Origin of the sequence: Alcanivorax sp. DSM 26293 (assembly GCF_900107995.1) — a bacterium.
Lineage (GTDB): Bacteria > Pseudomonadota > Gammaproteobacteria > Pseudomonadales > Alcanivoracaceae > Alcanivorax.
In genome coordinates this window covers 335976-425854 of sequence record NZ_FNUM01000003.1, presented here as the reverse complement: position 1 = coordinate 425854, position 89879 = coordinate 335976, and the positions used below count along the sequence as shown (strand labels likewise).

Annotated in this window: 87 protein-coding genes (1 of these 87 only partly in view); 40 read left to right on the top strand and 47 right to left on the bottom strand. The window is 59.4% G+C overall.

The annotated features are described in order from the left end of the window. The coding region (locus C4S63_RS08405; RefSeq protein WP_146063367.1) for an integrase core domain-containing protein at positions 1-338 on the top strand (338 nt) is incomplete at its 5' end. A 189-nt stretch (positions 339-527) separates the two neighbouring features. On the opposite strand, the gene C4S63_RS08400 is transcribed toward C4S63_RS08405, so the two are convergent. Continuing rightward, on the bottom strand, positions 528-1907 hold the full coding sequence (locus tag C4S63_RS08400) for a lyase family protein (RefSeq protein ID WP_103917298.1): 1380 nt from the start codon (positions 1905-1907) through the stop codon (positions 528-530). 90 nt (positions 1908-1997) lie between these two features. On the opposite strand from C4S63_RS08400, the gene C4S63_RS08395 reads away from it, so the two are divergent. After that, a complete protein-coding gene (locus tag C4S63_RS08395) occupies positions 1998-2858 on the top strand; it encodes a GIY-YIG nuclease family protein (protein WP_160052739.1) in 861 nt (286 codons plus the stop codon). A gap of 12 nt (positions 2859-2870) precedes the next feature. On the opposite strand, the gene C4S63_RS08390 is transcribed toward C4S63_RS08395, so the two are convergent. From C4S63_RS08390 to rpmH, 8 genes are all read right to left on the bottom strand, one after another. Further along, positions 2871-4988 carry a DUF6160 family protein gene (locus C4S63_RS08390; RefSeq protein ID WP_103917296.1) on the bottom strand — a complete coding sequence of 706 codons (2118 nt, stop codon included), beginning with the start codon at positions 4986-4988 and terminating at the stop codon, positions 2871-2873. After that, positions 4978-5532, bottom strand: a complete 555-nt coding sequence (locus tag C4S63_RS08385) for a hypothetical protein (RefSeq protein ID WP_103917295.1) — start codon at positions 5530-5532, stop codon at positions 4978-4980. The genes C4S63_RS08390 and C4S63_RS08385 overlap by 11 nt, the downstream gene beginning before the upstream one ends. A 123-nt stretch (positions 5533-5655) precedes the next feature. Beyond that, positions 5656-6990, bottom strand: a complete 1335-nt coding sequence (locus C4S63_RS08380) for a hypothetical protein (protein WP_146063365.1) — start codon at positions 6988-6990, stop codon at positions 5656-5658. Between the two features lie 9 nt (positions 6991-6999). After that, the gene (locus C4S63_RS08375; RefSeq protein ID WP_103917293.1) at positions 7000-8595 is read right to left on the bottom strand and encodes a DUF6160 family protein; all 1596 of its coding nucleotides are present in this window, start codon (positions 8593-8595) and stop codon (positions 7000-7002) included. Between the two features lie 289 nt (positions 8596-8884). Beyond that, entirely contained in the window at positions 8885-10267 is a 1383-nt protein-coding gene (mnmE, locus tag C4S63_RS08370; protein WP_103917292.1) for a tRNA uridine-5-carboxymethylaminomethyl(34) synthesis GTPase MnmE, read from the bottom strand. Between the two features lie 96 nt (positions 10268-10363). Further along, a complete protein-coding gene (yidC, locus tag C4S63_RS08365; RefSeq protein ID WP_103917291.1) occupies positions 10364-12100 on the bottom strand; it encodes a membrane protein insertase YidC in 1737 nt (578 codons plus the stop codon). A 40-nt stretch (positions 12101-12140) separates the two neighbouring features. After that, positions 12141-12506, bottom strand: coding sequence for a ribonuclease P protein component (gene rnpA, locus C4S63_RS08360; RefSeq protein ID WP_103917290.1), 366 nt, complete (start codon positions 12504-12506; stop codon positions 12141-12143). 38 nt (positions 12507-12544) lie between these two features. After that, positions 12545-12679: a 50S ribosomal protein L34 gene (gene rpmH, locus C4S63_RS08355; RefSeq protein WP_011590025.1), complete on the bottom strand. Its 135-nt coding sequence runs from the start codon at positions 12677-12679 to the stop codon at positions 12545-12547. A 593-nt stretch (positions 12680-13272) separates the two neighbouring features. On the opposite strand from rpmH, the gene dnaA reads away from it, so the two are divergent. The 4 genes from dnaA (at position 13273) to gyrB (ending at position 19607) form a co-directional block, all read left to right on the top strand. After that, entirely contained in the window at positions 13273-14682 is a 1410-nt protein-coding gene (gene dnaA, locus C4S63_RS08350) for a chromosomal replication initiator protein DnaA (protein ID WP_062815479.1), read from the top strand. 91 nt (positions 14683-14773) lie between these two features. After that, positions 14774-15874, top strand: a complete 1101-nt coding sequence (gene dnaN, locus C4S63_RS08345; RefSeq protein ID WP_062815085.1) for a DNA polymerase III subunit beta — start codon at positions 14774-14776, stop codon at positions 15872-15874. Between the two features lie 196 nt (positions 15875-16070). Next, the gene (gene recF / locus C4S63_RS08340) at positions 16071-17180 is read left to right on the top strand and encodes a DNA replication/repair protein RecF (protein ID WP_063509532.1); all 1110 of its coding nucleotides are present in this window, start codon (positions 16071-16073) and stop codon (positions 17178-17180) included. A 9-nt stretch (positions 17181-17189) separates the two neighbouring features. After that, a complete protein-coding gene (gyrB, locus tag C4S63_RS08335) occupies positions 17190-19607 on the top strand; it encodes a DNA topoisomerase (ATP-hydrolyzing) subunit B (protein WP_103917289.1) in 2418 nt (805 codons plus the stop codon). A gap of 229 nt (positions 19608-19836) precedes the next feature. Here the strand turns inward: gyrB and C4S63_RS08330 are convergent, their stop codons facing one another. The 5 genes from C4S63_RS08330 to glyQ form a co-directional block, all read right to left on the bottom strand. Beyond that, a complete protein-coding gene (locus tag C4S63_RS08330) occupies positions 19837-20196 on the bottom strand; it encodes an H-NS family nucleoid-associated regulatory protein (RefSeq protein ID WP_062815088.1) in 360 nt (119 codons plus the stop codon). A gap of 111 nt (positions 20197-20307) precedes the next feature. Beyond that, positions 20308-21036, bottom strand: coding sequence for a 1-acyl-sn-glycerol-3-phosphate acyltransferase (locus C4S63_RS08325; protein WP_062815089.1), 729 nt, complete (start codon positions 21034-21036; stop codon positions 20308-20310). A gap of 2 nt (positions 21037-21038) precedes the next feature. Next, positions 21039-21581: a D-glycero-beta-D-manno-heptose 1,7-bisphosphate 7-phosphatase gene (gmhB, locus tag C4S63_RS08320; protein ID WP_062815090.1), complete on the bottom strand. Its 543-nt coding sequence runs from the start codon at positions 21579-21581 to the stop codon at positions 21039-21041. Positions 21582-21762: 181 nt separating this feature from the next. Next, positions 21763-23835 (bottom strand): glycine--tRNA ligase subunit beta, encoded by a 2073-nt coding sequence (gene glyS / locus C4S63_RS08315; protein ID WP_103917288.1) that lies wholly within the window; start codon positions 23833-23835, stop codon positions 21763-21765. Then, a complete protein-coding gene (glyQ, locus tag C4S63_RS08310; RefSeq protein ID WP_103917287.1) occupies positions 23835-24827 on the bottom strand; it encodes a glycine--tRNA ligase subunit alpha in 993 nt (330 codons plus the stop codon). The genes glyS and glyQ overlap by 1 nt, the downstream gene beginning before the upstream one ends. A 201-nt stretch (positions 24828-25028) precedes the next feature. On the opposite strand from glyQ, the gene C4S63_RS08305 reads away from it, so the two are divergent. From C4S63_RS08305 to C4S63_RS08295, 3 genes are all read left to right on the top strand, one after another. Next, a complete protein-coding gene (locus C4S63_RS08305; RefSeq protein ID WP_103917286.1) occupies positions 25029-25751 on the top strand; it encodes a YafY family protein in 723 nt (240 codons plus the stop codon). Next, positions 25720-26283, top strand: coding sequence for a DNA-3-methyladenine glycosylase I (locus C4S63_RS08300; RefSeq protein ID WP_103917285.1), 564 nt, complete (start codon positions 25720-25722; stop codon positions 26281-26283). The genes C4S63_RS08305 and C4S63_RS08300 overlap by 32 nt, the downstream gene beginning before the upstream one ends. 222 nt (positions 26284-26505) lie before the next feature. Then, a complete protein-coding gene (locus C4S63_RS08295) occupies positions 26506-27237 on the top strand; it encodes a glutamine amidotransferase (protein WP_103917284.1) in 732 nt (243 codons plus the stop codon). An 89-nt stretch (positions 27238-27326) separates the two neighbouring features. On the opposite strand, the gene C4S63_RS08290 is transcribed toward C4S63_RS08295, so the two are convergent. Next, positions 27327-28037: a DUF4197 domain-containing protein gene (locus C4S63_RS08290; RefSeq protein WP_063508246.1), complete on the bottom strand. Its 711-nt coding sequence runs from the start codon at positions 28035-28037 to the stop codon at positions 27327-27329. Positions 28038-28206: 169 nt separating this feature from the next. Between C4S63_RS08290 and C4S63_RS08285 the strand changes: the two genes are divergently transcribed. The 8 genes from C4S63_RS08285 (at position 28207) to C4S63_RS08250 (ending at position 37126) form a co-directional block, all read left to right on the top strand. Then, positions 28207-28851: a DapH/DapD/GlmU-related protein gene (locus C4S63_RS08285; RefSeq protein ID WP_062815097.1), complete on the top strand. Its 645-nt coding sequence runs from the start codon at positions 28207-28209 to the stop codon at positions 28849-28851. Between the two features lie 316 nt (positions 28852-29167). Next, complete coding sequence (locus tag C4S63_RS08280) at positions 29168-29761, top strand: TetR/AcrR family transcriptional regulator (RefSeq protein ID WP_103917283.1); 594 nt, start codon at positions 29168-29170, stop codon at positions 29759-29761. 169 nt (positions 29762-29930) lie between these two features. After that, the gene (locus C4S63_RS08275; protein WP_103917282.1) at positions 29931-31850 is read left to right on the top strand and encodes an MFS transporter; all 1920 of its coding nucleotides are present in this window, start codon (positions 29931-29933) and stop codon (positions 31848-31850) included. Positions 31851-32028: 178 nt separating this feature from the next. Then, positions 32029-32688: a hypothetical protein gene (locus tag C4S63_RS08270; protein WP_231866000.1), complete on the top strand. Its 660-nt coding sequence runs from the start codon at positions 32029-32031 to the stop codon at positions 32686-32688. A 3-nt stretch (positions 32689-32691) separates the two neighbouring features. Further along, the gene (locus C4S63_RS08265) at positions 32692-33948 is read left to right on the top strand and encodes a DUF445 domain-containing protein (protein ID WP_063508249.1); all 1257 of its coding nucleotides are present in this window, start codon (positions 32692-32694) and stop codon (positions 33946-33948) included. Positions 33949-34131: 183 nt separating this feature from the next. Continuing rightward, positions 34132-35484: an SPFH domain-containing protein gene (locus C4S63_RS08260; protein ID WP_063525664.1), complete on the top strand. Its 1353-nt coding sequence runs from the start codon at positions 34132-34134 to the stop codon at positions 35482-35484. Between the two features lie 115 nt (positions 35485-35599). Continuing rightward, positions 35600-36016 carry an alternative ribosome rescue aminoacyl-tRNA hydrolase ArfB gene (gene arfB / locus C4S63_RS08255; protein WP_062815481.1) on the top strand — a complete coding sequence of 139 codons (417 nt, stop codon included), beginning with the start codon at positions 35600-35602 and terminating at the stop codon, positions 36014-36016. Between the two features lie 156 nt (positions 36017-36172). After that, complete coding sequence (locus C4S63_RS08250) at positions 36173-37126, top strand: NAD(P)-dependent alcohol dehydrogenase (protein WP_103917281.1); 954 nt, start codon at positions 36173-36175, stop codon at positions 37124-37126. Between the two features lie 111 nt (positions 37127-37237). Here the strand turns inward: C4S63_RS08250 and C4S63_RS08245 are convergent, their stop codons facing one another. Further along, positions 37238-39427, bottom strand: a complete 2190-nt coding sequence (locus C4S63_RS08245; RefSeq protein WP_103917280.1) for an OsmC domain/YcaO domain-containing protein — start codon at positions 39425-39427, stop codon at positions 37238-37240. A gap of 251 nt (positions 39428-39678) precedes the next feature. On the opposite strand from C4S63_RS08245, the gene C4S63_RS08240 reads away from it, so the two are divergent. From C4S63_RS08240 to C4S63_RS08230, 3 genes are all read left to right on the top strand, one after another. After that, positions 39679-41760 (top strand): TonB-dependent receptor domain-containing protein, encoded by a 2082-nt coding sequence (locus C4S63_RS08240; RefSeq protein WP_103917279.1) that lies wholly within the window; start codon positions 39679-39681, stop codon positions 41758-41760. A 15-nt stretch (positions 41761-41775) separates the two neighbouring features. Beyond that, entirely contained in the window at positions 41776-43146 is a 1371-nt protein-coding gene (locus C4S63_RS08235) for a PepSY domain-containing protein (protein ID WP_103917278.1), read from the top strand. A 150-nt stretch (positions 43147-43296) separates the two neighbouring features. After that, the gene (locus tag C4S63_RS08230) at positions 43297-43761 is read left to right on the top strand and encodes a bacteriohemerythrin (protein WP_062815106.1); all 465 of its coding nucleotides are present in this window, start codon (positions 43297-43299) and stop codon (positions 43759-43761) included. A gap of 81 nt (positions 43762-43842) precedes the next feature. Here C4S63_RS08230 and uraH read toward each other — a convergent pair whose 3' ends face one another. The 5 genes from uraH to C4S63_RS08205 form a co-directional block, all read right to left on the bottom strand. Continuing rightward, complete coding sequence (uraH, locus tag C4S63_RS08225) at positions 43843-44247, bottom strand: hydroxyisourate hydrolase (RefSeq protein ID WP_103917277.1); 405 nt, start codon at positions 44245-44247, stop codon at positions 43843-43845. Between the two features lie 228 nt (positions 44248-44475). Further along, positions 44476-44778: a helix-turn-helix transcriptional regulator gene (locus C4S63_RS08220; RefSeq protein WP_063509923.1), complete on the bottom strand. Its 303-nt coding sequence runs from the start codon at positions 44776-44778 to the stop codon at positions 44476-44478. Further along, positions 44771-45133, bottom strand: a complete 363-nt coding sequence (locus C4S63_RS08215) for a type II toxin-antitoxin system RelE/ParE family toxin (RefSeq protein WP_103917276.1) — start codon at positions 45131-45133, stop codon at positions 44771-44773. The genes C4S63_RS08220 and C4S63_RS08215 overlap by 8 nt, the downstream gene beginning before the upstream one ends. A 240-nt stretch (positions 45134-45373) precedes the next feature. After that, the gene (locus C4S63_RS08210) at positions 45374-46072 is read right to left on the bottom strand and encodes a fumarylacetoacetate hydrolase family protein (protein WP_103917275.1); all 699 of its coding nucleotides are present in this window, start codon (positions 46070-46072) and stop codon (positions 45374-45376) included. Next, the gene (locus C4S63_RS08205; RefSeq protein ID WP_063509926.1) at positions 46065-47459 is read right to left on the bottom strand and encodes an FAD-binding oxidoreductase; all 1395 of its coding nucleotides are present in this window, start codon (positions 47457-47459) and stop codon (positions 46065-46067) included. The genes C4S63_RS08210 and C4S63_RS08205 overlap by 8 nt, the downstream gene beginning before the upstream one ends. Positions 47460-47602: 143 nt before the next feature. Between C4S63_RS08205 and serA the strand changes: the two genes are divergently transcribed. The 7 genes from serA (at position 47603) to C4S63_RS08170 (ending at position 53723) form a co-directional block, all read left to right on the top strand. Further along, positions 47603-48832, top strand: a complete 1230-nt coding sequence (gene serA, locus C4S63_RS08200; RefSeq protein WP_103917324.1) for a phosphoglycerate dehydrogenase — start codon at positions 47603-47605, stop codon at positions 48830-48832. A 144-nt stretch (positions 48833-48976) separates the two neighbouring features. Next, positions 48977-50317, top strand: coding sequence for a COG3014 family protein (locus tag C4S63_RS08195; protein ID WP_234999966.1), 1341 nt, complete (start codon positions 48977-48979; stop codon positions 50315-50317). Beyond that, positions 50314-50712, top strand: coding sequence for a YcfL family protein (locus C4S63_RS08190; RefSeq protein WP_062815113.1), 399 nt, complete (start codon positions 50314-50316; stop codon positions 50710-50712). Before C4S63_RS08195 ends, C4S63_RS08190 begins: the two co-directional genes overlap by 4 nt. Positions 50713-50753: 41 nt before the next feature. Then, a complete protein-coding gene (gene lpoB, locus C4S63_RS08185) occupies positions 50754-51347 on the top strand; it encodes a penicillin-binding protein activator LpoB (RefSeq protein ID WP_062815114.1) in 594 nt (197 codons plus the stop codon). 61 nt (positions 51348-51408) lie between these two features. Then, on the top strand, positions 51409-52704 hold the full coding sequence (locus C4S63_RS08180) for a CsgG/HfaB family protein (RefSeq protein ID WP_103917273.1): 1296 nt from the start codon (positions 51409-51411) through the stop codon (positions 52702-52704). Between the two features lie 48 nt (positions 52705-52752). Continuing rightward, complete coding sequence (locus tag C4S63_RS08175; protein ID WP_234999965.1) at positions 52753-53175, top strand: DCC1-like thiol-disulfide oxidoreductase family protein; 423 nt, start codon at positions 52753-52755, stop codon at positions 53173-53175. A gap of 104 nt (positions 53176-53279) precedes the next feature. Beyond that, entirely contained in the window at positions 53280-53723 is a 444-nt protein-coding gene (locus C4S63_RS08170) for a transposase (RefSeq protein WP_103917272.1), read from the top strand. 126 nt (positions 53724-53849) lie between these two features. On the opposite strand, the gene C4S63_RS08165 is transcribed toward C4S63_RS08170, so the two are convergent. Together C4S63_RS08165 and C4S63_RS08160 are read right to left on the bottom strand one after the other, a co-directional pair. Next, positions 53850-55109 (bottom strand): PepSY domain-containing protein, encoded by a 1260-nt coding sequence (locus tag C4S63_RS08165; RefSeq protein ID WP_103917271.1) that lies wholly within the window; start codon positions 55107-55109, stop codon positions 53850-53852. Positions 55110-55182: 73 nt separating this feature from the next. Continuing rightward, on the bottom strand, positions 55183-55785 hold the full coding sequence (locus tag C4S63_RS08160) for an HPP family protein (protein ID WP_103917270.1): 603 nt from the start codon (positions 55783-55785) through the stop codon (positions 55183-55185). 152 nt (positions 55786-55937) lie between these two features. Between C4S63_RS08160 and C4S63_RS08155 the strand changes: the two genes are divergently transcribed. Next, positions 55938-57698, top strand: coding sequence for a monovalent cation:proton antiporter-2 (CPA2) family protein (locus tag C4S63_RS08155; RefSeq protein WP_103917269.1), 1761 nt, complete (start codon positions 55938-55940; stop codon positions 57696-57698). A 91-nt stretch (positions 57699-57789) separates the two neighbouring features. Here C4S63_RS08155 and C4S63_RS08150 read toward each other — a convergent pair whose 3' ends face one another. The 6 genes from C4S63_RS08150 to C4S63_RS08125 all read right to left on the bottom strand — a co-directional run bounded on the left by C4S63_RS08150 (position 57790) and on the right by C4S63_RS08125 (position 63265). Beyond that, on the bottom strand, positions 57790-58209 hold the full coding sequence (locus tag C4S63_RS08150; protein ID WP_052042504.1) for an SRPBCC family protein: 420 nt from the start codon (positions 58207-58209) through the stop codon (positions 57790-57792). Between the two features lie 154 nt (positions 58210-58363). After that, positions 58364-59398: a nitronate monooxygenase family protein gene (locus C4S63_RS08145; protein WP_103917268.1), complete on the bottom strand. Its 1035-nt coding sequence runs from the start codon at positions 59396-59398 to the stop codon at positions 58364-58366. Positions 59399-59467: 69 nt separating this feature from the next. Next, on the bottom strand, positions 59468-59662 hold the full coding sequence (locus tag C4S63_RS08140) for a hypothetical protein (RefSeq protein WP_103917267.1): 195 nt from the start codon (positions 59660-59662) through the stop codon (positions 59468-59470). A gap of 21 nt (positions 59663-59683) precedes the next feature. Then, positions 59684-61357 carry a gamma-glutamyltransferase gene (gene ggt / locus C4S63_RS08135; protein ID WP_103917266.1) on the bottom strand — a complete coding sequence of 558 codons (1674 nt, stop codon included), beginning with the start codon at positions 61355-61357 and terminating at the stop codon, positions 59684-59686. Between the two features lie 254 nt (positions 61358-61611). Next, positions 61612-62106 carry a pantetheine-phosphate adenylyltransferase gene (coaD, locus tag C4S63_RS08130; RefSeq protein WP_062815123.1) on the bottom strand — a complete coding sequence of 165 codons (495 nt, stop codon included), beginning with the start codon at positions 62104-62106 and terminating at the stop codon, positions 61612-61614. A 94-nt stretch (positions 62107-62200) separates the two neighbouring features. Further along, on the bottom strand, positions 62201-63265 hold the full coding sequence (locus tag C4S63_RS08125; RefSeq protein WP_103917265.1) for an SDR family oxidoreductase: 1065 nt from the start codon (positions 63263-63265) through the stop codon (positions 62201-62203). A gap of 81 nt (positions 63266-63346) precedes the next feature. Here C4S63_RS08125 and C4S63_RS08120 point away from each other — a divergent pair, with 81 nt between their 5' ends. The 3 genes from C4S63_RS08120 to C4S63_RS08110 all read left to right on the top strand — a co-directional run bounded on the left by C4S63_RS08120 (position 63347) and on the right by C4S63_RS08110 (position 65090). Next, on the top strand, positions 63347-63730 hold the full coding sequence (locus C4S63_RS08120; protein ID WP_063508708.1) for a MerR family transcriptional regulator: 384 nt from the start codon (positions 63347-63349) through the stop codon (positions 63728-63730). Positions 63731-63945: 215 nt separating this feature from the next. Continuing rightward, positions 63946-64524 (top strand): DUF4334 domain-containing protein, encoded by a 579-nt coding sequence (locus tag C4S63_RS08115; protein WP_103917264.1) that lies wholly within the window; start codon positions 63946-63948, stop codon positions 64522-64524. A gap of 86 nt (positions 64525-64610) precedes the next feature. Next, complete coding sequence (locus C4S63_RS08110) at positions 64611-65090, top strand: hypothetical protein (RefSeq protein WP_103917263.1); 480 nt, start codon at positions 64611-64613, stop codon at positions 65088-65090. A gap of 128 nt (positions 65091-65218) precedes the next feature. Here the strand turns inward: C4S63_RS08110 and C4S63_RS08105 are convergent, their stop codons facing one another. The 4 genes from C4S63_RS08105 to C4S63_RS08090 form a co-directional block, all read right to left on the bottom strand. Then, on the bottom strand, positions 65219-66082 hold the full coding sequence (locus C4S63_RS08105; protein WP_103917262.1) for a PA4780 family RIO1-like protein kinase: 864 nt from the start codon (positions 66080-66082) through the stop codon (positions 65219-65221). Positions 66083-66219: 137 nt separating this feature from the next. Continuing rightward, a complete protein-coding gene (locus C4S63_RS08100; RefSeq protein ID WP_103917261.1) occupies positions 66220-67836 on the bottom strand; it encodes a GMC family oxidoreductase in 1617 nt (538 codons plus the stop codon). A 47-nt stretch (positions 67837-67883) separates the two neighbouring features. Continuing rightward, a complete protein-coding gene (locus C4S63_RS08095; RefSeq protein ID WP_103917260.1) occupies positions 67884-68417 on the bottom strand; it encodes a twin-arginine translocation signal domain-containing protein in 534 nt (177 codons plus the stop codon). Positions 68418-68546: 129 nt separating this feature from the next. Then, positions 68547-69989: a coniferyl aldehyde dehydrogenase gene (locus tag C4S63_RS08090; protein WP_103917259.1), complete on the bottom strand. Its 1443-nt coding sequence runs from the start codon at positions 69987-69989 to the stop codon at positions 68547-68549. 149 nt (positions 69990-70138) lie between these two features. On the opposite strand from C4S63_RS08090, the gene C4S63_RS08085 reads away from it, so the two are divergent. The 3 genes from C4S63_RS08085 to C4S63_RS08075 all read left to right on the top strand — a co-directional run bounded on the left by C4S63_RS08085 (position 70139) and on the right by C4S63_RS08075 (position 72767). Next, positions 70139-70840 carry a TetR/AcrR family transcriptional regulator gene (locus C4S63_RS08085; protein ID WP_062815131.1) on the top strand — a complete coding sequence of 234 codons (702 nt, stop codon included), beginning with the start codon at positions 70139-70141 and terminating at the stop codon, positions 70838-70840. 566 nt (positions 70841-71406) lie between these two features. Further along, the gene (locus C4S63_RS08080) at positions 71407-71814 is read left to right on the top strand and encodes a hypothetical protein (RefSeq protein ID WP_103917258.1); all 408 of its coding nucleotides are present in this window, start codon (positions 71407-71409) and stop codon (positions 71812-71814) included. A gap of 299 nt (positions 71815-72113) precedes the next feature. Beyond that, positions 72114-72767, top strand: coding sequence for a hypothetical protein (locus tag C4S63_RS08075; protein WP_103917257.1), 654 nt, complete (start codon positions 72114-72116; stop codon positions 72765-72767). 322 nt (positions 72768-73089) lie between these two features. Here the strand turns inward: C4S63_RS08075 and C4S63_RS08070 are convergent, their stop codons facing one another. Next, positions 73090-74076: a YheT family hydrolase gene (locus tag C4S63_RS08070; RefSeq protein WP_103917256.1), complete on the bottom strand. Its 987-nt coding sequence runs from the start codon at positions 74074-74076 to the stop codon at positions 73090-73092. A gap of 89 nt (positions 74077-74165) precedes the next feature. Here C4S63_RS08070 and C4S63_RS08065 point away from each other — a divergent pair, with 89 nt between their 5' ends. Continuing rightward, positions 74166-74894 carry a 16S rRNA (uracil(1498)-N(3))-methyltransferase gene (locus C4S63_RS08065; protein ID WP_103917255.1) on the top strand — a complete coding sequence of 243 codons (729 nt, stop codon included), beginning with the start codon at positions 74166-74168 and terminating at the stop codon, positions 74892-74894. A gap of 67 nt (positions 74895-74961) precedes the next feature. Here C4S63_RS08065 and C4S63_RS08060 read toward each other — a convergent pair whose 3' ends face one another. Next, the gene (locus C4S63_RS08060; RefSeq protein ID WP_103917254.1) at positions 74962-75795 is read right to left on the bottom strand and encodes a DUF5995 family protein; all 834 of its coding nucleotides are present in this window, start codon (positions 75793-75795) and stop codon (positions 74962-74964) included. A gap of 403 nt (positions 75796-76198) precedes the next feature. Here C4S63_RS08060 and C4S63_RS08055 point away from each other — a divergent pair, with 403 nt between their 5' ends. The 5 genes from C4S63_RS08055 (at position 76199) to C4S63_RS08035 (ending at position 78581) form a co-directional block, all read left to right on the top strand. Then, positions 76199-76861: a DUF1294 domain-containing protein gene (locus C4S63_RS08055; RefSeq protein ID WP_103917253.1), complete on the top strand. Its 663-nt coding sequence runs from the start codon at positions 76199-76201 to the stop codon at positions 76859-76861. Between the two features lie 94 nt (positions 76862-76955). Beyond that, complete coding sequence (locus C4S63_RS08050) at positions 76956-77195, top strand: hypothetical protein (RefSeq protein ID WP_062815140.1); 240 nt, start codon at positions 76956-76958, stop codon at positions 77193-77195. A gap of 34 nt (positions 77196-77229) precedes the next feature. Further along, complete coding sequence (locus tag C4S63_RS08045; RefSeq protein WP_082810726.1) at positions 77230-77655, top strand: MAPEG family protein; 426 nt, start codon at positions 77230-77232, stop codon at positions 77653-77655. Further along, entirely contained in the window at positions 77655-77990 is a 336-nt protein-coding gene (locus C4S63_RS08040) for a TfoX/Sxy family protein (protein WP_103917252.1), read from the top strand. Before C4S63_RS08045 ends, C4S63_RS08040 begins: the two co-directional genes overlap by 1 nt. Before the next feature lie 15 nt (positions 77991-78005). Beyond that, the gene (locus C4S63_RS08035; RefSeq protein WP_200819525.1) at positions 78006-78581 is read left to right on the top strand and encodes a DJ-1/PfpI family protein; all 576 of its coding nucleotides are present in this window, start codon (positions 78006-78008) and stop codon (positions 78579-78581) included. A gap of 38 nt (positions 78582-78619) precedes the next feature. On the opposite strand, the gene C4S63_RS08030 is transcribed toward C4S63_RS08035, so the two are convergent. The 12 genes from C4S63_RS08030 to C4S63_RS07975 all read right to left on the bottom strand — a co-directional run. Continuing rightward, entirely contained in the window at positions 78620-79279 is a 660-nt protein-coding gene (locus tag C4S63_RS08030) for a YoaK family protein (protein WP_063509831.1), read from the bottom strand. Between the two features lie 164 nt (positions 79280-79443). Next, positions 79444-79911 (bottom strand): helix-turn-helix domain-containing protein, encoded by a 468-nt coding sequence (locus tag C4S63_RS08025; RefSeq protein WP_103917251.1) that lies wholly within the window; start codon positions 79909-79911, stop codon positions 79444-79446. A gap of 107 nt (positions 79912-80018) precedes the next feature. Continuing rightward, the gene (gene gloA, locus C4S63_RS08020; RefSeq protein WP_103917250.1) at positions 80019-80567 is read right to left on the bottom strand and encodes a lactoylglutathione lyase; all 549 of its coding nucleotides are present in this window, start codon (positions 80565-80567) and stop codon (positions 80019-80021) included. A 300-nt stretch (positions 80568-80867) separates the two neighbouring features. Beyond that, a complete protein-coding gene (locus C4S63_RS08015) occupies positions 80868-81827 on the bottom strand; it encodes an SPFH domain-containing protein (RefSeq protein ID WP_062815145.1) in 960 nt (319 codons plus the stop codon). 58 nt (positions 81828-81885) lie between these two features. Beyond that, entirely contained in the window at positions 81886-82353 is a 468-nt protein-coding gene (locus tag C4S63_RS08010; RefSeq protein ID WP_062815146.1) for an NfeD family protein, read from the bottom strand. Between the two features lie 184 nt (positions 82354-82537). After that, positions 82538-83026 carry a peptidylprolyl isomerase gene (locus tag C4S63_RS08005; protein WP_063509834.1) on the bottom strand — a complete coding sequence of 163 codons (489 nt, stop codon included), beginning with the start codon at positions 83024-83026 and terminating at the stop codon, positions 82538-82540. Between the two features lie 71 nt (positions 83027-83097). Beyond that, positions 83098-83646 carry a cytochrome b gene (locus tag C4S63_RS08000; RefSeq protein ID WP_063509835.1) on the bottom strand — a complete coding sequence of 183 codons (549 nt, stop codon included), beginning with the start codon at positions 83644-83646 and terminating at the stop codon, positions 83098-83100. Between the two features lie 65 nt (positions 83647-83711). Then, entirely contained in the window at positions 83712-84710 is a 999-nt protein-coding gene (locus C4S63_RS07995) for a lysophospholipid acyltransferase family protein (protein WP_103917249.1), read from the bottom strand. After that, a complete protein-coding gene (locus tag C4S63_RS07990; protein ID WP_103917248.1) occupies positions 84707-85702 on the bottom strand; it encodes an MBL fold metallo-hydrolase in 996 nt (331 codons plus the stop codon). Before C4S63_RS07990 ends, C4S63_RS07995 begins: the two co-directional genes overlap by 4 nt. After that, on the bottom strand, positions 85699-86154 hold the full coding sequence (locus tag C4S63_RS07985) for a chemotaxis protein CheW (RefSeq protein WP_063509837.1): 456 nt from the start codon (positions 86152-86154) through the stop codon (positions 85699-85701). Before C4S63_RS07985 ends, C4S63_RS07990 begins: the two co-directional genes overlap by 4 nt. A gap of 193 nt (positions 86155-86347) precedes the next feature. Further along, entirely contained in the window at positions 86348-87355 is a 1008-nt protein-coding gene (locus C4S63_RS07980; RefSeq protein ID WP_062815152.1) for a chemotaxis protein CheB, read from the bottom strand. After that, on the bottom strand, positions 87352-89879 hold the 3' end of the coding sequence (locus C4S63_RS07975) for an Hpt domain-containing protein (RefSeq protein WP_103917247.1). It continues 4555 nt past the right edge of the window; the window shows 2528 of its 7083 coding nt (coding positions 4556-7083); its start codon lies off the right edge, out of view — the gene reads right to left on this strand; its stop codon occupies positions 87352-87354. The genes C4S63_RS07980 and C4S63_RS07975 overlap by 4 nt, the downstream gene beginning before the upstream one ends.

Genomic DNA, 89879 nt, shown 5'->3' with positions numbered 1-89879 from the left:
AGCAACGCGGTCAACCTGAGAAACTCATGTTCCACTCGGATCAGGGCAGCCAATATGCCAGCCGAGTGTTCCGGCAGCGGTTATGGCGCTATCGAATGCAGCAAAGCATGAGCCGGCGGGGCAACTGTTGGGACAATGCGCCAATGGAAAGGCTGTTCCGCAGCCTCAAATCAGAGTGGGTGCCTACGATGGGCTACCGCAACTTGCCCGAAGCAAAGAAAGATATCGGTGACTATCTGATGGGTTACTACAATTACCACAGGCCTCACAGCTACAACGGCGGGATCGCCCCTGCGGTGGCCGAAGAAAAACCTAAATCACTGTCCGGTATTAGTTGACCACTACAGGGTATGTAAGGCGCTCCAGACTGACACAGTCCCCCGCACGGGTCATCCGTTCAGCTGTGCCAAAGGTAACAAAATACTACCCGGTGTAGACGCTGTGTCTAGCATGAGTTGCGACAAGCGAGTCACGAGGAGCGAAAAGCTGTGGGAAGGGTGCACCGCGCCTCAGTGCACCCTTCCCATTCAGGGGCGAGTGAGGGTTTTCGGGTCCAGCAGCTTTTCCAGTTCGTCCCGGGACAGGTCGGACTGCTCCTCGGCCACATCGATCACCGGGCGGCCACTGGCAAAGGCGTCTTTGGCGATCTTCGCTGCCTTCTCGTAGCCAATCACCGGATTGAGGGCCGTGACCAGAATCGGGTTCTTGCCCACCCCTGCCGCCAGACGCTCTTCATTAAAAGTCATTCCGGTGATGGCCCGGTCGGCCAGATTCCGGCAACTGTTGGCCAGCCAGCCGGTCATGTCCAACAGGTTGCTGGCCACCAGCGGCAACATCACGTTGAGCTGGAAGTTACCGCTCTGGGCCGCCACCGCATTGGCCTGATCCAGGCCCATGACCTGCGCCGCCACCATGGTCACCGATTCGCAGATCACCGGGTTGACCTTGCCGGGCATGATCGAAGAGCCCGGCTGGGTGGCCGGCAGTTGCAGCTCGCCCAGACCATGGATGGGGCCCGAATTCATCCAGCGCAGATCATTACTGATCTTCATCAGTACGACCGCCAGGCCACGCAGGGCAGCGGACAGATTCAGCGGCGCATCCAACGCACTCTGGGCCACAAAGGGATGCGGCATTGGCGTGAAGTCCAGCCCGGTTTCCTCTGCCAGTTGCCTGGCAAAGGCCGCCGCAAAATCCGGGTGGGCATTGATGCCGCTGCCCACCGCCGTGCCGCCCTGGGGGATGGTCAGCAGTTCATCCCGGGCCCGGGCCAAGCGGCTGCTGGCATCCTGCAATTGCAGCACCCAGGTCTGCAGTTCCTGCTCCACCGTCACCGGCATGGCATCCATCAGATGGGTTCTGCCGGTCTTCACCAGCTCCCGGCCTTCCCGGGCACGCAACCCCAACGTGGCGATCAGGTGTTCCAGTCCCGGGAGCAATTGTTCGGTGACGGCCAGTACCGAAGACACATGAATGGCGGTGGGAATGGTGTCGTTGCTGCTCTGCCCCAGGTTCACATCATCATTGGGATGAATCTCGACACCGGCGTCGGCGCACAGGTGCGCAATGACCTCATTCACGTTCATGTTGGTGCTGGTGCCAGAGCCGGTCTGGAAAATATCCACCGGGAATTGGTCCAGATGATGGCCGGCCAGCAAGTCATTACAGGCCCCGACAATGGCAGCCTGCTTGTCCGCTGGCAGCTGTTCCAACCGGAGGTTGGCCTCAGCCGCGCAGCGTTTGATGCGTACCACCGCCAGAATAAACCGCTCCGGCAACGGACGACCGCTGATGGGAAAGTTGTCCACTGCCCGCTGGGTCTGGGCACCCCATCGGGCCGTTTTGGGCACCTGCACCTGGCCCAGGGAATCGGTTTCGATACGGGTCTCGGTATCGTGGCCGCTCATGATGGCCTCCTGGCAATGAATTTTCTCCATCATGGCACGGGAAATAGGTCAGATCATCCATCCTCCCTTCACCACATCATGGCGTTTTCCATGGATACTAGGGCCATGCTGCCAGATACCGATTCTTCCCCGGTGGACCCAACCCTGTTCACCGACCTGCCCTGCCTCCCCGGCGTCTACCGCTTTTTTGGCGAGCAGGATGAACTGCTCTATGTGGGAAAAAGCATCAATCTGCGACAACGGGTAAAGAGCCACTTTGCGGCCCGGCACCGGGATAAAAAGGAAGCCCGGTTGTGCCACCTGACCCGCCGTATCGAGCATCAGGTCACTGCCGGCGAACTGGGCGCACTGTTGCTGGAAAACCGGGAAATCAAACAACGCCAACCCATCTTCAACCGTCGTCAGCGCCGTTACCGGCAGCTGCATACCTGGCGTCTGCAAACCAACCGTCAGGGTTTTCTTGTTCCAGTGTTATACCGGCCGCTGGTAGATAATCATGGCTGGCAACAGGACAGCTATGGTCTGTTTCGCAGCCCCCGGCAGGCAAAAGGCATGCTGGATGGCAAGGTGCGTGAAGCCGGGCTCTGCCCGCGAATCTGTGGCCTGGAAGGGAACGGCAAGGGGGCCTGCTTTGCGCATCAGCTGGGCCGATGTCAGGGTGCCTGTTGCGGCAAGGAAACCGTGGAGAGTCACAACCAGCGGCTACAGACAACCCTGGAAGACCAGCATATCCAGGCTTGGCCTTACCCGGGTGTGCTGGTGATCCGTGAGCAGAACCCGCAACAAACCGACTACCATCTGGTTGATCAATGGTGCCATCTCACCACCCTGCAACATAAGCCGGAACCGATGACCATTACCCCGGATGCGGATGCCAGCTTTGATCTGGACAGTTACCGGATGCTGATCCGTTTTCTGGATCAGGGTGTGGAACACTATGTGTTGTCGTGATCCTGCCAAGGCCTAGGGGGGTGGCACCTTGGCAATGATTTCGCTGTGCCAGGTGCCGCCCGGCATGGCAATGCGACCGTATTGCTGATCCCCAAAACTGACCTGCCCCACCAACGGCGTGCCGCCGCCGCTCTGGCCGAAGTCCGCGCTCTGCCCCAGCAACAGTTCATTGGCGATGGTCAGGCTGGCCAGTCCATCACTGTTCTGATCACCGGATTTCAGCAGCACCTTGCCATTACGCCAACCGATGCTGCCACTGACATCTGAAAGCCGGAAAGCCGAACTCGGGCTGGAAACCTCTGCCAGCGACAGGTACGCATTGCCATCCAGATTCATGTAGCCATCAAAGCCCAGGACAGCCAGTCCATCAGCGCTCGCTGGATAAAGCACAAAGCGGAACTGGTCGGCTGACAGGTTGAGATCCCACAGGGCCACATTCACCGTCGACCCGCTCAAATCATTCAGGCTTCCCGCCCCCAGTAAGCCGCGCACCTGATAACGGGACAGGGCATCGGTTTGAAGCATGATGCCTGACGACAGCGCCGGAAAGGCCGGGTCTGTTTCTCCCAGCGTCAGATACAGGTCCCGGGCTTCCCAGAGCAGGTCATTATTCAGCAGGCCCACCGCGACCTGACTGGTGGTATCGGCGAACAGGAAATGGGAGTTGTTTTGCCAGTTAGCCGAGGCCGTCGCGCGCACCAGAGGATCGCTACTATTGGCCGCCTCCCAGAACCCCGGTGACTGCACCATCAGCGTCGCGTCTGCCCGCAACCCCAGATTGCTGGAGGGTCCTTGGGGGTAAACCAGGAAATCCGCATCCAGTTTTCCCAGAGTCAGAACCAGGCCCCAATCATAGTTATCCGACCATCCACTGGTCGGGTTGGTGACGGTCAGCTGTTCACTGTAAGCATGCAGGTGACCATTGCGCAGCAGGACCGCAAACGCGGAGTCCCCCAGCCCTACCCGGGTGGGATGAAACACTCCACCGGCACTGGAGCACAAACCACTATCGGGCTGCCCACTGGTAAAGCCGCCCCCAAAACACAGACCTGCCGGACCGGTGTTGTTTTGCAGCACATCCACGATGGCATCCATGGCGAACATGGGGCCGGCACCGTTACCCAGCCGGCGCCAATTCCCCATCTCGATCCGGGTGCGATCCCCGTCCGCATGCCCCAGGCGAAGCTGGAAATCCGTGTCGAAATCCCACTGGGCCTGAATATTCAGACCCTCGGAGCGTGGCGTATTAATGCCAGCATAATCCCAGTTTCCACTCGGCACTGTGCCGTCATAGCCATAGCCGATCCCACCAGCAGACACCCGCACACTGGCGTCTTTGAGACCACCAATCCAGGCGCCGTATATCAGGGGTTGTCGACCGGTGCGATCAAAATTGGTCGGTGCTGCCTTGTACATCAGATCGAACTCCAGGGCGGTATAGGTGTGATCCGCCTCCAGCAACAAACCATTACTGTCGATACCGATGATGCCCGTGGCGGGCGCATGCCCCCCAGCCGGACCGTTGCTAAACCGGTTCTGTATCATCAAATTGCCAATGCTCATCTCCGCACTGCCCGCTCCACCCTGGCGGTATATCCAGTCACCGGTCATGGAAAAATCCAGATTGGCGTGCTGACCATTCCTGCTGAAAATCCCCTGGTTCACCAGCGCCAGGTTGCCCTGCGAATACAACGCGACCTGACCCAGGGAGTGCCCCGCATAAGCCGGGTTGGTCCCGGTTTGCAGGGTGATGCCGTCCAGGGTGAAAAGGCTGGGCTGCCAGTCATACTGCAATGCCAATAGCGGAACGGTCCCGTCGCTTCCCACGTCCAGCTGCAGTTGTGCGCGCAGAGGATTGCCATCTCCCTGCAGGGTAAGACCGTTCAGTTGTGTACAGGCATGCTGGTCTGTGACGCCGCCGCTGCAGGCGCCAGCCGGAGCATTCCCACTGTCTGTTATCCAGTTCAGCTGCTGGGCCTGGAGGGCGTCCGTGCTTTCCAGATTGACGGTGAGTCCGTCCTGGCCACGAATGTCAGCCAGCCCACTGTCATCAAGAGGCGTCATGGCAATGGCTGCGATGGGCAGTGACATTAACGCCAGCATTAACAGGTGTCGGTTATCAGAAGCCATACAGAAACGCCCTCCCGTCAAAACGCATCTGCATGTCCCCGTTGGGGCTCGTGGAATCGCTCATGCGGAATGCCAGTGCACTACCGGGGTTGTTATCGAGCAGGTATCCGGGGGTCGTGCCGTCGTCCACTTCCACGGCCATGCGCCCGATATTCACAAAGGCATGCAGATCCTGATATTCACCCGGCCCCTTGGCAAAGGGATAATCAACCAAAATCGCCGGCAAACCATCCGGATTACACGGGGAAAGCAGACAGTTGCCATCCGCATCCTCAAAGCGACTCAGGTCACGGTAGGGGGAACTGCTGTTACTCAGGAAAGCCCCCTCAAAACGAATATCCTCCACGGCCAGACTGCCGTAAAAATCCTTCATTACTAACCAGTTTCCTTCCCGTGCCACAAATTCAAGTCCGAGCCGGCAAGGATCAGGGGTGCCGCCACAGGCCATGTCCGGCACGTTGTTTTCGTCCACATTGTTGCGAAATCGCAAGGTGAGCTGAACGGCATCGCCACCGCTGACCGACTGCAGTTCATGATCAGCCATGGGTATCATTGACTCTGCTTGCGCTTTTATCGAATAACCGATACTGATCAACACCAACACCATCGGTATTAAAGGATTGAAGTGCTGTGATGAAATTTCCCGGCCAGCCATCGCTTTTCTCCTTCAGCAAAACATGGTGCTGCCGTAGCAGTTTTGTTGCGGCGACAGATTGAACGCCGCGTGCTCGAGAAGCAGGCCGGGTGCTATCAGCAAGGCAATAGCTTCATCAATGCCTCGGTTACCCAGGTTGGCATCAGGGTTGTACACATCGAGCAACTTCACTGATGGCGCATTAAGCCACCAGCCCGTATTTGCGGGCACCGCATAGGCGCTTGAGCATCGCGGCGTAGCATTTCCTGTATTACAAATATCAAAAGCACCCGGCGGCAAATCCTGAGAAGGCGTCAACTTGCTGTACCTTGGGTAAGCAATGGGTTCTCGCTGGAAAGAAAGAAAGAAGTCAGAGGTGTCTTCAAGAGTCAGTTTATGAACGCTGCGAAGATCCGTGTACAGGCTGGCATACACATCATTAAGAATTAAATTGGCGATCCCGTCGATGCCACATGCCAATGGATTCCAGGGGCAACCAATACCAAATAAATCTGTTTCAATATTGTTGATGGCCAGTTCTGCCGCTCTTAGACCCAGGGTTTGCATCCGTGTGCCAGCAAGATCAACAAAGAGCGCATCATTCAATGTGTTGCCGCAATCATCATGACCAATGCTGGTTCTCCCGGTGCACCCTGTTGCCTCCAGACCGAACAGCAAAGCGATTCTTGCCTTGATATCCATTGTCAGGGAAAGTTCAGCGCCCAGAAATCCACTGACGGTATTAATTCCGGAGTGACAACCAATCACGCCCGGGCCTGTCACAGCGCCGGTATCGCAGGTGGTACCGAAGGCGGTATTTTCCTGATTGATGGCATTATCGGTGAAATATCGCCTTCCCAGGCTAAGGGCACCATCCGCTGATTCCGCCCCTATCTTGATGCCGGCAATCTCTCGCAGCGTGGTGGTATCATCATTTTTGACCGCAAACTCTATGTAAGGTCTATCCAGGGTAAACGGGCTGCCAGCCTCACCAATATCGGTGCCGTTTCTGCCCATCAAACTCAGATAATCAATATCAATATCACAGCCTGCATGACCGGAAAGATGGTCATTAATGCCACCACAGCCCAGCTGTAATTTGGAGATATTCAGATTCATCTGAAGTTCTCCATCCAAACCAATACGATAGAACTCAAAGGGCGTGGAGTATTCATTGGGATTGGCGAGTGCACTGCCTGATACCTTGTCGGAAACAATCAGACCCTGGCCGGATATCGCTCTCATCTGACTATCGTCAAGCGGGCTCATTCCTCCCATACTCAATGCAACGGATTGTGAAGAAAAGAACAGCAACGCAACCCACAGGAAACTTATCTTTGCGGGGAATAAAATTATTATTTTTATCATGATGCACCTCTAATTCCCGGCGCCATAGCTGGTGAATTTAAGATAATTGACTTGAAGTCCCTCAATGCGGGCGTCACCGATATTGGCAACATCAGTACGAATTACAGGAAGGTTGCTCCCCCCTGAAACGCCAAAGAAAGTGGATGGATTGACTTTGTTTACGGTGGTGTAATCAGGACCTGAATCGATGCTGTAACTACCGCCATATCCACATTGATAGTCACTCCCATTGCTGGCATTGCAATTGACCGCCTGGCGATAGTAGCGATCCGCAACCGAACCGATTCCCCCTCGTGGGGTATAGTTTCCACAGTTGTTGCCTCCCGGGCAGGAGTACTCATTGGTCCCTGTCCTGATGTCCACCGCGGTAATCATGTATGCGAAGGCATCAAAGTCGTCGCAGCTTTCACATTTGCGAAAGAAAATACCGTCACTGGTGTCGTTGTAGGCATTGCGGCTGGGGGAAGGCGTTGTGGATATCGCCGGGCAGCCCAATCCGCGGCAGGGGTACCAGTCACCCCAGCGTGAGTGGCCATGGGTCACAAAATAGGCATCATCCACGGTATGCGTGGGAGTGGCCCCGGGGGTCTGGGTCAGCAGTGCGGCTCGTGCCGTGATATAACCCGCATCCGTACTGTCTGGCACCACCAGAGAATAAAAATGGTCATGCACGGCTGTATGGGTAGGCACATCAGGAAGACGGGGGATTTCCAGAATGAAATTACCGTCCTGTGAGGGCACGGTATTCAGCGTGAGGGCCTGGTAATACAGTTGCCCCAACGGCACATAGGCATCCACATTTTTGAAATGCAGACCTTCCAGGGCGTCAAATCTTACCGGTTCACCAACGTCATCACTGGCGCTGCCAGTCTGTTGTGCGGCCGAGAAGCGGAAGTCTCCTTTCAGGTAGCTGTGGTAGAGAATGGCAAAGGTTTCGTTACCCGGCTGGGTAAACTGAAAAAGTCGAAAGGCAGAGTTGGCCGCATTACCCCGGATGATGGTCTGGGTCTTCAGCAGGTCGCCGGTTCCCACCGCCAGGTTATTGTTATTGCCGCTACGCCCTACCTCCAGTTCCCCCCAAAAGGAAAGGGTATAATCCGGCTGCGCACTGGGTGCCAGATATTCATAGATGGTCTTGTCCGGATTATCGGGGTCACTGTTGATGATGGTCCCCTCGTAGCTGACGCCACGGGGAGAAAACGCGCGCAACAGGTAAGGGTTATCGTGGGGGGCAAAGTCCGCAATCAGGCCACCGCGGGGGCAACCCAGACTGGAGGCATCACAGGGCGTGCCGAAATTGCCGCCACTTTCATCCCAGTGAAATCCCCCCGGGCCGGCACCGGAGATATTGACGCCATACCAGCGCAGGTCTCCCCGCTGCAGTGTGGTATCGCCCACCGGATCCGACCCCACCTGTTCAAAATAGCTGGTGGGCTTGACCAGCCAGCGAAAATCCTCGAAACCGATCGCCAGTCCGGTGCCAGTGACCTGAGACAGGCTTTCCTCATCCAGGGACTCCATAGCCGCCTGGGCCAGTAATGGCATGGCTGCCAATAGCGTAGCCAGTACACGGGAAAACCGCTTTTTCTTGTGTTTGGTGAGCATCCCCACCTCGCTGTGTTGTTTTTTTTTTATGTACAGCCATTCCGTGACCCATCAGTCACAATCGGAACAAGCAAACTCCATCCGCATATGCATGCCAATGCTCAAAAATTTTTATTATGTTTACTTCCGCCCTAGGCGTTTGATTTGAAAGGGGCTTGGATGCGGAATTTTTACATTGAGCGGTTTAGTCAATAATTTGACTATTCAGTCAACAGGGGCGGCAGGAAGAAGGGGGGGGGGACACAAGGATCATTCCATAGACGCAGGGATCCGCGTCGGGCTTGGGATGCTACTTACCGATACAGAAAGAGGAAAAAATCCGGCCCAGTAAATCATCCGCGGTAAAGGCACCGGTAATTTCTTCCAGGGCTTTCTGGGCAGCGCGCAGGTCTTCCGCCAGCAGCTCGCCAGCGGCATGATCGTGCAATTGCTGCTCGCCATTGTCCAGGGCGGCGAGAGCCTGTTGCAGCGCCGTGATGTGGCGGCGACGGGCGGAAAAGCGGCTTTGCCCTTCACCCTGCCCTGTTCCTTTAAATCCGGCGGCGGCTTTCAGGTGCTCCCGCAGTTCCGGCAAGCCGTCACCGGTGGTAGCGGAGATCACGAAGCTACCGTCATCCCGGGGCCCGGTCGGGATGCCGGACAGATCTGCCTTGTTCAGCACCACCGTCACCGGCAGATCCAGATTTTCCAGTTGCTGCTGGCTCTGCGGAAGCAAGCTGTGGATATCTTGTGGATTAACATCTCCCTCCCGGGAATCCACCATGACCAGCAGGCGGTCGGCTTTTTTCATTTCCGCATAGGCACGGCGAATGCCCTCCTGCTCCACCACATCGGCGCTGTCCCGCAGGCCAGCGGTATCAATCAGGTTCAGGGGCATGCCATCCAGCTGGATGGATTCGCGCAGCACATCCCGGGTGGTACCGGCGATATCGGTAACGATGGCCGCATCGAAGCCGGCCAGGGCATTCATCAGCGAGGACTTTCCGGCATTGGGTTTGCCGGCGATAACCAGGGTCATGCCCTCACGAACCAGGCGGCCCTGATTGGCTTCCTCCAGCACCCGCAGGCATTGCCCGCGTAACTCACGGAGATCCCCGGCCACCTTGCCATCAGAGAGAAAGTCGATTTCCTCTTCCGGGAAATCAATGGCGGCTTCCACATAGATGCGCAACCCAATGAGCTCCTCCACCAGGCGATTCACCTGGTCGGAGAACCCCCCCTGCAGGGAATGCAGGGCGGCTCGTGCTGATGCACTGGTGCCGGCATCGATCAGGTCGGCGATGGCTTCAGCCTGGGTCAGATCCATCTTGTCGTTGAGGAAGGCCCGCTGGGAAAATTCCCCCGCCCGGGCCTGACGGGCGCCAGCCGCTATGCAGGCTGCCACCAGCATATCCAGGATCACCGGGCCGCCATGGCCCTGCAGCTCGACCACGTCTTCGCCGGTAAACGAGTGGGGTGCCGGGAAGGCAATCACCAGCCCCTCATCGATCACCTGGCCCTGGGCATCTTTGAAGCGGGCAAAATGCGCCATTCTAGGGGTCAGTGAGCGATCACCCACCAACTTTCCGGCAATCTCACGGGCCCCGGGACCGGACAGGCGAACCACGCCCACGCCGCCACGGCCTGGCGCTGTGGCAATGGCAACAATCGTATCCTGGGCAGTATTCGACATGGGCTAATTCAGGCAGACCGGCAAAGGAGCATCAGCATAAAACAAAACCGGCCGGGAAATCCCGGCCGGTTGATAAAGAACAGCAGCGCGGGGCTGTTATCCTTCGTTTTCGATCTTGCGGGTAATCGCCCACTGCTGGGCAATGGACAGCAGGTTGTTGGTCAGCCAGTACAGCACCAGACCTGCCGGGAACCACAGCATGAAGACGGAGAACACCACCGGCATCCACTTCATCACCTGGGCCTGCATGGGGTCCGCCGGCGTCGGGTTGAGGCGGGTCTGCAGGAACATGGAAGCGCCCATCAGGATTGGCAGGACAAAATACGGGTCCATCACTGACAGATCGTTGATCCACAGGAAGAACGGGGCCTGACGCAGCTCCACCGACTCCAGCAGCACATAGTACAGGGCAATAAACACCGGCATCTGAACCAGCATGGGCAGACAACCGCCCAGGGGGTTGATCTTCTCGCGCTGGAACAACTTCATGGTTTCCATCTGCGCTTTCTGCCGGTCGTTCTTGTTCTGCTCCTTGATGCGCTGCATCTCCGGCGCCACCTTGCGCATTTTCGCCATGGAGCGATAGCTGGTAGCGCTGAGCTTGAAGAAGATTGCCTTGATAATGAAGGTCAGCAGGATGATGGCCACACCCCAGTTCCCCACACCGGCACCGATGTCGATATCCATGCCAAACACGGACACCTCACCGCTCTGCAGGAACACCAGCAGGGCAAAGATGGGCTGGGAAATAAACCACAGCCAGCCATAGTCCACGGTCATGTTGAGACCGGGGCTGATCGCCTCCAGCTTGTCCTGCTGCTTGGGCCCGGCATAAAACTCGGCGTACAGCACTTTTTCTTCACCGGGAGCCACCTTGACGGTGGGAGAGACGAAGCGCAGCAGGTACTGGCCTCGCTTTTCCAGATGGACGCTGGAGTATTGATTCCGTTGCTGGGCATCCGGTACCCAGGCAGAAACAAAGTAGTGTTGCACCATGGCCAACCAGCCGCCCTCGACCGTCAGGTTCAGAGGCTGGTCCGCCATGTCGTCAAAATCGAGTTTATTGTAGGGCTTCTCGCTATCCCAGTAGGCAGCCCCCAAATAGGTGGGCATGGGGATAAAGCCATGGTTCGCCAGACCCGGGTCATCACTGCCGTCGCGCTTGATCTGGCCATACAGGGCACCGGACCATTCGCTGTTCCCCTGGTTGCGAACAATATGGCTGACGCGAACCAGGTAGCTACCGCGCTCGAAGGTGAAACGTTTGACCAGTTCGGCGCCATTGTCCTGACGCAGGGTCAGATCCACATTCAGTTCCTGGCTGCCCTCATCCAGCTGATAGCTCTGCTCGGCAGTGCTCCACAGCGGACGGCCCGCACTGGAATCGGTTCCGTTCTTGCCGATCAGTCCACTCTGGGCCACATAGGTACGATTGGCATCCTGCTCGAGCAACACGAAGGGCTGATCCGGGGTTTCCGCATGGCGAGGGAACTCCGGCAACGCCAGGCGGACGATATCGCCCCCCTTGGGATCGATTTCCACACGCAGCACATCGGTGCTGACACGGATACGTTCCTGACGGGTGGACTGCTCGCTGGATTCGGATGCGGGAGTTTGAGCCTGTTCTGCGGGAGCAGAAGGAATGCCGCTATCGGCAGTCTCGGCCTGAGGTTCGGGGAGATCCAGCCCGTCGTCATTGCCTTGCGCAGTCTGCGCAACCTCTTCAACGGCGGCTGGCTGGGTCGGGTTGGCATAATCCTGTTGCCAGGCCTGAATCATCAGGTAGGAAACGATGGCAATGCCGGTGATTACTAGGGCGCGCTGGATTTCCATAACAGGCTATTCTGTGGCGTGAAAAACGGGCCGCAGTTTCTCAAGCTTGCCCGCACTTAGCAAGCAGCTTGTCAAAGAGCTTGCCAAGCTGGTCTGTCACTTCTGCCGGATCCGGGCGATCAATGCGTCCGCGGACCAGCAATATAATGTCCAGTCCTGCCAGTTCGTGCTGGCGTAAACGGAATTGCTCCCGGGCTCTGCGTTTGACACAGCCACGGTCAACCGCCCGCTTTGCGCGCTTGCGGCCAATCACCAGGCCCAATCGGGGCAACTGCTGCTGATTCGGACACGCCAACAACAAAAACGCCGCATTGCCCACCTTCCATTTGGGGTGGTCGAATACGGTCTGATATTGGGTTCCGGTAAGAAGTCTGTGCTGGCGGGTAAAAGCCTGGGTTGTCGGCACTGTTACCTCAGCCAGGAGGGCGGAGTAAAACGGTTGGCTCAGGCAGCCAACCGCTTACGACCCTTGGCACGACGAGCGGCCAGAATTTTACGACCGTTTTTAGTCGCCATGCGAGCACGGAAACCGTGGGCACGTTTGCGTTTGAGTACGCTGGGCTGAAATGTGCGTTTCATGGTGTCTTCCCCATGGAATGAGACAGCAATTAGAAGGCCGGCAAGTCTAGGGAAAGGGAAATCCCCTGTCAATCGGCTTTTCAGCCTTGTGCAAAGCGGGCTGGAGAGAACTGTTAATAGAACTTAAATATTTAAATGTTTTTAGTAGTAGTAGTTTTAATAGGGGAAGCGGCTTTTTGTGGATAAGCAATAAAAGCATATATTTATCAATGCGTTGCTTCGTTGATAACTTGCGTACCATTGTGTGTAAGTACTGGGGACGAGCGGGGGACGAGCTGTCATTAAATGTGGGTACAAATTATCCCGGTGGTTGTCCACCGGGTTGTCCCTGTATCCCCGCACAGGGTTATGGCCCTACTTATCCACAGAAATAAAGCCAGAAAAATCCCCGCTGTCCTGTGGATAGTTATCGCCTGGAGGGGGTAGAATGACGGGCCAAATTGCGGTTCGTTGACCGAAATTTCATTCAGTTCATAAAGACGATTCAGGGCCCGAAGTGCCGCTGGACTGTGAGTCCTTTCGCGGTCGGGTTCCTTGTTCTTTCGCGCCTGTGGGCAGAAGAGCAGTATCGTTCAGGATAATAAGGCGTGTGCGTGTCTGAAGAGCTCTGGCAACGCTGCCTGACCCGACTCGAGGATGAGTTGCCGTCACAGCAGTACAACATGTGGATCCGGCCATTACAGGTGGCTGCATCTGCGGATGGCGCCGAGCTGACGCTGTTTGCCCCCAACCGGTTTGTGGTGGACTGGGTACGCGACAAGTACATGGATCGCATCGGTGAGGTGCTGGGCGAATTGCAGAGCGGTGCGCTGCCCCAGTTACGCCTGGAGGTGGGATCCAGCCGTATGCCCACCCCGCCGCCACAGACGTCCTCTCCGGCCCCTGCCAGCGCGGCTGCGCCCTCTTCCGGTCATATGCGTACCCCTGAGCTGGCAGAGAGCAAACCGCAGCCCACGGCGCTGGGCGGGGCCCGCAAACATCGCAGCAATCTCAATACCGGCTTTACCTTTTCTACCTTTGTGGAAGGCAAGTCCAACCGCATGGCGGCGGCTGCTGCCCAGCAGGTGGCGGAGAACCCTGCCAGCCATGGCTATAACCCGTTGTTGTTGTATGGCGGTGTGGGCCTGGGCAAGACCCACCTGATGCACGCGGTGGGTAATGAGCTGCTGCGGCGCAACCCCAATGCCAAGGTGGTCTACCTGCACAGTGAGCGGTTTGTGGCAGACATGATTTCTGCCCTGCGCAACAAGACCATTAATGAGTTCAAGCGCTTTTACCGCTCCGTGGACGCCTTGCTGATTGATGATATTCAATTCTTTGCAGGTAAGGAGCAGTCCCAGGAAGAGTTCTTCCATACCTTTAATGCGTTGCTGGAAAATGGTCAGCAGATCATCCTCACCTGTGACAAATTCCCCAAGGAAGTGGATGGTCTGGAGGAGCGGCTCAAGAGCCGGTTCGGTTGGGGGTTGTCCCAGCCCATGGAACCGCCGGAGCTGGAGACCCGCGTGGCGATCCTGAAAAAGAAGGCGGAAGAAGCCAAGGTGGATTTGCCCAATGACGCGGCCTTCTTTATCGCGCAACGAATCCGTTCTAATGTACGGGAACTGGAAGGCGCGCTGCGCCGGGTGATCGCTCATGTGCGGTTCACCGGGGCGCAGATCGATATCGGCCTGATCAAGGAAGCGCTGAAGGATCTGATTGCCCTGCAGGCACGGCAGATCAGTATCGACAACATCCAGCGGGTGGTGGCCGAGTACTACAAGATCAAGATCAACGACCTGCTCTCACCCCGGCGGACCCGTTCGGTGGCGAGACCCCGGCAAGTGGCCATGGCCTTGTCCAAGGAGCTGACCAGCCACAGCCTGCCGGAGATTGGTGAGAATTTTGGTGGCCGTGATCACACCACCGTATTGCATGCCTGTCGTAAGGTGTTGCAGCTGCGGGAATCCAATCCGGAAATCGAGGAAGATTATCAGAGCCTGTTACGGACGTTGACGTCCTGACGGGGAGAGCCCGGCCCGGTGGCCGGTTCTGTGCATAGTAAAGGAAGGGGCCGGGAGCCTCTGGCCCAAATAACCAGAACGGGAAAGCGCGATGAAATTCTCAATCAATAGAGAACAACTGCTCAAGCCCCTGCAACAGGTGGCCGCAGTGGTGGAAAAACGGCAGACACTGCCGGTGCTGTCCAATGTCTTGCTGGAAGTCGGCGATGGACAGCTTTCCATGACCGGCACCGATCTGGAGCTGGAGCTGGTTGCTCGCCTGCCCCTGGAGGGGGAGCACCAGGCAGGTGAAACCACAGTCCCGGCCCGCAAGCTGGTGGATATTGCCAAGAGCCTGCCGGCGGAGGCCGACATTCGCTTTGAAGTTGATGGCGAGCGCATGCTGGTCCGTTCCGGTCGCAGCCGTTTCACCCTCTCTACCCTGCCTGCCTCCGAGTTTCCCAATCTGGAAGAAGATGCCGCTGGCTCCACGCTGGATATTCAGCCGGGGGTATTGCGGGGTCTGATTGATCGCACCGCCTTCTCCATGGCCCAGCAGGACGTGCGCTATTACCTCAATGGCATGCTGTTCGAGCTGAAGCCGGGGCGTCTGCGCGCGGTGGCCACCGATGGCCATCGTCTGGCCCTGTGTGATGCTGAGCTGGATATGCCGGTGGAAGAAGCCTCGGTGATTCTGCCCCGTAAAGGGGTGATGGAACTGTCCCGTATTCTTGGTGATGCCGGTGAAAATGCTCGCCTGACCGTGGGGCGCAACCACGTCCGTATCGTGGTCGGGGCGATTACGTTTACCTCCAAGCTGGTGGACGGCAAGTTCCCCGAGTACGACCGGGTGATTCCGAAAGAGGGTTCTCGCACCATCATTGCCGATCGGGAAACCCTGCGTCAGGCCCTGGCCCGGGTAGCGATCCTGTCCAACGAGAAATACCGGGGTGTGCGGGTGCAGTTGTCTGAGGGCAGCCTGCGCATCGTTGCCAACAACCCGGAGCAGGAAGAAGCGGAAGAAGAAGTGTCCGTGGACTTCAATGGTCAGCCCCTGGAGATTGGCTTCAATGTGAGCTATCTGCTGGATGTGCTGAATACCATGGCCGGCACCCAGGCAGAGCTGGAAATGGGTGACAGCAACAGCAGCGCCCTGGTGCTGGATCCGGAGAGCAAGGCGGCCCTGTATGTGGTCATGCCCATGCGGTTGTGATCGCTGGCTGATGGCTGATCCCAGGTCTGCAAAAACCCGGCTGCGATGCCGGGTTTTTTTTGGCTTAAGTGTTCTGTGTTCTGTTCCTTTCCATTTAGGCGCTGTGCCCTGCCCCTCTCCCTGGGCTACAATCGAGTGATTCATTTCTGGCCGCAATGACGGCCTCCCTGGTTGTGTAGCGGGTGGATTCCTTTCTATGTTGAGTCGTCTCCAGCTCGGAGATTTTCGCAATTACCGTCAGCTGGACATTGCCCTCTCCCCTTCCCTGAATGTGATCCTGGGCGACAACGGCAGTGGCAAGACCAGCCTGCTGGAGGCCATCTATTTTATTGGCAGCGGCGGCCGGTCGTTCCGTGGTGGCAGGTTGTCCCGGCTGGTCCGCGACGGTGCCCCGGCGGCTACCCTGTATGCGGAAGTTGTGTGCGAAGAGAAGCATCATCGGTTGGGGGTGCGACGTACGCCTGGGGGTATTGATGCCATCAAGCTGAATGGTGAGACGCCCAAAGCCCTTAGTGAAGTGGCCGGACTCTTGCCGGTCCTGGCGCTTCACCCCACTTCCGTGGAGCTGGTTTTTGGTGCCTCGGCCCTGCGACGGCGTTTCATGGACTGGGGAATGTTCCACGTGGAACATGAGTTTATGCCGGTATGGCGCACTGCCTCGGCAGCCCTGAAGCAACGAAATGCCCTGCTGCGTACCGGGCGTCCGAACCCTCGGGAACTGGGGTTTTGGGACCAGCAACTGGCCCAGACTTCTGATAGAATCGAAGGGTTACGCCGTCGCTATTTACAGGCGCTGCAGACGGGGCTGGATACGGTGTTGTCCCATCTGGCACCGGAGCTGAAAATTCGCGTTCAGCTGCAGACAGGGCTGCAAAAAGATGAGAGCTATGCGGATGCGCTGTCTCGCCTGCGCCAGGATGATATCCGGCGTGGGTTTAGCCAGGCAGGGTTTCACCGCAGTGATATTCGTATCGAAACCCGGGGCGTGGTGGCACGAGATCGCCTCTCCCGGGGCCAGGCCAAGCTTGTTGCCTATGGTCTGGTGCTGGCTCAGCTGCCCCTGATCAGTCAGGCGGGTAAAGTCTGTACCTTGCTGGTGGATGATCTGGCGGCAGAGCTGGACGAAGAACACCGTAATCAGATGCTGGGGTTTCTGGCCTCCACAGGTCACCAGACACTGATTACCGCACTGGATCAGCCTCAATGGGAGGCGGTGGTGCAACAGAATAAAGCGTTACGGGCGATCGAGAGCAAAATGTTCCACGTGGAACATGGCCAACTTCGGCCCCTCACCGGGAGTGAATAAGGAAATACCATGGCGGAGAAAAATTACGATTCATCCAGCATCAAGGTGCTGAAAGGGTTGGACGCCGTTCGCAAGCGCCCTGGCATGTACATCGGGGATACGGATGATGGCACTGGCCTGCACCATATGGTCTTCGAGGTGGTGGATAACTCCATCGACGAAGCCCTGGCTGGGTTCTGCTCCGAAATCCGGGTGGTCATTCATCCGGATGAATCCGTGTCCGTCCAGGACAATGGGCGGGGTATTCCTGTGGACATGCACGAAGAAGAAGGCGTGTCTGCCGCTGAAGTGATCATGACCGTGCTCCACGCCGGGGGCAAATTCGACGACAACACCTACAAGGTGTCCGGCGGCCTCCATGGTGTGGGGGTTTCCGTGGTAAATGCCCTCTCCGAAGAGCTGAAATTGACCATTCGCCGTAACGGCCAGGTCCACGAACAGATCTACCGTCACGGTGTACCGGCGATGCCGCTGGAAGTGGTAGGCAATACCGACAGCAGCGGTACCGCCATTCACTTCCGCCCGTCTGCTGAGACCTTCACCAACATCAAGTTTCACTACGATATCCTGGCCAAACGCCTGCGGGAGCTCAGCTTTCTGAACTCCGGCGTGCGTATCCACCTGCTGGATGAGCGTAACGGTGAAGAGGATGTGTTCGAGTATGAAGGGGGTCTGAGTGCCTTTGTCAGCTATCTGAACGAAAACAAGACGCCGCTGAACCAGGTCTTCCATTTCCAGTTTGACCGGGAAGAAGACGGTATCGCCGTGGAAGTGGCCATGCAGTGGAACGATTCCTACCAGGAAAACCTGTTCTGCTTCACCAACAATATTCCCCAGCGGGATGGGGGTACCCACCTGGCCGGGTTCCGGGCTGCCCTCACCCGCACCCTGAACAGCTATATGGAAAAGGAAGGTCTTCTCAAGAAAGAAAAGGCCAACCCCACCGGGGATGATGCCCGGGAAGGGCTTACCGCGGTGATTTCCGTGAAGGTCCCTGATCCCAAGTTCTCCAGCCAGACCAAAGACAAGCTGGTGTCGTCCGAGGTGAAAAGTGCGGTCGAGCAGACCATGGGCGAGCTGTTCCAGGATTACCTGCTGGAAAATCCCCAGGAAGCCAAGGCCATTTCCTCGAAGATCATCGATGCGGCCCGGGCCCGGGATGCCGCCCGTAAAGCGCGGGAAATGACCCGTCGTAAGGGCGCCCTGGATATCGCCGGCCTGCCCGGCAAACTGGCGGACTGTCAGCAGAAGGACCCTGCCCTGTCTGAACTCTATATCGTGGAGGGTGATTCTGCGGGGGGCTCTGCCAAACAGGGTCGAGACCGCAAGAATCAGGCGATCCTGCCGCTCAAGGGCAAGATCCTCAACGTGGAAAAAGCGCGTTTTGACAAGATGCTGTCTTCCCAGGAAGTGGGCACCCTGATTACCGCCCTGGGCTGCGGGATCGGTCGTGACGAATACAATGTGGAAAAACTCCGCTACCACCGCATCATCATCATGACGGATGCGGACGTGGATGGGTCCCACATCCGTACCCTGTTGCTGACCTTCTTCTTCCGTCAGATGCCGGAACTGATCGAACGGGGTTACGTCTACATTGCCCAGCCACCGCTCTACAAGGTGAAGAAAGGCAAGCAGGAGACCTATCTCAAGGATGACCTGGCCATGGAGGAGTATCTGACCACCCTGGCGCTGGAAAAAACCGCGCTTTATCCGGGGGACGATGCCCCGCCTATCAGTGGTGAGCCCCTGGCAAACCTGATTGCGGAATACCGCAATGTGATGAAGATTGTCGACCGTCAGTCCCGGGTGTTCCCCAAGGAAGTGCTGGAGCAGATGATCTACATGCCCTCTCTCAGCGAAGAGGGCCTGAAGGATCAGGCGGCCATGGACGACTGGTGCCAGGTGCTTGGCAAACGGGTGGATGCCATTACCGATGCGACCCAGACCTTTACCATTACGGCAGCCAAGGACGAGGAACGGGGCCTGTATCTGCCACGTGTGCAAGTGCTCGCTCACGGCGTACCCCGCGAATACCGGGTAACTCTGGATTTTCTGCAGTCACCGGACTATCAGAAAATCAAGGCTCTCGGGGAAACCCTGGAAGGTCTGCTGGCCGCCGATGCCTATATCCAGCGTGGCGAGACCCAGCGCTCCATTCGCCACTTCGCGGATGCTCTGGAATGGCTGATGGTGCAGGCCCGTCGTGGTACCAGCTTCCAGCGTTACAAGGGGTTGGGTGAAATGAATGCGGAGCAGCTGTGGGAAACCACCATGGACCCGGAAAGCCGCCGCATGTTGCAGGTCACCATCGAAGACGCCATCGCAGCAGATCAGATCTTTACCTGCCTGATGGGTGACGATGTGGATCCGCGACGGCAATTCATTGAGTCGAATGCCCTGCAGGTGTCCAACCTGGACGTGTAAGGGGTGATGTGGGACCCGCTTGCAGGTAATGGTATTTCGCTTGCAGGCAGGCTCCCATGCAAGGCGAGTCACCAGGTAGGAGTATCGAGTCGCGAAAACCGGAATATTTGACTCTGGATTTTGCCTTTCGATACTCGCTTCTCGTCACTCGACACTGTGGTGACACATAAAAAAAGCGAACCCGAAGGTTCGCTTTTTTTGTGCCTTGTCGGCTGAAACGCGCTGCGATTTATACAGCAAAATCTTCCAGCTTGGCGCCCTTCTCCAGTGCGCCCTGCAGCCACAGCGGACGTTTGCCACGGCCGGTCCAGGTGTTGCTGCTGTCGTTCGGGTCGCGGTATTTCACCTTGGCCGGACGACGCACGCCACTGGCTTTCTTCTTGGTGGCTTTCTTGCGGGTGGCTTTCTTTTTGCCGGCGGTGTCCTTCAGCAATGCTTCCGGAGAAACGCCCAGATCCTTGGCCATCTTCTCAAGTACCGCCTGGGCATTCTTCAGCTCAGCCTTGCGTTTCTTGTCCAGTGCGGATTCTGCTTGCTTGATCAGTTTTTCCAGTTCATCAACGGAAAGTTCATCAAGATTAATGCTCATTGAGTAGCCCTTGTTATCGATGATTAACAGCGGCACAAACTCTAGTTATTTTACCGGGCAAAGGCAATTAAACTCGTGGCAGATAAATAATAAAAAACGATTTGAATCGCATTATCCAGGATAATGCTGGTGAATCCACGTTTCCGCTTCTTCGGTAATCGCCTTGGCCTTTTTTCCATCACTGTGAATCGGTGGGCTGATGCGAAGGGTAATGGTGCCCGGCAGGCGTATCCAGGAACGGGCCGGCCAACAGTTTCCACTGTTATGGCTGATCGCCACCACCGGCACACCGGCCTGGCAAGCCAGCATGGAACCACCGTGATTGAATTTCCCCAGGGTGCCCGGAGCCTGACGGGTTCCTTCCGGGTAAATGACCACGGGAATGCCCTGCCCCAGTCGTTGCTTGCCCTGTTGCAACACGGATTTTAACGCCGCACTGCCATTACGCCGATTGATGGTAATGGGTTTGAGCAATGCCAGACCCCAACCAAAAAAAGGCAGCCACAGTAACTCGCGTTTCAGAACCGTGGCCTGGGGGCTGATCAGCAACTGCATATAGAAGGTTTCAAAACTGCTCTGGTGATTTGCCAGTACCACGAAGGCGCCGGGGGGCAGATTGTCCTGGCCTTCCACCTTTATACGAACGCCATTGAGGTGTTTCAGCAACCACATGGCAAACCGGGTCCACAGGTTAACGAATTGATACCGGCGTCGGTAAGGCAGGAAGGGACCGATCAGAACACAGAAAAAACTGTGGATAATGCCAGCCAGGTTATACAGCACGAAGAAGAGGACGCTGCGGATCTTGATCGACAGCGAGTAATGCGTGTGCTGGGTCATGCCTAATCCTTCAACATATTATCCGTAAAATCGGCCAGAGAATGATAAACGTCCACCTGACCCAGTGTGGCGGGCAAACCCTTGTCCTGTGTTTTTAATCCCTTGCCGGTTAATACCAGTACCGGTTTGCAACCCCGGGCAACCCCGGCTTCCAGATCCCGTAGGCTATCACCAATCATGGGGACGCCGGTGACATCGCCATACTCGGTAACAATCTGGTCAATCAGACCGGGTGCGGGTTTACGGCAGAGGCAACCGTCATCCGGCCCGTGGGGGCAATAAAAGATCTTGCCCATCTCTCCACCGGCGTCACGGACCAGATCCGTCAGACGTTTATGCATGGCATCCAGTGTTGCCACCGTGAAATAGCCACGGGCAATACCGGATTGGTTGGTGGCGACCACTACGGTATAGCCTGCCCGGCTGAGCCGGGCAATGGCGTCAATGCTGCCCGGCAGGGGAATCCACTCGTCCAGTGTCTTGATATAGGCGTCGGAGTCTTCGTTGATGACACCGTCGCGGTCGAGGATGATGAGGTTGTTCATGGATTCTTGCCCAATACCAATCGTGTCCGCAGGAGCCATGCTCGCATGGCGAAAGGGTTTCAGGTTAGCAACACGTTACCGGAAAAATTGAAGGCGTTCCTACGGATAAACAAAGGCCGCTGGAAAGCGGCCCTGTTTTTTTCGCGTGCTTGCCTGAAGCGTGTTGCGTGCAAGCGCCCATTTATTCCTGCAGCAGACTGATATCCGCCACATTCAGGAACAGGTCGCGCAGGAAGGCCAACAGCGCCAGACGGTTATTGCGTACTGCCTCGTCGTCCGCCATCACCATGACGGTGTCGAAGAAGGCGTCCACCGGCTCACGCAGTTCGGCCAGCATTTCCAGCACGCCCTGGTAATTGCCCTTCTCCAGCAGCGGTTCGGACTGCTCGTAGCTGGCCACCACCAGGTTGGTGAGGGTCTGCTCGGCCTCGTCTTCCAGCAATGCGCCGTCGATTTCCTCCGGCGGTGCCTGATCCAGCTTGGCGAGGATATTGGACACCCGCTTGTTGGCAGCCGCCAGCGCCTGGGCTTCTTCCCGGGGCTGGAAGGCAGCGACGGCTTTTACCCGACGATCGAAATCCAGGGGCTTGCGGCAGGCGTCGTCGATGGCCAGCACCGACAGGATCACCGGCGTGGCAATGCCCTGCTCCTGGTAGATGGCCCGGTAGCGCCCCTTGATGAACTCGAAGGCTTCCGCGGCGTCGGCGCGGTTGATGCGCAGCTCCAGCTGATCACCCGCTTTTTCCAGCAGGTACTGCAGGTCCAGGTCCAGCTGGTTTTCGATGATGATGCGCAGCACCCCCAGGGTGGCCCGACGCAGGGCGTAGGGGTCCTTGGTGCCGCTGGGTTTCTGGCCGATACCGAAGATGCCAACCAGGGTATCGATCTTGTCGGCCAGGGACACGGCCATGCCGGTCTTGCTTTGCGGCAGCTTGTCGCCAGCGAAACGTGGCAGGTACTGTTCGTACAGCGCCTGGGCTACCTCGTCCGGCTGACCTTCCAGCCGCGCCAGATAGAAACCCATGATGCCCTGCATGGTGTCGAACTCGCCCACCATCTCGCTGTTCAGGTCGGCCTTGCTCAGTTCACCGGCCAGTTTTGCCTGTTCGGCATCGCCACCAATCTGCTCGGCGATAAGGGCGGCCAGGCCACCAATGCGGGCGCACTTGTCGGCCACGGTGCCCAGCTGCTGCTGGAACACCACATTGGCGAGCCCCTTGCCGTGCTGGGCCAGAGTCTTCTTGCAGTCGTTGTCGTAAAAGAAGGCCGCATCCGCCAAACGGGGACGAATCACCTTCTCGTTACCGTGGATCACCTGTTGGGCATCCTTGGACTGGATATTGCTGATGGTGATAAAACGGGGCATCAGTTTGCCGTCGCCGTCCAGCACGGAGAAATACTTCTGGTGCTCTTCCATGGCGCTGATCAGGGCTTCCTGGGGCACACGCAGGAAGTCCTCATCGAAGCTACCCATCAGGGCCACGGGCCATTCCACCAGCGCGGTGACTTCGTCGAGCAAGTCCGGGTCGATCTGTGCGGCGCCGCCGGCTTCTTTGCCGGCAGCGATGGCCTGCTCTTCAATCATGGCCTTGCGGCGAGCAAAGTCGGCGATCACATGACCGTCTTTTTCCATGCGTTCGGCGTACTCGCTGGCGGTGGCCAGCTCGATGGCGCCGGGGGCATGGAACCGGTGGCCGTAACTGGTGCGGCCGGCCTGCAGATCCAGCAGTTCGAAAGGCACCACCTCGTCACCGAACAGGGCCACCAGCCAGTGGGCCGGGCGCACAAACTGTACCTTGCGTTTGCCCCAGCGCATGCGCTTGGGGATCGGCAGTTTCTGTACCGCCTGGGCAACGAAGTCGGGAATCAGCTCGGCGGCGGGTTTGCCCTTCTCGGTGATCTGGGCTACCAGGCGCTCCCCTTTTCCGGTGTCCTGCCGGCCCAACTGATCCACGCTCAGACCCAGAGAGGACGCAAACCCTTGCGCGGCCTTGGTGGGGTTACCGTCCTTGTCGAAGGCCGCCTGTACGGCCGGACCCTGGCGTTCGATATCCCGATCCGCCTGCTTGTCATCCAGGCCACGCACCAGCACAGCCAGACGACGTGGGGCGGCGAAGCTTTCTACCTCACCATGGTTGAGGCCGGCTTCGTCCAGTTGGCGGACAAACTCTTCTGTCAGCGCCGCACTCAGTGTGGGCAGTGCCTTGGGGGGCAGTTCTTCGGTGCCCAGTTCAATCAGTAAATCCCGGGACATTATTGCTTCCCCTTCTTTTTGTCGGCCTGCTTTGCGGCCTTGTCATCCTGCTTTTTCAATTCCGTCTCCACTTCCTCGCGGATGCTGGCATCCGCCATGGGGAAGCCCAGCGAACGGCGCTTGTCGAAGTAGGCCTGGGCCACGGCCCGGGCCAGGGTGCGCACGCGCAGAATAAAGCGCTGGCGTTCGGTGACGGAGATGGCCTTGCGGGCATCCAGCAGGTTGAAGGTGTGGGAGGCTTTCAGCACATACTCATAGGCGGGCAGCGGCAGGCCCGCCTCGATCAGTTTGGTGGATTCGCCCTCAAACAGGTCAAACTGCTTGAACAGCTCATCCACATTGGCGTGTTCGAAGTTGAACGTGGACATCTCGATTTCGTTCTGCAGGAACACATCGCCGTAAGTGACCTTGCCGAACGGACCATCGGACCACACCAGGTCGTAGACCGAATCCACGCCCTGGATATACATGGCCAGGCGTTCCAGACCGTAAGTGATCTCGCCGGTGACCGGGTAGCAGTCGATGCCGCCCACCTGCTGGAAGTAGGTGAACTGGGTCACTTCCATGCCGTTGAGCCACACTTCCCAGCCCAGACCCCAGGCCCCCAGGGTGGGGGATTCCCAGTTGTCTTCCACAAAGCGGATATCGTGGACCAGCGGATCAAAGCCCAGCATGCGCAGGGAACCCAGATACAGTTCCTGGATATTGTCCGGCGACGGTTTCAGTACCACCTGGAACTGGTAATAGTGCTGCAGCCGGTTGGGGTTTTCCCCGTAGCGCCCGTCGGTGGGCCGGCGTGAAGGCTGCACATAGGCACTGTTCCAGTTTTCCGGGCCAATGGCGCGCAGGAAGGTGGCCGGGTGAAAGGTACCCGCACCCACTTCCATATCCAGGGGTTGTACGACCACGCACCCCTGCTCGGCCCAGTACTGTTGCAGGGCCAGAATCAGGCCCTGGAATGTCATGATGTCCGTCTGCGGTTGTTCCGCCATGCTGAATCCTGTCGTTCGATTTCGATTTGCCCAAAAAAGCAGGCGCCAAGTATACCGGGCCGACCGGGCCGGTGATACCGCTGGCCGGATGACTACTGACAGCAGGGTGTCAGGAGAGAACCGGTAGAATGACGCACCAGGCCGGCTCGGGTAATGTCGAAGGCCAGAGGGACATCACCAGCGTGATAACAGGGAAAGAGCATGCGACGCGCGGAACGCTTGTTTCAGATCGTGCAGATTATCGGTGCCAGCCAGTGGACTACTGCCCAGGCGTTGGCCGAGCGGCTGGCGGTATCGGAACGGACCATTTATCGGGATATCGATCACCTCTCCGCCAGTGGCGTGCCGGTCTATTCCCAGGCAGGCAAAGGGTATGCGTTGCTCGAGGGCTACCAGCTGCCGCCGCTGATGTTCAGCGTGGAGGAATGGCAGGCCCTGCTCACCGGCCTGGCCATGGCCCAGGGCTGGGCGGGCCGGCGCCAGGCGGAAGCCCTGCGGGCGGTGCAGGAAAAACTGGCCATGGCGGTGCCGGCCCAGTTGCGCGCCATGACGCCACCGGTGAGCGCCCCGCCGCTACCGGAGCGGCGCATGCTGGGTGCCCTGCTGGATCCGCTGCAGCAGGCCATCGCCGAACGGGCCAAGGTGCGCCTGCATTACCGGGATCTGCAGGAGCAGCACAGCAAGCGGGTGATCTGGCCCCTGGGGCTGTACTTCTGGGGCCACTGCTGGACCCTGGCGGGCTGGTGTGAACTGCGCGGTGCGTTCCGGCATTTCCGAGTGGACCGTATTGTTATCCTGCAGACCCTGGAAGACAGCTACCCGGTGCGCCCCGGCCAGACCCTGGCGGATTACGAAGCGTCTTTTGACTGTGAAACCACAAAAGAGAAAAGTGATGAACGACCGCTGTCCCTGGTGCGGGGATGACCCGCTCTATCAGCACTACCACGATCACGAGTGGGGAGTGCCGGAGTATGATGATCAGGCCCTGTTTGAATGCCTGAATCTGGAAGGTGCCCAGGCCGGGCTGAGCTGGATTACCGTACTGCGCAAGCGCGAGCATTATCGCCAGGTCTTCGATGGCTTCGACGCGCAGAAGATTGCCCGCTATGACGACCGCAAGGTGGCCGCCCTGCTTCAGGATCCGGGCATCATCCGCAATCGGTTGAAAGTGGCTGCCACCATTGGCAATGCCCGCTCCTATCTGGCGTTGCGCGAAGAAGGTCGCACCCTGAGTGACTTTCTCTGGGACTTTATGGAGGGGCAACCGCAGATCAATCACTTCCGCACACTCAAGGAGGTGCCCCCCTCCACCCCGGTGGCCGAGGCCATGAGCAAGGCCCTGAAAAAACGGGGCTTCAAGTTTGTTGGCCCCACCATCGTCTACGCCTTCATGCAGGCCACCGGCATGGTCAACGACCACCTCACCACCTGCCCGCGGCATCGGGAACTCTTATAACGCCCTAACCTTTATCGTAGGAACGTAGCGAATAGCGTCGCTGGCTGCGTGATCACGGCAGTATCGAGTTGCGAGAAGCGAGTTTCGAAAGTCAAAGCCGGGACAGCCTGGTTTTCGCTTCTCGCTTCTCGTACCTCGCGACTGGGTTATAGCGTATTGAAAAGTTGGTACAGCCCTTGCTCTGTATAAGAAACCAGACAAGGACAGTACGGTGAACAGGCCATGAACAATGTAAAACCCATCGCCATCATCAAGACTGGCAGCACCTTCCCGCAGATCAGCGAGCACTACGGGGATTTCGATGCCTGGATACACCAGGGGCTTGGATCGACCACCGGGGTTATGGTGATTGATGCGGACCGCAGGGGGCGGCTGCCAGACTTGAGCGCGCTGGGAGGCGTGGTGATTACCGGTTCCCATGCCATGGTCACCGATCAGGCGCCATGGATGCGGCAGTTGATGCGCTGGCTGTATACCCTGATCCATGAAGCGGTGCAGGTGCCCGTGCTGGGGTTGTGTTTCGGCCACCAGCTGTTGGCTCGCACCCTGGGCGGTGAAGTGGCGGACAATCCCATGGGGCTGGAAGTGGGCACCGTGGCCCTGCGCCTGACCGCTGCCGGACGCCATGATGCCCTGTTAGGTGCCATCGCAAAACACCCGTGGGCACAAGTGGTGCACCGTCAGTCAGTACTGACTCCGCCACCCGGCGCCACGGTCCTGGCCAGCAATGGCCACGACGCCTGCCAGGCCTTCCGTTACGGGGACCGGGTCTGGGGAGTGCAGTTTCATCCGGAATTCAGCGCCGATGTGATGCGCGCCTATCTGCAGGCGCTGCGTGGTGAGGGGCTGACCCAGCAGCAGGTGGACAGCCACCTGCCGGAAGTGCGCGAATGCGATGATGCCAGCGCTATCCTGGGTCGGTTTGCGCGATTGTCGGCGGTGCAGGTGGCGTAGCGAACCTGTGCCGTAGGAGCGTCGCTGGCGGCGCGATAACCCAACTTTTGGAATCGCACCGCCAGCGACGCTCCTACCAAAAGCCCTGCTTACTCGCCCTGCCCTGAACCAAACACTGCCCCGAGTAAGGCACTGCCCTGCTGCATGGGATTCTGGCGGATCAGCGCTTCCTGTTCACCGATGCGGGTGTAGAGCTCGTCCATACTGTTGTCGATGACGTAGCTCTCCAGGTTCAGATTGGGCTTGTTAGTCAGTGGCAACTTATCGTAGACCGCAAGCAGGCTCTTGTATTGATCATAGAAGCCGGTCTTTTTCAGGTTGTCTTCCACGATCGGCTGGTAGCGTTGACGGAGACTGCTTTCGGTTTCCCCGCGGAAGTAGGATGTGGCGGCGGTATCGCCCCCGCGGATAATGCCCAGGGCGTCGTTGACGCTCATGTTGCTGATGGCCTGCTTGAACACCGGGGCGGCTTCGGCCACGGCCTGTTCGGCACCCCGGTTCATGGCCGTTTCCACCTTGTCCACATAGCTGCCGAAGCCGAATTGGCGCAGGGTATCGGCAACGGGCTGGGCCGCCGCGGGCAGCTTGAGATTGAAGGCTCCGGTCTGGGAAAGCTGGGTGCTGGCCCGGTCGGTGCCCGTGATCAGGGCTTCCTTGATGCCTGCTGCCAGTTTTGAGTCGGTGTCGTAGCCGGCGCTCTTGGCCATCTGGTTGCCCGCGTCTATCCAGGGCATCGCCCCTTCCATGGTTTTGCAGCCGGCCAACACCAGCAATCCCACCAGTACCCAAAGTTGTTTCATGCCACACTCTCCTTATGGTTTGCGGCCAATGCTACTGCATTCCGGGCTGGCTGCTAAACGCGTATTGCTTATTGTAGGAGCGGCGCTTGAGCCGCGAATCATACTTGCGAGGCATTCGCAGGCAGATTCGCGGCTCAAGTGCCGCTCCTACGGATATATCGAGAGTGCCATGACTCACCCCGACTACCGCGAACAGCACAAAAAACGCCTGGCATATATGCCCTGGCTCTACGGTCGCCTGAAAGCAAAACATCGGGCCTGGGCGGAACCCTGGCAGCGGGAGATCCAGCAGCAATTGATGGCACTGGAGACCGTGCGTTTCGGGGAGGCCTGCTTTGTGGCGCCCCAGGCAGTCCTTCTTGCGGAGCCGGGTCGCGACATTATCGTGGCAGATGGCTGCCAGATCGCTGCAGATTGTGTTATCCATGGCCCGGTCCGCCTGGGTGAGCGGGTCAGTCTCAACCATCATGTGACCCTGGATGGCGGGGCCGCGGGCATCCACATTGGGAACGACACCCGCATTGCCGCTTACTGCACACTCTATGCGTTTAATCATGGACTGGACGCGGTTCGCCCCATCCGCGAGCAGCCGGTGACCTCGAAGGGTATCCGCATCGGCCGGGATGTGTGGATCGGCGCCCGGGCTGGCATCGTTGATGGAGTCACTATCGGTGACCACGCGGTGGTTGGCATGGGGGCCGTGGTGACCCGGGACGTGGCGCCCTGGACCATCGTTGCCGGCAACCCGGCCCGCCCCGTGGGCCGACGGCCCGGGGCGCCGGAGCCCGCGCGGCCTGTCGATCCCTCCTGTTGAACACCCCGCCACATAATCGGTAACAGCTTCTTTGTTGAACATTGCTTAGCTATGTTATTTATTAAACACCGTTGAATAAAAAGACAAGTCCGGTGTAGTGTCTGATTGGCGACGTGAGACCGAGCAAACAGGCTTTGCAGCCAATCCTGCAACAGCAGGCAGAATGGGGTCGCTTATGGCACAGTTGAGATCCACCGCGACGGGACGGTTCTGGCAAGGCTGCAACCGTCCGCAAACCCTGCCAATGTGGGCGTGACCGTTCTATGGCGCTCACAGGGGCCGCAAGGAACATGGTCAGCAACAATAAGGAATCCAGGTGGCACGTCGTAACCAACACAGCCGTGAGGAACTGCAAGCGTTGGCCGTTCATGCGGTACGCGAGCTGGTGGCAGAACAGGGACTGGCGAAACTCAGTGTGCGCAAGGTGGCGGAGCGCATCCGCTATACCCCGGGCATGCTCTATCATGTGTTTGCCAACCTGGATGATCTGATTCTCCACGCCAATGCTGCCACCCTGGATGTGCTGTTGGCAGAGATTGAAAGCGTCAGTACAGGCTCACCACAACGGGTCCTGCACCACATGGCCAGTGCCTACCTGGCGCTGGCGAGGGAGCAGACCGCCCTGTGGCAGATGGTATTCATGCATCGCATGCAGAAAGCGGCGCCGGTGCCGGACTGGTATCAGCAGCGTACGGCCAGTCTGTTTGCCCGGGTAGAGCGGCAGATGGCACGGCTGGCGGAAGGTCAGTCAGACAGTGCCATTCACCTGGCCGCCCGCACCCTGTGGAGTAGTGTTCATGGCATCGCGGTACTGGCAGCGGAAAACAAACTGGATGTGGCCGGGGATGTGGATGAGCAGGCCATGCTGGATTCGTTGCTGGAAAACTATCTGAACAGTTGGGCGGGGTAGATCCACGGGAGACGGCTCCTCCAGGAAAAGAAAGGTCCCGCGCAGGGTGCAATGAGTCATGCGAATGGCACTGATTCATTGTGTAGTCACGAGGTACGAGTTTCGAGGAGCGAAAAGCAAAGCCGGGTTTGCCTTTCGAAACTCGTACCTCGTAACTCGCCCAACCTGAATGGATCCCGGCCTCGACGCCAACGGAAAAACCAATAAGGAACGGACAGTGAAAAAAGGGTTGCTCTCTCTACTGGCGTCACGCCGATTCGGGCCTTTCTTCTTTACCCAGTTTCTCGGCGCCTTCAACGACAATGTCTTTCGCCAGGCGCTGATACTGCTGATTGCTTCCGGTGCGGTCACCGCGGTCAGCGTCAACACCCTGAACAACGTGGCCCTGGCCCTGTTCATTCTGCCGTTCTTCCTGTTCTCTGCCCTGGCCGGCCAGGTGGCGGATAAATACGACAAGGCCTCACTGGTCCGCAAGATCAAATTTGTGGAAGTCTGCATCATGTCCGCCGCGGCCGCGGGCTTCTTCTTTGACGCGGTGTATTTCCTGCTTGGCGTACTGTTCTGCATGGGCCTGCAGTCCACCTTCTTTGGCCCGATCAAGTATTCCATCATTCCCCAGCAACTGGACGACAAGGAACTGGTATCCGGTAATGCCCTGGTGGAAATGGGCACTTTCCTGGCCATTCTGCTGGGTTCCATTTCCGGCGTGCTCCTGAAAATGGAGGGTGTGGGCGATGGCGTGGTGGCCGTGGCAGTGGTGGGCCTGGCGCTGCTGGGTTATCTGGCCGCCCGGGGTATTCCCTCGGCGCCGGCGGCGGATGAGACGCTGACGTTGAACTGGAACCTGTGGAAGGAAACCTGGCATATCGTCGGTTATGCCCGGGAAGTGAAATCCGTGTGGATGTGTGTGCTGGGGATTTCCTGGTTCTGGTTTCTGGGCGCGGCCTACACCACCCAGCTCAAGGTCTATGTGGATGACTACCTGCTGGGTACCGACGGCCTTTATGCCCTGCTGCTGGGGACCTTCTCCATCGGTATCGGCCTGGGCTCCTTCCTGTGTGAAAAACTGTCCGGCAAACGGGTGGAACTGGGCCTGGTGCCGCTGGGCTCCATCGGCCTGAGCGTATTCGGTATCGATCTGTTCTTTTCCTATGCCGGGCTGGAAGGCAGCGGCCAGGTGGATATTGCGGGTTTCCTGCAGCAGGCCGGCGGCTACCGGGTGCTGATGGACCTGCTCGGTATCGGGGTGTTCGGCGGTTTCTACATCGTGCCGCTGTTTGCCTTTATCCAGCACCGCAGCAACCCCAAACACCTGTCGCGGATCATTGCCGCCAACAATATTCTCAATGCCCTGTTGATGGTGGGCTCGGCGGTGGCCGGCATCGTGCTGGTGGGCCTGCTGGAACTGACCGTACCCCAGTTCTTCCTGGCTCTGGCCCTGGCCAATGTGCTGGTGGCCAGCTACATCTATACGGTGGTGCCGGAATTCCTCATTCGCCTGCTGGTGTGGATGCTGACCCACACCATGTACCGGGTGAAGCATCATGGTATGGAACATATTCCCGATGAGGGACCCTGCATGCTGGTGTGCAACCATGTGAGCTATGTGGATGCGCTGCTGCTGGCCGGGGCTATCCGTCGCCCGGTGCGGTTTGTCATGTTCAAGCCGATCTATGACATGCCGTTGCTCAACTATATTTTCCGTACCGGCAAGACCATTCCCATCGATTCCAAAGTCCGTAACCCGGCGATCTACGAGCGGGCCTTTGTGCGAATTCGCGAGGAACTGGAAGCTGGAGAGGTGGTGTGTATCTTCCCGGAAGGGAAACTCACCGACGACGGAGAGGTGGCGGAATTCCGTGCCGGTATCGAAAAGATCGTTGCTGATTATCCGGTACCGGTGATTCCCATGGCACTGTCGGGCCTGTGGGGCAGTTTCTTCAGCCACAAGGGCGGCAAGGCCCTTACCCGGCTACCGCGCCGGTTCTGGTCGCGGATCAAGCTGGCAGTGGGAGAGGCCGTAGCGCCGCAACAGGTCCGCGCTGAGGATCTGCGTGAGCGGGTGCTGGCCTTGCGTGAGCGGCCATAGAGCATGGCTGGCACAGGTTGCGTAATCCATACGCACGGTAACTTGCACAAAAATGAAAACCGAGCACACTCAATAATAAAGCGGTCCTTGTTCCGTCGATCTTGCCCGACCCGGCGATAGCGATAAAACCTCGCCAAGCCTCAAGGACCCGAAACCACAATAAAAACAGGAAACAATCGTGTCTGATTCGCCACTCTCGCCCGCCGCCCTGCGGGCGCGGATACAGCATTTATTATATCAACTGCCGCCGGTACAGCGTGCCGATGAACGCCTGCATCAGGTGGAGCAGGATGTGCTTCAGGGATTAAAGCATCGTCTCGAAGGGCTGGAGTCCCCCGGCAGCCTGGCGGGGGCAGCGGACAGTTTCCAGCAGTTGCTGGAAGTGTCCATGGAGCAGAGCCAGGAGCAGGCCCGTGCCATGCTGGTCAGCCAGATCCTGGCAGGCACCACCGCCGATGAAGCCCGTCTGCTGGCGGCGCTTTCCGATGGCAGTGGTTTCCCCATGCTGACGCTGTACACCGGTGGTCGTCTTTCGCCGGGGGTAGTCCATTATCGCCATTCCAATATCGGCAGAGCGGCCGGCATCCAGTGCACGGATTTTATCGCCTTCTATCTGAGCCGCCTGTTCGCCCGCGGTCTGGTGGTGGCTGCCGGCTTCAGCGAAGCGCGACGTACCGATTATGAATTGCTGGAAGGTGACAGCGATTACCGCAAGGCCGAAGAAGCGCTGAAAGCGCACTCCCCGAAACTGAAAGTCCGTCGTGAAACCCTCCACATGAGCCCGTTGGGCAGCAAGGTGTGGGCGTTGCTGGGCGAAGACGCAGCGAGCGAGGAGTAACCCATGATTACCGATATCAATCTGATTCTGGCGGACATCCAGGCCAACTGGCTGCTTTATCTGGCCATGCCGTTTGTGGCCGCAGCCATTGGTTATTACACCAAGGTGGTGGCCATCAAGATGATGTTCAAACCCCTGAACTTTGTGGGCTGGCGACCTTTCCTGGGCTGGCAGGGCATTGTGCCGCGCAAGGCCGCCACCATGGCCAGTATCGCCTGCGACCTGATGATGGAGCGGCTGCTCAAACCCGAGGATGTGTTCGACAAGCTGGATCCGCAACGGGTGGTAAAGGAAATCCGCGAACCACTGATCCGCTCTGTGGAAGATATCACCCGCGAGGTAGCCGCCGAATACCAGCCCGGCCTGTGGGAGTCCGCGCCGGAATCGGTGAAGAACCTGATTATCCAGCGCATCCAGAATGAAGCACCGCACATGGTCGAGCAGATCATGACGGACATCAAAAGCAACATTACCCGGGTGTTTGATCTCAAGGACTTGGTCACCAGCGCCCTGGTGCGTGACAAGGAGTTGCTCAACCGGGTGTTTCTGGAAGCCGGCCATGTGGAGTTCAAGTTCATCCGCAACTCCGGCATCTACTTCGGTTTTGCCATCGGTATTGTTCAGGCCATTGTCTGGGCCATGACCCATAACATCTGGGTGATTCCGCTGTTCGGGCTGTTCACTGGCTGGTTCACCGACTGGCTGGCCCTGAAGATGATCTTCAACCCGAAACAGCCGGTGCGATATCTGGGCCTGTTCGAATGGCAGGGCCTGTTCCTGCGTCGTCGCAAACAGGTGGCGGCCCGTTATGGGGAACTGGTAGCCACGGAGATCGTCACCCCGGCGGCGGTGATCGGTGCCATCCTTACCGGGCCCATGTCCGACCGGCTGTTTGGCCTGGTGCAGAAACAGGTGCAGAGGACCATGGACGAACAGGCCGGTCTGGCCAAGCCGCTGGTGGTCTTCGCCGTGGGCAGCACCCGCTATCAGGAAATGAAGCGCTCCGTGTCCGAGAAAGTGATGCAGCATCTGCCGGAAACGCTCACCCATATGGAAGCCTACGCCGAAGAGGCCATGGACCTGAAAAACCTGCTGGTCACCAAGATGCAGGAACTCACCGAGGAAGAATTCGAGGGGTTGCTCAGGCCGGCCTTCCAGCAGGACGAGTGGATTCTGATTACCGTCGGGGCGTTACTCGGGTTCCTGGTCGGCGAGTTGCAGGTGCATGTGATGCTCCACTTTGCGGTACCCGTGGGGTGAGTCGCGAGTGACGAGTTTCGAGAAGCGAAAACCGGTTCTTCCCGAATGCCGTTTTTGCCTTTCGAAACTCGTTTCTCGTTACTCGTTACTTGTTTCCCCAAATGTAAGACATTGCCCACTATCCTTTCCCGGAATGCCCTCTAGAATATTCTCCTTTCACGTTGACTGACTGGGGGAACATTCATGCTCAAGGACAAACTCAAAGGGTCCCTGCCCGTACCCAAACTGATCGGCGCCGTCATTGGTGTGCTGGTCCTGGTGGTGGTTGCCAATAAATCGATTTTCTATGCCGAACCCGGCTATGTGTATCACGTTCGCACTATTACTGGTCAGGAACAGGTGGTGTCGGATGTGGGTTACCAGTTCTTCTTCTTCGGTCGCTGGAATTCCTGGAAACGGGCGCTGACCGTTCAGGCGGTCAAAGGCGGCAGTGAAAACCTGGACTATGTGGAAGTGGAGAGCTCGGAGACCTCCGCCGCCCTGCCACCCCAGAACATCATGTTCCTGGACCAGGTGGACGCCAATGCCCAGGCCACGGTGCGGTTTACCATTCCTTCCGACAAGGAAAGTTTCCTGCAGCTGGCCCATGAATACCGGAACCCGGCAAACCTGCTGCGCACGGCGCTGATTCCCGCCTTCAAGGAAACCCTGCAGGCCAATGCGTCGCTGATGAGTGCCGAAGAGTACTACTCCGGCGGTCGTACCGAGTTCAATACCGAATTCGAAAACCAGATGATCAATGGCATCTATATCGTTCGCCGCGAAGAGATCAGCGAAAAGAGAGTGGGTGATGTGAGAGGCAGCGCCAATGTTGCCATGGGCACCCAGCAGCAGGACTACGGCGATGATTCCAAAGTGGTCTTCGTGGTGCGCAAGATGCTGGACGATACCGGCATCCCGCGCCGCAAGTCCCAGCGGTTTATCGACTACGGTGTGTCCGTGGTGGAAGCCCGTATCACCCAGATGGATCCGAACCAGCGCTTCGTCGAGCGTATGCAACTGAAGCAGAAAGCCTCTGCGGATCGGGCCATTGCCCGGGAACAACGGGTGCAGGAAGAAGAGCAGCGACTGCTGGCCATTGCCCGGGGTGAGCGGGAAGTGGCCGAGCGCCAGGCCAAGGCCAAGGTGGACCAGATCCAGCGCACCACGGAAGCGGAAACCGAGAAACAGCTGGCCATTACCGAAGCGCAGAAAAAACAGGAACAGGCGGAAATCGACAAACAGACCGCCCAGGTGAACCTGGAGAAAGCGCGCATCGAGGCGGAAACCCGGCGCACCCTGGCCGATGCAGAGGCCTATCAGAAAAAGGCCGTGCTGCAGGCAGACAACGCCCTGGCCCAGAAACTGGATGCAGAAATCGAGATCCAGAAAATATGGGCAGAAGCCTTCGCCCAGCGCAAGGTGCCGCAATATGTGTTTGGCGGTGGCGACGGGAATACGCCCACCGGCTCGGATTCCGAAACCAAGGCGTTCATGCAACTGCTGACCATGGATGCGGCCAAACGGCTCAACTACGACCGTGATGTGAAGAACTAATCACGCAAACAAACGCCTGCAGTGGTATCGACGACGCTGCAGGCGTGCTTCTTGAGGGAGGCCCCGGCGGCGCAGTCACTTGCTCCCCTTTCCCCGAAGCCGCTACAGTACCGCCATGCTGCAAATCACACCCAACCTGTCCCTGCCGGAACAGGAAATCGATCTTCAGGCAATCCGTGCCCAGGGCAGCGGCGGCCAGAATGTGAACAAGGTGGCCTCGGCGATCCATCTGCGCTTCGATATCCGGGCCTCTTCCTTGCCGGAACGGTACAAGGAACGGTTACTGGCCCTCAGTGACCAGCGCATCACCAGTGATGGGGTGGTGGTCATCAAGGCCCAGCAATTTCGCACCCAGGAAATGAACAAGGAAAACGCCCTGGCCCGGCTGGCCCAGTTGATCAAAGGCGTGACGGTGGAGCAGAAAAGCCGCAAACCGACCCGGCCCACCCTGGGCAGCAAACGGCGGCGCATGGACAGTAAAACCAAACGCGGCAGGACCAAGTCCCTGCGCGGCAAGGTGGATCCGGGCTAAAGAGAGAATCTGACGCCTTCGGCCAGGCCGAGGGCTGTCTTGTCGCCTGCCGCCGTCCTGACACAAACCCTCTTTCCCTTGGCGTCATCGGACCACACTCTTCACGCTCCCCTTTGTTAAGCTTGGGCTCGCTGAGTTCATCACGGAGCCAACACCATGAAAGCCATCACCACCACAGGCTGGGGCCTGTCAGCCAAACTGACCCTGGAAACCGCGTCTGCCCCTGCCCGTTTGGGCGCCAACGATGTGCTGGTGCAGGTACACGCCGCGTCTGTGAACCCCAAGGACTGGAAGCTGAATTACCACGCGGCGGTGGCTTTCACGCCATTGCTGGTGACCAAGTTGCCGCCCTTCTTCGGTGATGATCTGGCGGGTGTGATCATCGACAAGGGCAGCAAGGTGCAGGACTTCGAGATTGGCGATGCGGTTTACGGGATGGACATGCGCCCGCGCACCGCATCACTGGCCGAGTTGACCCGTATCGATCAGAAGCGGATTGCCAAGAAACCGCCGTCGCTCACGTTCCAGCAGGCAGCCTCCATGCCGCTGGCCGCCCAGACTGCCCTGCAAGGCCTGAAAAAGGGCAAGGCGGAAGCCGGCAAGACGGTACTGATCATTGGGGCTTCCGGCGGTGTCGGGACCTTCGCGGTACAGATCGCCAAGGCCATGGGGCTCCATGTCACCGGCGTATGCAGTGGCCGCAACGCGGAGTTTGTCCAGGAACTGGGTGCCGATGCCATCATTGACTATACCCAGGGGGATTACCGGAAGACCGTCGATCCCTTTGATCTGGTCTTTGATGTGACCTCCTACGAATCCCCGCTCACCTGTGATGGGCTGATCGGTGACGATGGCTGGTTTATTTCCACCGGCGGTGATGCCCGCTCCATGTTGATCACCCCGTTCTACCGGGTGTTCGGCAAGCATTGCGGCACCGTGGTGGTGGAATCCTGGACACGGGACCTGGACACCCTGTCGGACCTGGTGGAGAGCGGCAAAGTGCGCCCCATCATCGACAGCGTTTTTTCTCTGGCGGAGAGCCAGCAAGCCTATGAGCGCAGCCGCACGGGCAGGTGTCGGGGCAAGGTGGTGATCGAGGTCGCAACCTGAGGGAAAGGAATTGTTGGAGCCTTGCTCGCAAGGCGAATTGCCCCGGGTGTTCAAGCCCTTCGCTTTGCGAGCAAAGCTCCAACGGTTAGCGGAAGCGGCAGTCAGCGATTGTTACGCCAACCCGGCCTTCGCCGCCCGCGCCGCGTGCAGTTTCCTGTAGCTTTCAATCAGGCGCTGATGTTTCTCCAGGCCTTCCAGCTGCATGTTGGTGGGCGTGAGGCCGTGGAAACGGACGGTGCCATTCACGGATCCCTCCACCGCATCCAGGGTCTCTTTACCAAACATGCGCTGGAAGTTAACCCGATAATCTTCCAGCTCCAGCTCGTCATCCAGGGTGACTTCCAGCACCGCACGCATGGCCTGGTAGAACAGACCGCGTGCCACCGTGTTGTCGTTGAACTGCAGGAACATGTCCACCAGTTCCAGCGCGTCCTCATGACGCTGTAGCGCCAGATGGATCAGCAGCTTCAGTTCCAGCACGGTGAGCTGGCCCCACACGGTGTTCTCGTCGAACTCGATACCGATCAGGGTAATGATGTCCGTGTAGTTGTCGATCTGGCTTTCTTCCAGCCGCTCAGCCAGCTGGCTGAGCTGGTCGTCGTCCAGACGGTGCAGGTTGAGAATGTCTTCCCGGTAATCCAGCGCCATGTTGGTGTTGTCCCAGATCAGGTCTTCCACCGGGTAGACCTCGGAAAAGTCCGGCACCAGGATCCGGCAGGCCGGTGCACCCAGTTGATCGTATACCGCCACGTAGGCCTCTTTTTCCAGATCGTCGAGAATGGCGAACAGCCGCGCGGCTTCTTCATCATTGGTTCCGGAAAAATCCCACTCACAGAATTCTTCGTCCGCCCGGGCGCTGAAGAAGCGCCAGCTCACCACCCCGGTGGAATCAATAAAGTGCTCCACGAAGTTGTTGGGCTCGGTGACTTCCTGGCTGTTGAAGGTGGGCGGTGGCACATCGTTTAACCCTTCGAAACTGCGGCCCTGAAGGAGCTCGGTGAGGCTGCGTTCCAGTGCCACCTCGAAACTTGGATGGGCGCCGAAGGAGGCAAACACGCCGCCGGTACGCGGGTTCATCAGTGTTACGCACATCACCGGGAACTGGCCGCCCAGGGAGGCATCCTTCACCAGCACCGGGAAGCCCTGTTCCTCCAGCGCCTGGATGCCTTCCACAATGCGCGGATACTTGGCCAGCACACTGTCGGGCACATCCGGCAGGGCGATTTCTTCCTCGATAATATGCTTCTTCACCGCCCGCTCGAAAATTTCTGACAGACACTGCACCTGGGCTTCGGCCAGGGTATTGCCGGCGCTCATGCCGTTGCTGAGAAACAGGTTTTCGATCAGGTTGGAGGGGAAGTACACGGTCTCGCCATCCGAGTGGCGGACAAAAGGCAGTGCGCAGATGCCACGGTCCACCCGGCCAGAGTTGGTATCAATCAGGTTGGAGCCGCCCAGCTCCCCGTCCGGGTTGTAGATGCCCAGGCAGTAGTCATCCAGGATGCCTGCTGGCAGCGCATCATTGGGGCCGGGTTTGAACCACTTTTCGTTGGGGTAATGCACGAAGTCGCTGTCGGCAATGTCTTCACCGAAGAACTGGTCGTTGTAGAAGAAGTTGCAGTTGAGCCGCTCGATAAACTCGCCCAGCGCCGAACACAGGGCGGCTTCCTTGGTGGCGCCCTTACCGTTGGTAAAGCACATGGGCGAGGCCGCATCGCGGATATGCAGGGACCAGACATGGGGCACGATATTGCGCCAGGAGGCAATCTCGATCTTCATGCCGAGTTCCTCGAGGATGGCGCTCATGTTGGCGATGGTCTGCTCCAGGGGGAGATCCTTGCCCTCGATAAAGGTGCGGTGTTCGGCGTCCGGTTTCGCCATCAGCAGGGCCTGGGCGTCCTCGTCCAGATTGTCCACTTCCTCGATCTGGAATTCCGGCCCGGTCTGGATCACCTTCTTGACGGTGCAGCGGTCGATGGAGCGCAGAATCCCCTGGCGGTCCTTCTCGGAAATATCCTCCGGCAGCTCCACCTGAATGCGGAAAATCTGGTTATAACGGTTTTCCGGATCGACGATATTGTTCTGGGACAGGCGGATATTGTCCGTGGGGATATCCCGGGCCTTGCAGTACACCTTCACGAAATAGGCCGCGCACATGGCCGACGAGGCCAGGAAATAGTCAAACGGGCTGGGCGCCGAACCATCACCCTTGTAGCGGATCGGCTGATCGGTGATGACGGTGAAGTCATCGAATTTGGCTTCCAGGCGAAGGTTATCGAGGAAGTTGACGTTGATTTCCATGGCGGGGCTACCGGGGTTGCGAAATGGCGGGCGAAGGGTCGCCATTATCCCGGTTTTAAACGCTGTCGTCTTGGTTGTTGAATCCGGGCCTCCTGACAGGGCCGATGCCATGGAAAATATTTTTGCATAACAAGGCGGCAAGTGTGCGACAAAATGCCACATGTCCCCGCCCCGCGTATCCCCATACACTCTCCCGCCGTTATCGGGCCCAGTGCCCTCCCGTCCTTGCCGAATACCCTGGGGAATCGTTCATGCTGTCTTCACCGCGCCAACCGTTGCTTGCCTGCCTGTGTCTGTTGATCTCCGTGGATGCCATCGCGGCAGAGGACGAGGCCAATGTGCTGGCGCCGGTGACCGTAGAGGGCTCCGCGGAAAATGCCGCCGCGGAAACCCCAATCGAACTCCAGCGCGAGCAGGCCCTGACCCCCGGCGCGGTGACCCTGCTTGACACGCAGACGCTCAATGAGCGCAACGTGGTCAGTATCGGAGACATGCTGCGCTATGTGCCGGGCATATGGACCGCTACCGGCGCCACCGGGGATGCCACCTTTCTCTCCAGCCGGGGCTCCAATCTGGATGCCACCAACTTCGATGGCAACGGCGTCAAACTGATGATTGATGGCCTGCCGGTGACCGCTGCCGATGGCAACAACCACAACAGCTTTATTGATCCGATGGCCGCCCGCTATGCGGTCATTGCCCGTGGCGCCAATGCCCTTACCTACGGCGCCAGCACCCTGGGTGGGGCCATCGACTTCATCAGCCCCACGGCCCGTAACACCAACAACCAGATTTCCCTCAGCGGTGGCTCCCACGGCACCGTGCAAAGCCGGATTACCGGTGGCGTCGTGGCCGGCGATAAGGATGCGCTGGTGACCGTGGAGCAGCGCAGCTACGACGGTTTTCGGGATCATCAGGAACAGCAGCGCGGCAGCGTTTATGCCAACACCGGCTGGCAGATCAGCGATACGGTGGAAAACCGCTTCTACTTTTCCTACACAGATAACGATCAGGAGCTTGCCGGTTCCCTCACCCGGGCCCAGTTCGATGAGGACCCCTACCAGGCGGGGGAAGACAACGAGCGCGGTAACTTCCTCAAGAATGTGGAAACCTGGCGTGTGGCCAACCGCACCCGCTGGCAACTCAGTGACACCAGCAATCTGGTGGTGGGCTTTTCCTTCGAGGATCAGTCGCTCTATCACCCTATTGTTGGTGGGGCTGATCCCGGGTTTAGCCTGTTGATCGACAACGACCAGACCACCTTTGGCACCACCGTGCGTTTCGACAAACAGATGGGCAACCATGATCTGCTGCTCGGGCTCAACTACGGGCAAACCTGGGTGAAAGGCGGCAACTACACCCACAGCGGCGGCATCCGCGATGCCCTGACCACCAAAGTGGATAACAAGGCGGACAACCTTGAAATCTTCGCCATGGATCGCTGGCACTTTGCCGAGCGCTGGACCCTGGTCTACGGGGCCCAGGCGGTGACCGGGAGCCGGGAGGTAGATAATGTAAACGTATCCTCCGGTGCACAACGCAATCCCAACGACACCTACGAATCCTTCAATCCGCGCCTTGGGGTGATCTACCAGGTGGCCGATCGCAGCGAGCTGTTCGCCAATGTGAGCAAGCTCTATGAGGCGCCCACCCTGTACGAGCTGGAAGACGAGGTCCAGGCAAACAATGACACCCTGGATGCCATGCAGGGTGTGGTTGGGGAAGTGGGAACCCGGGGTGTGGCACCGTTTGGCCAGGATAACGAGTGGAATTGGGAAGTGGCGGTCTACTACGCCCAGATCGAAGACGAAATTCTTTCTGTTGAGAAGCCGGGGGCTCCCGGCACCAGTCAGGTCACCAATGTGGAAGACACTATCCATGCCGGCGTAGAAGCCCGGGTGGGTGCCAGCTTTGCCCTGGGCGATGGCCGCCACCGCATCGAACCGCTGTTGAGCATGACCTATAACGACTTCACCTTCGATAACGACCCGGTCTACGGCGACAACCAGTTGCCCGTGGCCCCGGACTTCTTCATCAAGGGCGAAGTCATGTACCGCCATGCCAACGGTTTCTTTGCCGGCCCTACCTTCGACATTGTCGATGACCGTTTTGCCGACTTTGAAAACAGCTATGAGGTGGACGGCTACGAACTGGTTGGCCTGCGTACCGGTGTCACCCGTGATGCCTGGGAAGTCTATCTGGAAGGCCGCAACCTGACCGATGAAGCCTACGTGGCCAACCTGACCGTACGGAATGACGCGAACATCAACGATGCCCTTCTTCAGGCAGGCGAACCCCGTTCCGTGTTCGCGGGCATCCGCTTTGATTTCTGACGAGAGGGTCTGCCCATGAATGCTGTCAATTCAGCCGGATCCGGGCCCACCCGCTTCTACCGGGCGGTGTGGCGCTGGCATTTCCTGGTCGGCATGCTGGTGCTTCCCTTCCTGTTTATGCTGGCGTTCACCGGCCTGCTGATGTTGCTAAGCAAGCCGCTGGATTCGGCCCTGAACGCGTCCCTGCAGACGGTTGAAGCAGGGACCAATCCCCTGCCCGCCTCCGTGTTGCTGGAAACCGTGGAGCAACAATATCCGCATGCCGCAGTAAAACTCTACCTGCCGCCCCAGGCTGCCGATCAGTCCGCACGGTTTTCTCTGCAGCCCCATTCCCATGCCGGCCACGGTGGCCATCATGCGCCGGCCACCGTGGTCTATCTGAATCCCTATACCGGACAGATACTGGGTGACCGGGATCCCGCTGCCAGCCTCTATGCGCGTATCAAGACATTCCATGGCTCCCTGTTCCTCGGTGACCTGGGCGATGCCCTGATCGAAATCGCTGCCGGTCTGGCAGTACTGATGATCGTCACCGGCCTCTATCTGGCCTGGCCGAAGGGCGGCCTGCGCACCCTGATTCCTTCCCGGACCGTCAGCAGCCGGGCGGACTGGCGCGGCTGGCACCTGGGCATTGGCTGGCTGATTGCCCTGCCGTTGTTGTTCTTCCTGATCTCCGGCCTGGCCTGGACCAACATCTGGGGTGGCAAACTGGTGCAGCCATGGGGTTCCCTGCCGGGCACCCGCTTTGATGCCACACAGGTGGCCCCGGAGGCCGTCGACAGCCATCACGCCATGAACGAAGCCGGCCTGCATCGCGTGCCCTGGGCGGTGGAGCAGACTCCCATGCCGCAGGGCAGTGCGGGAGATCGGTCCCTGCCACTGGATGATGTGGTGAGTCAGGCCCGTGCACAGGGATTCGGCAATTTCCGTGTGCATTTCCCGCAACAGGACAAAGGTGTCTGGACGGTCTCGGCCACCACCATCGCCGGCGACCTGACAAACCCGATGGACGAGCGCATCCTGCACCTGGATCCCGCCACCGGCCAGGCTCTGCAGGAAATCCGCTTCGCCGACTATCCGGCCATGGGCAAGGCCATGGCCGCCTCCATTCCGCTGCACCAGGGGGACCTGGGTCTGTGGAACTGGCTGATCAATCTGCTGCTGGTGACCCTGATACTGGCGCTCACCGTCACCGGGGCCCTGCTCTGGTGGAAGCGCCAGTCCCGCCGTGCCCCGCCCCGCGCCGAACCGGCCCCGGCACGCACCGTGGCTGTGATCATGCTGGTGGTGGCTCTGGCCTTCCCGCTCTCCGCCGCGGCCTTGCTGGCCATCATTCTGGTGGATACGTTACTGGTGTTACGCAAAGCCGCCCCAGCGGCACCGTAACAGGGGTGGCCCGTCGACGCCGGGAGTGCGCAACGTCCGCCCGGCAGTTCCCCCCTGTCTTTCGCGCACAAACCTTGATCCATATCTACATTCGCCGTTTCGCCCCCTGCTAGCGTCAAGAACCTGCAGCACGGCAAACGGAGAAGGATCATGCGCATCCTATGGGGCCCGGCCTACGAACTGGGCATTCTGGTCATCGACCAGCAGCACAAACGCATCGTGGATTACATCAATGAGCTGGATCGCCTGGCCGACCAGCCGGACGCCCAGCTGGGAGTGGCCCGGGTGCTCTACGACCTGGTGGACTATACCGAATCCCACTTCAGCTTCGAGGAAGCGCTCATGGAGCGGGCCGGCTATGGTGAGCTGGATGACCATCACCATAAACACCGGCAATTCACCTTTCATATCGAATCCCTGTTACGCCGACATGAGCAAGGAGACGCCGTCACCGATGAATTACTGCGACTACTGGAAGGCTGGTTGTTGCACCATATTCTCGAAGAGGATGGCGCCTACGCCGACGAGGTAAGGGATTTTATCAACAGCATAGGCCGGGAGCGGCTGGGCGGCTGGGTCAACGAAACGGTGCGCAAGCATTTCCGGGTGATGTAGGCATGTGACCCAGGCGCATATCCCGATACCAGTCACCCGGACAGCCCATTGCGGCGTCCGGGTGGCTTGGCGGTATCGTCGCTAGTTGCCCCGGTAGGTTGAGTAGCCAAACGGGCTGAGCAGCAGGGGGATGTGGTAGTGTGAAAGCGTTCCATCAACTTCGAAGACAACCGGGATTTCAGGGAAAAACGTTTCTGCATTGCGACGCTTCATCCAGTCACCGGTTTTGAACGTTACCTTATACACCCCCTCCTTAATATTTTTCCCGGCAGGGTATAGGGCGGTGATACGTCCTTGCTCATTGGTTTTTCCAGCGTTCAGTGACACCCACTGGCCATTGTCGTAATACGCCAAGGCCACCTCAATGCCGGGCCCCGGAAGACCATTCTGGGTGTTGAGAACATGTACGCTGAGGGGATTATCTGCTGCGGAAACCGTTACAGAAGTGATCAGTAAAACCAGGGTGGCGAGTGCCTTCTTGAACATGTGAGATCCTGTGGAAATCTGAAAACGATGACTGTCTCACCTGGTAGGAAAAGGATGCGTGTAGATAGGTTCCCAGCTTTTTCCTTTGCCGCCACGATGTTGCCCTCAATGAACGGACAACCTGGCACTCAGGCAGCGCTGGCCGGAAGCTGTCAGGATAGCGGGCCAATTCAACGTACGGCAGTACGACATTGGGGGCCAAGTCTTGGCCCGTGGGAGAAACCTTCTCTAAAGCGTAAACCCATGATGCTGCCCATCTGGCAGCTCAATATCCAGCCGCACTTTACCCCCAGCCGCTTCAATATAACGTTTCAGGGTTGAGAGCTTCAGATCCTGACCGGCTTTTTCCATGCCTGCGATGGTGGGTTGTTTGACCCCAAGCGCTGCGGCCATTTCCGCCTGGGTTTTATGCATCAGGGCGCGGATTTCAGCCAGATGGATATCCAGAAGGATGGCGTCAGCTTTCTTTTTGGCCTTTTCGACAATCTCTGGTTTTTCGGTTTCCAGGATCCGTTGCAGTGTTCTAGCCATTTGAGCCACCTCGGTTGAGTTTCTGGAGATGCGCGGTAAATTCGCGATCAGCCACCGGAATCATCTCGTCGTAGAATCGTTTGTCTTTCCCTGTCTTCTCGCCGGCGCAGAGCAGAATCCCGGTTCGTTCCGGGTCAAAGGCGAAGAAAGCCCGGATGGGATTGCCCCTGCTCTGGACCCGCAGCTCCTTCATGTTCGGGTGAGCCGATCCTTTCACAGTATCGGCATACGGTCGGGACAGGCGTGGTCCCTTTTGTTCCAGAACAAGCATGCCGGCGATGACGTTTTCCCGGTCTGTGTCGTTGAGCGCATCGAACCATTCATCAAACCTGTCCGTGGTTTGAATCTGCCACATTGTCAGTCCTTCATCCTTTAATAGGCTATAGCCTATATAGGTTTTGTCCTATTATCAATATAAAGGGATAGGCGGGCTGAGGGGGGAGACAGAGTAATGGGTTGCAGATAGAGGTTGGTGGCTTGGGTGCCACCAACCTAGGCCGGAGATTCGCACCTCGAGAGGTGTATTCGCTAACGCTCACCCTTCGGGCCGCCCTCCGGGCGTTACTCCGCTTCGCTGCGTTCCTACAGGGGGGTATCAGGCGACGGAGCCGAACACCTGAATGATATTACCCAGCCGGGCGGTAAATTTATCGCCGCTATTCAGTGGGCCGACGCCGGCCGGGGTGCCGGTGAAGACCAGATCGCCGGGTTCCAGGGTGAAGGTCTGGCTGATTTCGCTGAGTAACTCGAAAGTGGGGAACAGCATCTGGCCGGTGTGACCGTGCTGGCGTACCTCGTCGTTGATTTCCAGGGTGACGTTGAGCTTCTGCTTTACGGAGATGCCGCGGGCATCGATGAAGCCGGATACCGGGGCGGCGCCGTCGAAGGCCTTGGCCCGTTCCCAGGGGTGGCCTTTTTCTTTCAGATTGTTCTGCACCTCACGCAGGGTCAGGTCCAGGCCGACGGCGTAGCCGGCGATGCTGAAGCGGACGTTGTCCAGATCGGTTTCCCTGTGAATCCGTTTGCCGATCAGCACCACCATCTCCACTTCGTGGTGCACCTCGCCCTGCCCTTTGGGTAGTTCGAGGGGTTCGTGCAGGCTTACCAACGAGGTGGCCGGCTTCATGAACAGGATGGGGGCATCCGGCACGGCATTGCCCAGCTCCCTGGCGTGGTCCGCGTAGTTGCGGCCCACGCACACGGCCTTGCCCACGGGAATGTCGATGGGCGAACCGTCGATCCAGCGGTGCTGGTAACCGTCCTGATCCACCGGGGTGTTGATTTCATCAAACATCGAACAGCTTCCCCGGGTTCATGATGTTGTTGGGGTCGAAGACGTGCTTCACCGCTTTCATGCAGGCGATTTCTTCCGGGCTGCGGGAGTATTCCAGGTAGGGCTTCTTGGTCATGCCCACGCCGTGCTCCGCAGAAATAGAGCCGTTGTACTTCTCGACGATTTCGAACACCCACTTGGACACGTTGTTGCACTGGGCGAAGAAGTCTTCCTTGGCCAGGTCCGCCGGTTTGAGGATGTTCAGGTGCATGTTGCCGTCGCCGATATGACCGAACCAGACGATTTCGAAATCCGGGTAGGCGTCCTGCACCACGGTGTCGATGTCTTCCACGAAGTCCGGCACTTTCGCCACGGTGACGGAGATGTCGTTCTTGTAGGGAGTGTGCGGCGCAATGGACTCGGAAATGCGCTCGCGCAGTTGCCACAGCTGGTCCAGCTGCTGCAGGGACTGGCTCATGACGCCGTCCAGTACCCAGCCTTCTTCCACACATTTTTCGAAGATGGCCATGGCCTGGTCGCCGGTGGCTTCGGACAGCTGTTCGAATTCCAGCAGACAGTAGAACGGGCACGCGGTGTCGAAGGGTTTGGCCACGCCGTGTTCCAGCACATGGGCCATGGCCTTGTCGGAAAAGAACTCGAAGGCGGTCAGGTCGATGTCCTGCTGGAAGGCGTGCAGGATCTTCATTACTTCCCGGAAGCCGGGGGCGCCCAGTACCAGGGCGGTCAGGTCTTTCGGCTGGCGGGCCAGTTTCACGGTGGCTTCCACCACAAAACCCAGGGTGCCCTCGGCGCCGATGAACAGGTGCCGGAAGTCGTAACCGGTGGCGTTCTTGATCAGGCCCTTGTTCAGGTCCAGCAGCTCGCCCTTGCCGGTGACCACTTTCAGGCCGGTGATCCAGTCACGGGTCATGCCGTAGCGAATCACCTTGATGCCCCCGGCGTTGGTGCCGATGTTGCCGCCGATCTGGCTGGAGCCGGCGGAGGCGAAGTCCACCGGGTAGAACAACCCTTTCTCGTCGGCGAATTCCTGCAGCTGCTGGGTGATGACGCCGGGCTGCACGGTAACAGCGCGGTCGAATTCGTTGAAATCCAGGATCTTGTTCATGCGATCAAAGGCCACCACCAGCTCGCCATTGGCGGCCACCGCCCCGGCGGACAGGCCGGTGCGGCCCCCGGACGGCACCAGGTGCAGGCCGTGGTCGTTGGCGATCTCCACGATCTGTTGCACCTCGTCGATGGTCTCCGGCAGCGCGATGGCGCTGGGGGCCGGGGCCCATACCTTGGTCCAGTCGACCCCGTAGCGCTGGGCGCTTTCCGGGTCGGTAAGGAGGCGATTGCCAAGCAAATCAGTCAGTTGCTCCAGCGCAGCATGGGCATGGGCGGTCATCAACGGGTCTCCTGAACGGGTCGTGCCGGGTGCTTGAGTCGGGCTCATGGGGACATGAAGAGAAGTCCCGCACGGGTTGCTCTCAATTTGAGCGCGCTATGGTACCATACGCGCCCATTTCACAGGCTACCGAGACTTCCATCATGGCCGATACTTCTCTTGAGAAGGACAAGATCCGCGTTCTCCTGCTCGAGGGCATCCACGAAAACGCCGTGGAGAACCTGAAGGCGCACGGCTACAGCAACGTGGAGCTGCTGCCCACTGCGCTGACCGGCAACGACCTGGCAGACAAGATCAAGGACGCCCATTTCATTGGCATCCGTTCCCGCACCCAGCTCACCGAAGAGGTGTTCCAGGCAGCGGAGAAGCTGATCGGCGTGGGTTGTTTCTGTATCGGTACCAACCAGGTAGACCTCAATGCTGCCCTGAAGCGTGGTATCCCGGTATTCAATGCCCCCTATTCCAATACCCGTTCCGTGGCGGAACTGGTGATTGCCCATACCATCAACCTGATGCGCGGCATTCCCGAGAAGAACGCCTCTGCCCACCGCGGCGGCTGGCTCAAGTCTGCCAAGGACAGCTATGAAATCCGGGGCAAGACCCTGGGTCTGGTGGGTTACGGCAATATCGGCGCCCAGGTGTCCGTACTGGCCGAGTCCATGGGCATGAAGGTGAAGTTCTACGACGTGATTCCCAAGCTGCCGCTGGGCAATGCCGAGCAGGTGAGCAGCCTCAACGAGCTGCTGGGCATGAGCGATGTGGTCAGCCTGCACGTGCCGGACACCGCCGACACCCGCTGGATGATCAAGCAAGAGCAGATCCGTGCCATGAAGCCCAAGGGCTACCTGATCAACTACGCCCGCGGCAAGGTGGTGGATATCGACGCCCTGGCGGCGGCCCTGAAAGACGGTCACCTGCTGGGCGCGGCCATCGACGTGTTCCCGGAAGAGCCCAAGGGCAACGACGACGAATTCATCAGCCCGCTGCGTGAATTCGACAACGTGATCCTGACCCCGCACATCGGTGGTTCCACCCAGGAAGCCCAGGTCAACATCGGCACCGAGGTGTCCGAAAAGCTGGCCCGCTATTCCGACAACGGTGCCACCCTGGGCGCGGTGAACTTCCCGGAAGTGGCCCTGCCGGCTCACCCGGACATGCACCGCCTGCTGCACATTCACAAGAACGTGCCCGGCGTGCTCACCCAGATCAACACCATTTTCTCCGAGAATGGCATCAATATCTGTGGCCAGTACCTGCAGACCAACGAGGAAATCGGTTACGTGGTCATCGATGTGGACAAGGCCTACAGCCAGCTGGCGCTGGAAAAGCTGCGCACCATCGACGGCACCATCCGTACCCGGGTGTTGTTCTAGGTGAGTCGGCGTTTCTCGGGGAGCGGCTGTTCGGGTCCTCCCTGAGAACGGTGAAACACTCGACAAAAAGCCGGTGGCGGGCTACCTTGCCTGCTCCGGCTTTTTCGTATCTAACCTATGAGACGACTCAGGAAAGGATGCCTGTTGGTTGCAGGGCTGCTGGCATTGTCCGGCTGTGCCACAAACTCCCTGTTTGTGCCCTACCCCAATCAGGCCCAGCAATGGAAGGCCTCGCTGGCCACCGCTCCGGTGGCGCCGGCGGCCACCGAGAAGCTGGAAAAAGCCGCTGCTGGCGGCGATGGCGTCCTTTATCTGCAGGAGCTGGGCCGGGTCAGCCAGCTCACCGGCCAGCGCGAGCAAAGCCGTGAGGCCTTTGCTGCTGCCATCCAGAAATACGACGAGGAGGATGCCAGTGCCCGTATCCAGGTCTCGTCCCTGGCGTCTTCCACCACTTCCCTGGTCACCAACGACAATGCCCGCGGCTACGTGGCCCCGGACTACGAGCGCATCTTCACCCATGCCTACCAGGCCCTGAATTACTGGGATGCCAACGACCCCACCGGCACCGCTGTGGAGCTGCGTGGTGCGGCCCTGGAACAACGGGTGGCCGCGGACAAGCGTGACAAGGAAATTGCCAAGGCGGAGGAAGCGGCGGAAGAAAACAACGTGGACCTGAGCCAGTTCGATGGCTATTTCCAGGGTATCAATGCGGTGGCCGGGGAAGTGAAGGCCAGTTTCCAGAATGCCTGGTCTTTCTACCTGTCGGCCCTGTTCTGGGAAGCCCACGGCGAATACAACGATGCCCTGGTGGACTACAAGAAGGCCCTGGAGATTCATCCGGAGCTGGACATGCTCAAGGAAGACGTTGAGCGCGTGTCCAATGCCATGAAGGGCCGGCCTGAAAAAGATGGCATGGTAGCGGTACTGTACGAGCAGGGTTTTGTGCAGGCCCGGGAAGAATTCAGCCTGCCCATTCCCACGGTCCACGGCATCTTTTCGGTGGCCTTTCCCACCTATTCCCTGACCAGCAAGCCGCGCCCCAACAGCCTGCGGGTGCTGGACAGCGCCAGCCAGCCGCTGGGGGAAACCGTGGTGCTGGCGGATGTGGGGGCCCTGGCCGCCAAGGACCTGAAAGAGCGGTTGCCGGGCATGCTGGTGCGCCAGACCCTGCGGGCCACCGCCAAGTACAACCTGCAGAAAAAGGCCAACGATGATTTCGGCCCGCTGGGGGCCTTTGCCACCCAGCTGTACAACCTGGTCAGCGAGCAGGCGGACCGGCGCAGCTGGCTGACCCTGCCTGCCTATGCCCAGGCAACACGATTTTCACTGCCCCAGGGGGAACATACCCTTGTATTGAGCACCCCCGGGGGCAATGCTACGTTGACGGTACCGGTGGTTAACCGTGGCCTCACCGTGATTCATGTGGCGGCCGTTCCCGGCCAGCTGATTACCCGCGTGTTACCCGTTCAGGAGGGACCCTTATGACACTGTTACGCCCGATGCTGGCGCTGCTGCTGGCGGCCATGCTGGCGGCCTGTTCGGCCACCAATATGGGCCGCATGGAAGTGGATGAAGACGGCGAGACCATCACCAAGGTCTATTCCAGCAACAGCCTGTTATCCAGCCGCATTTCCGTGCAGGACCTGAAGCAAAAGACCGTGGGCGACCTGCTCTACATACAGGCCACCCTGGAAAATGACTGGAAATTTGAACTGGATTTCCAATACAAGTTCAAATGGTTTGATAAGGACGGTTTCGAGCAGGCGCCGGAAGGCCAGCCCTGGCGGCAGGTGGTGATGGCAGGTCGTAGCCAGAACAGCGTCCAGGCCGTTGCCCCCAACCCGTCCGCCGTACGCTTTGAAATCTGGGTGCGCGAATAATCGTCGCGTGCCTTCCTAAAAGGAACAAGGAGAATCTCATAATGCTACGCCTACTTTCCCTGCTGCTGCTGGGCAGCGCCCTGGCCCTGTCCGGTTGTGCCTCCAAGGTGGATTACGGTGATGCCCAGGCCCGCGAAACCGTGAATACGGATTTCGGTTCCACCGACCTGCAGATGATCGCCGCCAAGATGGTGGATGACATGATGGTGTTTCCGCCCATCGTGCAGATGACCCAGAACCGCCGTCCGGTGGTATTCGTGGATCGCATCAAGAACAAGACCACCGAACACGTGGACACCGAGTCCATCACCGACACCATCCAGTCCAAGCTGATCAACTCCGGCAAGTTCCGTTTTGTGGACATGTCCGTGGTGGATCGTGTGCGTCAGCAGCTGGAATACCAGAGCGATTCCGGCATGGTGGATCAATCCACAGCCGCCGCCATGGGCCGCCAGATCGGTGCCGAGCTGATGATGTACGGTAACTTCTCCTCCATCGTCAAACGCGATGGCAGCACCAAGGACGTGTACTACAAGTTCACCCTCAAGCTGCTCAACATCCAGACCGGCATCATCGAGTGGACTAACGAAAAAGAAATCCGCAAGACTCGCAGCAAGAGCCTGTTCGGGTTGTAAGGACGCTGCACGCAACCGGGGTGACCGGCTGCGTGCAAGCTAACCAGACATGGAGGCCGTTATGACCAAGCACCTGTTCGCTCCGTTATGTTTCATCCTGTTGTTGTGTGCGTCGCTGGCCCAGGCTGCCACGGAGACCGTTTCTGTATCGGCCCGCGGCTACGGCGACAACCCGGAGCAGGCCATGACCAATGCCCTGGTGGCGGCGGTGCGACAGGCCGGCGGGGTCAGCGTGGCCGTGGACCCGAACTTCCGCACCAATGTGCTGCAGTGGGTGGTTCGCCAGCAGGGTGATGTGAGCACCTGGATCGGTACCGAGACCTCGGTGCCAGAGCCGCAGCTGCCTACCCTGGGCAATATCAAGAGTTACCAGGTGCAGTCGGTGAAGCAGGTGGAAGACGGCCTGTGGCAGGCCAACGTGCAGGCGGAGGTGCTTCGTCCCAAGACCCTGGGTGCGGACCGCTCGCACCTGCCTGGTATTGCCATTACCACCTTCGACAGCCGCCAGCCCCGTTATGACCTGGGTGACGTGCAGGTGCCGGCCAGCCAGGTGCAGCGTCAGCTGCGCGATGATCTGGTTACCGCCTTTACCCAGTCCGGTCGTTTCCGGGTGCTGGACCGGGCCAACCTGGATGCCATTGATCAGGAGCAGTCCGTCGTCGCCAGCGGCAGTGTGGCGCCGGAAGAGCTGGCCCGGCTGGGGCAGCGCAAAGGGGCCGATCTGCTGCTGGTAGGCACCATCGAAGATTTCAGCATCGGCGACAGTCAGCGGGAATTCTATGGTGCCAAGTTTTCCGGTTATGAGCCGCGCATCCGGGTTCGCTATCGATTGATCGATACCACCAGCAGCGAAATCCTCTGGGCAGACCTGTTCGACTGGAACCAGTCTGAAGCGTCCATCCGCGAGGTGGCCCGTCAGCTCAAGATCGACGACCGCAACCACCCGGAGCGGCTGGCGGATGAACTCTATCCCGTCATTGCCCGGGCCATGGCCGGTGCCGCCACGGATGTGCTCTATCCGGTGCAGATCATCAAGGTGCAGGGCGATACCGTATTCCTGAGCCAGGGTCAGGGCCGGCTGGAGCAGGATGCCAGCATGCAGGTCTATCGCCCCGCCGGGGAAATGAAAGACCCGGACACCGGCCTGACCATCAAGCTGGAGGGTAACGCCCTGGCCACCCTGACCGTCACCGATGTGCGCCCGGATTATGGCGTCGCTCGCCTGGACGGCCCGGCCAGCAGTCCCCTGCAGGCCGGCGACCGGGTACGCAGTGCCGCTGGCGCAGACAGCCCGACGGCCGGACCCGCCGGGCAGGCGCCCAGCCCGGGCTCGTCGGAAGCGCCGATTCAGTGGTAACAACAAGCCCCCGACAGGGGGCTTTTTTTGGGTTCAGCCGGAGGCCATGTGTCCCGTCCCGACATTTCACGCCCCAACATCCTGCTGGTCTACGACAAGGAATGCCCGGCCTGCCACGCCTATTGCCAGGTAGTGCGCGTCCGCGAAAGCGTGGGTGAACTGCGTATCGTGGATGCCCGGGAAGACAGTGAGGTGATGCGCGAGATCACCGGCGCCGGCCTGGATATCGATCAGGGTATGGTGCTGAAGATGGGCGACCAGCTCTATTACGGCGCCGATGCCATCCATGCCCTGGCCCTGATCGGCAGCCGCTCGGGGATCTTCAACCGTTTCAACTACTGGATGTTCCGTTCCCGGCGTGTCTCGAAAGTGCTCTATCCGCTACTGCGTTTCTTCCGCAATCTGTTACTGAAACTGCTAGGCAAGACCCGCATCAACAACCTCAACCAGCCCGGTCGTGATCGGTTCTGATGCTTGCTGTTGAGAGCCTGCTCTCGTTCGCTTGATCGTGCCGCCTACAGAAACTTCAGCGATATCGGCTTTGCTGCCTTGTGCTTGGGCGCAATCCTTTTTGTATGGAAAAGCGATATCAGGGAAATCGTCTCAGGCAGGGTCGTTACTCCGAGGCGGGAAGGGTTTATCACGTCACTGCAGTGACGAATGGGCGGTATCCTTGGTTTGAAGACGCACAGCATGCGCGAACCATGTGCCGGACATTGCTCTGGTCCGATAAGCAGGGGATGACCTCCTCATTCTGTTTTGTCGTGATGCCGGATCATATCCATTGGCTTTTTACGCTGGAGGGGAAGTACCCACTTTCCACAACCATGAATCTTGTAAAAGGCAGGAGCGGTCGTTTGTCAGGGGGGCGCATCTGGCAAAGGGGCTACCACGACCATGCGATCCGCTACCAGGAATCGATCAAGGATATTGCCCGTTATATTGTTGCCAATCCCCTGCGTGCCGGCCTGGTCAAATCCCTTAGATATTACCCTTACTGGAATGCGATGTGGCTTTGAGGATTGCTGTAGGAGCGCCACTTGAGGCGCGAACCATGTGGTTTTATAGCCTCTCCATTTTGTCATCGTGTCGCAAGCCTATTTCGCGCCTCAAGTGGCGCTCCTACAGGGTGGTTAGCAGGCCGTTCAGGTGGCTGATGTGGCGGTGGATGTGTTGATCTGCTTACGCTTTTTGCTCGCCACCCGCGCCTTGCGTTTCTTCCACCAGATCACTACGCCGGTGATGGAGAGCATGGCCACGGCAATGCCCATGATCGATACGATGATACGGCCGGGCAGGCCGGCGATGCGGCCGGAATGCAGGGGGAACTGCAGCTGGTTGAAGACGTCGGCGGCGGTGCCTTCCCAGGGCACTTCGTCACCGATCAGCTGGCCGTTTTCGCCATCGTAGTAAAGGCTTTTCACTTTCATGCCGCCGCTGTCGTGGTCTTCGCCCGGGTAATAGAAGCGCACCCCGAACACGGCGAAGTTGTCGCTGTAGAAGGTATCGCCGATGGGCTCTTGCCACTGGCGGTTATCCGCTTCGGTGCGCGCTTTATCGAACAGGGCTGGCCAGCTTACCTGGGGTTCCACCGGTTCATGCAGGGCGGTGGGGGTGCGTGTCTCGAAAGGCCCGGGGGTGGTTTCGGAGACCATGGACATGACCGGGTAGAAAATTTCCCGGTACAGGTTCAGGGAGAAAGAGGTAAACGCCAGAATCAGTAGCAGGCCGAACACCCACAGGCCCACGGCCCGGTGCAGGTCGAAATTCAGCTTGTAGGCGCCGGCGCCGCGGCGAATCATCCAGGCAGGTTTCCAGCGTTGCAGCCAGCTCTTGCCAGCGGGCTTTTGGGTACGGCGCTTACGCGGCAGGGTCAGTGCCATGGCGATAAAGGTGTCGAACAGCCACACCATGGCGGCGGCACCCATCAGCCAGATCCCCCAGCGATCAATGCCCTTCCACTCCGGCAAGTGCAGGGTGAAGTGCAGCTTGTAGAGGAAGGACATCAGGTGTTCCGGGTGCAGGGAGATCTTGCCCCACAGGCGCTTACCGACGATCTCGCCGGTGACCGGGTCCACGAAGGCGTGGTCGTAGTCCAGCTCATAGCGGCGGCCCGTTTCCGGATTCACCCTGGCGTCCACCCAGATTTCCGCGTTGTGGCCGGGCTCCGGCTCCAGATGGAAAAAGCTGGCGCGTACCCGGGGGTCGGCCTGCTCCACCCGGTCCACCAGTTCCAGCATGGGCAGCGGTTGCCCTTCACTCTGGCTCTCGAACAGGTGCGGGTTGAGCCATTCATCCAGCTCGTGGTCCCAGGAAATCAGCGCCCCGGTCAGGCCGGCAATAATCAGAAAGCCGGCAATAAAGAGGCCGAACCAGCGATGAAGAACCACCAGAATTGCGCGCATGGGGCACCTGTGACGATCAGAGTAAGCGCCGCAGTCTATCAGTAATAAAAGCAATTCTCATTACGAAAATGAGTCAATGGTTCTGCTTTTCACTGCGCCATAGCGGATAGGGAATCCCGGCAACCCGGTTGATGATAAAGGCCTGGGCGACCAGCAGAGCCACGGCGCTGATCAGCACCGGTAGCTGCTGCAGCTCATGCATCAGGCCCAGGGAGACAATCAGCGCCGTGGCTCCGGCGGGGGGATGGGCGACCCGCAACAGGATCATCAGGGCACTGGTGAAGCCCAGTGAGAGACTGGCCGCCACCACACGAGGCCATTCCACCCCGGTCAGAAACGCGGCGGGGGCATCGTCCAGCCCGCATATCCACAGGGCAGCCCAGCCACAGAGCACGCCGATCACGTGACCGCTGAGCACATTGCGTGGCGAGGCGGCTTCCGCCAGGGGCAGGTGGAACAGCAGAAAGGCGGTGGCCCCCAGGGAGGGAAAGATAAAGGACTGCTGGGTAATCAGTGCAACGATGGCGATCAGGGCAATGCTCAACCCGCCGTTGACCAGATTGAACAGCGCCAGCACCAGGCGGGGATTAAACCGCTGGCTCATCACATCCAGATGCAGTTGCCGCAACAGGCCGCCGACCAGTTGCTGGCGCAGCCGGTCATTCTGTTCACTCATCTCGCGCACTATTCCGGGGCGAATAAAGAGCGCGCATGGTAAGGCTTTGGCGATGGTTGGGCAATTTTGGTGCACGGCAACCGATAGCGCTTTTTAACAACGGCTCATGGGTAAATCCGCTAGCATGAGCGGATCAGAAAAAGGAGATCACCGTGGAAGGCTTTTTCTCTCAGGCGCTGGTGCTGCTGGCGGCGACCCTGTTGTTATTGCCCCTGTTCCAGCGACTGGGACTGGGCAGCATTCTGGGCTATCTGGCGGCGGGGATCGCCGTGGGGCCACTGGGGTTGGCGCTGGTCAGCGGCGGCACCGACGTGCTGCACTTCGCCGAGCTCGGTGTGGTGCTGATGCTGTTTCTGGTGGGGCTGGAACTGGCACCGCAACAACTGTGGGCGCAGCGGCGCCGGCTGGTGGGACTGGGGGCCAGCCAGGTGCTGCTCAGTGCCGCGCTGCTGGCGGGGGCCTTTCTGCTGCTGGGCTTCGAGACCAACGTGAGTCTGGCCATCGGCTTCACCCTGGCACTGTCCTCCACCGCCTTTGTGGTACAGATGCTGGTGGAAAACAATCAGCTGGGTACGCCCCAGGGCCGCTCCGCGTTCTCCATTCTGCTGTTCCAGGATCTGGCGGTCATCCCCATCCTGCTGCTGTTGCCCCTGCTGGCCGGCACCCAGGCCGGTGAGGACAGCCCGCAGTTGCTGGCCGGTCTGGTGGCATTGGTGGCCATGGTGCTGGCGGGCAAGTATGCCCTCAATCCCTGGCTGGGCTGGCTGGCGAAACTGCGCAACCGGGAGTTGATGATCGCCAGTGCCCTGATGCTGGTGCTGGGCGCCGCCGCCCTGATGGAGCACCTGGGCCTGTCCATGGGCCTGGGGGCTTTCGTGGCCGGGGTTCTGCTGGCCAACTCGCCCTACCGGGAGCAACTGGAAACTGATATCCAGCCCTTCAAGAGTCTGTTGCTGGGGCTGTTCTTCCTGGCCATCGGCATGACCATGGATCTGCGCTTGCTGGTCGACAACCCGGGGGACATTGCCCTCTATCTGCTGGTGCTGTTGGGCCTGAAAGCCCTGGTGCTGGCGGTGATCAGCCGGGTACGCGGGGTGGAATGGCGCAACACCGCCCTGTTCGGCATCCTGCTCTGCCAGGGCGGTGAATTCGCCTTTGTGCTGTTCACCCAGGCCCAGGCCCTGAACCTGCTGGACAGCACCCTGGTGGGCCAGCTCAACCTGGTGGTGGCCCTGTCCATGGCCGCCACCCCGATGCTGCTGAAACTGGTCACCCTGCTGTGGCCTGAGCGCAGCAAGAGCACCTCGCGCCCGGACCTGGAAGCGGAAGACATGCCCGACCATCACCCGCGGGTGGTGATCGCTGGCCTGGGGCGTTTCGGGCAGATCACCGCGCGGATCCTGGTGGCACGCAAGATCCCGTTCACCGCCCTGGATTCCGATCCGGACGAGATCGACATGCTGCGCCGCTATGGCAACGAGGTGTACTTCGGTGATGTGACCCGCCTGGACCTGTTACGCAATGCGGGACTGGAATACGCCCGGGTGCTGGTGCTGGCGGTGGACGATGTGGACGACTCGCTCAAGGCCGCGGAACTGGTGCGTCACCACTTCCCTGATGTGACCATCGTGGCCCGTGCCCGGGACCGCTTCCACGCCTACAAGCTTCATGCCCTGGGGGTCGATCAGGTAATCCGGGAGACGTTCGAGTCCGCCCTGCTCAGTACCCGGGTGACGCTGATGCAACTGGGTGTGCCGGAATCCACCGCCATCGATCTGGTGCGCAGCTTCCGGGAACTGGACGAGACACTGCTGCGCGAGCAGGTGGAACACCAGCACGATGGCGACAAGCTGGTGGAAGCCAACCAGCGCGGCCGGGCAGAGCTGGAATCCCTGCTGTCCAGCGGCGACTGATGCGCGTTGCCGAGCCGTTGTCGCCGGGACAGGCGCCGGGCTCGCCGGGTCGCTCAAGCCAGGAGCGCCCCGCCAGCCCGGACAGGCGGAACTACAGCTTCAGCTTGTTCAGCCCACGGCTGATGGCCTGACCCAGGCCGGCTTTTACTACCGGACCGAGCAGCGGCAGCTTGCCTTCAAACTCGATCACATAGTGCAGCTGACTGCCGCCGTTGCCGTTTTCGGAAAAGCGCATGGTGCCCTTGTGGTTCTTCAGGGGGCTACCCTTGCTGATCTTGTATTCGATCAGTTCGTTGGGGACCACCTTGGTGACGGTTTCTTCGAACGGCGGCGCGATCAGGATGCGCATGCGGCGGGTGGAGCCCACGCCGTTGGGGCTGTCGATGCCGGGCTTCACTCGCTTGATCTTGGCCGGGGCGAAAATCACTTCCAGGTTTTCGTGGTCACTGAGAAAGTCGAACAGCTTGTCCACGGAAAACGGGAAGGTCTTGGTAATCTCGATACGCTGCATGTAAAGCACTCCGCTGGGGCCCGGCAGCGGGCCGGGCAAGTCTCACACCGGCATGGCCGGTAAACAGGATGTCGATTCTGACCGCTGCCCCGCAACCTGCAAGGTTAAATCGGGCCATAGGGGGGAAGTGGCCCTGCATAGCTCCTACAAAAAACTAACCCCAGCCCTCGGCCAGCCACCGGGTCACTTCTGCCGCCGATATGTCCCGGCACGCACTGGCGAACTGCCCTGCCCACAAGGGGGAGCAATCACCGCTGCCCTTGGCTTCCGCCGCTGCCCGCAACGGTCCGATGGCGTTGCCCGCCAGGGGGAAGGCCGGGGTCACGTCCGGCATGGGGCCCAGGGCATCCATCAGCCGGTTCACCATGCCCCGGGCGGGACGCCCGGAAAACACTGTGGTCAGGGCCGTATGCCGGGCGCGTTCACTCTGCAGCCACTGCCGGTGCACGGCCTTGGTGGTGGCTTCCGGGCACAGCAGATAGGCCGTGCCCACCTGAACGGCGCTGGCGCCCAGCGCGCGGGCGGCCCGGACCCCTGCCGGGGTGGCAATGCCGCCGGCGGCGATCACCGGCAGGGAAATGGCGTCGCAAATCTGTGGCAGCAAGCTGAAGGTGCCCTGCTGCAGGCTGAGGTCGTCACTGAGGAAATGGCCCCGATGGCCGCCGGCCTCCAGCCCTTGGGCAATCACCCCGTCGGCACCGTGCTCTGCCAGCCAGATGGCTTCTTCTACCGTGGTGGCGCTGGACAGCACCCGGGCCCCTGTGGCTTTTACCCGCGCCAGCAAGGCCGGGGCCGGCAAGCCGTAATGGAAGCTCACCACCGCCGGGCGAAACCGTTCCAGCACCGCCGCGCTGTCTTCGTCGAAGGGTTGCCGGGAGGGGCCGCTGGCAATGGCCGAGGTATCCGCTGCGAATTCCTCATAGAAAGGCTGCAGGGCGTCCACCCAGCGCTGCTCCCCTGCCGGGTCCGGCGCGGGAGCCGTGTGGCAGAAAAAATTCACATTCCAGGGTTGGTTGGTGACGGCAGACAGTTGCGTCAGTTGTTCTTCCAGCCCCTGGGCACTGAGCATCCCCGCCGGCACGGATCCCAGCCCGCCGGCCTCGCACACTGCCGCAGCCAGGCGCCAGTCCTGCACGCCGGCCATGGGGGCCTGGATCAGGGGAAGGTCGGTAGCAAACAGGGCAGACATGGCGGCTCCGGTCGCAGTCACGGGGGGAGCTACGCTAACCGGAAACCGGCTGCCAGGCCAGCGTGGCGGCTAGTCGTTCAATTCCCGGCGTTCCCGTTCATAGTCGTCATAGGGCTTGCTGGCCCGCTCCATGCAGGCATCGTATTCCGACAACGGCACCTTGTCGCACTGGAGGCGGTTGTTGTGCTGGAGGTTGTTGTAGACCGCCTTCTCACTACAGGCGGCCAGCAGTGCGGCGAAGCTCAACAGCAGAAGTCCTTTCATGGGGTCAGGTTCCTTTGTGACTTAATCCGTGCCGGTTTTCTTCAGCGGTGCCTGCCCGCTGACGGCGGCGCTGCCAATCCCGCGGGGATCGCTGGCGGCGGTGACCTCATTGCTGCCCTTGCGCCACAGGATCGCCTGCATGTTGCCGTAATCGCGGCCGGTGGAGACCACATGGTGGCCGCGCAGCATCAGTTCCTTGGCGGCCTCGCTGCCGACAAAGGCCGGCTCCGCCTGCACTTCATCGGGCAGGTACTGGTGGTGGAAACGGACCCGGTTGACCCAGGCATCCACGGGCTGGTCGTTGGCCGCTTCCAGCACGCCCAGCATGACCATGGTGATGATGCGACTGCCACCGGGGGTGCCGAGGATGGCCACGCGGTCGTCGAATTCCACGAAGGTGGGGGTCATGGATGACAGGGGCCGTTTGCCGGGAGCGATGGCATTGGCCTCGCTACCCACCAGGCCATAGGCGTTGGGGCTGCCCGGCTTGGCGGAGAAGTCGTCCATTTCGTTGTTGAGCAGGACGCCGGTGCCCGGTGGCACGAAGCCGCTGCCAAAGGGCAGATTGATGCTCAGGGTGGCGGCGACCCGGTTGCCGGCCTTGTCCAGCACCGACAGGTGGGTGGTATGGAAGCCCTCCTCCACGGTCAGCGGCTCGCCCAGGGTATGGCTGGGGGTGGCTTCGTCCGGGTTGATGCTGCGGGCCCGTTGCCGGGCGTATTCGCTGCTCAACAGCTTATCCACAGGGATATCCACAAAGTCAGGGTCGCCCAGATAGCGGGCCCGATCCTGGTAGGCCCGGCGCATGGCTTCCACGATCAGGTGGGTGTCCGGTTCGCCCTCGAACTGGCTGAGAATATTGAGGGCCTGGCCCATCACAATGCCGCCGGCGGAGGGCGGCGGGGCAGAAACGATACGGGCATTTTTAAAGGTGCTCACGGTAGGTGAGCGCTCAATCACGTCGTAGTTGGCCAGGTCTTCCAGGGTCCAGATCCCCCCGGCCTGCTCCACCCCTTCCACCAGTTTGCGGGCGACCTCGCCCTGGTAGAAACCGGCCTTGCCCTTCTCGGCCAGCAGGGTCAGTACCCGGGCCAGATCCGGTTGTTTGATCACATGGCCAGCGGGGGGCACTTTGCCGTTGTGCAGGAAGAGGGCGGCGGCTTCGGGAAAGCGGTTGAGCACCTCTTCCCGGTAACCGGCCAGTTTGCGGTAGTGGTCTTCCACCTCGAAGCCCTCCCTGGCCAGCCGGATGGCCGGTGCCAGTGAGGTCTTCAGGGGCAGCTTGCCGTAGTTGTCCGCCAGATGCACAAAGGCGGCGGCCTGGCCGGGAATGCCGGCGGCGCTGGGGCCGTTCAGGGCCCAGTCACGGACCACCTTGCCGTCGCGGTCCTGGTACATGGTGGGGATGGCCGCATCCGGGGCGGTTTCCCGGGCGTCCACGAAGGTCTGCAGACCGTCACTTTCCCGGTGCAGCAGCCAGAAGCCGCCACCGCCCATGCCGGCCGAGTAGGGTTCCACCACCGCCAGGGCTGCCGCCACGGCGATGGCGGCATCGTAGGCATTGCCGCCTTTCGCGAGGATCTCCATGCCGGCGTCGGTGGCCAGTGGGTGAGCACTCGCTACCGCGTTCTTGCCCGGCCCGGCGGCCTGGGCGGTGACGGTGATCAGCAGCAGCAAGGGAAGCAGAATGCGCATGGTTCCTCCGTGGATGGGGATATTGTCTGTAGGAGCGCCGCTTGAGGCGCGAATCTGCTTGCGAAAGCCTTCCCGGATCGCTTCGCGCCTCAAGCGGCGCTCCTACAGCGTTGTCAGCGTTATTATTATTGAGTGGCTATTCTGACAACGCGATCCAAGGCTACCGCTTCTGAAAAGCCGCTACCCGCGACTGGTTCCGGTTCGCGGGGTTGGCCTGACTGTATGCAGGGGCTGACTCGCGCTGTCGGGTGGCGCTATCGTTTCTTTCTTTCCTGACGTTTCTGCTCCAGCGCTTTCGCCACCAGCGGCGGTACGAAATTGCTCACATCCCCGTCCAGCAGGGCGATTTCGCGGATCAGCGAACTGGAGATAAAGGACAGGTGCTCCGCCGGGGTCAGAAACACGGTTTCCAGCTCCGGTGCCAGTTGCCGGTTCATGTTGGCCAGCTGGAATTCGTATTCGAAGTCACTGACCGCGCGCAGGCCGCGCAGCAGGATGTTGCCATCCTCTTCCTTGCAGAAGTGGGCCAGCAACTTGGAAAAACCGGTGACCCGGACATTGGGCAGATGGGCCAGTACCTGAGTGGTCAGCTCCACACGTTCTTCCAGGGTGAACAGGGGCCCTTTCTTTTCACTGGCGGCAATGCCGACGACCACTTCATCAAACATCTTGGCGGCCCGTTCGACCAGGTCCAGATGGCCGTTGGTGATCGGATCGAAGGTGCCTGGGTAGATTACGCGGTTGGTCATGCTTGGCTCGCTTTATCGCTGAATACCGTGCCCGGCCGTGCCGGGCACCCACAATGCCCGCAAGCATACCCCAAGCGCCCGCAAAGATGCAGGGTCAGGCCGGTGACGGATCCGCCTGATCATGCCCTTGTTGCTGGTACCAGTGGGCACTGCGGGCAATCACCGCCGCCATGGCGGGGCGAGTTAGCCCCTGCTGCGCCAGAAAGGCATCGGTGGCGGTGGTGTCGAAACGGGTGGTCTGGATGAAGTGCAGGGCCTCCGGCCAGGTGTTCATCAGCCGTGGCATCCCCGGCAGGTGAAGCAGAGCCGCCAGAACCGGAATCGGCAAATGCCGCTGCGGAGGGCGCCGCCCCAGGGTGTCGGCGGCGATGGCCAGCAGCCCCTGCAAGTTGGGCGTGGTGGGTTCCAGGGCCAGTAGCCGTTGCGGCACGTTCTGGGCCCGGGTCGCCTCCGCAATCAGCGCCGCCAGATGGTCCACCGCCACCAGTGGCAGCCAGTGATCCGGGCTGCCGGGGACCATGGCCATCCGCCCCCGCGCCAGGTTATCGATCAGCGAATACAGCGGCTGGGCACTATCCAGAGCGCCGGTATGGCTTTGACCGGCGACAGTCGCGGGCTGCACTTCCACCAGTTCCAGGTCACTGGTGGCGGCCAGGGCCCGCACCCGGATTGCCGCTTCCAGTTTGCTGGCTTCATAGCCGCCCGCCCGGCGATAGACCTGCTGCCAATCCACCTGGTCCGGATCGTCGCCGGTGATGCCCAGCCGCTGAAGATGCTCATGGTTTTCCAGCATGAAGCCACTGATAAACACCAGACGGCTGCCATGGCGGCGGGCCAGCTCCGCCACCGCCAGGCTGCCGGCCACATTGGTGCGCTGGGCGGTCTCCCGATCCAGTTGCCAGGCAAAGCGGGCGCCCAGATGAATGATGGCCTGTGGGGCAGGCAGATCCTCCGGCAAGCCCAGGCCGGGCAAATCCAGATCCCCCTGCACCGCCTGCAGACGCTCGCCCTGCCCGCCCAGGGCATGGACTTGCTGGCGCAGGACGGGGAGCTGGCTGTCCGGCTGGCGCAATACCGCCAGGATGTCGTGATGATGGCTTAACTGAGCGCAGACATGGCGGCCGATAAAGCCGCTGGCGCCGGTGATGAGAATGGTCATGGCAGGTCTCCGTGATGAGGTATGCCACCACCCTAAAGGGTAGAGTATGCTCTAAGGTCAACAGCGGATTGCGAGGCCGCCATGCAGATTGCGGAACTGGAACAGCGCACCGGGGTGAACCGCCATACCCTGCGCTATTACGAAAAGGCCGGATTGCTTCAGGAAGTGGGTCGCCGTGGCAACAATTACCGGGACTATCCGGAAAAGGCGGTGGAACGGGTGGCCATGGTGCGCCAGCTCAAAGCGCTGGGTTTTTCCCTGCGCGAGATACGAGAGGTGCTGGACGCCCTGCGCAGTGACAGCATCGATTGCGAACAAGGTGCTGTGCTGATGGCGGAAAAGAAGGCGGCGGTGGACGAGAAGATCCGCGAATGGAAACGGGTCAGCGCCCTTCTTGGTCGCGAGCAAAAACGGCTGGAAGAGAGTGCCGCCGCGTTGCGGCAGCAAGGACATTGCAACAGATGATGCGTTGTTACGTGGGGCGGCTACGCCGGGCGCAGTAAACAATAGCGTGTGATATTTCTCTTTTTAGCGTTCGTTTTTTCCAGAAGACCGTTTTGGTCAACGAATGGTGTTTTTGGTGAACACCCTTGCCTGACAATGGCGCACAAACACTGGTGATTTCACCGGGCTGTGCTTAGCGTATGGGTCCATTCTTCGTGCGGCTTCAGGAGTAGATCATGGGTGTGTCTCAGGCAGACAAGAAAAGCATGAAAGAAATAAGTTTTGCGCAAGCTCAGCAGGCCGGGCAGGTCTCCTGTGAGGATGCGCTGGCCATTTATGATGCCCTGGAGCCCATTGATACGGACTTCATGCTTGGCGCCTGGAAAGGCGAAGGCTTCGCAACCGGTCATCCGCTGGATGGGGTGCTGGAGCGTTGCCACTGGCATGGCAAGCGTTTTGACAGCGCCGAACACGTGCACCCGCTGGTGTTCCGCAAGGCATCCGGTAAATTGACCACGGTAAAGCCGATGCTGGTAATGCCCGGCCTGGGACTGCTGGACCGGTTGCCGTTTTTGAAGTCAGAATCGGTGGGCAAACTGTTCCAGTTTACCCTGCCGCTGCTGTCCGGGCGCCGCTCTGCCGCCCGCCTGCGCATGATCCACTACCGGGGAAAAACCTCGGCCACCATGTCCTACGACAACCTGCCCATCAATGATGTGTTCCGCAAGGTGGACGACAACACCGTGCTCGGCATCATGGATCTGAAAGGCATGAAGCAGCCGTTTTTCTTTGTGCTGCGTCGCGACGACCGCTAAGTCTTTCTGCCAGAATATCCCCTGAATAATAAGGAACGCCTGTGCGAGACACCGCTCCCACAGGGACGTCGATTCGGGGGAAGCTTATGGCCGATTGGGCACCGCAATACAGCAAGGCCGAGCGAATCCGCCTGTTATTGTTTCATGCCGCCTGGGCTGTGCCCCTTTTCCTGCTGACCGAGTTTTTCTTTTTCCCCTGGTTCGAGCGCTATGTGGAAACGGCCCACTGTCACCACTATGGGTCTCTTAATGGCCTGGAGCTGGTGATCTACAACCTCTTTATCGGTTTGCCGCTGGGGCTCGCATTGGTGGTGCTGGCCATTGAAGGGCGGCACAGTGTTCGTGTGTTGCGACTGGGCCAGTCGCCCTTGCCCGACGAAAAAGTATTCCGCCCTGCCCGCTATGTGTACGGCCACCGGGCGCGTATCAAGCCGCTGCTCTTTTTCCTGTTGGTGCTGTTATTGTGTGGGTTATCGGTGCAGGGGTTTTTCTGGGCGGACGCCATGATCGATACGCTGTCGCCGGATGTTAGCCGGTGTCTGGGCCAGGCGCTGCAAGATGCGTAGGGTGCACTGAGCCTAAGGCGAACTGCACCATCCAAACGCCGAATTGGTGCAGTTCGCCTCAGGCTCAGTGCACCCTACCCTGTCTTCTATTTTAAAATGCGTGGAAAGCGGATCGTGGACAGGGCCGTTCAATAACCACTGTCTTCCGCGTCGCCGCTGAGCCGTTCGCGACGTTCCTGTTCTTCCTCGAACGCCGCCTTGATCTCTGCCAGCACGTCGTCCACGTCGGCAATATGGTCGTCGTCCTCTACCTGGCCGGTGAGTTCGCTGTCCGGGGTCAGTTCGCCGCTTTCATACAACGCCCAGATTTCCTGGCCGTAACGACTGCCGCGTAGTGAGGGCGCGTACTGGCCGTAATAGCGGGTCATGTTGTCCACGTCCCGGTAGAGCATGGCTTCGGCGCTGTTATTGGCGGCGGCGTCCACGGCCTGGGGCAGGTCGATGATCACCGGGCCGTAGTCGTCCACCAGCACGTTGAACTCGGACAGGTCGCCGTGGATGATGCCGGCGCACAGCATGCGCACCACGTACTGCATCATCAGCGCATGATCTTCTTCTGCCTGTTCGGCGGACATCACCACTTCACTGAGGCGCGGGGCCACGTCACCGTCATCGTCGGTGACCAGCTCCATCAGCAGCACCCCTTCGAGCATGTCGTAGGGCTTGGGCACGCGCACGCCGGCCTCGGCCAGTCGGCGCAGGGCATCCACCTCGGCGCTCTGCCAGATTTTTTCCTGCTGTTCCCGGCCGAACTTGGAGCCTTTCTCCATGGCCCGGCTGCGGCGGCTGTTACGGACCTTGCGGCCTTCCCGGTACTGGGCCGCTTTCTTGAAGTTCCGTTTGGCGGCTTCCTTGTAGACTTTCGCGCAGCGTATCTCGTCGCCACAGCGGACCACGAAGATATCCGCCTCCTTGCCACTCATAAGACGGCTGATGACCTCGTCGATGAGACCGTCATCTACCAGGGGTTGTAATCGTTGCGGGGTTTTCATGCCGCACTTATACCCTATTTGGCGTCCGGCTTCCCCTGCTACCTGAGGTATCGGGGTGAAATCGGGAGCGGCTGGAAGGGCAAAGGGCACGACCCTGCCCCGTTGGGGGCTAACGGCGCAAGGTCGGTGCAGGCAGGTCAGGCTTTCAGTTTGTCTGCCAGGGCGGTGGCGTTGCGGGCGCTCATGCCATAGATAGTGAGCTGCGGATTGACGCCCAGACTGGTGGGGAACACGGACCCGTCGATAATGTAGAGGCCGTTCAGGTATTTGTAGCTGCCATCGCTGTTCACCACACACTGGGACGCATCCTGGCCCATGGCACAGCCGCCCATCACATGGGCGCTGCCCAGGCCGGTGATCACCGGATCATAGGCCAGCTTGTTGATGGCCTCTTTGGCCTCTTTCCAGCTTTTGTAATAGCCCGCATGGCTATGGCTGGGCCGGATCTCTTTGGCCCCTGCCGCGAAGTGCATTTCCGCCATGGTCAGGTGGGAGCGCTTGGCGCCTTCCAGCAGATAGGCGTCAACCGGATAGTCGATGACCGGCTCGCCATTATCGCGCAGTTCCACATTGCCGCCCGGGTTGTCGGCGTGGAAACCGTCTCGCAACAGGGCGATGGAGGAGGCCAGGTTCGGCAGCCGCTCGATTTCGTTGCGGGCATCGCCACCGTAACCGCCCATCAGGGCACCGGTGAGGCCCGGGTGCATGGGCATCATTTCCAGCTTGTACCCTGCCGGGCCGTCCACCCCGTGCTTGAACACGAACTCGTCGGAATAGAGGGATTGCGGTGCGCCGTAGTACGGTGCCACTTCCTGGTCATAAATGCCGAAAGTGAAAGTGGTCGGGTGCAGGAAGGTGCGCTTGCCCACCCGGCCCTGGGGGTCCGGTGCGTCGGAACGCATCAGCAAGGCCGGGGTCTGGATACCGCCGCCGGACGCAATCACGGTTTTCGCCTTGACGGTAACGGTGGCGCCGGTGGGCACCTTGTCGTTGTTGAGCGGACGCACTTCCACCCCGGTGACGGTGTCGCCGTCGATAAGCAGGCGGTGGGCCTGGGCGCTGTGGATCAGGGTGGCGCCATTATTCATGGCGGCAGGCAGGGTGGTCACCAGCATGGATTGCTTGGCGTTGGTGGGACAACCCATACCGCAATAGCCGATGTTCCAGCAGCCTTCCACATTGCGCGGGATCACCGCCCATTCCCAGCCCAACGCGTCGCAGCCCTTTTTCAGCACGTCGTTGTTGGCGTTGGGGGGCATGATCCACTGGCTGATCTTGAGCCGTTCCTCCATCTTCCGGAACCAGGGTTCCAGATCATTGCGCAGCAGGTTTTCCACCCCGAAGGTGTCCTGCCAGTACTGCAGGGTTTCACTGGGGGTGCGGAAGGAGCTGGTCCAGTTGACCACGGTGGTGCCGCCCACAGTGCGGCCCTGCAGAATGGTCATGCCGGCATCCTTGGTGGCGCGCATGGCGCCTTCCTGATACAGGTCCCGGTAGGCCTCGCCTTCGTTCAGGGTGAAGTCGTCAGAACTCATCAGCTTGCCGGCTTCGATGAGAATCACCTTGAGGCCGCGCTGGGTGAGAATTTCCGCGCTGACGCCGCCGCCGGCACCGGTGCCGATGATTACCACATCCGCTTCCAGGGTGCGGTCAGCGGAAACGGTACGCCCGTCGATTACATCCCAGCCGTTCTTGATGCCGGTTTTCCACGGGTCGTTAATGCCCTTGATGGGCAGGGAAGACAGATCCTGCATGGCGTTGTCCTTTTATTTTCGGGCTGGTGCAGAAAAAGCGTTGCTGTTCAGGCGACGATTTTTTGTGGGGGGCCCGGGTAGCCGGTGCTGCGCGCGGCCTCGGGTTTCACATACCAGGCCATGAACATGGGCTGGGTGAGGCCCTTGAAGGCCATGCGCGACAGGCCCCGATCACTGGCGGACCAGTGGGCCAGGGTCTGTTGCAGCTCGTCCTCGCTCTGCTCGGCAAAGCTGGCCCAGGTGCCGGTGATAAACCAGCGGGCGGCGCCCAGCTGCATCAGATCAAGAATCTGGAACAGGGTGGCCCGGGTGCCGGGCATGGCCCCGTCCAGCAGATCGTCGTAAGCCTTCATGCCGTCTTCGGCACTGGCGCCCACATCCGTGAGGGCCTTGCCCAGCACGGCGCCGACCAGCGGGGTGAGCAGGTCCACATCCTGTTGGCGAAAATGGCGATACCCTGCCGCCGGGCCGTCATTGCTGGAACAGCCGGTGAGCAAGGTGAGGCTGGAGCCGGTGGCCAGCAAGGCACTACCGGCGGCGCCCAGCTTGAGAAAGCTGCGGCGGTCAATTCCCTGGTCCATAGCACACTCTTATTGTTGTTTGTCGTTATCTGTAGGGGTGGCGCTGGCGGCGCGATTCCACACGTCGGGTTATCGCGCCGCCAGCGACGCTCCTACAGCAAGGTAACGGTAACCCTGTAACCGTCGTTGTTATTTCAAAAAGTACTTGTCGATGATCTTGTGCATGCCACGGCCGTAAGGAGGCAGGATAAACTTGGTGGCGTTGAACTTGCCCTTCTTGTAGATGCCCTTGGCCTGGGAGAAGGTCAGGAAACCTTCCGGACCGTGGTAGGCGCCCATACCGGAATCGCCCACGCCGCCGAACGGAATATCGTCCACGCCCACATGGGAGATGGTGTCGTTCAGGCAGACACCGCCGGAGTGGGTGTTCTTCAGCACCCGGTCACAGTTGCCCTGATCCCAGTCGAAGTAATACAGGGCCAGCGGACGGGGACGCTCGTTCACGTAGTCGATGGCGTCATCCAGGTTCTTGTAGGGCACCACGATCATCAGCGGACCAAAGATCTCGTCCTGGGCGATCTGCATGTCGTCGGTCACGTTCAGCACCAGGGTATGGGGGATCTTCTGGCTGCCGGTGAAATCTTCATTGGCCGGGTTGATCTCGATCACATCCGCGCCCTTTTCACGGGCATCCTTCAGGTAGCCCTGCAGACGGCCGTACTGGCGCGGGTTGACGATGGCGGTGAAGTCCGGATTGTTGAGCATGGTCGGGTAGGACTGGGCCACCTGGGCTTTCCAGGCGTCCACAAATTCCTGCACCCGGTTTTCCGGGCAGAGGATGTAATCCGGGGCCACACAGGTCTGGCCGGAGTTCAGGCACTTGCCGAAGGCGATCCGCTCGGCAGCGTCCTTCATGGGGAAGTCCTGGCCGATAATGCAGGGGCTCTTGCCGCCCAGCTCCAGGGTCACCGGGGTCAGGTTGGCGGCGGCGGCGCGCATGATGTGGCGGCCCACGGTGGTGGAGCCGGTGAACAGCAGGTGGTCAAACGGCAGGCTGGAAAACGCCTGGGCCACATCCACTTCGCCATTGATCACGGCCACCTGTTCTTCCGGGAAGGTGTCGGCGATCAGTTTTTCCAGCAGCGCACCGGTGCGCGGCGTGGCTTCGCTCATCTTGATCATCACCCGGTTGCCGGCGGCCAGGGCAGTAATCAGCGGCACCACCGCCAGCTGGATCGGGTAGTTCCAGGGCACCATGATGCCCACCACGCCCAGCGGCTGGTATTCCACCCAGGTCTTGCCCGGCCAGCTCAGTGCGCTGACGCTACGCTTCTGGGGCTTCATCCACTTGCGCAGCTTCTTGGTGGTGTACTTGAGCCCTTCCAGGGTGATCAGCATTTCCGCCAACTTGGTTTCGTCGGCGGCGCGGGTGGTGAAATCGTTGTTGAGGGCCTCGATCCAGGCATCCAGGTTATACAGCAGCAGCGGCTTGATGCGGCTGATCAGCTCGATGCGCTGCTCCGCGCTGGGGTAAGGGTGCTGGCGGTAGGCCGCTTTCTGGGCAGCAAAGATCTGCTGCATGCGTTCGACGTCAGCATTGTTGCTGTGGAGATCTTTCACTTCGGCGACCATGGTCACTTGCCTCCCGAGGCTTTTCATTATGTATGATGGCAAGGCCGCCAGCCCTGGCTGGCGATCAAAAATTAACCTTGAGTCTGATTTTTAGAGTAATTACTCTAGGAGTCAACCGGCAGTAATAAAATCACTACATTTGGCCCACAATGACCAGCACCAAGGAACGGATCCTCAATACCAGCCTGGCTCTCTTCAATCGGGAAGGTGAGCGCAATGTGACCACCAATCACATCGCCGAGGCCCTGGGCATCAGCCCGGGGAATCTCTACTACCACTTCCGAAACAAGGGCACCATCGTGGCCGCCCTGTTCGAGCGCTACAGCCAGAACTTGCTGGCCCTGCTGGAAGCCCCCCAGGGGCCGCTGACCTGGACCATCAAGACCCATTATTTCGAAGGGCTGCTGGCCTCCATGTGGCAGTACCGGTTTTTCCACCGGGACCTGACCCACTTTCTGCATGCCGACCCGGCCCTGGCGGCGCGCTACCAGGCTTTTGTGGAAGTGGTGCTGGAACGGGGGCTGGTGATTTACGGGGAGCTGCGCAGCAGTGGCATCATCGCCGTGGATGACGAGCAGCTACAGGGGCTGATGGTGAACACCTGGGTGCTGATGTCCTCCTGGGCGGCACTGGTTCACGGCCTGCGCCCGGATGCGGCCGCTGATGAAGCCCTGGACGAATCCCTGATGCGCCACGGCATCTACCAGATCATCTGCCTGGAAGAACCCTTCCTGCGCGGCGAAGCCCGCGAACACCTGGAAGAAATGAAGGCCCGCTACCGGGCGGTGGATACCACCTCGGCGTTGCTGCTCGGCCATGTGCCCGGGCTGGACAGAACCGGCAGCGAATAGGGGCCCTTCCCCTCCCGCTGCCGTTATAAAAACGGTCTTACCACGAGGACACAGAGAACACGGAGGAAAACCTTCTTTTCTCTCTGCCCTCTGTGGTGAATGCGCCAAACTTTACCCCGCTAATAACCCATCCCCCAATCCCTTTTCAGTGCAGGCGTTGATGACCGTTGAATGTCTGGTTGTCAGTTTGCCGATGTCCCTCCCCTTTTTTGCTCGCCATCCCGCCGTTTTTCACCCGCGCGCAAGTTGAATATGTAGGATATGGCTTACATATTTTTGTAAGTTGCTGAGATAAAGTGAATTTTCTGATTTGGTGCTGCAAGAAAGGCGTTGTGCGTGCCTAGCATGGCTGCCAAGCATCAAAGTCCAACAATAAACACCATGGTCTAACATCCAGAACAGCGTGAGCTGAACCGAAAGCCGTCGTGGGCGCGAGTGTGCTAAAGCTGATTAAGCTGACTTTATGGTGTATTGAAATCAGTGCAGCCCTTTAAGGTAGCAGTATCGATAGAGTGGCTTGTACGTCAAAAGAGTATCTGAGCCCGGTTTCAGAAGGAAAAGTATTTATGGATAACGAAAAAAATGTCTACGAAGTTTCTGAGGTGGTGGGGAACCAACAGCCCGATATTCCTGATGGTTGGGCCTATGACATCTATAAAGTTGAAGGATATGAATGGATAGTGGCCTATTCTTCGTCCTCTGAAAATAAGATTCTCTATGTTGATGGGGTCAGGGTGTCGGAGTCTATGGGGGATAAGTTTTCATTTGAAATTCATGGTGAATCTGTGGATGTCATTCGGAGGCTGGGTTACGGATATTACGAGCTGGACATTGTTCGGGGAGGAGACTCGATTGCGTCAGTGAAGCCCAAAAGAACAAAGGTAAAAGGAAAAAAAGCCAATATCATGATAGCGGTTTATATGTTATTTGCCCTTTGGGCTTGGTTCAACTTCAAGGACACTTTGATTGGTTGAAGCTTTTTCAGGAACAGTGGGGTCAGATACCTTTTTAATGTTGCACTCATTCACAGTGCAAGACCTGACCCCAAATTTTTGGAGCCTATTCTCAATCACTCTGTCTTTATGATCAGTGTTATTGGGTCAGGGAAAAGAAGAGGTCAACATATTGAATCATGCGTAAACCGACCGGTTTGTAACTGACTGACTTTTCTGCTTTTATGTTTCGATATGCAAATTTAATAATTGTGATATGAAGCCGGCGCGTTCATTGGATATTCGAGCGGGCTTCCTAATACCTGTTAGCGGTAGTGAATATGGCGAGTTGGAATCTAAAGGAACTTCGAGAGAAGGCCGCCGTTTTTCTTAATGATGCTGAGAAAAAGGAGCTTATTGAGTTTCTCGATTCTTTCGATTGGAAGAGTAAAGCGACGTATTATCATTTGCTTCAGGCAGATGAATGCTTCAAACCATATGCCGAGATGAATGAAGCACAGATAACTAAGAAGCTGTTTTCGCAAGATGATAAGTTTCAGATAGCGACAAGAATTAGGGAATTTTCGCTAGCATCAGCTGTGATGATGGCGAACACGCTACCTGACGTACTGGCGCAAGTCCTTAACGTCGTATCTTTATCGAACCGCCTAAAGGTTAACGATGTGACGTCAGGCAAGGTAATGAAAAGGATGAAGCCGGGTCTCTTGAGGGAGGCATTCGAAACCTTGATCCGCTCTGACGAAAGTAAATATATCAAGGCATTCACGAACACCATAAAGCACATACACCTGGTGAAGCCTAACTACCAACTCTCGATGGAAGACGGATTTTTCCACGGCGTAAATTTCAAGGCGTTTAGCTACAGGGATCAGTTATTTCCTGAAGTTCGTGATGTGGAACTAATTTCGATTGTTAAACGGCATCGAACTCAATCTATCCAGTTCGGTGAAAAAATAAATGAGACACTACGCTAACAAGTGCAGGCAAGGGACGCTCCTGGCGTCGCGCCCCTGCTGCAAGCGTTAAGTGTCGCTATGAAATTGAGTATAGGTTTAGTAATCGCGTTTGCCCTGGCAGCCATGGGGGTGTGGCTTATAGATATGAGAGACTTGGGGTCAGGTCTTGCCCCGTGCCCCAAGCAGTAAAAGACAAGACCTGATAAACGTAAGGCAACCTCGCCTGCCCGCCCTTTTCTTTGCCGAAAACCATCACGGCCTCGCTGTCGCTCGGTTCGCCATGCAAGCATGGGCTCCAACGGGATGGATTCGCCCAGGCTGAGGGGCGAGGCCATGCCTGTCAGCGAAACCCGAACCCCTGCACAAACGCCATCAACCGCTGCTCCAGCCAGTAGCGCTGGGGCGCGTGGTTGATAAAGCCCACATGGCCGCCGTAGTCACTCACCTCCAGGGTCACTGCCGGGCCCAGTTCTTCCTGGCGCGGTAGGGTCTCCGGGGTCATGAAGGGGTCGTCGCGGTTTTGCAGCATCAGTGTGGGGGTGCGGATCTGCAGCAGCTTGGGGCCGGCGGAGCATTGGGCGTAGTAGTGGTAGGCCCCGCGAAAACCGTATAGAGGCGCAATGATCTGGTCGTCGTAGCGCCAGAAGGAGCGGATGCCGCTCATGTTCAGCCGGTGCAGGCGCTTGGCTTCCGGCTGGTTGACCTTGTCCAGGTGGCGTTTCTTGTCGCCGAGCTGAGTCAGCAGGGTTTTCAACAAATGCTGGCGGTACAGTTTCGACAGGCCCCGGTCCAGCCGGTTGGCGCACAGGTCCAGCCGCAGGGGCGCACACACCGACGCCACCGCCGTCAGCTTGCCGTTGTCCCGGTGCGCCAGCCAGTTCAGCAGTCGGCTGCCGCCCAGGGAGACGCCGATGGCGATGCGGTTGCCGGTGGGGTCCTGGTCAAAGACATGCTCGATCACCGCATCCACATCGTCGGTTTCCCCGGCGTGGTAGCACAGGGCGGTGTCGTTGGGCTGCTTGGCGCCGCGACTGTTGATGGCCACCGAACGGACCCCGGCATCCGCCAGGGCCTTCTGAATGCCCCGCATATAGTGGGAGTCACTGCACCCGGACAGGCCGTGGAGCAGAATCACGGTCAACTGCCCGGGATGACGCTCGGGGCCCGCCCAGTCCAGCAGCAGCCGGTCGCCATCCGCCAGCGGTAGCCATTCGCTGTGCCGCTCCACCTCCGGCAAGGCCCGGCCCAAGGGCCCCCACAGGGTCTGCAGATGCGGGTTGCGCAGCCACAGGGGCGGCTGGAATGGGGAGGCTACGATTTCGCCCATGGAATCTCTCACTCGATAGCAGTCTCTTCGACCGGCGCTATGGTAGCCTTTTGATTTTCCCACTGGCACCCATTGTTGATGGAGACCCCATGGCCCGCCGCTTTTACGACGATCAGGAATTCCAGTCCGGCCTTGCTACCGAGCTGGGCGCCAATGCCAGTCATCATATTGGCAAGGTGCTGCGCATGGCGCCTGGCGATGAGGTGGTGGTGTTCAACGGGCATGGCGGCGAATGGTCGGCGCGCATCCTGGCGGTGGGCAAGAAGTCGGTGACCGTGGAGCCGCTGGCATTTGTGGATGAGGATCGCACCGCGCCGCTGGCGGTCACCGTGGCGCTGCCCATGATCAAGGGCGACCGGATGGACTATGCCATCCAGAAAGCCACGGAACTGGGGGCCGCCCGGATTGTGGTGCTGGACACGGAACGCTGCGAGGTGCGTCTCAAGGGCGAGCGGCAGGAAAAAAAGCTGGGCCAGTGGCAGCAAATCGCCATCAGCGCCTGCGAACAGTGCGGGCTCAATCGGCCACCCGTGATTGAAGGGGCCGTGCCACTGTCGGCCTGGCTTGCCGGTGCTCTGCCCGCGCTGCGCCTGATCGCCCACCCGGGAGAAAAACCGTTCTCGCCGGCAGCTCTGGATGGTGTGGACGGGCTGGCTCTGCTCACCGGGCCGGAGGGCGGGTTCTCCGATGAGGAATTGCAGGCGGCAGCTGACAGGGGCTTTATCCCCTTCGCCCTGGGCAACCGGGTACTGCGCGCGGAAACCGCACCGGTGGCGCTGCTGGCCGCGTTATGGGCGTGGCTGGAAAACAGCCGGTGATCATCACCGCAGCGATCTTCAGCCCCGTTGAACTGGTGAGCGGTTGATCGCTGCGGTGGGCAGTCGCTCAAAGTTTATTGAGCGACTCCAGGATATCCAGGTTATGTTCTTCGAATAACCAAAGGTTAAGCATGGCTTGACGCGTTTTTTCGTTATCAATCCACCGGGCCCGCAAGGACAACCCGTGGGACCAGGAGGTGATGCGAACACTCTGGAAAAGGATTTCGGAACTCACGCCATCACCGTACTGTTGATCAATGGCTTCACCAAAAAAATACAGATTAAAGAAATCAGTCAAGTCAACGCCGTAGACATTTTCAATGTCATCGACCAGCGACAGGGTCACGTCGGTCAATAGTTGCCCGATGGCATAGAAATCATTGAAATGAAAAAAGTATGAGTTGGCGTCGTTGATGGCTTCCGGGAAATCCAGGGTGAGGTGCGCGGTCAACGCTGCCGCTGCCGCCCGTCCGACAGACCGGGAACAATCGCCGCTGATAAGATAGAAATTATGCCAGGACTCTGTCACCGGCTGGCCCAGTAAATGGCGATGCAGGTTATCCATGTAGCGGAGCACAAACTGACGGCTTACCGCTTCGCTCCAGCCATTGAATTTGAAATTGCCCTGTTCGATCTCCGGGGCCGCCGTTTCAAGAATGTTCCGGTAAAAAATGGCAAATACGCCGCGATGGTCGCCATAGCGAGTGAAAAGCTCTTCGATTTCACGGATATGGGGCAAGGCGTCAGAAAAGGTCTGGACGTTGTCAGGGTTGCTATGGAATAGCAGAGCCTGATACTCGTCAGCGCTAAAGGTGTGCCGGCAACTGTCTGCCTGTGACAGGGCCGGGGAGAGAAAGATGAAAAACAAAAGGGGTGCGAGGTAGCGGTAATGGCGTTTCATTGATTTTCCTTTTTATTGGTTATTTTTAGTGCCATGGTCCAAATATTCACCCTGGCATCGGGTGAGCGAAAAAAGGATAGGGAGAATGAAAGCCGACGCCTATCGGTCATGGGTTGGGGGGAGACAAAATGACATCAGAACAATGACTGATGGCACAGTTTTTCTTTTCGCAATACCCGTAAAAAAGGTTGTCCCTGGATCCGCCCATACCGAGGATTTTTCAGGGAAAACGCTACTCCCCGGGTGCCAGAAAATACGCCTGCCAAGGCGTCGGAAAGCGCGCCATGACAGGAAAGTTTTTACATTTATTATTGCGTCACCGCGGTTGCGGGCTGTTCGTTGGCCAAGTTCAGATGACAAGGTCGGCCTGGCATGGCCATCACACTGTTAGCGAAGAACTATCATGAAGAAGCAAGAAGGGCTGCTGAAGCAGTGGGATGATGCGCGCGGCTTCGGTTTTATTACCGATCGAAAAGGGCGGGACATTTTTGTTCATGTCAGTGCCTTTGAGGGGAGCCGCTCGCGCCCGAAAGCGGGAGAGAAAGTCCGGTTTCGTGTTGAGCCGGATGCGGCCAAAGGGGTGCGTGCCGTGGACGTGGAACGGTGCTGGCGTCCCGGTCATCTTTTGTTGCCGGAGTTTCTGTTTCCAGTGTTTGCGGTGGCAGCTTTCTATGGTGGCTTGTGGGGGGGCTTGTCGCAGTATGCGTTCCGGTTTTTCCTGATGAGTTACCTGCTGTTGATCGCCGCCGTGACGTTCCTGATATTCGCGCTGGACAAGCGGGCGGCGGTGAATGACCGCCAGCGAGTATCGGAAAATACCCTGCACCTCTTGTCCCTTGCCGGTGGCTGGCCCGGCGCCATGCTGGCCCGCCCGCTATTTCGTCATAAAACCCGCAAGCAGCCATTTCGTACTTTTTTCTGGCTGGGGGCCGTGGTAAATCTTGTTGTGCTGGGTCTGTTCGTTTTCAGCACGCAAATGGCGCCCTTGCGTGACTGGCTGGATGTGCGAGCGCTGGGCGGGTTGATCACCCTCAAGGAATGGGGCTGGATCAGCGGCCAGCTTTGAAAAAAGCAGACTGCCGCTGAGGCTGCTATCAATGCGGCCTGGAGGGTAAGAGTTTTCTGGAAAGACTATCAATAATAACAAACAGGGAAGAACCATGAGACTGCCGGAAGATGTGGAAAGCGTACTGTTTGTCAGAGGGGAAAAGGCCGCCGTGGCTCTGTTGTGTCGGCGGCATGCGATGAGTCGCGGTGCCGCGAAAGCCTGGGTTGCGTCCTGTTCCGTCTGGGGATTGCCTGAGCTAACGCCACCGGTTTCCAAAATAAAAATAGCCGCGGTGATGCTGTCCGCCTTTATGGCCGGCTTGCTGCTGGCGGCTCTGGAACAAGCGTTATGATGGTTTCAGGGCGCACTGAGCGCGAGGAATAACCATGCAAGTGACAAGCCCGATTCTGGCCCCGGTGGTGGTGTTGGTGGCCTGGTCCATGGTCATGTGGCTATGGATGTATGTCACCCGGTTGCCGGCCATGAAAGCCGCCAGCATGAAGCCGGACCCGCTGGCGCCGCGGGGTGAGCAGATGAGCACCCTGCCCGCCAGGGTTCGCTGGAAGGCGGATAACTATAATCATTTGATGGAGCAGCCGACGGTATTCTATGCGGTGGCCCTGTCACTGGCGCTGCTGGGCCAGGGGGATGGCATCAACCTGACACTGGCCTGGGCCTATGTGGGGATCCGCGTGGTGCATTCCCTGTTGCAGGCATTGATCAACAAGATCGAACTGCGTTTCGTGCTGTTTGCTCTGTCTTCTCTGGCGTTGATCGGGCTCACCGTCAATGCGCTGCGCGCCGTGTTCTGATGGCGTTTGATGCTGATCTGGCGCAGCGGGTCCGCGAAGGTCTGCTGGCCGTCAGTGGTGCCCTGCCCGATGAAAAGCGCATGTTCGGCGGCCTCTGTTTCATGATCGCCGGCAACATGTGCTGCGGCATTCTGGGTGACCGCCTGATGGCCCGGGTCGGGCCGCAGGCCCATGAAAGGCTGTCCGCTGAGCCTGGCGCCGGCGAAATGGATTTCACCGGCCGGCGCATGAAGGGCATGCTGATGATTGACGCGGAGACGGTAGCCGAGGAGGCTGCGCTACAACGCTGGCTGACTCACTGTTTTGCCTTCGTGCGCACCCTGCCCCCCAAATAACTGCCTGGAATTGCCATGCTGCAAATCGGGATTGTGATCTACGATGACGCCGAGGTGCTGGATTTTGCCGGCCCCTACGAAGTGTTTGCCACCGCCGCCCGGCTCTGTGATGCCCCGCCCTGGCAGGTGTCGCTGATCAGCGAACGCCATCAGGTGATGGCCCGCGGCGGCTTTGCGGTGCAAAGTCACTTTACCCTCGCGGATCACCCGCCGCTGGACGTATTAGTGGTCAGCGGCGGGGTACATACCGCTGCCATGGATAACCCCGTGTTGCTGGCAGCCCTGCGCGAGGCCGGCGACGGCGCCCGCTGGGTCACATCGGTCTGTACGGGGGCCTTTCTGCTGGCCCGGGCTGGCCTGCTCACCCGCCATCGGGTAACCACCCACTGGGAAGATATCGCTGACCTGCGCCATGGTTTCCCGGCGCTGGATGTGCAGGAAAAAATCCGCTGGGTCGAGGATGGCAATCGTCTCACCTCGGCGGGTATTTCCGCCGGTATCGATATGAGCCTGCATCTGGTGGAAAGACTGCATGGCCGGGAGTTGGCGGACAAGACGGCCCGGCAGATGGATTATGCCTGGCAGCGGTGACGGCTTGGCTCGCCATCCGGGCAAACCGGTCAGGTGACTTAACGATACCGCCGGCTGTACGCCCAATACACGCCGGCCAGTGAGACGGCCAGGGTGGCCGGGGCCAACAGGGCGGTGAAATGCAGCAACCGGAACAGCCAGGTGCCGACCACGCCGCCACAGACGAAGCCGCCAATCAACAAGACGAACAGCAACAGCCGGCGGCCGTTGAGGGGAATGCCACGCAGGCGGTTGCCGAGCATGATGCCCAGGTCGGTGAAGATCCCGGACAGGTGCGTGGTACGGATAATGGAACCGCTGTAGGTGGTCACCATGGCGTTCTGCAGGCCGCAGGCCATGGACGCCAGATAGATGCCCAGATCACTGCCCTGTTGCAGGGACAACATGGCCATGACCAGCAGAGCCGCTTCGATCAGCAATGAGAACCCGTAATGGCGGCCCAGCTTCAGGGCAGTGCTGGTGATCAGTACACCGCTAAGGGCGGCGCCGGCGAGAAAGCTCAGCAGGGTGAACAGCAGGTGCAGGGCCACGGACAGATCAAGATCCGCCAATGCCAGGCCCAGCAGCGAGGAGGTGCCGGTAAGGTGTGATACGGATTGGTGGCTGAATCCCAGCAGGCCCACGGCATTGACGCTACCGGCCAGAAAAGCGAGCAGGAAGGCCCCGACTTCCACCCAGGGCGGTAAACGTGTCAGCAAGGCATCCCCCGATGTTGCCGGTGATCAAGCCCGAAGTGTAGCACGCGGCGCGGAGTCGGGGGCGTGGTGTCTCCGCTTTCGCAGTCACACTTGCTTACCCGGCAGTCAGCGACATTATGGCGTGGATGCCCGGGCTGCTGCCGCCCTTCGTGATGCCAGCCGCGTTACTTTTTCTTGCTCTTCTTTTTGCCTTTCTTGCCGTCGCCTTTCTTGTCTTTCTTCTTGGATTTCTTGTCGCCCTTGTCGGTTTTGGGCTTGATCGGTTTCAGCTTTTTGTCTTTCTTTTTCGCTTTTCCTTTCTTGTCATCCTTTTTGTTCTTGGACTTCTTGTTGTCTTTGGCGGGCTTGCTGGCAGTTGCGCCATCGGTGGCGGCGGTAACGGTCTTGGCAGCCGGCTTGTTTGTCGTTGACGTGGCTGGGTCGAACAGGTCCAGGGCCACGGTGCGGAAGCGGCGGAGGCAGTAGCGTACCTGGCCCAGTGACAGCCCGGATGCTTCCGCCGCCTGTTGCTGGGTGTTCCCTTCATCCAGGGCCAGCAGGGCTTTGGCGCGGGGGCCGTTGGGTGCAGGCTGGTTGCTTTGGGTCTGGCAGAGCTTGCGCTGTTGCGCGGTCAGTAAGGAAGCGGTGGCCACGGATTGTCCCCTCAGTAAAGGTTGCGAGTAAAAGCCAAAAACTCACCTTAGGGACAAGCGTCCAATGTGGCAAAAAAACTTTTTGGCTGTCAAAAAAGTGAAACGATTCAGTCCCTTTTCTGCTGCCTTTCCATCATGTCGGCCTGCAGTATTTCAATCCAGTATCCGTCCGGATCCTTGATAAAGGCAAGGCCCTTCATTTTGCCGTCATCCGGTTTCTTGACGAAGGGGACGCCCAGGCTTTCGAAGCGCTCGGCGGCGGCATAAACATCGGGGACAGTGATACCGATATGGCCAAATCCCTGGGGCTGGTCATTGCCATTGTGGTAGGAAAAATCCGTATCCTTTTCGGTACCCCAGTTATGGGTCAGCTCCAGCATGGCTTCACGGCCAAAAGTATAGGTAAGCCGTTTGGCATCGTCCTGCGGGACCTGACTGGCCTCTTCCTCATCCAGGTAGGCGAGGAAGTAGAGAGAGAATTGCATTGTCGGAAAGTCCAGCTTGCGCAACAGGCGCATCCCCAGCACACGGGTGTAGAAATCCAGGCTGACCTGGGGGTCCTTGATGCGCAGCATGGTCTGGTTGAACAGGTAATCGCGGGTGGCGTCGTCCGGGGTGTCACAGAGGCCGTCGGCCTGTTCGAAATGACGGGACATGGGGGCTCCTAATTGGCGTGGGCACAGGTATTTAAAGAATGTCGGGATGGTAGGGAGGGAATGCAAGCCTTGACGGAAAGACGATATCTACAAAGCCGCTGTAGGAGCACCGCTTGAGGTGCGAACCGCGTGCCAACGCGGAATCGACGAAAGGCGATCAGGCGCTTCAGCGTTCGACAGAACCAGAAAGTTTCGATGGGCTTTCTGCGTTTGCCGACTCGCGACCGCTGTTATCGCACCTCAAGCGGTGCTCCTACAGAGAGGGCGGAGCTTGCCTGGGCAAGCTCCTTAAGGTGGGGATCAGGCCGGGGTTTTTTCCACGGTCTTGAGGACTTTCTGCAGGCCGGCCACGGCGCCACCGATGTCGCTGAGGCCCTGGGGCAGCAGCAGGGTGGTGGATTCCTTGGCGACTTTTTCGAAGGCGGCGACATATTGCTCGGCGATGCGCAGGCTTACCGCCTCTTCGCCACCCTCTTCCTTCACTGCCCGGGCGACCATGTTCAGACCTTTGGCCGTTGCCAGGGCGACCAGCTCGATCTGTTTGGCGCGACCTTCCGCCTCGTTGATCTGCTTCATCTTTTCCCCTTCGGAGATATTGATCATCTCCTGCTTCTCACCTTCGGAGCGGTTGATGGCGGCCTGGCGATCCCCCTCAGAACGGTTAATGGCGGCCTGGCGCTCACCCTCGGACTCGGCAACCACCGCGCGACGTTCCCGCTCGGCGCGAACCTGTTTCTCCATGGCATCCTTGATGGACACGGGCAGGTTGATGTCGGCCACTTCGTAGCGCAGTACCTTCACGCCCCAGGGCTGGGCCGCTTCGTCCACGGCGCGCACGACTTCCATGTTGATCTCGCCCCGTTCCTCGAAAGTCTTGTCCAGGTCGATCTTGCCGATCACGGAACGCAGGGTGGTCTGGGCCAGTTGCTGGGCAGCCATGACATAGTCATCCACACCGTAGCTGGCGGCCTTGGGATCAATGACCTGCAGGTACATGACGCCGTCGATGGAGACTTCGATGTTGTCCTTGGTGATACAGCTCTGGCGTGGCACGTCCCGGACGATTTCCTTCTGGGAATGCTTGTAGGCAACCCGGTCGATAAAGGGCATCAGAAAATGCAGGCCCGCCTCCAGGGAGGTCTGATACCTGCCCAGCCTCTCCACCACATACACCTGCCGCTGTGGCACGATGCGGATGACCATGAAGAGCAGAACGATGACGCCGAGGGCGATAAGAGCGGAAATGATTAAACCTGCCATGGAGAGAGTTCCTTGTTATTGGGAGCGAATTGAGAGGAATACGGGTTGGCCACAGGGCTTATTCAGCGGGCGTCTGTGGTCCAGGTGTCCAGGGCTCTACGGTGAGCCAGAGGCCGTCGTGTTGGGTGATGCGCACCATGTCGCCCGGATGCAGGGGGTGAGCGCACTGGGCCTGCCAGCGGGCGCCCCGATAGGACACGGTGCCCACGCCGTTGCTGAACGCCTCTGCGACGGTGGCCCGGGCACCGACCAGGCCGGCACTGTCTTCTTCGCCTTGCCGTTGCCGTTCGGTACCCATCAGTTTGTCGTTGATGACCCGACGTACGAAGACCAGCAGCAGCAGGCTGGTCATTGCGAAAAGGGTCAGTTCCCAGGCGGTATCATCCAGCAGCCCAAGAAACTTCAGGCAGCCCACCAGCAAGGCGGCAATACCAAAGAAAATCACCACCAGCCCGGAGACGGCAAATTCGGCAATGACCAGGGCCAGCCCGGCGATAATCCAGTAACTGTATTCCGGCAGATCCATTTCTGAGCCCCTGTCGCGTGTGCATTATTTTGATGAACTAAGATAGCACGGAAGCGCTCGGCTGTAGGAGCGTCGCTGGCGGCGCGATCACAAACTTTCTATCGCGAGTGGAATCTTTACAGGTTCGGTTATCGTGCCGCCAGCGACGCTCCTACATGAAGTCAAAGATCAATGAAGGCAGAGTTCAGTGCTGATGCCCGCCCACGCCATGGGCATGCTTGTGGGCTTTTTCTTCGTCGCTGGCGTCGCGGATGTCGGTGATTTGCACCACAAAACGCAGGGACTGGCCGGCCAGGGGGTGGTTGGCGTCCACATCCACGGTTTTCAGGCCCACCTTGAGCACGGTGAGCATGCGCGGGCCCTCGTCGGTGGACACCGTGACCACCTTGCCGGGGGTGAGTTTGCCGGCGTGTTTCAGGTATTTGCGGGAAATACGCTGGAACAGGGTGTTGTCGTATTCCCCGTAGCCCTCTTCCGGGCTCAGAGTCACATCCACCTCATCGCCGACAGCCTTGCCAGTGAGGGCGTTTTCCAGCCCCTTGATGATGTTGTTATAGCCGTGCAGGTACGCCATGGGCTCGCCGGTTTCCCGGGAGTTTTCAATTTCGCTGCCGTCGTCGGCGTTGAACAGGCTGTAATGCAGGGTAACGACCTTGCCGTCTTCGATGGTCATGCATGCTCCGGTTGTCAGGCGATGGGAATGGGGGGCAATTGTGGCGCCTTCCCCGCTGCCGGGCAATTATCTCAGTCGTTATGGTTGCCGGGGAGCATGCGTTTCAGGGTGGCGTCCCCGTCGATGAAGTGATGCCACAGGGCGCCAGCAACATGGAGGGCGATCAGGACCAGCAATACGGTCCACAGCACTTCCTTGTGGATGAAGGCAATCTGCTTGGCCAGGTCGGTATTGATCTCTGTCAGCTGGGGGACGCTGAACATGCCGAAGATTTCGATGGTCTTGCCGGCAAACTGGCGCATGGCAAAGCCGCCGAGCGGCATGGCAAGCAACACAGAATACAGCAGGACATGGACAAGACGGGATAGCTGGCGCTGCCAGGCGGCGCCCACAGGTGCCGGGCGTGGGTATAAGGTGCGGGCATACAGTCGAACCAGCACAACGACCAGGATCGTCAATCCCAGGGAAAAGTGCAGCATCTTCCACCATTCCCGCATGGGGTCTCCCTTTGCGTAGAACTCGTGGAGTTCTACCGCTCCCCAGACCATCACCAGCAGCAAGACCACCAGCCAGTGGAGGCCTTTGTGCAATCCATGCCAGTTTGTCGGTGTTGTTTTCATGGTGTTCTCCCGTTTCCAGTAACCGCAGTATGGCGGATAAAGATTAATCCTGGCTTAACGGGGATTCACTGATCCGGGTCAGTGTCCGGGTGCAGGCCCAGACTCTTGCGGTCCTCGCCTTGTGCGATGCGGCCCAGTATCTCCCGGGATTGCCGGTACCAGCGCCGTCGCCCATTGGGCCCCCATTTGAAGCGTTTGTAAGTCCACTGGTACTGGGCCAGATTGCGATCAATGCAGCGCTGGAGACCGGTGTTCATGGCGGTGAGGATTTCCATGCAATCGCAGGCCTGTTCGATCTCCGGTGCCGCTTCGAAGTGCAGATGGATGTCTTGGACGCCGCCCTGACCGCGGATGCAGGACACGATGAACACGTGGGGCCGGTAGCGTTGCACCAGCTTGTCGATCAGTGCGGGTGTGGGCACCTCATAGCCAAAGAACGGCACGCAGGGATTACTGCGGTTGCCCGGGTTATGGTCGGAGAGAATCCCCAGGGTGCCGCCGGCTTTCATGGCCGCCAGGGCCTGTTTCACGCCCTGGCTGTTGGTGGGGATCAGTACCGAGCCGGTGCGTTCCCGGGCGGCCTTGACCATGGCGTCCATCAGGGTGGCGGGATGGGGCTGGTACATGATCAGGGTCCGGTCACGGTTGCCCTTGTCGCCCACATACAGATTACTGATCTCCCAGCTGCCCTGGTGCAGGGACAACATGAGTACCGGCCGCTCACTGGCGCAGGCATCCAGAAAGGCCTGTTCGCCGTGGATATGGGTGATCCGGGACAGGGTTTCTTCTACCGGGCGATGCCAGACATGGCTGAATTCGGTGAGCGTACGGCCCAGTTCCGCCATGCTCTGGCGGCCAATGCGCTTGGCGTCGGCCAGGGTCATGTCCGGATGGGTGGCCAGCAGATTGATCAGAACGACCCGGTAGGCGCTGGCGTAACGCAGCGGCAACAGGGTGATCAGGGTGGCAATCGTGGCCCCGAAGGCGGTGACCAGTGGCAGCGGTAACCAGGCAAGCAGACGGACCACCAGCCAAAGGCGGCGGCCCTGGTATTGTTTACTCATGACGGCAATTCAATTGTCAGGGTCTCGCCATGCTGCGGGACCCGAAATGTCTCGGTATCGATCTGTTGTTCTTCCAGCGCCCGGGCCAGGGCCCGGGGCGGTGCGTCCATGGGCTCGTCGGTGAGCACAAAGGTGCCCCAGTGCATGGCAACCGACTGGCGGGCGCGAATCTCCCGGTGAATTGTAACCGCTTCCGCCGGGTTTATGTGTACTGGCGACATAAACCAGCGGGGTTCATAGGCTCCAATGGGTAACAGGGCCAGGTCTACGGTGCCGAAAATGTCGCCAATTTCGCCGAATAACGGGGCATAGCCGGTATCGCCGGCGAAATAGAGGCTGAAATCCGGAAAGTTCAGCCGCCAGCTGCACCACAGGGTCCGGTTGTGGTCGCCGGGTCCGCGGCCACTGAAGTGTTGGGCGGGCAGACAGAAGGCTTCCACCTGGCCATGGTATTCGCTTTGCCACCAGCCCAGTTCGATGATGCGTTCCACGCCCAGGTTGCGCAGCCAGGATGCGACGCCGGTGGGAGCGAACCAGAGAATCTCCCGGCCAAAGCGGGCCTGCAGCTGCTTGACGGAGGCCCGGTCCAGGTGGTCGTAGTGGTTATGGGACACCAGCACCGCATTGATGGCTGGCAGCTTGTCGATGGTGATCGCCGGGGGGACCGCCCGTTTCGGCCCGGCAAAAGGCAGTGGCGAGCAGCGTTCAGAGAAAACCGGATCGGTGATCAGGTTCCAGCCCCGGTGCTGGAACAGGAAAGTGGAATGGCCAATCCAGGTGAGCTGGGGATGTGGCCCCGGGTTGGCCAGTCGTCGGGCATCCGGTTGCTGGAGCGGGAAGGATTGGTGGCGGGGAAAGCGGCCCCGGGTATCCCATTGCCAGCGCAGGAAGGCACCCAGGCCATGGCGGGGGGTGGCGAAACGATTGCGATACACCCCGGATCGGGAGGGTTCCTCTGCCGCCAGGGCTGCCAGCCGTTCCCGATCGATCATGCGCCGTCCCGCAGTCCTGCCACGGCGCCTTCGATGGCATCCAGATCGGGAATCACCGCCAGATCGCCGCCCACCTGAATATACATGGCCTCCGCAGGGCCGGTATCCACCGGCTCTTCCACCGGATCGTCCTTGGCCACTTTCATCATCCGCGGAATCCCCTGCACGATGACCGCGTAGAAGGTGCTTTTGCCGGCCACGGTGTTGAGGACGGCGATACGGGCATCCTGGCCGATGGTGATCTGCCCGGATTCGTTAAGCTTCTCGAAGGACAGCAGCGGTATGTTCTGGTCCCGCCAGCTCAGCCAGCCCAGCAGCCACTCAGGCCCATGGCCGGGCCGGTCCGGCTGGCGCAGGGGAATGATTTCAGCGACCACGATGTTGGGCACCAGCCAGGGGCGCCCCTGCATGGGGATCAGCAGGCTGGAAATATCGGATGGCAAGCTGCTCATGGTTGACCTCTGAGTGACGTTTCAAGTGGCAAGTTGCAAGTTTGCGGGTCCGCGAAAGGCTGACTGAAACCGGGCCGGCCCTGCCGGTAGCGGTGGGCAGGTGTCATGCCATGGCTGCGGCGGTGGTTGGGTAAACCCCGGGCCCCGCGTTGCCCTTTCCCGCGTGGCAATGTGAAACCGGCAACGTGTTCCTTCATGCAGACTTTAATTCTCTTCTTAACCGTTCCACCAGCTGCAGCGCAAGCTGCTCCGGTGATCCGCTGAAGCTGACACAGCCGGTCTCGCGGACGGAATCGGGCTGGCTGCTGACCGCACAGGTATCGGCACTCTGTGCCCACACCGGGCAACCGCTGGCAGCCAGCCGCGGCGCGGCGATGGCGCCATCGTTCCCCATACCGGAAAACAGGATGGCGCCGCAGGCATTGCCGAAGCCCTCGCTGACATGCTGTATCACCTGATCGATGGAGGGCGCATAGGGGCCCTCCCAGGCCTGGCCCGTGGACTGGATGCGACCGTCGTGGCGGAACTTGACCGCATAATCCACCGGGGCAATGGCCAGTTCCCCGTGACGCAGGGCACTGCCGTCCACGCCCACTTTGCAATCAATATTGTTGTCCCGGCCCAGGACTCCGCACAGGGTGTCCAGAAAGCTGCCATCAATATGCTGGGCCAGCACGAAGGCCACCGGCAGATTGGCCGGCAGGCAATCAAGAAACAGTTTTACCGCCGCCGGGCCGCCCAGGCTGGCTCCCAACACCCAGACCCGTCGGGGCCGGTCGCCCGGCCGAATGGTTTCAAATTCCCGGGGGGTGGGGATTTTTACGGTTGGTGGCCGTTGCGGGATCACGTCCAGACGTTCTTCCACCGCCGGTTTGCCGATGAAATCCACCAGCTTGGTCACCAGTCGCCGTTCCCATTTCGGGTAGCGGGCATCGGTGCGGGCCGGTGCCTGACCATCGCAGAACAGAATCGGCGCGGCGGCCTCTTCCAGCAGATTATCCAGAAAGCTCTGCCAGCGATCTTCGCTGGACAGGTCCACCACCCACAGGTCCAGCGCGCCTTCCGCCAGCCAGCGTTGTTCCAGGGCTTCCGGGTCCGTGTTGACCACCACCTGATACCCCTGGGCCTTCACAGCGCTGGATAGCAGGTGGCCCTGCAATGTGCTGTCGGCAATCACGCCGACCCGGCCCGGGGCGGTCATTCGTCACCGGTTTCCTGCAATTCGCCCAGCAGTTCGCGAATGGTGGAGAGCAGTTCGTTCTCCTGGAACGGTTTGCCCATGTAGCAGTTCACGCCAATATCGAAGGCCCGCTCGCGGTGTTTTTCGCCGGTGCGGGAGGTGATCATGATGATCGGCACGTCCTTCAGGCGGCTGTCGTGGCGCACATGGGTGGCCACTTCAAAGCCGTCCATGCGTGGCATTTCGATATCCAGCAGCATCACATCCGGGCGGATGTCTTCCAGTTTGGCGATGGCATCCATGCCGTCCTTGGCGGTGACCACCTCGTAGCCGTTCCGCTCCAGCAGGCGGGTGGTGACCTTGCGCACGGTGACCGAGTCATCGGTGACCATGACCAGCGGAGTATCGCGTCTGGTGTCGGTGTCCTGGTCGTCTTGCTCAACCGGTTCCTGAGGCAGTACCGGAATATCGGCGACACCCATTGCCGGCACCTGCACGTGGGCGGCACGGATCAGCGAGTGGATATCGAGAATGATTACCACGGAGCCATCACCGAGGATGGTGGCGCCGCTGATACCGGCCACCGAGGCCAGCTGCGGACCAACGGATTTCACGACCACTTCCCGGGAACCCACCAGGTTGTCCACCACGATGGCCACGGTGTGCTCGGTGCTGCGGATCAGCAGTACCGGCATGGGAGTGGTGTGATTGTCCAGATGCGGGCTGCGGGTGCCATGGACGAAGTTGCCCAGGTATTGCAGTTCATAGTCCTGGCCCACATAGGTGTAGACCGGGTTGTCTTCTTCGAAGTAATGCTGCAGTTCGAAGGGGCTGATGCGCACGATACCTTCGATCTGGTTCAACGGGATGGCGTAGGTATCTTCGGCGGCTTTCACCATCAGGGCCCGGTTCATGGCCAGGGTGAACGGCAGGCGGATGATAAAGCGGGTGCCCTGCCCCTTGTGGGAATCGATGGTCACCGAGCCGCCCATCTGTTTGATTTCGCTGGCCACCACGTCCATGCCCACGCCGCGCCCGGAAATCTGGGTGACGGCGGCGGCGGTGGAGAAACCGGCGTGGAAAATAAACTGCTGGATTTCCTGCTCGGAGAGCTGGGCATCCGGGGCGATCAGGCCACGCTCCACGGCTTTACGGCGCACCGCATCCGTGTCGATCCCCTTGCCGTCGTCGGACAGGGTGATCACCACCTCGCCGCCTTCCCGGCCCAGCTCCAGATTGATGCGGCCTGTGTCGGCCTTGCCGGCGCTCTGGCGGCCTTCCCGGGTTTCGATACCGTGGTCCACCGCGTTACGCAGCATGTGCTCCAGGGGCGCGACCACGCGCTCCATCAGGGAGCGGTCCAGTTCCCCTTCCGGGTTGAGCACATCGAAATCCACCCGCTTGCCCACTTCGCCGGAGATCTGCCGGACGATGCGACGCAGACGGGGCACCAGGCGGCTGAAGGGCACCATGCGGGTGCGCATCAGTTTTTCCTGCAGCTCGGTGTTAATGCGGGACTGCTGCAGCAGCAGGGTTTCCGTGTCCTTGGTGCGGTCCAGCAGGGTGTTCTTCAGATCGAGCAAGTCCGAGGCGGATTCCGACAGCTGCTTGGTGATCTGGTGCAGCTCGGAGTACTGGTCCATTTCCAGGGGGTCGAAATCCTCGTCGATTTCGCCCCGGTCCACGCCTTTCTGGTAGTTGGACATGATCTGCGCTTCGGTTTCCGAATCCAGCCGTCGCAGCTGTTCATAGAGACGCTGAACCGTGTTGCCCATTTCCTCCACGTTGAAGGTGAACTCGGAAATCCCCTGTTCTACCCGACCGCGGTTAATGGAGGTTTCCCCGGCCAGGTTCACCAGTGCTTCCAGCACGTCGGCCCCCACCCGCACCATTTCCTGGGGCTGGGCCTGGTTCTGGCGCTGGCGACGATCATCCTGTTTGGGCTGCTGCGGTTGTGGCGCGCTGTCCGCCGCCGGTGCCAGTGTGGTGCCCGTCTCCTCAGCGGGAGAGAGGGAATGGCGCCGGGCACTGCGGGCCACGGATTCCATGCCGCGGACAATCTGGTCATACCAGTTGACCATGGGCTGGAAGTCTTCCTGGGTGGGCGCTTCGCGGCGTTTTTCCAGTTCCAGCAGATAGGTTTCGAAATCGTGGCTGATGTCGCCCAGGGGTTTCAGGCCGGCCAGTCGGGCACCGCCCTTGAGGGTGTGCAGGGCGCGTTTGAGATCGTCGGTGAAATCCTGGCTCTCCGGATGGTCTTTCCAGGAGGTCAGGCAGGCGTCAATGATCTCTGCCAGTTCATCGGATTCTTCCAGGAAGATTTCCAGGATTTCCGGGTCACTGTCGGATTCCCAGTCGCTGTATTCATTGTCGTCGGGTTCACTGGCCGGGGCGGTCGTCTCCGTGACCGCCGCAGGCGCAGGATCTGCCGGTGAGCTGGTGGCCAGGGTGGGCAGGCTGAAGCCGGCCGGGTCGGCCACGTAGTCGTGGATGGCCTGAATCAGCTGGTCGCCCTGGGGAAGCGGCTCGCCAGCCTTGAGCGCCT

Bases quoted from the DNA above. Each gene is read 5' to 3' on its own strand.
- C4S63_RS08400 (WP_103917298.1), bottom strand. From the start codon at position 1,907: ATGAGCGGCCACGATACCGAGACCCGTATCGAAACCGATTCCCTGGGC.
- C4S63_RS08395 (WP_160052739.1), top strand. From the start codon at position 1,998: ATGGATACTAGGGCCATGCTGCCAGATACCGATTCTTCCCCGGTGGAC.
- C4S63_RS08390 (WP_103917296.1), bottom strand. From the start codon at position 4,988: ATGGCTTCTGATAACCGACACCTGTTAATGCTGGCGTTAATGTCACTG.
- C4S63_RS08385 (WP_103917295.1), bottom strand. From the start codon at position 5,532: ATGGCTGATCATGAACTGCAGTCGGTCAGCGGTGGCGATGCCGTTCAG.
- C4S63_RS08380 (WP_146063365.1), bottom strand. From the start codon at position 6,990: ATGATAAAAATAATAATTTTATTCCCCGCAAAGATAAGTTTCCTGTGG.
- C4S63_RS08375 (WP_103917293.1), bottom strand. From the start codon at position 8,595: ATGCTCACCAAACACAAGAAAAAGCGGTTTTCCCGTGTACTGGCTACG.
- mnmE (WP_103917292.1), bottom strand. From the start codon at position 10,267: ATGTCGAATACTGCCCAGGATACGATTGTTGCCATTGCCACAGCGCCA.
- yidC (WP_103917291.1), bottom strand. From the start codon at position 12,100: ATGGAAATCCAGCGCGCCCTAGTAATCACCGGCATTGCCATCGTTTCC.
- rpmH (WP_011590025.1), bottom strand. From the start codon at position 12,679: ATGAAACGCACATTTCAGCCCAGCGTACTCAAACGCAAACGTGCCCAC.
- dnaN (WP_062815085.1), top strand. From the start codon at position 14,774: ATGAAATTCTCAATCAATAGAGAACAACTGCTCAAGCCCCTGCAACAG.
- recF (WP_063509532.1), top strand. From the start codon at position 16,071: ATGTTGAGTCGTCTCCAGCTCGGAGATTTTCGCAATTACCGTCAGCTG.
- gyrB (WP_103917289.1), top strand. From the start codon at position 17,190: ATGGCGGAGAAAAATTACGATTCATCCAGCATCAAGGTGCTGAAAGGG.
- C4S63_RS08330 (WP_062815088.1), bottom strand. From the start codon at position 20,196: ATGAGCATTAATCTTGATGAACTTTCCGTTGATGAACTGGAAAAACTG.
- C4S63_RS08325 (WP_062815089.1), bottom strand. From the start codon at position 21,036: ATGACCCAGCACACGCATTACTCGCTGTCGATCAAGATCCGCAGCGTC.
- gmhB (WP_062815090.1), bottom strand. From the start codon at position 21,581: ATGAACAACCTCATCATCCTCGACCGCGACGGTGTCATCAACGAAGAC.
- glyS (WP_103917288.1), bottom strand. From the start codon at position 23,835: ATGTCCCGGGATTTACTGATTGAACTGGGCACCGAAGAACTGCCCCCC.
- glyQ (WP_103917287.1), bottom strand. From the start codon at position 24,827: ATGGCGGAACAACCGCAGACGGACATCATGACATTCCAGGGCCTGATT.
- C4S63_RS08305 (WP_103917286.1), top strand. From the start codon at position 25,029: ATGCGACGCGCGGAACGCTTGTTTCAGATCGTGCAGATTATCGGTGCC.
- C4S63_RS08300 (WP_103917285.1), top strand. From the start codon at position 25,720: ATGAACGACCGCTGTCCCTGGTGCGGGGATGACCCGCTCTATCAGCAC.
- C4S63_RS08295 (WP_103917284.1), top strand. From the start codon at position 26,506: ATGAACAATGTAAAACCCATCGCCATCATCAAGACTGGCAGCACCTTC.
- C4S63_RS08290 (WP_063508246.1), bottom strand. From the start codon at position 28,037: ATGAAACAACTTTGGGTACTGGTGGGATTGCTGGTGTTGGCCGGCTGC.
- C4S63_RS08285 (WP_062815097.1), top strand. From the start codon at position 28,207: ATGACTCACCCCGACTACCGCGAACAGCACAAAAAACGCCTGGCATAT.
- C4S63_RS08275 (WP_103917282.1), top strand. From the start codon at position 29,931: ATGGATCCCGGCCTCGACGCCAACGGAAAAACCAATAAGGAACGGACA.
- C4S63_RS08265 (WP_063508249.1), top strand. From the start codon at position 32,692: ATGATTACCGATATCAATCTGATTCTGGCGGACATCCAGGCCAACTGG.
- C4S63_RS08260 (WP_063525664.1), top strand. From the start codon at position 34,132: ATGCTCAAGGACAAACTCAAAGGGTCCCTGCCCGTACCCAAACTGATC.
- arfB (WP_062815481.1), top strand. From the start codon at position 35,600: ATGCTGCAAATCACACCCAACCTGTCCCTGCCGGAACAGGAAATCGAT.
- C4S63_RS08250 (WP_103917281.1), top strand. From the start codon at position 36,173: ATGAAAGCCATCACCACCACAGGCTGGGGCCTGTCAGCCAAACTGACC.
- C4S63_RS08245 (WP_103917280.1), bottom strand. From the start codon at position 39,427: ATGGAAATCAACGTCAACTTCCTCGATAACCTTCGCCTGGAAGCCAAA.
- C4S63_RS08240 (WP_103917279.1), top strand. From the start codon at position 39,679: ATGCTGTCTTCACCGCGCCAACCGTTGCTTGCCTGCCTGTGTCTGTTG.
- C4S63_RS08235 (WP_103917278.1), top strand. From the start codon at position 41,776: ATGAATGCTGTCAATTCAGCCGGATCCGGGCCCACCCGCTTCTACCGG.
- C4S63_RS08230 (WP_062815106.1), top strand. From the start codon at position 43,297: ATGCGCATCCTATGGGGCCCGGCCTACGAACTGGGCATTCTGGTCATC.
- uraH (WP_103917277.1), bottom strand. From the start codon at position 44,247: ATGTTCAAGAAGGCACTCGCCACCCTGGTTTTACTGATCACTTCTGTA.
- C4S63_RS08220 (WP_063509923.1), bottom strand. From the start codon at position 44,778: ATGGCTAGAACACTGCAACGGATCCTGGAAACCGAAAAACCAGAGATT.
- C4S63_RS08215 (WP_103917276.1), bottom strand. From the start codon at position 45,133: ATGTGGCAGATTCAAACCACGGACAGGTTTGATGAATGGTTCGATGCG.
- C4S63_RS08210 (WP_103917275.1), bottom strand. From the start codon at position 46,072: ATGTTTGATGAAATCAACACCCCGGTGGATCAGGACGGTTACCAGCAC.
- C4S63_RS08205 (WP_063509926.1), bottom strand. From the start codon at position 47,459: ATGACCGCCCATGCCCATGCTGCGCTGGAGCAACTGACTGATTTGCTT.
- serA (WP_103917324.1), top strand. From the start codon at position 47,603: ATGGCCGATACTTCTCTTGAGAAGGACAAGATCCGCGTTCTCCTGCTC.
- C4S63_RS08190 (WP_062815113.1), top strand. From the start codon at position 50,314: ATGACACTGTTACGCCCGATGCTGGCGCTGCTGCTGGCGGCCATGCTG.
- lpoB (WP_062815114.1), top strand. From the start codon at position 50,754: ATGCTACGCCTACTTTCCCTGCTGCTGCTGGGCAGCGCCCTGGCCCTG.
- C4S63_RS08180 (WP_103917273.1), top strand. From the start codon at position 51,409: ATGACCAAGCACCTGTTCGCTCCGTTATGTTTCATCCTGTTGTTGTGT.
- C4S63_RS08170 (WP_103917272.1), top strand. From the start codon at position 53,280: ATGGAAAAGCGATATCAGGGAAATCGTCTCAGGCAGGGTCGTTACTCC.
- C4S63_RS08165 (WP_103917271.1), bottom strand. From the start codon at position 55,109: ATGCGCGCAATTCTGGTGGTTCTTCATCGCTGGTTCGGCCTCTTTATT.
- C4S63_RS08160 (WP_103917270.1), bottom strand. From the start codon at position 55,785: ATGAGTGAACAGAATGACCGGCTGCGCCAGCAACTGGTCGGCGGCCTG.
- C4S63_RS08150 (WP_052042504.1), bottom strand. From the start codon at position 58,209: ATGCAGCGTATCGAGATTACCAAGACCTTCCCGTTTTCCGTGGACAAG.
- C4S63_RS08145 (WP_103917268.1), bottom strand. From the start codon at position 59,398: ATGTCTGCCCTGTTTGCTACCGACCTTCCCCTGATCCAGGCCCCCATG.
- C4S63_RS08140 (WP_103917267.1), bottom strand. From the start codon at position 59,662: ATGAAAGGACTTCTGCTGTTGAGCTTCGCCGCACTGCTGGCCGCCTGT.
- ggt (WP_103917266.1), bottom strand. From the start codon at position 61,357: ATGCGCATTCTGCTTCCCTTGCTGCTGCTGATCACCGTCACCGCCCAG.
- coaD (WP_062815123.1), bottom strand. From the start codon at position 62,106: ATGACCAACCGCGTAATCTACCCAGGCACCTTCGATCCGATCACCAAC.
- C4S63_RS08125 (WP_103917265.1), bottom strand. From the start codon at position 63,265: ATGACCATTCTCATCACCGGCGCCAGCGGCTTTATCGGCCGCCATGTC.
- C4S63_RS08120 (WP_063508708.1), top strand. From the start codon at position 63,347: ATGCAGATTGCGGAACTGGAACAGCGCACCGGGGTGAACCGCCATACC.
- C4S63_RS08115 (WP_103917264.1), top strand. From the start codon at position 63,946: ATGGGTGTGTCTCAGGCAGACAAGAAAAGCATGAAAGAAATAAGTTTT.
- C4S63_RS08110 (WP_103917263.1), top strand. From the start codon at position 64,611: ATGGCCGATTGGGCACCGCAATACAGCAAGGCCGAGCGAATCCGCCTG.
- C4S63_RS08105 (WP_103917262.1), bottom strand. From the start codon at position 66,082: ATGAAAACCCCGCAACGATTACAACCCCTGGTAGATGACGGTCTCATC.
- C4S63_RS08100 (WP_103917261.1), bottom strand. From the start codon at position 67,836: ATGCAGGATCTGTCTTCCCTGCCCATCAAGGGCATTAACGACCCGTGG.
- C4S63_RS08095 (WP_103917260.1), bottom strand. From the start codon at position 68,417: ATGGACCAGGGAATTGACCGCCGCAGCTTTCTCAAGCTGGGCGCCGCC.
- C4S63_RS08090 (WP_103917259.1), bottom strand. From the start codon at position 69,989: ATGGTCGCCGAAGTGAAAGATCTCCACAGCAACAATGCTGACGTCGAA.
- C4S63_RS08085 (WP_062815131.1), top strand. From the start codon at position 70,139: ATGACCAGCACCAAGGAACGGATCCTCAATACCAGCCTGGCTCTCTTC.
- C4S63_RS08080 (WP_103917258.1), top strand. From the start codon at position 71,407: ATGGATAACGAAAAAAATGTCTACGAAGTTTCTGAGGTGGTGGGGAAC.
- C4S63_RS08075 (WP_103917257.1), top strand. From the start codon at position 72,114: ATGGCGAGTTGGAATCTAAAGGAACTTCGAGAGAAGGCCGCCGTTTTT.
- C4S63_RS08070 (WP_103917256.1), bottom strand. From the start codon at position 74,076: ATGGGCGAAATCGTAGCCTCCCCATTCCAGCCGCCCCTGTGGCTGCGC.
- C4S63_RS08065 (WP_103917255.1), top strand. From the start codon at position 74,166: ATGGCCCGCCGCTTTTACGACGATCAGGAATTCCAGTCCGGCCTTGCT.
- C4S63_RS08060 (WP_103917254.1), bottom strand. From the start codon at position 75,795: ATGAAACGCCATTACCGCTACCTCGCACCCCTTTTGTTTTTCATCTTT.
- C4S63_RS08055 (WP_103917253.1), top strand. From the start codon at position 76,199: ATGAAGAAGCAAGAAGGGCTGCTGAAGCAGTGGGATGATGCGCGCGGC.
- C4S63_RS08050 (WP_062815140.1), top strand. From the start codon at position 76,956: ATGAGACTGCCGGAAGATGTGGAAAGCGTACTGTTTGTCAGAGGGGAA.
- C4S63_RS08045 (WP_082810726.1), top strand. From the start codon at position 77,230: ATGCAAGTGACAAGCCCGATTCTGGCCCCGGTGGTGGTGTTGGTGGCC.
- C4S63_RS08040 (WP_103917252.1), top strand. From the start codon at position 77,655: ATGGCGTTTGATGCTGATCTGGCGCAGCGGGTCCGCGAAGGTCTGCTG.
- C4S63_RS08035 (WP_200819525.1), top strand. From the start codon at position 78,006: ATGCTGCAAATCGGGATTGTGATCTACGATGACGCCGAGGTGCTGGAT.
- gloA (WP_103917250.1), bottom strand. From the start codon at position 80,567: ATGTCCCGTCATTTCGAACAGGCCGACGGCCTCTGTGACACCCCGGAC.
- C4S63_RS08015 (WP_062815145.1), bottom strand. From the start codon at position 81,827: ATGGCAGGTTTAATCATTTCCGCTCTTATCGCCCTCGGCGTCATCGTT.
- C4S63_RS08010 (WP_062815146.1), bottom strand. From the start codon at position 82,353: ATGGATCTGCCGGAATACAGTTACTGGATTATCGCCGGGCTGGCCCTG.
- C4S63_RS08005 (WP_063509834.1), bottom strand. From the start codon at position 83,026: ATGACCATCGAAGACGGCAAGGTCGTTACCCTGCATTACAGCCTGTTC.
- C4S63_RS08000 (WP_063509835.1), bottom strand. From the start codon at position 83,646: ATGAAAACAACACCGACAAACTGGCATGGATTGCACAAAGGCCTCCAC.
- C4S63_RS07995 (WP_103917249.1), bottom strand. From the start codon at position 84,710: ATGAGTAAACAATACCAGGGCCGCCGCCTTTGGCTGGTGGTCCGTCTG.
- C4S63_RS07990 (WP_103917248.1), bottom strand. From the start codon at position 85,702: ATGATCGATCGGGAACGGCTGGCAGCCCTGGCGGCAGAGGAACCCTCC.
- C4S63_RS07985 (WP_063509837.1), bottom strand. From the start codon at position 86,154: ATGAGCAGCTTGCCATCCGATATTTCCAGCCTGCTGATCCCCATGCAG.
- C4S63_RS07980 (WP_062815152.1), bottom strand. From the start codon at position 87,355: ATGACCGCCCCGGGCCGGGTCGGCGTGATTGCCGACAGCACATTGCAG.